Annotated in this window: 96 protein-coding genes, 1 tRNA gene, 1 pseudogene and 2 riboswitches (2 of these 100 running past the window's edge); of the genes and pseudogenes, 37 read left to right on the forward strand and 61 right to left on the reverse strand. The window is 63.0% G+C overall.

Going from position 1 to position 115,343, the window contains the following annotated elements; all coding sequences use genetic code 11:
* Window positions 1-498, forward strand: partial view of a glycosyltransferase family 4 protein gene (locus E1748_RS23220; protein ID WP_133649635.1) — the 3' end only. It extends 567 nt beyond the left edge of the window; 498 of the gene's 1,065 nt are visible here — the last part of the coding sequence; its start codon lies beyond the left edge, outside the window; the stop codon is at window positions 496-498.
* Window positions 499-735: 237 nt separating this feature from the next.
* Here E1748_RS23220 and E1748_RS23225 read toward each other — a convergent pair whose 3' ends face one another.
* Window positions 736-1,038, reverse strand: coding sequence for an H-NS histone family protein (locus E1748_RS23225; protein ID WP_133649636.1), 303 nt, complete (start codon window positions 1,036-1,038; stop codon window positions 736-738).
* Between the two features lie 290 nt (window positions 1,039-1,328).
* Between E1748_RS23225 and aqpZ the strand changes: the two genes are divergently transcribed.
* Together aqpZ and E1748_RS23235 are read left to right on the forward strand one after the other, a co-directional pair.
* The gene (aqpZ, locus tag E1748_RS23230) at window positions 1,329-2,054 is read left to right on the forward strand and encodes an aquaporin Z (RefSeq protein WP_133649637.1); all 726 of its coding nucleotides are present in this window, start codon (window positions 1,329-1,331) and stop codon (window positions 2,052-2,054) included.
* A 332-nt stretch (window positions 2,055-2,386) separates the two neighbouring features.
* On the forward strand, window positions 2,387-2,689 hold the full coding sequence (locus tag E1748_RS23235) for a PXPV repeat protein (protein WP_133649638.1): 303 nt from the start codon (window positions 2,387-2,389) through the stop codon (window positions 2,687-2,689).
* An 81-nt stretch (window positions 2,690-2,770) separates the two neighbouring features.
* On the opposite strand, the gene E1748_RS23240 is transcribed toward E1748_RS23235, so the two are convergent.
* Both E1748_RS23240 and E1748_RS23245 read right to left on the reverse strand, forming a co-directional pair.
* Entirely contained in the window at window positions 2,771-3,592 is an 822-nt protein-coding gene (locus tag E1748_RS23240; protein WP_133649639.1) for a Cof-type HAD-IIB family hydrolase, read from the reverse strand.
* A gap of 70 nt (window positions 3,593-3,662) precedes the next feature.
* Window positions 3,663-4,547: a glucosamine kinase nucleotide-binding domain-containing protein gene (locus E1748_RS23245; protein WP_133649640.1), complete on the reverse strand. Its 885-nt coding sequence runs from the start codon at window positions 4,545-4,547 to the stop codon at window positions 3,663-3,665.
* 152 nt (window positions 4,548-4,699) lie between these two features.
* Between E1748_RS23245 and E1748_RS23250 the strand changes: the two genes are divergently transcribed.
* Complete coding sequence (locus E1748_RS23250; RefSeq protein WP_240766768.1) at window positions 4,700-5,296, forward strand: DNA-3-methyladenine glycosylase I; 597 nt, start codon at window positions 4,700-4,702, stop codon at window positions 5,294-5,296.
* A gap of 269 nt (window positions 5,297-5,565) precedes the next feature.
* Entirely contained in the window at window positions 5,566-5,991 is a 426-nt protein-coding gene (locus tag E1748_RS23255) for a hypothetical protein (RefSeq protein WP_133649641.1), read from the forward strand.
* Between the two features lie 97 nt (window positions 5,992-6,088).
* On the opposite strand, the gene rpsU is transcribed toward E1748_RS23255, so the two are convergent.
* Together rpsU and E1748_RS23265 are read right to left on the reverse strand one after the other, a co-directional pair.
* Entirely contained in the window at window positions 6,089-6,301 is a 213-nt protein-coding gene (gene rpsU, locus E1748_RS23260) for a 30S ribosomal protein S21 (protein WP_006050883.1), read from the reverse strand.
* Window positions 6,302-6,603: 302 nt separating this feature from the next.
* Window positions 6,604-7,545, reverse strand: a complete 942-nt coding sequence (locus tag E1748_RS23265) for an aldo/keto reductase (RefSeq protein ID WP_133649642.1) — start codon at window positions 7,543-7,545, stop codon at window positions 6,604-6,606.
* 253 nt (window positions 7,546-7,798) lie between these two features.
* On the opposite strand from E1748_RS23265, the gene E1748_RS23270 reads away from it, so the two are divergent.
* The 3 genes from E1748_RS23270 (at window position 7,799) to E1748_RS23280 (ending at window position 10,553) form a co-directional block, all read left to right on the forward strand.
* Window positions 7,799-8,617 (forward strand): flagellin domain-containing protein, encoded by an 819-nt coding sequence (locus E1748_RS23270; RefSeq protein ID WP_133649643.1) that lies wholly within the window; start codon window positions 7,799-7,801, stop codon window positions 8,615-8,617.
* A gap of 183 nt (window positions 8,618-8,800) precedes the next feature.
* A complete protein-coding gene (gene fliD / locus E1748_RS23275; RefSeq protein ID WP_133649644.1) occupies window positions 8,801-10,234 on the forward strand; it encodes a flagellar filament capping protein FliD in 1,434 nt (477 codons plus the stop codon).
* Between the two features lie 22 nt (window positions 10,235-10,256).
* The gene (locus E1748_RS23280) at window positions 10,257-10,553 is read left to right on the forward strand and encodes a flagellar protein FliT (RefSeq protein WP_133649645.1); all 297 of its coding nucleotides are present in this window, start codon (window positions 10,257-10,259) and stop codon (window positions 10,551-10,553) included.
* Window positions 10,554-10,689: 136 nt separating this feature from the next.
* Here E1748_RS23280 and E1748_RS23285 read toward each other — a convergent pair whose 3' ends face one another.
* The 8 genes and pseudogenes from E1748_RS23285 to E1748_RS23320 all read right to left on the reverse strand — a co-directional run bounded on the left by E1748_RS23285 (window position 10,690) and on the right by E1748_RS23320 (window position 20,338).
* The gene (locus E1748_RS23285) at window positions 10,690-12,651 is read right to left on the reverse strand and encodes an O-linked N-acetylglucosamine transferase, SPINDLY family protein (protein ID WP_240766769.1); all 1,962 of its coding nucleotides are present in this window, start codon (window positions 12,649-12,651) and stop codon (window positions 10,690-10,692) included.
* Between the two features lie 8 nt (window positions 12,652-12,659).
* Window positions 12,660-14,969, reverse strand: a complete 2,310-nt coding sequence (locus tag E1748_RS32160) for a tetratricopeptide repeat protein (protein ID WP_133650495.1) — start codon at window positions 14,967-14,969, stop codon at window positions 12,660-12,662.
* 12 nt (window positions 14,970-14,981) lie between these two features.
* A pseudogene (locus tag E1748_RS32165) lies at window positions 14,982-16,787 on the reverse strand (O-linked N-acetylglucosamine transferase, SPINDLY family protein); the annotation flags it as partial.
* A 217-nt stretch (window positions 16,788-17,004) separates the two neighbouring features.
* Window positions 17,005-17,631 (reverse strand): hypothetical protein, encoded by a 627-nt coding sequence (locus E1748_RS23300; RefSeq protein ID WP_133649647.1) that lies wholly within the window; start codon window positions 17,629-17,631, stop codon window positions 17,005-17,007.
* Between the two features lie 571 nt (window positions 17,632-18,202).
* Window positions 18,203-18,712, reverse strand: coding sequence for a hypothetical protein (locus E1748_RS23305; protein ID WP_133649648.1), 510 nt, complete (start codon window positions 18,710-18,712; stop codon window positions 18,203-18,205).
* Between the two features lie 6 nt (window positions 18,713-18,718).
* Window positions 18,719-19,216 carry a hypothetical protein gene (locus tag E1748_RS23310; RefSeq protein ID WP_133649649.1) on the reverse strand — a complete coding sequence of 166 codons (498 nt, stop codon included), beginning with the start codon at window positions 19,214-19,216 and terminating at the stop codon, window positions 18,719-18,721.
* Window positions 19,213-19,980 carry a TIGR04255 family protein gene (locus E1748_RS23315; protein ID WP_133649650.1) on the reverse strand — a complete coding sequence of 256 codons (768 nt, stop codon included), beginning with the start codon at window positions 19,978-19,980 and terminating at the stop codon, window positions 19,213-19,215. The genes E1748_RS23310 and E1748_RS23315 overlap by 4 nt, the downstream gene beginning before the upstream one ends.
* Before the next feature lie 282 nt (window positions 19,981-20,262).
* A tRNA-Arg gene (locus E1748_RS23320) sits at window positions 20,263-20,338 on the reverse strand.
* A 322-nt stretch (window positions 20,339-20,660) separates the two neighbouring features.
* Between E1748_RS23320 and E1748_RS23325 the strand changes: the two genes are divergently transcribed.
* Window positions 20,661-21,563 carry a c-type cytochrome gene (locus E1748_RS23325; protein ID WP_133649651.1) on the forward strand — a complete coding sequence of 301 codons (903 nt, stop codon included), beginning with the start codon at window positions 20,661-20,663 and terminating at the stop codon, window positions 21,561-21,563.
* Between the two features lie 72 nt (window positions 21,564-21,635).
* On the opposite strand, the gene E1748_RS23330 is transcribed toward E1748_RS23325, so the two are convergent.
* Entirely contained in the window at window positions 21,636-22,217 is a 582-nt protein-coding gene (locus E1748_RS23330; protein WP_133649652.1) for a hypothetical protein, read from the reverse strand.
* A 107-nt stretch (window positions 22,218-22,324) separates the two neighbouring features.
* The gene (locus tag E1748_RS23335; protein WP_133649653.1) at window positions 22,325-24,430 is read right to left on the reverse strand and encodes a UvrD-helicase domain-containing protein; all 2,106 of its coding nucleotides are present in this window, start codon (window positions 24,428-24,430) and stop codon (window positions 22,325-22,327) included.
* A gap of 359 nt (window positions 24,431-24,789) precedes the next feature.
* On the opposite strand from E1748_RS23335, the gene E1748_RS23340 reads away from it, so the two are divergent.
* The 8 genes from E1748_RS23340 (at window position 24,790) to E1748_RS23375 (ending at window position 35,971) form a co-directional block, all read left to right on the forward strand.
* Complete coding sequence (locus tag E1748_RS23340) at window positions 24,790-25,839, forward strand: oxidoreductase (protein WP_133649654.1); 1,050 nt, start codon at window positions 24,790-24,792, stop codon at window positions 25,837-25,839.
* A 201-nt stretch (window positions 25,840-26,040) separates the two neighbouring features.
* A complete protein-coding gene (locus tag E1748_RS23345) occupies window positions 26,041-26,391 on the forward strand; it encodes a hypothetical protein (protein ID WP_133649655.1) in 351 nt (116 codons plus the stop codon).
* A 182-nt stretch (window positions 26,392-26,573) separates the two neighbouring features.
* A riboswitch (glycine riboswitch) is annotated at window positions 26,574-26,676 on the forward strand.
* Window positions 26,677-26,710: 34 nt separating this feature from the next.
* Window positions 26,711-26,833, forward strand: a riboswitch (glycine riboswitch).
* A 75-nt stretch (window positions 26,834-26,908) separates the two neighbouring features.
* On the forward strand, window positions 26,909-28,027 hold the full coding sequence (gcvT, locus tag E1748_RS23350) for a glycine cleavage system aminomethyltransferase GcvT (protein ID WP_133649656.1): 1,119 nt from the start codon (window positions 26,909-26,911) through the stop codon (window positions 28,025-28,027).
* Between the two features lie 62 nt (window positions 28,028-28,089).
* Entirely contained in the window at window positions 28,090-28,470 is a 381-nt protein-coding gene (gcvH, locus tag E1748_RS23355; protein ID WP_133649657.1) for a glycine cleavage system protein GcvH, read from the forward strand.
* Between the two features lie 67 nt (window positions 28,471-28,537).
* Window positions 28,538-31,471 (forward strand): aminomethyl-transferring glycine dehydrogenase, encoded by a 2,934-nt coding sequence (gene gcvP, locus E1748_RS23360; RefSeq protein ID WP_133649658.1) that lies wholly within the window; start codon window positions 28,538-28,540, stop codon window positions 31,469-31,471.
* A gap of 143 nt (window positions 31,472-31,614) precedes the next feature.
* Window positions 31,615-32,754, forward strand: a complete 1,140-nt coding sequence (locus E1748_RS23365; RefSeq protein WP_420819348.1) for an alginate lyase family protein — start codon at window positions 31,615-31,617, stop codon at window positions 32,752-32,754.
* A gap of 27 nt (window positions 32,755-32,781) precedes the next feature.
* Window positions 32,782-34,170, forward strand: a complete 1,389-nt coding sequence (locus E1748_RS23370; protein WP_133649660.1) for an L-serine ammonia-lyase — start codon at window positions 32,782-32,784, stop codon at window positions 34,168-34,170.
* Between the two features lie 97 nt (window positions 34,171-34,267).
* The gene (locus E1748_RS23375) at window positions 34,268-35,971 is read left to right on the forward strand and encodes a thiamine pyrophosphate-binding protein (protein WP_133649661.1); all 1,704 of its coding nucleotides are present in this window, start codon (window positions 34,268-34,270) and stop codon (window positions 35,969-35,971) included.
* A 56-nt stretch (window positions 35,972-36,027) separates the two neighbouring features.
* Here the strand turns inward: E1748_RS23375 and E1748_RS31650 are convergent, their stop codons facing one another.
* Window positions 36,028-38,613, reverse strand: a complete 2,586-nt coding sequence (locus tag E1748_RS31650; RefSeq protein WP_133649662.1) for a glycosyltransferase — start codon at window positions 38,611-38,613, stop codon at window positions 36,028-36,030.
* A gap of 420 nt (window positions 38,614-39,033) precedes the next feature.
* On the opposite strand from E1748_RS31650, the gene E1748_RS23385 reads away from it, so the two are divergent.
* The 5 genes from E1748_RS23385 to E1748_RS23405 are packed head-to-tail and all read left to right on the forward strand — an operon-like array spanning window position 39,034 to window position 43,970.
* The gene (locus tag E1748_RS23385; RefSeq protein ID WP_133649663.1) at window positions 39,034-40,179 is read left to right on the forward strand and encodes a DegT/DnrJ/EryC1/StrS family aminotransferase; all 1,146 of its coding nucleotides are present in this window, start codon (window positions 39,034-39,036) and stop codon (window positions 40,177-40,179) included.
* A gap of 2 nt (window positions 40,180-40,181) precedes the next feature.
* Window positions 40,182-40,883, forward strand: a complete 702-nt coding sequence (locus E1748_RS23390; protein ID WP_133649664.1) for a WbqC family protein — start codon at window positions 40,182-40,184, stop codon at window positions 40,881-40,883.
* Window positions 40,880-41,854, forward strand: a complete 975-nt coding sequence (locus E1748_RS23395) for an aspartate aminotransferase family protein (RefSeq protein WP_240766771.1) — start codon at window positions 40,880-40,882, stop codon at window positions 41,852-41,854. The genes E1748_RS23390 and E1748_RS23395 overlap by 4 nt, the downstream gene beginning before the upstream one ends.
* Window positions 41,851-43,200, forward strand: a complete 1,350-nt coding sequence (locus tag E1748_RS23400; RefSeq protein WP_133649665.1) for an ATP-grasp domain-containing protein — start codon at window positions 41,851-41,853, stop codon at window positions 43,198-43,200. The genes E1748_RS23395 and E1748_RS23400 overlap by 4 nt, the downstream gene beginning before the upstream one ends.
* 20 nt (window positions 43,201-43,220) lie before the next feature.
* Window positions 43,221-43,970, forward strand: coding sequence for a class I SAM-dependent methyltransferase (locus E1748_RS23405; RefSeq protein ID WP_133649666.1), 750 nt, complete (start codon window positions 43,221-43,223; stop codon window positions 43,968-43,970).
* A gap of 131 nt (window positions 43,971-44,101) precedes the next feature.
* On the opposite strand, the gene E1748_RS23410 is transcribed toward E1748_RS23405, so the two are convergent.
* From E1748_RS23410 to hemE, 6 genes are all read right to left on the reverse strand, one after another.
* Window positions 44,102-45,250: a branched-chain amino acid ABC transporter substrate-binding protein gene (locus E1748_RS23410; RefSeq protein ID WP_133649667.1), complete on the reverse strand. Its 1,149-nt coding sequence runs from the start codon at window positions 45,248-45,250 to the stop codon at window positions 44,102-44,104.
* Window positions 45,251-45,337: 87 nt separating this feature from the next.
* A complete protein-coding gene (putA, locus tag E1748_RS23415) occupies window positions 45,338-49,282 on the reverse strand; it encodes a trifunctional transcriptional regulator/proline dehydrogenase/L-glutamate gamma-semialdehyde dehydrogenase (protein WP_133649668.1) in 3,945 nt (1,314 codons plus the stop codon).
* 710 nt (window positions 49,283-49,992) lie between these two features.
* A complete protein-coding gene (locus E1748_RS23425; protein ID WP_133649670.1) occupies window positions 49,993-50,235 on the reverse strand; it encodes a hypothetical protein in 243 nt (80 codons plus the stop codon).
* A 5-nt stretch (window positions 50,236-50,240) separates the two neighbouring features.
* Window positions 50,241-51,662 carry a YeiH family protein gene (locus E1748_RS23430; protein WP_133649671.1) on the reverse strand — a complete coding sequence of 474 codons (1,422 nt, stop codon included), beginning with the start codon at window positions 51,660-51,662 and terminating at the stop codon, window positions 50,241-50,243.
* Window positions 51,663-51,845: 183 nt separating this feature from the next.
* The gene (locus tag E1748_RS23435) at window positions 51,846-54,095 is read right to left on the reverse strand and encodes a primosomal protein N' (RefSeq protein ID WP_133650497.1); all 2,250 of its coding nucleotides are present in this window, start codon (window positions 54,093-54,095) and stop codon (window positions 51,846-51,848) included.
* Between the two features lie 466 nt (window positions 54,096-54,561).
* Complete coding sequence (hemE, locus tag E1748_RS23445) at window positions 54,562-55,653, reverse strand: uroporphyrinogen decarboxylase (protein ID WP_133649673.1); 1,092 nt, start codon at window positions 55,651-55,653, stop codon at window positions 54,562-54,564.
* 190 nt (window positions 55,654-55,843) lie between these two features.
* On the opposite strand from hemE, the gene E1748_RS23450 reads away from it, so the two are divergent.
* The gene (locus E1748_RS23450) at window positions 55,844-56,620 is read left to right on the forward strand and encodes a transporter substrate-binding domain-containing protein (protein WP_133649674.1); all 777 of its coding nucleotides are present in this window, start codon (window positions 55,844-55,846) and stop codon (window positions 56,618-56,620) included.
* A 757-nt stretch (window positions 56,621-57,377) separates the two neighbouring features.
* Here E1748_RS23450 and E1748_RS23455 read toward each other — a convergent pair.
* The 27 genes from E1748_RS23455 to E1748_RS23585 all read right to left on the reverse strand — a co-directional run bounded on the left by E1748_RS23455 (window position 57,378) and on the right by E1748_RS23585 (window position 88,234).
* A complete protein-coding gene (locus E1748_RS23455) occupies window positions 57,378-59,108 on the reverse strand; it encodes an AMP-binding protein (protein ID WP_133649675.1) in 1,731 nt (576 codons plus the stop codon).
* A gap of 192 nt (window positions 59,109-59,300) precedes the next feature.
* A complete protein-coding gene (locus E1748_RS23460; protein ID WP_087738538.1) occupies window positions 59,301-59,726 on the reverse strand; it encodes a F0F1 ATP synthase subunit epsilon in 426 nt (141 codons plus the stop codon).
* Window positions 59,727-59,880: 154 nt separating this feature from the next.
* On the reverse strand, window positions 59,881-61,275 hold the full coding sequence (gene atpD, locus E1748_RS23465) for a F0F1 ATP synthase subunit beta (RefSeq protein WP_133649676.1): 1,395 nt from the start codon (window positions 61,273-61,275) through the stop codon (window positions 59,881-59,883).
* Window positions 61,276-61,367: 92 nt separating this feature from the next.
* Window positions 61,368-62,258, reverse strand: a complete 891-nt coding sequence (gene atpG, locus E1748_RS23470; protein ID WP_133649677.1) for a F0F1 ATP synthase subunit gamma — start codon at window positions 62,256-62,258, stop codon at window positions 61,368-61,370.
* Between the two features lie 138 nt (window positions 62,259-62,396).
* A complete protein-coding gene (gene atpA, locus E1748_RS23475; RefSeq protein ID WP_133649678.1) occupies window positions 62,397-63,938 on the reverse strand; it encodes a F0F1 ATP synthase subunit alpha in 1,542 nt (513 codons plus the stop codon).
* 48 nt (window positions 63,939-63,986) lie between these two features.
* The gene (locus tag E1748_RS23480; RefSeq protein ID WP_133649679.1) at window positions 63,987-64,526 is read right to left on the reverse strand and encodes a F0F1 ATP synthase subunit delta; all 540 of its coding nucleotides are present in this window, start codon (window positions 64,524-64,526) and stop codon (window positions 63,987-63,989) included.
* A gap of 2 nt (window positions 64,527-64,528) precedes the next feature.
* Window positions 64,529-64,999: a F0F1 ATP synthase subunit B gene (locus tag E1748_RS23485; protein ID WP_133649680.1), complete on the reverse strand. Its 471-nt coding sequence runs from the start codon at window positions 64,997-64,999 to the stop codon at window positions 64,529-64,531.
* A gap of 134 nt (window positions 65,000-65,133) precedes the next feature.
* Window positions 65,134-65,403 carry a F0F1 ATP synthase subunit C gene (gene atpE, locus E1748_RS23490; RefSeq protein ID WP_007180033.1) on the reverse strand — a complete coding sequence of 90 codons (270 nt, stop codon included), beginning with the start codon at window positions 65,401-65,403 and terminating at the stop codon, window positions 65,134-65,136.
* 82 nt (window positions 65,404-65,485) lie between these two features.
* Window positions 65,486-66,337, reverse strand: coding sequence for a F0F1 ATP synthase subunit A (atpB, locus tag E1748_RS23495; protein WP_133649681.1), 852 nt, complete (start codon window positions 66,335-66,337; stop codon window positions 65,486-65,488).
* A gap of 141 nt (window positions 66,338-66,478) precedes the next feature.
* The gene (locus E1748_RS23500; protein ID WP_133649682.1) at window positions 66,479-67,015 is read right to left on the reverse strand and encodes an ATP synthase subunit I; all 537 of its coding nucleotides are present in this window, start codon (window positions 67,013-67,015) and stop codon (window positions 66,479-66,481) included.
* Between the two features lie 292 nt (window positions 67,016-67,307).
* Complete coding sequence (locus E1748_RS23505; RefSeq protein ID WP_420819355.1) at window positions 67,308-68,468, reverse strand: SLC13 family permease; 1,161 nt, start codon at window positions 68,466-68,468, stop codon at window positions 67,308-67,310.
* Window positions 68,468-69,355: a ParB/RepB/Spo0J family partition protein gene (locus tag E1748_RS23510; protein ID WP_133649683.1), complete on the reverse strand. Its 888-nt coding sequence runs from the start codon at window positions 69,353-69,355 to the stop codon at window positions 68,468-68,470. Before E1748_RS23510 ends, E1748_RS23505 begins: the two co-directional genes overlap by 1 nt.
* Window positions 69,356-69,392: 37 nt before the next feature.
* On the reverse strand, window positions 69,393-70,163 hold the full coding sequence (locus E1748_RS23515; protein ID WP_133649684.1) for a ParA family protein: 771 nt from the start codon (window positions 70,161-70,163) through the stop codon (window positions 69,393-69,395).
* A 65-nt stretch (window positions 70,164-70,228) separates the two neighbouring features.
* Window positions 70,229-70,930 (reverse strand): 16S rRNA (guanine(527)-N(7))-methyltransferase RsmG, encoded by a 702-nt coding sequence (gene rsmG / locus E1748_RS23520; protein WP_133649685.1) that lies wholly within the window; start codon window positions 70,928-70,930, stop codon window positions 70,229-70,231.
* Window positions 70,927-72,888, reverse strand: a complete 1,962-nt coding sequence (gene mnmG, locus E1748_RS23525; RefSeq protein WP_133649686.1) for a tRNA uridine-5-carboxymethylaminomethyl(34) synthesis enzyme MnmG — start codon at window positions 72,886-72,888, stop codon at window positions 70,927-70,929. Before mnmG ends, rsmG begins: the two co-directional genes overlap by 4 nt.
* Before the next feature lie 170 nt (window positions 72,889-73,058).
* The gene (locus E1748_RS23530; protein WP_420819349.1) at window positions 73,059-73,814 is read right to left on the reverse strand and encodes an ABC transporter ATP-binding protein; all 756 of its coding nucleotides are present in this window, start codon (window positions 73,812-73,814) and stop codon (window positions 73,059-73,061) included.
* On the reverse strand, window positions 73,811-75,595 hold the full coding sequence (locus E1748_RS23535; protein ID WP_133649687.1) for a branched-chain amino acid ABC transporter ATP-binding protein/permease: 1,785 nt from the start codon (window positions 75,593-75,595) through the stop codon (window positions 73,811-73,813). Before E1748_RS23535 ends, E1748_RS23530 begins: the two co-directional genes overlap by 4 nt.
* A gap of 4 nt (window positions 75,596-75,599) precedes the next feature.
* The gene (locus E1748_RS23540) at window positions 75,600-76,655 is read right to left on the reverse strand and encodes a branched-chain amino acid ABC transporter permease (protein ID WP_133649688.1); all 1,056 of its coding nucleotides are present in this window, start codon (window positions 76,653-76,655) and stop codon (window positions 75,600-75,602) included.
* 201 nt (window positions 76,656-76,856) lie between these two features.
* Entirely contained in the window at window positions 76,857-78,017 is a 1,161-nt protein-coding gene (locus E1748_RS23545) for an ABC transporter substrate-binding protein (protein WP_133649689.1), read from the reverse strand.
* A gap of 171 nt (window positions 78,018-78,188) precedes the next feature.
* On the reverse strand, window positions 78,189-79,355 hold the full coding sequence (locus tag E1748_RS23550) for an ABC transporter substrate-binding protein (protein WP_133649690.1): 1,167 nt from the start codon (window positions 79,353-79,355) through the stop codon (window positions 78,189-78,191).
* Window positions 79,356-79,883: 528 nt separating this feature from the next.
* Complete coding sequence (locus tag E1748_RS23555) at window positions 79,884-80,855, reverse strand: branched-chain amino acid ABC transporter permease (RefSeq protein WP_166653646.1); 972 nt, start codon at window positions 80,853-80,855, stop codon at window positions 79,884-79,886.
* Window positions 80,855-81,739: a branched-chain amino acid ABC transporter permease gene (locus E1748_RS23560; protein WP_133649692.1), complete on the reverse strand. Its 885-nt coding sequence runs from the start codon at window positions 81,737-81,739 to the stop codon at window positions 80,855-80,857. The genes E1748_RS23555 and E1748_RS23560 overlap by 1 nt, the downstream gene beginning before the upstream one ends.
* An 82-nt stretch (window positions 81,740-81,821) precedes the next feature.
* Window positions 81,822-83,045 (reverse strand): ABC transporter substrate-binding protein, encoded by a 1,224-nt coding sequence (locus tag E1748_RS23565; protein ID WP_133649693.1) that lies wholly within the window; start codon window positions 83,043-83,045, stop codon window positions 81,822-81,824.
* Between the two features lie 51 nt (window positions 83,046-83,096).
* Window positions 83,097-83,858, reverse strand: a complete 762-nt coding sequence (locus E1748_RS23570; protein WP_133649694.1) for an ABC transporter ATP-binding protein — start codon at window positions 83,856-83,858, stop codon at window positions 83,097-83,099.
* Window positions 83,855-84,634: an ABC transporter ATP-binding protein gene (locus E1748_RS23575; RefSeq protein ID WP_133649695.1), complete on the reverse strand. Its 780-nt coding sequence runs from the start codon at window positions 84,632-84,634 to the stop codon at window positions 83,855-83,857. The genes E1748_RS23570 and E1748_RS23575 overlap by 4 nt, the downstream gene beginning before the upstream one ends.
* Before the next feature lie 260 nt (window positions 84,635-84,894).
* Complete coding sequence (locus E1748_RS23580; RefSeq protein ID WP_240766772.1) at window positions 84,895-86,610, reverse strand: GMC family oxidoreductase; 1,716 nt, start codon at window positions 86,608-86,610, stop codon at window positions 84,895-84,897.
* A gap of 100 nt (window positions 86,611-86,710) precedes the next feature.
* Window positions 86,711-88,234 (reverse strand): CoA-acylating methylmalonate-semialdehyde dehydrogenase, encoded by a 1,524-nt coding sequence (locus E1748_RS23585; RefSeq protein WP_133649697.1) that lies wholly within the window; start codon window positions 88,232-88,234, stop codon window positions 86,711-86,713.
* Between the two features lie 134 nt (window positions 88,235-88,368).
* Here E1748_RS23585 and E1748_RS23590 point away from each other — a divergent pair, with 134 nt between their 5' ends.
* Both E1748_RS23590 and E1748_RS23595 read left to right on the forward strand, forming a co-directional pair.
* Window positions 88,369-89,268: a LysR family transcriptional regulator gene (locus E1748_RS23590; protein WP_133649698.1), complete on the forward strand. Its 900-nt coding sequence runs from the start codon at window positions 88,369-88,371 to the stop codon at window positions 89,266-89,268.
* Window positions 89,269-89,449: 181 nt separating this feature from the next.
* Window positions 89,450-89,986, forward strand: a complete 537-nt coding sequence (locus E1748_RS23595) for a class IV adenylate cyclase (protein WP_133649699.1) — start codon at window positions 89,450-89,452, stop codon at window positions 89,984-89,986.
* Window positions 89,987-90,017: 31 nt separating this feature from the next.
* On the opposite strand, the gene E1748_RS23600 is transcribed toward E1748_RS23595, so the two are convergent.
* Window positions 90,018-90,506: an Lrp/AsnC family transcriptional regulator gene (locus E1748_RS23600; protein ID WP_133649700.1), complete on the reverse strand. Its 489-nt coding sequence runs from the start codon at window positions 90,504-90,506 to the stop codon at window positions 90,018-90,020.
* A gap of 260 nt (window positions 90,507-90,766) precedes the next feature.
* Between E1748_RS23600 and E1748_RS23605 the strand changes: the two genes are divergently transcribed.
* Window positions 90,767-91,072, forward strand: coding sequence for a 4a-hydroxytetrahydrobiopterin dehydratase (locus E1748_RS23605; protein ID WP_133649701.1), 306 nt, complete (start codon window positions 90,767-90,769; stop codon window positions 91,070-91,072).
* Between the two features lie 79 nt (window positions 91,073-91,151).
* Here E1748_RS23605 and E1748_RS23610 read toward each other — a convergent pair whose 3' ends face one another.
* Window positions 91,152-91,376, reverse strand: coding sequence for a DUF3717 domain-containing protein (locus E1748_RS23610; protein ID WP_133649702.1), 225 nt, complete (start codon window positions 91,374-91,376; stop codon window positions 91,152-91,154).
* 116 nt (window positions 91,377-91,492) lie between these two features.
* Here E1748_RS23610 and E1748_RS23615 point away from each other — a divergent pair, with 116 nt between their 5' ends.
* Together E1748_RS23615 and E1748_RS23620 are read left to right on the forward strand one after the other, a co-directional pair.
* On the forward strand, window positions 91,493-92,179 hold the full coding sequence (locus tag E1748_RS23615) for a response regulator transcription factor (RefSeq protein ID WP_074262960.1): 687 nt from the start codon (window positions 91,493-91,495) through the stop codon (window positions 92,177-92,179).
* 179 nt (window positions 92,180-92,358) lie between these two features.
* A complete protein-coding gene (locus tag E1748_RS23620; protein WP_133649703.1) occupies window positions 92,359-93,867 on the forward strand; it encodes a sensor histidine kinase in 1,509 nt (502 codons plus the stop codon).
* A gap of 31 nt (window positions 93,868-93,898) precedes the next feature.
* Here E1748_RS23620 and E1748_RS23625 read toward each other — a convergent pair whose 3' ends face one another.
* The 7 genes from E1748_RS23625 to mnmC form a co-directional block, all read right to left on the reverse strand.
* A complete protein-coding gene (locus tag E1748_RS23625; RefSeq protein WP_133649704.1) occupies window positions 93,899-94,387 on the reverse strand; it encodes an SET domain-containing protein in 489 nt (162 codons plus the stop codon).
* Window positions 94,388-94,652: 265 nt separating this feature from the next.
* The gene (locus E1748_RS23630; RefSeq protein ID WP_133649705.1) at window positions 94,653-95,765 is read right to left on the reverse strand and encodes an NADH:flavin oxidoreductase/NADH oxidase; all 1,113 of its coding nucleotides are present in this window, start codon (window positions 95,763-95,765) and stop codon (window positions 94,653-94,655) included.
* 135 nt (window positions 95,766-95,900) lie between these two features.
* The gene (locus tag E1748_RS23635) at window positions 95,901-96,614 is read right to left on the reverse strand and encodes a glutamine amidotransferase (protein ID WP_133649706.1); all 714 of its coding nucleotides are present in this window, start codon (window positions 96,612-96,614) and stop codon (window positions 95,901-95,903) included.
* 135 nt (window positions 96,615-96,749) lie between these two features.
* On the reverse strand, window positions 96,750-97,394 hold the full coding sequence (locus E1748_RS23640) for a MarR family winged helix-turn-helix transcriptional regulator (protein WP_133649707.1): 645 nt from the start codon (window positions 97,392-97,394) through the stop codon (window positions 96,750-96,752).
* 628 nt (window positions 97,395-98,022) lie between these two features.
* Window positions 98,023-99,138 (reverse strand): YbdK family carboxylate-amine ligase, encoded by a 1,116-nt coding sequence (locus E1748_RS23645; RefSeq protein WP_133649708.1) that lies wholly within the window; start codon window positions 99,136-99,138, stop codon window positions 98,023-98,025.
* Window positions 99,139-99,224: 86 nt separating this feature from the next.
* Entirely contained in the window at window positions 99,225-100,433 is a 1,209-nt protein-coding gene (locus E1748_RS23650; RefSeq protein WP_133649709.1) for a cation:proton antiporter, read from the reverse strand.
* 826 nt (window positions 100,434-101,259) lie between these two features.
* Entirely contained in the window at window positions 101,260-103,218 is a 1,959-nt protein-coding gene (gene mnmC, locus E1748_RS23655; protein WP_133649710.1) for a bifunctional tRNA (5-methylaminomethyl-2-thiouridine)(34)-methyltransferase MnmC2/FAD-dependent 5-carboxymethylaminomethyl-2-thiouridine(34) oxidoreductase MnmC1, read from the reverse strand.
* A 426-nt stretch (window positions 103,219-103,644) separates the two neighbouring features.
* Here mnmC and E1748_RS23660 point away from each other — a divergent pair, with 426 nt between their 5' ends.
* Window positions 103,645-103,923, forward strand: a complete 279-nt coding sequence (locus E1748_RS23660; RefSeq protein WP_091016988.1) for an HU family DNA-binding protein — start codon at window positions 103,645-103,647, stop codon at window positions 103,921-103,923.
* Between the two features lie 102 nt (window positions 103,924-104,025).
* Here the strand turns inward: E1748_RS23660 and E1748_RS23665 are convergent, their stop codons facing one another.
* Together E1748_RS23665 and E1748_RS23670 are read right to left on the reverse strand one after the other, a co-directional pair.
* Window positions 104,026-105,315 carry a GTP-binding protein gene (locus tag E1748_RS23665; RefSeq protein ID WP_133650500.1) on the reverse strand — a complete coding sequence of 430 codons (1,290 nt, stop codon included), beginning with the start codon at window positions 105,313-105,315 and terminating at the stop codon, window positions 104,026-104,028.
* 134 nt (window positions 105,316-105,449) lie between these two features.
* The gene (locus tag E1748_RS23670) at window positions 105,450-105,896 is read right to left on the reverse strand and encodes a lytic transglycosylase domain-containing protein (protein ID WP_133649711.1); all 447 of its coding nucleotides are present in this window, start codon (window positions 105,894-105,896) and stop codon (window positions 105,450-105,452) included.
* 492 nt (window positions 105,897-106,388) lie between these two features.
* Between E1748_RS23670 and gspD the strand changes: the two genes are divergently transcribed.
* The 3 genes from gspD to gspF are packed head-to-tail and all read left to right on the forward strand — an operon-like array spanning window position 106,389 to window position 111,431.
* Entirely contained in the window at window positions 106,389-108,701 is a 2,313-nt protein-coding gene (gene gspD / locus E1748_RS23675) for a type II secretion system secretin GspD (protein WP_133649712.1), read from the forward strand.
* Window positions 108,698-110,209: a type II secretion system ATPase GspE gene (gene gspE / locus E1748_RS23680; protein WP_133649713.1), complete on the forward strand. Its 1,512-nt coding sequence runs from the start codon at window positions 108,698-108,700 to the stop codon at window positions 110,207-110,209. The genes gspD and gspE overlap by 4 nt, the downstream gene beginning before the upstream one ends.
* A 4-nt stretch (window positions 110,210-110,213) precedes the next feature.
* On the forward strand, window positions 110,214-111,431 hold the full coding sequence (gene gspF / locus E1748_RS23685; RefSeq protein WP_133649714.1) for a type II secretion system inner membrane protein GspF: 1,218 nt from the start codon (window positions 110,214-110,216) through the stop codon (window positions 111,429-111,431).
* A gap of 50 nt (window positions 111,432-111,481) precedes the next feature.
* On the opposite strand, the gene E1748_RS23690 is transcribed toward gspF, so the two are convergent.
* A complete protein-coding gene (locus E1748_RS23690; protein ID WP_133649715.1) occupies window positions 111,482-111,892 on the reverse strand; it encodes a type II secretion system protein N in 411 nt (136 codons plus the stop codon).
* 163 nt (window positions 111,893-112,055) lie between these two features.
* Here E1748_RS23690 and gspG point away from each other — a divergent pair, with 163 nt between their 5' ends.
* The 5 genes in view from gspG to gspK are tightly spaced (at most 43 nt apart) and all read left to right on the forward strand, a layout consistent with a single transcriptional unit that may run on beyond the window.
* Window positions 112,056-112,520 (forward strand): type II secretion system major pseudopilin GspG, encoded by a 465-nt coding sequence (gspG, locus tag E1748_RS23695; protein ID WP_133649716.1) that lies wholly within the window; start codon window positions 112,056-112,058, stop codon window positions 112,518-112,520.
* A 43-nt stretch (window positions 112,521-112,563) separates the two neighbouring features.
* Window positions 112,564-113,094, forward strand: a complete 531-nt coding sequence (locus tag E1748_RS23700; RefSeq protein WP_133649717.1) for a GspH/FimT family pseudopilin — start codon at window positions 112,564-112,566, stop codon at window positions 113,092-113,094.
* Window position 113,095: 1 nt separating this feature from the next.
* The gene (gspI, locus tag E1748_RS23705) at window positions 113,096-113,506 is read left to right on the forward strand and encodes a type II secretion system minor pseudopilin GspI (RefSeq protein WP_133649718.1); all 411 of its coding nucleotides are present in this window, start codon (window positions 113,096-113,098) and stop codon (window positions 113,504-113,506) included.
* On the forward strand, window positions 113,484-114,173 hold the full coding sequence (locus E1748_RS23710) for a PulJ/GspJ family protein (RefSeq protein ID WP_133649719.1): 690 nt from the start codon (window positions 113,484-113,486) through the stop codon (window positions 114,171-114,173). Before gspI ends, E1748_RS23710 begins: the two co-directional genes overlap by 23 nt.
* Window position 114,174: 1 nt before the next feature.
* Window positions 114,175-115,343: the 5' portion of a type II secretion system minor pseudopilin GspK gene (gene gspK, locus E1748_RS23715; RefSeq protein WP_133649720.1), read on the forward strand. 7 nt of this gene lie beyond the right edge of the window; 1,169 of the gene's 1,176 nt are visible here — the first part of the coding sequence; its start codon is at window positions 114,175-114,177; the stop codon falls past the right edge of the window.

Genomic DNA, 115,343 nt, shown 5'->3' on the forward strand with positions numbered 1-115,343 from the left:
GCTATCAAGATCGCTGCGCAAAGCGGTCTGCCGCTGAAGATCGCCGCCAAGGTGGACAAGGTCGACCAGGAGTACTTCAAGACGGAAATCGAGCCGCTGCTGTCGCAGGCGCATGTCGAGTTCGTCGGCGAGATCAACGAAGCGCAGAAGCCGGAGTTTCTGTCCGGCGCGAAGGCGCTGCTGTTCCCGATCGACTGGTCGGAGCCGTTCGGCCTCGTGATGATCGAGTCGATGGCGTGCGGTACGCCGGTCATCGCGTTCAACCGCGGGTCAGTGCCGGAAGTGATCGACCATGGCGTGACCGGCTACATCGTCGAAGACGTGCAGGGTGCGGTGGCGGCTTTGCAGCGCATCGACGACCTGTCGCGCAGCGAAATCCGCGCGCAGTTCGAACGCCGTTTCAGCGCGAAGACGATGGCGCAGAATTACATCGACGGTTATACGGCGCTTATCGACGCGGCACGCCGGCCGGTGCTCCGGCAGGTCGCCGTGGGCTAACGCGGCGTATCTGGATATGCGCGGGGATTTGCAATGTGAATCGTTTGCGTAGACTGAAACCTCAGCTATCCCCGCAGACAAAAAAAGCCGCCTTCAAAAGGCGGCTTTTTTATTTCATCAATGAGCGGAACGATTGTGCCGGATGCATGCCGGCGACATACGTTACACCGTACTGCGCTTTACCCTTCCGATTGCCTTCGAAACGCTTTCGCCATAAGGACCTTCGTCATTAGACGATTACGCCTGGTCGATCAAAAAACGTTCACGGTTTTTACCGGCAATCCATTTGGGCGGCTTTCCCCGGCCGCTCCATGTGCTGCCCGTTTTCGGATCCTGGTAGCGCGGCGGCAGCGGCGCCTTCTTCGGCGGCCGACCGCGTCGCGCAGCCGCCGCGAAGCCCAGATCCTGGGCCGACAGGCCGTACTCGGTGATCTTGCGTTTGATCTCCGCGATCACATTGACGACTTCGGTACGCCGGGCGTCATCCGCCTGGGCTTGCAGCCGGGCGATCTGCGCCTTGAGGTCTGCATATTGGGTCATGCTGGGCTCCCCTCTTTTAGGACTGAATGGCCGCAGATTAACTGCAACTAAAGAAATTCGCAATGGACAATAATACCGCTTTAACTAGATAACGTCTGATAATTAATAAAATGGTGAATTGTTAAATCGGTAAGTTGCCCTATTACGCCGAATAAGGAATCCCCCTGGTAGATTGACAATTCTTGACACCCAGCGTCAGGGTATTTGCCTAAAAATACGCATTCTTCGACTCTCGTCGGCGCTCCTGCCGATGCGAGCGGGATAACGAACTTCCTTGGGGGAATACTTATATGCAGCTATCCAGGCGCGTTGCGGCGGAATTCTTCGGCACTTTCTGGCTGGTACTCGGCGGCTGCGGGAGCGCGGTGCTCGCCGCCAGCTTCGCAGGACCGGTGCATGGACTCGGCATCGGCTTCGTCGGCGTTGCTCTCGCGTTCGGTCTCACCGTTCTCACGATGGCCTATGCGATCGGTCATATCTCCGGGTGCCATCTGAATCCGGCAGTCAGCGTCGGGCTCACAGTAGCGGGCCGCTTTCCGGTACGCGACCTTGTACCGTACATCGTTGCGCAGGTGCTCGGCGCGATCGTCGGTGCATTCGTGCTTTCACTGATCGCAACGGGCAAGCCCGGTTTCGATCTCGTCGCGAGCGGCTTCGCGACCAACGGCTACGGCGACCACTCGCCGGGCCACTACTCGCTGATCGCCGCATTCATCTGCGAAACCGTGATGACGGCGTTCTTCCTGTTCGTGATCCTCGGCGCGACCGATTCGCGCGCACCCGCAGCGCTCGCGCCGGTTGCGATCGGCCTGTGCCTCACGCTGATTCACCTGATCTCGATCCCTGTCACGAACACGTCGGTCAATCCCGCGCGCTCGACCGGGCCGGCGCTGTTCGTCGGCGGCGCGGCGATCGATCAGCTGTGGCTGTTCTGGGTCGCACCGATACTCGGCGCGATCATCGCGGGTATCGTGTACCCGGCGATTGCCGGGCGTGGTGCCGCGGCGAAAGCTTGACCTCAGCGACGCCTCTTTTTGTTTAGTAATACCCGCGCGTTTCGCGACGCGAAATGCGCGGGCTGTCGATGCCGTTTCCTATTACATGACAGAGATGGCATAGATGTAAGTCGCAATTACGGTGGACGCCTGTCGCGTCGACTACCTCTCCGCTCCTCCCGCCATCGCTCGCCGTTCGCACGATACGACGGCATCGCGCACCTTGCGCACGCCTTCGTCGATGCTTTCACTCGGTAACATCTGGTCGCAGTCGCGACGACATCCCACGCGTAGATTGAACCTGTAGACCCCGTGTCTCACGCAGCCATCCAGGTTGCAACAGGAGAATCGACATGAAACGCATCGTCACTCATCTGCTCGTAGCGGCTGGCCTCGCGGCCGGCGCATGCGGTGTCGCGCAGGCGCACACCAGTCTGAATATCGGCCTGTCGCTCGGCGCCCCGGCGCCTGTGTATGCGGCCCCGCAGCCGGTGTATTACGGCGGCGGTAATGGCTACTACGGCCATCCGGGCTGGGATCGTTACGATCATCGCTGGGACCATCGGGATCGCGACTGGAATCGCGGCGATCATCGCGAGGGACACTCCGACTGGAATCACGGCGAACAAGGCCGTGGTGGTGGCTGGCGCGGATAACGCGTAGTGCGTCTATGTAGATGTAGCGTGACGACGCACGGGGCTTTTCGCTCCGTGCGTCTTACCGCAGTGCTGTGAAATTCAGGACGCCAGTTCGTCGTCGAGCGAAAAGAGTTTGCGCAGATGATGCGCAACACCTGCCTCGAAGTTGTTGCCGATGCGCGGAACATTGGGCAGCAGTGCGATGAGGTCGGGATTGGCATTGTTCATCATGAACGGATGACCTGCCGTTTCGAGCAAGTCGACGTCGTTCATGTTGTCGCCGAATGCCACGCAGCGCGAAGGCGCTACACCCAGGCGGTCGAGCACGAACTTGAGCGCGCGCCCTTTCGATACGTTCGACGTCATCACCTCGAGACAATCCGGCAGCGAGTAAGTGACGTACAACGCGTCGCCGAACTGCTGCTGCAAATTCACGGCGACCTGCGCGAGATCTGCGGGGTCTCCGATGTACAGCGCCTTCGCGATATCGGAGCCGTCGTGCTGCTGCATATCGATCACCGAATATCCAAAGCCCGAGTCCTGATGCAGACGCAGCAGTTCCGGCGCGTGACGATCGATCAGCCATGCGTTGTCGGCGAACAGATTGACGATCACGCGACCATGCGCACCGACAACCTCCGGCTGCACGAGACGACGCACGAGCGGCGGCGGAAGATTGTCGGCGTAGATCATCGTGTCGTCCGGCGCGTGAACGCGCGCGCCATTCGACGTGATCAGATAGGGGCGAATGCCCAGCAGATCTCGAATACCGGCGACATCGCGATAGTGCCGTCCCGTTGCAATCACGAACTGCAGTTGCTGCGCTTCGAGGCGACGCACGGTCGCGATGGTGAACGGGTCGACCTGATGATCGCCGTTGAGCAGCGTTCCGTCGAGGTCGGTTGCGATGACTTGGTACATGGCTTTGGGTTGCTTCGAATAGGCGACGAGGAGCGTCGTATTTTATCGCTGCTCCCGCGCGGCGATTCCGTTATTTCACGCCGATGCGCGCAGCCTCATGCTGCGCGAGACGCAACGCGCCGCGCGCGGAATCGGCAAGCGGCGCACGCAGCCGCGACGCGAAAACCGCCGGCACGTAGTCGCGCTGCGGTTCGCCCAGGCCGCCGCAGAGTGCAATGGGCAGCGTATTGGTCGGATCGAGTGCGGCGATCATCCTGCCGATCTCCACGCCTGCAGTCTCGAGCAACTGCGCCGCGAACGGATGCTCGCGATGGGCCAGCACGATCGGCGCGAGACGCGCGAACGCGGTTTGATTGGCCTCACATAGCCAGACGACCAGGCTGTCGTGATCCGTCGCACCCGCGTGCGCGAGTAGCGCGTCTGCAAAGGCGTCGCGCGGGCTGCGGCCGTCGAGCGCCCGTTGCGCATGGCCGATCGCGCGTATGCCGAGCCATGAGCCGCCCGCTTCGTCGCCTGACGGAAAACCATAGCCGCCGACGATCCGGCACTCCCCCTTGACGTCGAGCACCGCGGCGATGCTGCCGGTACCGAGCGCGACGACCACGCCCGCTTCACCGCCATGTGCGCCGAGCAGCGTCGTGTACACATCGCTTTCGACAGCAAGACCTGCGACCGACGGCGCAAGCGCGCGGAATGCCGCGAGCCAGTCGCGATTGTTGGCGCCCGCGAGCCCGCAGCCGAGCACGCATCGGGACCAGTCGAGCGCGATGCCCGCTTCGGCGAAGGCAGCCGCGCAGCCCGCGCCGATCGATTCCCATGCACGCTCGACGCCGAGCAGAAGACCCGAAGGACCGCTTGCGGCCTGAGCGAGGACGCGCCCCGTGTGGTCGCCGAGTATCACGCGTGTGCCGGTGCCGCCACCGTCTATGCCGAGCAGGAAAGAGTCTGAAGTCATACGATCAGGCAAGGTTAAGAATGTCGCATAGCGTGGCAGGTCCGCCGCAATCGTGCAATCGACCAAAAGGCCAGGTGGCGATGCGGCGCCGTTCCGCTATGCTTGGCCGGTATCGTCGACAGATCGTCGATGCCATCACATGGAGCGGGACAGTGACACAGCGATGCAACTGGGCGACGAGCGAAGCACTCGCGCATTACCACGACACCGAATGGGGCGTGCCTTCGCGGGACGATCAGCATCTGTTCGAGATGCTGGTACTCGAAGGCGCGCAGGCTGGGCTATCGTGGTCGACGATTCTCAACAAGCGCGACGGTTATCGGCGCGCATTCGCTAACTTCGAAATCGACAAGGTCGCCCGCTTCACGCAGAAGCAGCTCGATGCATTGATGCTGGACGCGAGCATCGTCCGCAATCGGGCAAAGATTGCGTCGGCGGTGGCCAATGCGCTTGCGGTCCAGCAGATCCAGGCGGAACACGGATCGCTCGCGAAGTTCATCTGGTCGTTCGTCGACGACACGCCGATCCAGAACGAATGGCAGTCGTATCAGCACGCGCCGGCATCGACGGAGGTCTCCGACGCGCTCAGCAAGGCGCTCAAGCGCTACGGCTGCAAGTTCGTCGGCACGACGATCTGTTACGCGTTCATGCAGGCGGTCGGCATGGTCAACGACCATCAGACGGACTGCGCCTTCCACGCACGCTGCGCGGCGCTCGGCAAGAAAGGACGTAAGCGGAAAGCCGGTTAACGCCATCGCGGCTTCGGCATTTTTGCAACAGCACGGGGAAAACACCGAGCGCGGCGATCAAAAGCCGCGCCGGCCTTGCTGACAAAGGCTTCGCGACCCGAAGCGAAGCGTCGTTTGCTGCGTCGATCAGGTCAGAATTGCGCGCAGACGCACACCCAATTCCATTTTTACCGCTCCAAGCCGTTATAACAGTAACGAGCGACAGATCCGTGCGACCTGCGCTCGCATAACGAACGACAGCTGCACACCCCGCACAGGGGAGAACCATCATGAAAAATCCAGACTTCCTGAGCCATCAGGAGATATTCGACCGGGCCGCCGACCATCTTTTCGATCAGGGCCGCGCAGCGCTTCTTCCGCGCGGTGGCGGTGCATACCGGGGCTATTGCGGAGGATGTCCGGTCGGCAACTTCATCAAGCCGCGCGACTACATGACGGCGATGGAAGGCATTCCGGTTCGCCTGATCGGCAAGTCACCGACCGATATTCCTGCTTACATGGACGTCGGCGTCCTCGCGCTGAAGAAAGCGCTGCTCCGCTCGCGCATCAACGTCTTTGATCCCGCTACCGTGGAACTACTCAGTTGCCTGCAGAACGTGCACGACGTGTTCGGCACCTGGGAATGGCACGAACGTCTCGCTTCGATTGCGCGTCAGTTCGAGCTCTGCGCCGAACGCGTGAAGAAGGCGGCGTAACGCGGACATCCTCGGCCCGATCGGCTCACCAAACAAAAAAGGCGGGGTGGCTTCTTTCGAAGCCMCCCCGCCTTTATTTCAGTGCTTGAAGCCGCTCTTAGTGGAGCTTCTTCGGCAGCATCTGGCTGCGCAGGCGCTTGTGCAGGCGCTTCACAGCTGCAGCCTTCTTGCGCTTACGCGCAGTCGTCGGCTTTTCGTACGATTGGCGTTCACGCAGCTCGGCGATCAGGCCATTTTTTTCGATAGCACGACGAAAGCGGCGGATCGCCACTTCGAACGGCTCGTTTTCTTTCAGAAGAATCGTCGTCATGTAATTCCTAACTCAAATCGCTTGATACGGTTAACTGCGTGGCGGTAAAACCGCTCACGCGCCGGCCCTCCGGGCGCTTCAACATGGATGAACCACGGATGAAACGAGAGGTAAAGCGGCCGCGGAGGCCGGAAAAGAGAGGTGGGGAGTTCACCGCTTAACACGGGCAGACGCATGTTGCAGCCCCGCGTCTGGTTGCCGCTTTGCCACCGGGAACGGTGCCAAAACAGGCAAAAATCTCAATTCACTCCCGATCATATCAGGAAACCCTTCCACTCACCACCCTCTTTTTGTCCGTCAACTCAGGCACTTGCGTCGTTCAGCGCCTGAATATCGGCGTCCGGGAGGGCCAGATGGACGGCATCCGCGAGACTTTTCAGCTGATCCAGCGACGTCGCGCTGGCCAGCGGCGCGGTGATGCTCGACCGCGCGATCAGCCATGCAAGCGCGACCGTCGCAGGCGAGGTGTCGTGCGTGGCCGACACCTGGTCGAGCGCAGCCAGGATGCGCAGCCCGCGCTCGTCCAGATAACGCTCGACCCGGCTGCCGCGCGCACTTTTCGCGAGATCGCTGCGCGACCGGTACTTGCCAGACAGAAAGCCGCTCGCAAGGCTGTAGTAGGGCACGACGCCCAGATGTTCCGCCTCGGCGACCGGCTCGAGATCGCGCTCGTACGCGGCACGGTCGTAAAGGTTGTACTCCGGCTGCAGCAGCTGATAGCGCGGCAGCCCATCCTGCCTCGCGACCTCGAGCGCCTCGCGCACGCGCGCGCCGCTGTAATTCGACGCCCCGATCAGCCGCACCTTGCCGGCCTCGATCAATCGCTGATACGCGCCGAGCGTTTCGGCGAGCGGAGTATCGGTTGTATCGGCGTGCGAAAAATAAATGTCGATGTAATCCGTTTGCAGGCGACGCAGCGAGTCTTCGACCGCGGCCTGGATGTTCGCCGCCGACAACCCCGGGCGCTCCGGATGCTTGCCGACCTTGGTCGCGAGCACGATCTGTTCGCGCTTGCCGCTTCTCTTGAACCACTTGCCGATAATCGTTTCGGACTCCCCGCCACGGTTGCCCGGCACCCATGCGGAGTACACGTCGGCGGTATCGATGAAGTCGAGCCCCGCATCGACGAACGCGTCGAGAATCGAGAACGAAGTCGCTTCGTCGGCAGTCCAGCCGAATACGTTTCCGCCGAACATCAGCGGTGCGACTTCAATCGATGAGTTACCGATTATTCGTTTTTGCATGACGTCTCCATCAGAAGAGAGGAATACGGGAATCCAGCCGTGCGCCGACTCCCGAACCCCTACAGCAAGCCGCTCGCCAGCCCGGCGGGCTTCGATCGATGCGCTCGTTTCTCGAACTCATTCAGAACGCTTCCCTAAAGTTTTGTTCCAGGACCGCCGACAACCAGGAAAGGCGGGCAGCGCCACTCGTCAAAAGCGCTACGCCGAAACTGAACCAGCCTAAATCCGAGGCGTTTTCCAAACGAGGAAAAAAATGCTGAATATCAACACCAACATTCTTTCGCTGACGACGCAAAAGAATCTGTCCGGCTCGCAAAACGCGCTGTCGCAAGCTATCAACCGCCTGTCGTCGGGCAAACGCGTCAACAGCGCAGCTGACGATGCGGCAGGTCTCGCTATCGCGACGACCCAGACCGCCTCGATCAACGCCCTGAACCAGGGCGTGCTGAACGCGAACAACGGTATCTCGATGGTGCAGACCGCCGCTGGCGCGATCTCGTCGACGGTCGACAACCTGCAGCGTATTCGTCAGCTGGCTGTCGAATCCGGTGACGGCTCGCTCGGCACGGCAGCTCAAGCGAACCTGCAAACGGAAGTCTCCACGCGTCTGACGGAAATTAACCGCGTCGAAACGCAAACGACCTTCAACGGTCAGAACGTGCTCGGCGGTCTCGGCAGCGTGCAGTTCCAGGTCGGCGCGAACGCCAACCAGACCATCACGGCCAGCTTCGGCTCGACGACGTGGAATGCTTCGGGCCTCGGCGTGTCGGCACTCGACATCTCGACGACCGCAGGCGCACAAGCCGCGATCACCGCGATCGACGCAGCGCTGTCGCAAGTGAACAGCTTCCAGGCAACGCTCGGCGCAACGCAAAACACGTTCTCGGCTGCGATCACCAACACGCAAACCGAATCGACGAACATCAGCGCCGCGCAATCGCAGATCATGGACGCCGACTTCGCATCGGAAACGGCGAACCTGAGCAAGGCGCAAGTGCTGCAACAGGCAGGCATCTCGGTGCTGGCCCAGGCGAACTCGCTGCCGCAACAGGTCCTGAAGCTCCTGCAGTAAGCGATAGCAAAAGCACACGGCATCGCAGTATGATGCCGTGCCGCCGAAGTGCCCACCGGCGCTTCGGCAGCAGTACCCCAGGTTTCGGAAGTACCGGCAACATCGCTGGGAGGCTCGCCTCCCAGCACGCGTTTGTCATCGGACAGGCGCCCGATGCCTTAAGCCACGAATGGAGCGCCTCGCATGGCCACCACGACCCCGACAAGCTCGACCGACCTGAGCACTGCGCTTGCTCAGGCCGCGCAATCCATCATCAGCGGCGCGACCAAGTCGACGCTCGACGTCAATCAGCTCGTGTCGACGCTCGTCACCGCGAAAACCGCGGCACAGAACGCGGCCATCACGAACAAGCAAGGGGTCGACAACACCGAGCTGACCGCGGTCGGACAGTTGAAGTCCGTGTTGTCGGCGCTGGAAACGGCAGTCAGCGGACTGTCGGATGGCACTGCGCTGTCGGCGGTGTCGGCCACCGTGACCGGTACCGCGATCACTGCGGCCGCCGCGAAGACCGGCGCGACGCCAGGCACCTCTACAATCGATGTCAACACCGTTGCGAGCGCGGACAAGTACTCGTCGACCGGCTTCACGAGTTCGACGACCGTCGGCACCGGCACGCTGACGCTGTCGCTCGGATCGAGCGGCACGATGAGCGTCAACGTCGACTCCACGAACAATTCGATCACCGGCATTGCCGCCGCGATCAACGCATCGTCGAACAACCCGGGCATCACGGCGACCGTCGTGAACGGCTCCGACGGCCAGCATCTGGTGCTCACGTCGAACTCCACCGGCGCGGCCAACACCGTTTCGATGACTGCGAGTTCAGGCCTGAACAGCGCGCTCAACACGTCGAACATGACAGAGCTGCAGAAGGCGCAGGACGCGAGCCTGACTGTCGACGGCTCGCCGGTCACCAGCTCGACGAACACGATCACCGGCGTACTGAACGGCATCACGATCAATCTGACGCCCGCGGCCGCCGGCACGTCGCAAACCTTGACCGTCGCGACCGACACCACCGCGCAGACCACCGCGATCACCAACTTCGTCACCGCGTACAACAACTACGTGACGACCGCGAAGTCGCTGTCCTCGTACGATTCGACGGCCGCAGCGGGATCGCAGGCGGGTCCGCTGCTCGGCGACTCGATGCTGAACTCGATCACGAACGGTCTCGCGTCGATCGTCAGCGGCGGCATTTCGAGCGGCGGCAGCACGTTCAGCCTTGCGTCGATCGGTCTGAATCTGCAGGACGACGGCACGATCGTCACCGACACGACCGCGCTGCAAAATGCGTTGACGACGAACCCCGGCAGCGTGTCCGCACTGTTCAACCAGACGAACGGCATGGGCACGCTGCTCAACAACTTCTCGAACGTCTACGTGCAGACGAGCGGCACGATCGACCAGCGCACTGCGGCGATCAATTCCGACCTGTCGAGTCTCGCCGATCAGGCGTCGACGTTGCAGACGTACTCGAGCACGCTGACGGCGCAGTACAACGCGCAATTCAGCGCGCTAAACAACCTGTTGACGACCACGCAGAACAACACGCAGTATCTGGATCAGCTGTTCGGCGGCAATGGCGCCGCGGGTACGCTGAACAAGTCGTCGTAAGCCGCTTACGGAGAAACGCACGATGTCACACGAACCGCTGTCGCGTGCCCACGAACTGACTCAGGCGATGAACGCCGCGGCGATCGCCGGCGACTGGGTGCGTGCCGCCGAACTCGCCGACGAACGCTCGCCGCTGCTGATGTCGCTCGGTGCAGAGCAGACGCCCGACGCGCTCGCGACAATCCGCGCAATCCAGGCACTCGACGCGGACATCACGCGCGTCGCGCAGCAGGGCCGCGATGTGCTGGCGGACGATCTGCACGCATCGATGCGTCGCGTCGAAGCAGTGAGTTTCTATCACACGACCGGGCGGCTCTGAGCCGCTCGCGTCGTCACGGATAACGACCGACACCGCATTCGTAATGCGGGAAATTGCCGTCGTACCCGAAGCCGCAGTGATGCGGCTTTTTTTTCGCGGTTTTTTCGTGGCTTGCGGCTTGTGCTTTCGTTAAGCGCTATGCGGTCCGGCTGCGCCACATATCGATAAACGCCGCTTCAAGCTGCCCGACGAAACGCGGTGCATCGCACAGCGGCGATTGCAGCAGTTTCGCGCGCAAGCCAGCACGCAATGCGGCGAGCTTCGGCAAGTCGCTCGCACGGGCCACCGCTTGCGCGACATAGTCGTCGTTGTCCTCGGCGATCCAGTCCGCGAGACCCGCCGCATGCAATACGCTCTCGCCGAGATGCGACAGGAAGCGATCGCCGTGTCGGCACAGCACCGGCACACCCATCCATGCGCTTTCTGCCGTCGTGGTGCCGCCGGGGTATGGGAACGGACTCAAGCCGATGTCGATCCGCCCATGTGCGGCGAGATACTCGGCACGCGACGACGGTCCTTCGAGCATCACACGCTCGCCTTCGATTCCGTGCGCGGCAAAACGCGCACGCGTTGCTGCTTGAACGACGGGATCGCCCAATTGCCTCGCCTTCAGCAGCAGACGCGCCGTCGGCAACGCACGCAGCACGCGCGACCACACCGCGACCACTTCGTCATTCACCTTCATTAGATCGCTGAAGCAGCCGAAGGTGACGTACCCATTCGACGATGCGGGCAACGCAGCGACCGGCACATCATCGTCAGGCGGTGTGAAACAGAGATAGTTATCGGGCAAACGCCATGGACGCTCGACGAAATGTTCTGCTTCGTCGTCGGGCAGCACGTGGCGATCGCCGAGCACATAGTCGATTTCCGCGAGCCCCGTCGATGCGAAATAGCCAAGCCAGCTGATCTGTACCGGCGCCGGTTTCCACGCGAAGACCGGTAACCGGTTGTAGTTCGTGTGCCCGGCCAGATCAATGAGTATGTGAATACCGTCGCTGTGGATCGTGCGCGCGGCGGACACGTCATCGAGCGTGCTCACGTCGCGCCACGCCGCGAAGCGCGGTTTGACGCGGGCGGTCAGCGCGTCTTCGTCCGGACGTGTTGCGTAGGCGATCAGTTCGAAGCGCGCCGGATCGAGATGCGCGATCACGCTCTCGACGAAATAGCCGACCGGATGCGAACGAAGATCGCCGGAGACGAGGCCGATGCGCAGCACGTTCTCTGTGCCGGCATGCGACGTTAGCCACGACGTATAGCGCTGTGCGCGCGCCGCCATGTCGCGACCAAACGCACGTGCATGAGCGAGATAGTCCGCAGGCGACGCGCCCGGCAACGCGCTCATGCAGAACAGCAGACCGCTATACGCCTCTGCCCACCCAGGCCGCAGCGTGAGCGCATGCGTGAACCGCTCGATCGCTTCGCCGAAGCGCCCCTGATCGAGCAGCACCTTGCCAAGGTTCGCGTAAATCTCCGCGACCTGCGGCTTGAGTTCAAGCGCACGCTCGTAGTGCTGCGCGGCTGCGTCGAGTCGCTGCAGATACTTGAACGCATTGCCCAGATTGTTGTGCGCTTCCGCGTGCGACGGATCGAGTGCGAGCGCCGCCTGCGCGTGATGCACCGCGCCGTCGTAGTCGCGCAATTCACACAGCGCGTTCGCGAGATTGCTGTGCGTGTCGGCAAACGCTTGGTTGATTGCGAGCGCCGCGCGAAAACACTGCACCGCTTCGACGGTCTGCCGCTGCGCGAGCAGCGTCTGGCCGAGGTTGTCGTGTGCGCGGTGGTACGCGGGCTGCAATGCAATCGCCTGACGATGACACTCCGCCGCAGCCGCAAGCTTGCCCCACTGACGAAACATGCAACCGAGGTTGTCGTAGTACGTCGCGTTCGGCGCAATCTCGATCGCCTGTGCAATCAGCTCCAGCGACTGCGCGTAGCGCTGCGTCTGCATCGCGATTACCCCCAGCAGATGCAGCGCATCCGCGTGTCGCGGATTCGATGCCAGCACTTGCCGGTACGCAGCTTCCGCCTCCGCAAGCCGCCCCGCGCGATGATGCACGGCACCCGCCTCGATCGTCTGTGCAACAGTAGCCGTCATATCCGCGCTCATGCGTCGAGCCAGCGCGCCCACATCTGCGCGAACACGTCTTCGAGATTGCGCGCGTAGCGCCGCGCATCGCACAGCGGCGACGCGAGCAACTGCGCGCGCAGTCCTGCGCGCAATGCGGCGAGCTTCGGCAGATCGCTGGCGAACGCGATTGCCTTCGCGACGTAGTCGTCGTCGCTGTCGGCGATCCAGTCGGACAGGCCCGCCGTCTGCAACACCGTTTCGCCGAGGTGCGACAGGAAACGGTCGCCACGTCGACCGAGCACGGGCACGCCCATCCACAGACCTTCGACGCTCGTCGTGCCGCCGGGGTACGGGAACGGGTCCAGCGCGAGATCGACGCGGTTGAACGTCGCGAAGTATTCGTCGCGAGGGGACGGTCCTTCGAGCAGCAAGCGCTCGGTCGCGATGCCATGTGCGGCGAAACGCTCGAGCGTGCTCTGACGCGTCCACGGCTCGTTCAGTTGATGGTTCTTCAACAGCAGACGCGAACCCGGCAGCGCATGCAGGATGCGCGACCACACGGCGATCACGCGGTCGTTGAGCTTCTTCTGGTTGTTCAGATTGCCGAACGTGATGCCGCCATGCGCGAACGCGGGCAGCGGCCCGATCTCCACTTCGCGTTCGGGCAGCGTGAAACATAGATAGCTATCCGGCAAACGCCACAGCTGTTCGACGTACTGGTTTTCTTCGCCTGGCGGCAGCACGTGCCGATCAGCAAGCACGTAATCCATTTCGGCGATGCCCGTCGTCGCGAAGTAGCCGAGCCAGCTGACCTGCACCGGCGCCGGCTTCCATGCGAACACCGGCAGACGGTTGCGTCCCGTGTGGCCCGAGAGGTCGACGAGGATATCGATGCGGTCGTCGCGGATCTGCTTCGCAACCGTCTCGTCGTCGACATCGACGATATTGCGCCAGCCCGCAAAGCGCGGCTGCAATCGCGCGGTCAGTTCGTCGTGCAGGAACGCATTCGAATACGCGACGGGCACGATGCGCGAGCGGTCCAGATGCGCGAGCACGCTCTCGAGAAAATAGCCGACCGGATGCTTGCGCAGATCCGCCGATACGAAACCGATCCGCAGCGGACGCACCGCGCTGGCAAGATCGTTCGCGTCGCGCCGATGCACATGAGGCCGCGCGAGCGCGGTCATGCGCTCGCCGAAATAGCGCGCGTCGCGCAAGTGCTGCTCCGCCGACCAGCCCGATGCGTACGACTGCCCGAACAGCACGCACGTGTGCGACTCCGCGTAATCCGGATCGAGTGCGAGCGCTTTTCGATAGCTCTCGACCGCCGCGTCGAATTCGTTCAGATCGGCGAGGATCGTGCCGAGGTTGTTGTGGAACGACGGCACGTCGTCCTTCAACGCGATCGCCTTGCGACTCAAAGCGAGCGCCTGTTGCGCGCGGCCCATGCGACGTAGCGCGTTCGCGAGGTTGTGATACGCGTCGGGGAATTGCGGGTCGGCAGCGATCGCGCATTCGTAGGCGGCCACCGCTTCGTCGAGACGGCCCTGCCCGTTCAACGCATTGCCGAGCGTGTTGTGCGCGTCGACGCGCTCGGGCTGCAACGCGGCGACCGTCGCGAAGCAGTCGATCGCCGCGCGATATTCGCCGCGCTCGCTCAACGCGCTGCCGAGACTGTTGTGCGCCACGGCAAGCGTCGGCGCAGCTGCGATGCTCGCGCGATAGCATTCGATCGCTGCATCGAGATGCCCTTGCTTGCGCAGCACGTTGCCGAGATTGTTGTGTGCTTCCGCGTAATCGGGCCGCGCTTCGATTGCCTTGCCGTAGCTCAGCGCGGCGGCTTCGAGTTGCTCCAGATCCTTTAACGCGTTGCCGAGGTTGTTGTATGCCTCTGCGTAGCCGGGCCGCAACGAGATTGCGGTCGCGCAGCTCTCCATCGCGGCGGCTGCATCGCCGGCTTCGCGCAACGCGTTGCCGAGGTTGTTGTGCGCTTCCGCGTAGTCGCGTTTTAGTGCGACTGCGCGTCGGTAGCTGTCGATCGCGTCGGGCAATGCGCCGTTTTCGCGCAGCATGTTGCCGAGGTTGTTCGCGTAGATCGCGCTCGGCGACGGGCTCGCTGCGATCGATTCGCGAATCAGCGCGATCCCCGCACTGTATTCGCCGATCTGGCAGGCGAGCAGGCCGGAGAAGTGCAGCGCGTCGGCGTGCTTCGGGAGTACCGCGAGGATCTGTTGATAGAGCGCGTGGGCTTCGGCGAGTCTTCCTGCTTGATGATGTTTGAGTGCATCGTCGAGCATGCGGCGGATGGTTTGCGCGTTCGGCACGCGGGCAGGTTTCAGTGGCATGGCAGGTTTCTGCGCAGCGGACGCGACGCGTGCGCGGTACATCTCTGTGAACGCTGCTTCGAGATGCTTCGCGAAGCGTGGTGCGTCGCACAGCGGCGACGCGGCGATCTGCGTGCGCAGGTTTTTGCGCAACGTCATGAGTCGCGACGGGTTTGCGGCGAACGCGATTGCCTTCGCGATGTAGTCGTCGGTATCGGTGGCGATCCAGTCTTCGAGACCCGCCGACTGCAGCAAGCTCTCGCACAGATGCGACAGGAAGCGATCGCCGCGTCGGCACAACACGGGCACGCCCATCCACAACCCTTCGACACTCACCGTGCCGCCGGGATACGGAAACGGACTCAACGCGATGTCGACGCGGTTATACGAGTCGAGATATTCGCCACGTGGCGAACGTCCTTCGAGTGTTAATCGCGAGTTATCGATGCCGAGCGTCGCGAAGCGTTGCAGCGTGGTTTCGCGTGCGAGCGCATTGTCGAGTTGCTTCGCTTTCAGGAACAGCCTCGAACCGGGCACCGCGTGCAGAATGCGCGCCCATGCATCGACGACCGTGTCGTTCATCTTCATCAGATGGTTGAAGCAGCCGAACGTGACCGTGCCGTTCGTTTGCATCGGCAGCGGACCGATGTCGGCTTGCTGGACGGGCGGCGTGAAACATAGATAGCTATCTGGTAGCCGCCAGATGCGCTCGACGAATTGCGTTTCCTCGCTGTCGGGTACGACGTGGCGGTCGGCGAGCACGTAGTCGATCGCGCGCAGCCCGGTACTCGCGAAGTAGCCGAGCCAGCTGACCTGCACCGGCGCGGGCCGCCACGCAAAAACCGGCAGCCGGTTGTGCACGGTGTGGCCCGACAGATCGACGAGCACGTCGATGCGATCGTCGCGGATGCGACGCGCCGCCGCTTCGTCGGTGAGACCAGCGAGCGACGTCCATGCAGCGAAGCACGGCTTGATGCGCACGGTCAGTTCGTCTTCGTCGCGACGCGTCGGATACGCGATGGCCGCGATGCGACGCGGGTCGAGATGCGCGAGGATGCTTTCGAGGAAGTGGCCGACCGGATGCGTCTTCAGATCACCGGACACGAAACCGACGCGTAGTGGTCGCGTGTTGGCGTTTGCCTCGGTTGTTTCGGTAAACGCCGGCCAGTCGGTGAACGGTTGCGCCAATGCGGCTACGCGATCGCCGAAACGCAGCGCTTCGTCGAGATACTCCGCTGACGATGTGGCCTCGCGATAGCTCAGAATGAACAGCAGGTTGCTGTGCGGTTCCGCGAAGTCGGGCTGCAGTTCGATCGTCTTGCGGTAGTACGCGATTGCGCCGTCCAGATCGCCGAGATCGACGAGCGCATTCGCGAGATTGTTGTACGCCTGCGCGTAGTCCGGCTGCAGTTCGATCACGCGACGAAAGCTCTGCACGGCTGCGTCGTACTGGCCTTGGGCGCGCAGCGTGTTGCCGAGGTTGTTGTGCGCGTGGACGTAGTCGGGCTTTAAGGCGAGTGCCTGCCGGTAGCATTCGGCCGCCGCCGCATGCCGGTCCAGGCCGCCGAGCGCATTGCCGAGGTTGCCGTAGAACATCGCGTTCGGGCTGACGCCGATCGCGCGCATGATCCATTCGACCGCTTCCTCGAGCCGCCCTTCGTGATACGCGACGAGTCCCAGCAGATGCAGTGCATCCGCGTGGTTCGGCTGCGCGCGCAGAATCTCGCGATAGATCGCGGCGGCCTCGGCGAAGCGACCGGCGTGCTGATGCGCGAGACCGGTTTCGATCGACTCGGGCGGCGCGGATACACCTGGATCGGTTGAAGGGATCGTGCTCATTTGCCGTGCTTCCGCGAAGCGTGAACCGGAGGACGGACGGTAGCCATGACGCGAACCCTTTCGTTGATTGAATAGCCCGCGCCGATGCTTCGCGCGCGCATCATGCTCGGACTGAGCGATGACGACAGCTTAGCGTCGGCTTGGGGCGGTTAATCGGCGGAACAGCGCGGGGTTTCGGGGTCTTTTTGGCGGGCGGGAGCGGACGTGGTCGTCGGGATCAATCCGTCGACGATCCGGCGATGATCGTGAGCCGTTTCAATGCGGGCACGTAGAGGCTGAACAGGAACACGCCCCACCATTCCATGCCGTCGGCGAAGTAATCGCAGACGTCGGGCAGACGGTCGCTGCTCCAGTCGAGAATGTCGATCTCCGATCCTGGCGGCATCAGGAACTCGCAGATCTGATCGAAGAGGATTTGCACGTCGCCGTAGGGCGCGCGCAATCCATAGGGCGGGTCGGTAAACGCAAAGGCAAACTGACCGCCGGCGCCGACCTCGGGTATCGGACCGCCACCCGAGACGATTTTCTTCCGGCCGATATCGGCGAATCGCGGATTGTTGCGCAGCTTCTTCTCGCCCTCGATCTTCCAGTCGCCGACGCGGATCAACGCTGCGCTTTCTGGGTCGTACCAGTCGCCGAAGAATTGTTGTCGGGTGATCCGGCGGGAGCCGATCGAGCGGAGGGCTTCGGTGTTGACGGGGGCTATGTGGTTTAGCGTGGAGGCGATGGCTGTGATGATCTCGTCTTCGGTGCCTTGTGCGTCTTCGAATGCGGCGAATTCGAGCACGCCTCCTGTCTGCCGGAATTCGCGGAAGATGGGTGGGAGGGGGGCGATTTGCTTCATACGGTTACCCGCGTCGCGACGACCTTGAGGCTTGCTGCTGCTACGGCGAGCTCGCTGCGACACTCGTGCTGTCTGCCCGGCGTTATGACGCAATCAAGAGGGGGATCCATAAAAATCAGGACGGTTCACCAAGCGCGATATCTTTACCTCCCGCAACCTGGCATCTCTCGTATGGACGGACGGGGTGGGGATTCTTCGCATTCGGGGACTTCATGATGACCTAGCGTTTGAATCTGTTCATCTATCCTCGACGCCTCAGCGGAGGGATCAACGATTACGAAGTTTGCGAAATTAGTGCAGCATGCACTAATGAACTCGTCGCACGTCTCCGCACGAATCTTCGTCACGTGGGCCCTACCACCCTACAGCCAAGTGCCCACTGCTTCGCTACTAGCGATTCCTGTGGGCTTTTACACCAGGATGAGCAGTTCTCTGATCAGAGGATCGCTCGTACCATGAGCGCGAACCGGAGCTGCACAGCGACTAAACTCACAAGGCACATTCGCTCCGATGCGAAGCTGACAAAAGCGCAACTCATCATTCTTGGCAAACTTGCGTCAGACAGTCAGCCTTACTCCGGTCGGATAAGCCACCCCCGCGAATTTGCGATCAATGCGAGCGCCTCTTTAATCTTCTTAAAGCGCGATGTCGCCTCCGCGTGTGGCCTCGCCTCGATCTGAGCATGCGCTGGATTGGCAACAGTTGCTGTCGCCTCATCAGCGATTATCGGTCGATGATGAACATCAACGGCGTAGTAGGCTGGCGGCTGACTTGCTGGATTGGTAATTTCTATATCGCGAATAGCACGAACTTCCGCAGCGAGGATTTCAAGTATTCCGTCGGCCGCGTCAGCTTTAGACTCTTCGGGCGCTCTGCGCATACAAGCGCGATCAACAGAGGGTTTGTGACCTCGATCATTGAAAGCGGAACTCGATATGCGCTCAACGCCGCTTTCGTAGACAACGCATGTCTTCGGTGCGCGCCTGTAGAGCGACTCATCGTCGCTCACCAGTTCGCCCTGCGCCTCCCCGTCACGCCCTGGCTCTATCTCGCCGTGCACGACTGCGTTGTTATCGGCCATGGGCAATTACGCATTAAGCCAAAACCAGAGACCCACAAACTGAGCGCCAACGAGTTCACCGTCTTCCATGTCGACGTCAATGTTAGGACCACCAACCCGCAAAAATTCAGCACGTCCAGCCGAAACGTACACAGTCAGTTTCCGATCTCGTTTCCACCATTCAAAAACGACTTCGCCGCTCTCACTAGCTGATACGTGCGGATTCACCCAAGACGCGTGAACACAACTGGCCGACTGCCGATAAATTTCGACAATTAACTGAAACGCGCTGCCAATAGCTTCAGCAGCCGGAGCGTCGCTACCAAAGCCGTCCCAATTTGCGGGCAGTCCAACGAGCCCTTTCAGCGCTTCCCGCACCGGAAAGACGGCGAGTTCCGCAAGATTGCGCGTCACAACGTCCTTGTCCGCACTACCCCGCTCTTGGTAAAACTGCGGCGTTGCGCTTCCACGTCCCCCGTTGAATACGGGGAGGAGCTTGTTGGTTGCGGCTGAGGAAAAATTCATTGAAATAGGCTCCTACATTTATCCGTAATGGCCGATTCAAAATATGTATTCTTTACGCGGCGAAATTCTTCCAAAACACTCCACGTCTCACCATCTGACGGCCCCCAAGCCCCTTCTGTTGCCAAGTCAAAATCAAGTACGAATGCAGAATGAGCGGCTGGCGTTCCGGCGTTTTCGACAGTATCCGAAAAATTAAGGGTCGCGAGCGCCCTGGGAACAGTTAGAAGAGGTTGCCGCAATTGCATGAACACACCGGTTATGACATCGTTCACTTCTCTGGGAAAAGTCGGATAGAGCTTAAAGTAATCCTCAAGTTCGAACCGCTCCTCCGGTATTCTGATCTTGTTGATAAAACGAGTGGCAACCCGGACGACAGACTCGGGCTCGCAAATCTCCACGTATCGGTTCCACAAATCGAGCGCTTCTCCGGCAAAATCCTCCCAGCAGGTATATAAGCTCAGATGGCTAAAACTAAAGCCCAGATGCTGAACTTGTAGGACGCGACTGTTATCAGATGTTGCTAAACGGAAACCAACTTGCTGATTCGCGAAATCCGTTGGGACGACCGGCGCCTGTCCTAGTGCCTGTCCCGGCACCGGTAGGACGAAGGTCATTGAAGCAAGGGGGGACGCGATCGGAAAACGTTCGACGACACTCTCACGAAACTTGGTCAATCTGTCCAAGCTAGGCTGATGATTCGTCCGCGTTTGCAAGTCGATGACTGCTTCGACGATTGGCGGTTTGGCGTATCGCTTATGTTGCATAGTCCCGGGCTGACGTAAATTACAGCTGCTTGCAGAAAGCTAAAGCGCTGAAATCGTTTCTCCGTGCGCGACATCTCGTACGGCGTCGCGTCGGACACCTTCCCTGCCCTTGTGATTACGGCAACCACAGCACAACATTTAGCACAAACTCATTTTTTGTGCTAGCGCGTGGCACATGCTAGCAGAGTGGGTAATGGAGGCGGTCTCGTGATCCCGTACAAATTCCATACACAACAAAAAGGTTTGACGCTGCTCGTGCAAACCCTTGATAGAAAATCTTTATGGTGCGCCCGGCTGGGATCGAACCAGCAACCCCTGCCTTCGGAGGGCAGTACTCTATCCATTGAGCTACGGGCGCATTCATTGACACGTCGGCGCTGCAATCAAACCAGCAGAAAAGCAAAAAGCAGCACCCGGCGAGACCGAGAGAATACCCGGTTTCCATGACCCCGTCCACCGCACGCCCGCCGCGAGCCGCGCCGCGCAAGGCTCTCCACCATCGACGGCTCACAACGGGGACGCATCGCTTCGGGTAAACGCCTGCTGAACTCCGTCGGCCCCGCTGGCCGCCGCTGAAACCTTCCGTCTATAATCGTCCTGGCAATAAATTATTAAACACGCCGTTACGTCGTAGCCGTCACGCTGTACCGCTCACAATACCGATGGGAGACGAGACAAGCATGAGCGAAGCACCACACGGAGCCCCGATCAAGACCCCCGCGCAGCTTATCGCTGCGATCATCGCCGGGTTCGCTATTCCTATAATCATCATCGTGCTGCTCGCGGATTACGTCGATAACTCGACTCGCGTCGGCGCAGGCACGGACGGCCTCACCGATTCCGCCGTCACCCAGCGCATCGCACCAATCGCCCAGGTCGACATCCGCGACGCAAACGCGCCGCGCGTCTACAAAACCGGCGAGCAGGTCTACAAGGCAGTCTGCTTCGCATGCCACGCAACCGGTGCGGCCGGTGCGCCGAAATTCACCAACACTGGCGACTGGGCCCCGCGCATCGCGCAAGGCTTCGACACGCTGTGGCACACGGCGCTCACCGGCAAGGGCGCGATGCCCGCGCGCGGCGGCACGAGCCCCGACGACTACAGCGACTACGAAATCGGCCTCGCAGTCGCCTACATGGCCAACAATTCCGGCGGTAAATTCGCCGATCCGCCCGCACCTGCGCCAGGCGCCGCAGCCGCTGCATCCGGAGCGGCCGCCGTCGCAGCTCCCGCATCGGGCGCTACCGCCGACAACGGCGCAGCCGCCGCCGCAGTCGCGGCCCTCGCGAACGTCCCGCAAAGCGCCGCGCCCGCAGCAGGCGGTGCGCAAAGCGCGGATGCATCGCAGGCGGGCAAGGCGTTGTATCAGCAGGTCTGCCAGGCCTGTCACGCGGCCGGCGTGCTGAACGCACCGAAGTTCGGCGACAAGGCCGCCTGGGCGCCGCGCCTGAAAGACCCGATCGACACGGTCTACAACTACGCGTTGCACGGGAAGGGCGCGATGCCGCCGAAGGGTGGATCGAATGCGTCGGATGCGGACGTGAAAGCCGCCGTCGATTACATGGTCAGCGCCGCGAAGTAAGCGAACGCTCGCGGCACGACGTGCCGTCGGAACAAAAATCCCCGCGCAAGCCAACGCCTGCGCGGGGATTTTTTATGTACTCAGCGGTTGTGCCGGTTCGCTGAACGCGTCGACGAACGCGAGCGCTGGTACGTCACGTGCAATCGACGCGAAACGCTCGCGCAACTCGCGCGGCGGCAACCACGGGTAGGTCAACTCTCGCTGGAGTGCATCAAGCAGCGCACCGTCAGGGTCCGGGACGACGTCCATCCTCGCGATATGAATGTGCAGATGCGTCACGCGCAGGCCTGCCGTCTCGTCCGCGAAGGTCCAGTCATACGTGCCGTGCCCGATGCGCAACGTGCCCGCAGCCGGCTCGCGCATCACGACGAGCCACGGTAGCGCATCGATCCGTCCATCGACGACCCGAAGCGCATCGCCCACGTAGTACGTCCGGCATCGCGCATACTGCGCACCAAAATCGCTGACGAGCGTTTTCGCAATCGCAGCCGCGCCAACCGTGCGTTCGGGAAACGCGATATTCGACGTCGCGAGCGAAAACGTCAGCACTGCAGCCGGCGCGAACAGTTCGTCGATCCGCTCGGGCCGGGTGTTGTCTTTTGCATCGATATAGATTTCGAGCGCTGCGCGGCAGGCGGCAGACGTCGGCGACATGCGAATCTCCGGTGAACGATGAACAGCAAACGAGTCGCGCCACTGTAGCAAGCACAGTCGCCGCGCACGTCGATGAACCTCGCCCGCTCAGGGTCTTTACCGCCCGCTCAACCCGGCTTCTGCAACAACGCCTTCAAACTCGCCAGCCGATCTTTCGGCGACATCGGCGCCTCATCCGCCGTCGGCGGCGGCGCTTCGTCGAGTTCCATCTCCGGGATAAAGCGCGACGGTTCGCACACGACCGTTTCCCGCGCGCGCTTGCGCTTCTTGCACCAGTTCAGATGCAGACTGCGCTGCGCACGCGTGATCGCGACGTACATCAGGCGGCGCTCTTCCTCGATGCGCGCATCGTCGACCGGTGCGTCGTCGGAACCGCCGCGATGCGGCATGATCCCTTCCTCTACGCCGACCAGGAACACGTGCGGATATTCGAGTCCCTTCGATGCATGCACGGTCGACAGTCGCACCGCATCCGGGTCTTCGTCCTTGCCTTCGAGCATCGACATCAGCGCGACCGTCTGGATCAGGCCGAGCAGGTTCTTGCCGGTGTCGCCCAACCCGTCCGCGTTGTCGTAGCCAGTCGGCTCGCCGTCGTCGTCAGAATCGCCGGTCAGTTCTTTTTCCGGCTTCGTACCCTTGCGCTTCAACCACTCGAGAAACTCCAGCACGTTCTGCCATTTCGACTGCGCCTGGCGCTCGTCGAATGCGTCGTACAGATAGCCTTCGTAGTGGATCGCTTCCATCATGTCGTCGAGCACGGTGGTCGCGGCATCTTTGTCCGCGCGCTCGGTGAGGCGCTGCATGAAATCGCAGAACGCGCGCAGCGGTTCGATCTGACGCGGCGACAGACGTGCCTCGATGCCGCCCATGTATACGGCCTCGAACAGCGACACCTTCGCCTGCCCCGCAAACGAGCCCAGCGCTTCGAGTGTCGTGTTGCCGACCCCGCGACGCGGCGTCGTGATCGCACGGATGAACGCAGGATCGTCGTCGGCGTTCGCGATCAGCCGCAGATATGCGCAGATATCCTTGATCTCGGCCTTGTCGAAGAACGACTGGCCACCCGACAGCACATACGGAATCCGTTCGCGCCGCAGCACCTGTTCGAAGATGCGCGCCTGAAAATTGCCGCGATACAGGATCGCGTAATCGCGGAACTGCGCGCGCCGCTCGAACTTATGCGCGGACAGTCGAAACACCACCGATTCCGCTTCGTGCTCTTCATCGTTGCACGGCGTGACGGTGATCGTGTCGCCCATCCCGTGTTCGGACCACAGCTTCTTCTCGAACAGCTTCGGGTTGTTCGCGATCACGTTGTTCGCGGCCGTCAGGATGCGCACGGTGGACCGGTAGTTCTGTTCAAGCTTGACCACGTGCAGCTTCGAAAAATCCTTGCCGAGCTGCGCAAGATTTTCGAGCGTCGCGCCGCGCCAGCCGTAGATCGCCTGATCGTCGTCGCCGACCGCCGTGAACGCGGCGCGCGGACCGGCCAGCTGCTTCAGCAATTCGTACTGGCACGCGTTGGTGTCCTGGTACTCGTCGATCAGCAGATAGCGCAGCTTGTTCTGCCAGCGGTCGCGCACCTGTTCGTTGCTCGCGAAGAGTTCGGCGGGCAGGCGGATCAGATCGTCGAAATCGACGGCTTGATACGCGTGCAGCGTCGCGACGTAATTGCGGTAGACGATCGCGGCCTGATGCTCGTCTTCGTTCGCGGCGATCGTCATCGCCTCGTCGGGCATGATGAGGCCGTTTTTCCACAGCGAGATGATCGACTGGACCTTGCGGATGAAACCCTTGTCGGTCGAACCGATCTGCTCCTGGACCATGCCGAAGCAGTCGTCGGAATCCATGATCGAGAACTGCGGCTTCAGCCCGACGTGCTCCGCTTCCTGACGCAGGATCTGCACGCCGAGCGAATGGAACGTACACACGGTCAGCTGATTGACCGGCACCTTGCGGCCTTCCTTGCCGGGCGTCGTCAGCGTCTTGCCTTCGAGCAGCTTGCCGACGCGTTCGCGCATTTCGGCCGCGGCCTTGTTCGTGAACGTGACGGCGGCGATGTGGCGCGGCTCGAAGCCCTTGGCCTCGATCAGATGCGCGATCTTCTGCGTGATCACACGCGTCTTGCCACTGCCGGCACCTGCGAGCACGAGACAGGGACCGTCGAGATAACGCACCGCTTCGCTTTGAGCGGAGTTCAGGCCTGCGGACATCGTCAGTGGATGGGTGGAACGGTTGAGGGCGCGGGGCCGGGGAGACCTGCGGCGCAGAAGCACAGCGGCACACCACGTACGACACGGTGCGGCGACTTCTGCGCGAGAGCCGCGATGTTAACACGGATGCCCATCCGAACATCGACACATAAGACGCATCGGGCATGACGGATAGATGACCGACGGACCGCCTCGGCCTGCGATGCGGCCGTCGTGCGAAGCGCTCGCTACGGTATGACACGGTACGCGATCGTATCCCGCGAGCCGAAGCAGAATCCCCACCCGCCGCCGCATGCCAAAATAGCAGTGACGCGCGGCACCGCCGCGCCCCCTTCACGCTCTTCAAGCAGGACGCCTTCATGACTTCACCGCTGAAAACCGGACTGATGGGCTACGGCTTCGCCGGCCAGACTTTCCACGCGCCGGTCATCGCGCATTGCGGACGCGCGAGCGTAGCGGCGATCGCCACCGGTCAGCCGGACCGCGCGCACGCCGATTTCCCGGATGCGCAAGTGGTCCCCGATCTGGACGCGCTGCTCGCACTCGACGATATCGAATGCATCGTCCTCGCGACGCCGAACGACACGCACTACGATTTCGCGCGTCGCACGCTCGAAGCCGGCAAGCACGTCGTCGTCGACAAACCGGTCACGCTGACGTCCGACGAAGCCCGCTCACTCGCGAGCCTCGCGCAATCGAAGGGTCTGCTGTTCGCGCCGTTCCACAACCGTCGCTGGGACGGCGACTTCCTGACCGTGCGCGATCTGCTCGCGAGCGGCCAGCTCGGCCGTGTCACGCATTTCGAATCGCACTTCGACCGCTTCCGTCCGTACGTGCGGCAACGCTGGCGCGAAGACGCGACGCGCGGCGGCGGTCTGCTGTTCGATCTCGGCCCGCATCTGATCGATCAGACGCTCGCGCTGTTCGGTTCGCCCGCGACGGTTTCCGCGACGGTCGCGACGCGTCGCGACGACGGCGGCGCGCCCGACTTCGTGCATCTGCTGCTCGGCTACGACGGCCTCGACGTCGTGCTGCACGCCAGCGCACTGACCGCGCTTGCGCCGGCGCGCTTCGCGATCCACGGCACGCGCGGCAGCTACGTGAAGCATGGCCTCGACACGCAGGAAGACCAGTTGAAGGCGGGGCTGCGTCCGGGTCAGGCGGGCTTCGGCGGCGGCAACGACGCGGGCCGTCTGCGCGTACTGGAAGGCGATCAGGAAGTAGAGCGCGATCTGCCGACCCGAGACGGCGCGTACGCGGACTTCTATCGCGCGGTCGCCGCGACGATTCGCGACGGCGCGCCGTTCCCGGTCCCGGCACAGGACGCCGTCGACGTGATGGCGATCATCGAACTCGCGACGCGCAGCGCGGAGGAAGGCCGCCGGTTGCCGTTCGAACGGCGCGCGTGATTGAGAAGACGCGCGAAGGCACGTAATCAAAAGCGCGCAGTGAAAGCCCAACGCAAGCGCGCAACGAAAACGAAAGCCAGATCCAACAAAGGGTTACAAATAAACGCCGGCCGCTGCGTCATCGTGTGTGGCCGGCCGGTCGTTGTTCTCCGGTGGCATCCGTAAAAGCGGAACAACGGAAACAACAACAAGGAGAAAGATATGCAACGCTTCATCCGCGTGCTGCTGTGCGGCACGCTGGTTTCGTCGCTGGCGGCCTGCGTGGTCGCGCCTCAGCAGCCGGTACATGCGGGCCCGAACCCACACGAAATCGCCGTCCAGCGTTTCGATCAGGTCAACGGCCGGGTCGATAACCTGAGCCGCCGCATCGATGCCCGCGTGAACCAGGGCTACTATCCGCCGCCGCAGGGTGGCGCGCTGCATCACCGGCTCGACGTGATCCGTCAGGAAGCGCACGACATGGCCGCGCAGCACGGCGGCGGTCTGTCCGGCGACGAACAGCGCGTGCTGAATCAGGAACTGGACAACGCCGCTCACGCGATCGACCAGTAACACGAAGCAGCAACGTTAGCCCTCGCTTCCGATGCGGCCCGCCGTCCTCAACGCACGGCGGGCCGCAGCCGTTTTAACGCGCCCATTTTTGACCCGTAACAGCCCGCGAGGCCCCGCGGAACCCATCCCCACTTCACCCCGAAGCGCCCATTTGACAAGCCTCCGGGCCTCGCGTACATTCGCCGCACGCGTCGGGAGAGCGTGCGGCAGCCGTAGTAGCAGGCATGCCGCGCCGCCGAAGGGGCACACCCGCAAACTCTCAGGCAAAAGGACCGACCGCGTCGAAAATCGTTTGTCGCCATGCATCATCCGGCACCGGTTTTCGCACTCTGGAGAGCGGCAGTAGCCATCAGGCAGGCTGCCCACCGAAGGGGCGCGCGTTTCGCCGTCGTCACATCGACAGGAACGCAATCTCTCAGGTATCGAGGACAGAGGGGTCATGCATCGCGTCGCTCGCCGGCATCTGCCGCGAGGACTGCACCGCATGGCCTTTTTTGTTTGCGATGCCCGAGGCCCCATGACCGAACTCAAACACACCCCGCTTCACGCCACGCACTGTGCGCTCAACGCGCGCATGGTCGACTTCGGCGGCTGGGACATGCCCGTCAATTACGGCTCGCAGATCGACGAACACCGCGCGGTGCGTACCGACGCCGGGATGTTCGACGTGTCCCACATGTGCGTCGTCGACGTGACCGGCCCGAAGGCCCGCGATTTCTTCCAGTTCGCGCTCGCGAACAACGTCGGCAAGCTGCAGACAGCCGGCCGTGCGCTCTACTCCTGCATGTTGAACCCCGAAGGCGGCGTGATCGACGATCTGATCGTCTACTTCTTCGCCGACGACACCTTCCGCGTCGTCGTCAACGCCGGCACCGCCGACAAAGACATCGCGTGGTTCAAACAGCTCGACGCGCAGCAAGGCTACGGCCTGTCGATCGTCCCGCGCCGCGACCTCGCGATCGTCGCGGTGCAAGGCCCGAACGCGCGCGACAAGGTCTGGCAGGTCGCGCCGTCCACGCGCAGCGCGACCGAACTGCTGAAGCCGTTCAACGCCGCGAAGGTCGACACCACGCCGTTCGGCGAATTGATGATCGCGCGCACCGGCTACACCGGCGAAGACGGCTTCGAAATCGTGCTGCCGGCTGCCGCCGTCTGCGAGTTCTGGGACGCGCTGCAACGCCAGGGCGTGCGCCCGTGCGGCCTCGGCGCACGCGACACGCTGCGCCTCGAAGCGGGCATGAATCTCTACGGTCAGGACATGGACGACAGCGTCTCGCCGCTCGACGCCGGCCTCGCATGGACCGTCGATCTGTCGCAGCCGCGCGACTTCGTCGGCCGGCCGGTGCTCGAGGCGAATGGCTCGCGGAGCACGTTCGTCGGGCTGATCCTGCAGAAGGAAAACGGCAAGGCGGGCGGCGTGCTGCGCGCGCACCAGAAGGTCGTCACGCCGCACGGCGACGGTGAGATCACAAGCGGCACGTTCTCGCCGACGATGCAGGAATCGATCGCCTTCGCGCGCGTGCCGAAAGGCGTGCAGCCGGGCGATACCGTTCATGTGCAGATACGCGACAAGGCGTTACCCGCAAGCGTGGTAAAACTGCCATTCGTGCGCAACGGCAAAGTGCTGGCCGCCTGACAACGCCGGCTCCGCGGCGCCCGACCCTCACTTAACGACGAATTCAAAATCAGGAGCATCCGATGAGCAACGTTCCGAGCGATCTGAAATACACCGACGAACACGAGTGGATCCGCACTGAAGCAGACGGCACGCTGACGGTCGGCATCACCGACCATGCACAAAGCACGCTTGGCGATCTCGTTTTCATCGAAATGCCGCAAGTCGGCAAGCAGGTGAAGGCAGGAGACCCGATCGGCGTCGTCGAATCGGTGAAAGCCGCGTCGGACATCTTCTCGCCGGTCTCCGGCGACGTCATCGCAACCAACGACGACGCCGTCGACACGCCCGAAGACGTCAACAGCGAGCCGTACGACACGTGGCTCTTCAAGATCAAGCTCGCTCCCGGCGCCAACACCGACAACCTGCTCGACGCAGCCGCATACGAGAAGTTGATCGCCTGACCCTCAACCCCATCGCGCAGCGCGCGGCCCCGCAGTACGGGCCGCACGTCGCGCACGCAGGATAGCCATGAAGCTCGAACACCCGGATCACCTGAACCGCACTCCTCTCTCGCTCGCCGCGCTCGAAGTGCACGACGCGTTCGCCGAACGGCACATCGGCCCGGACGGCGCCGACCAGCAGGCGATGCTCGACGCGCTCGGTTTCGCGTCGCGTGCCGCGCTGATCGACGCGGTGATTCCGCCGACGATCCGCCGCAGCGAAACGCTGCCGCTCGGTCCGTTCGCCCAGCCGAAGAGCGAAGCGGAAGCGCTCGCGTCGCTACGCGAGCTGGCGGATAAAAATCAGGTGTTCCGCACGTACATCGGCCAGGGCTATTACAACGCGCACACGCCGGCCGTGATCCTGCGCAACGTGCTCGAAAATCCGGCGTGGTACACCGCGTACACGCCGTATCAACCGGAAATCTCGCAGGGCCGGCTCGAGGCGCTGCTGAACTTCCAGCAGATGATCGTCGACCTGACGGGTCTCGCGATCTCGAATGCATCGCTGCTCGACGAAGCCACCGCCGCCGCCGAAGCGATGACGCTGCTGCAACGCACGGGCAAGCCGAAGTCGAACGTGTTCTACGTTGCCGACGACGTGCTGCCGCAAACCATCGAAGTGGTGAAGACGCGCGCGAAGCCGGTCGGCATCGAAGTAAAGGTCGGCCCCGCCGCCGACGCTGCGCACGCGAATGCATTCGGCGTGCTGCTGCAATACCCGGGCGTGAACGGCGACGTGCGCGACTATCGCGCGCTCGCCGATGCGATCCACGCAGCCGGCGGCCATGTGGTCGTCGCTGCCGATCTGCTCGCGCTGACCGTGCTGACGCCGCCGGGCGAATGGGGCGCGGACGTCGCGGTCGGTAACTCGCAACGCTTCGGCGTGCCGGTCGGCTTCGGCGGCCCGCATGCGGCGTACCTCGCGGTGCGCGACGAATTCAAGCGGCAGATGCCGGGCCGGCTCGTCGGCGTGACCGTCGATGCGCAAGGCAACCCGGCGCTGCGTCTCGCGCTGCAAACGCGCGAACAGCATATCCGCCGCGAAAAAGCGACGTCGAATGTCTGCACGGCGCAGGCGCTGCTCGCGATCATGGCGAGCATGTATGCGGTCTATCACGGCCCGCGCGGCCTGAAGACGATCGCGCTGCGTGTGAACCGGATCGCGGCGCTGCTCGCGGCCGGCGCCAAGCAGCTCGGCTACACCGCCGTCAACGACACGTTCTTCGATACCGTCACGTTCGAAACCGGCGCCCGCACGCAGGCGCTGCACGACGCAGCCGTCGCGAAGCGCATCAACCTGCGCCGCGTGAGCGCGACGCAGGTCGGCGTATCGATCGACGAAACCACCACGCGCGGCGACCTCGCCGATCTGCTCGCGGTGTTCGCGCAGGCGGCATCGTCGGCCGACGTGCCGCAGATCGATGCACTCGACGCAGCGCTGACGAAGGCAGACAGCGCATCGTTCCCGGCCGCGCTCGAACGCACCAGCGCATACCTGACGCATCACGTATTCAACCGTCACCATTCGGAAACGGAAATGCTGCGCTACCTGCGCAGCCTGTCGGATAAAGACCTCGCGCTCGACCGCTCGATGATCCCGCTCGGCTCGTGCACGATGAAGCTCAACGCGACGTCGGAAATGCTGCCGGTCACGTGGCCCGAGTTCGGCCAGATCCATCCGTTCGCGCCCGCTGCGCAGACGGTCGGCTACCGCGAAATGATCGACCAGCTCGAACAGATGCTGGTCGCCGCGACCGGCTATGCGGCCGTGTCGCTGCAACCGAATGCGGGCTCGCAGGGCGAGTACGCGGGTCTGCTGGTGATCCACGCGTATCACGAGTCGCGCGGCGAAGGTCATCGCGACGTGTGCCTGATCCCCGCATCCGCGCACGGCACGAATCCGGCGTCCGCGCAGATGGCCGGCATGCAGGTCGTCGTCGTCGCGTGCGATGCGCAGGGCAACGTCGATATCGAAGACCTGAAAGCGAAGGCCGCGCAGCACAAGGACAAGCTTGCCGCGATCATGATCACGTACCCGTCCACTCATGGCGTGTTCGAGCAGAACGTCCGCGAGATCTGCGAGATCGTGCACGCGCACGGCGGCCAGGTCTATGTGGACGGCGCGAACATGAACGCGATGGTCGGCCTCACGGCGCCGGGCCAGTTCGGCGGCGACGTGTCGCACCTGAACCTGCACAAGACGTTCTGCATTCCGCACGGCGGCGGCGGACCGGGCGTCGGTCCGGTCGCCGTCGGCGCGCATCTGGCGAAGTTCCTGCCGAACCAGACGTCGTCGGGTTACGAGCGCGCGCCGGAAGGCATCGGCGCGGTGTCGTCGGCGCCGTACGGCTCCGCATCGATCCTGCCGATCTCGTGGATGTACATCGCGATGATGGGCGCGAAGAACCTGACCGCCGCGACCGAAACCGCGATCCTCAACGCAAACTACGTCGCGAAGAAGCTCGCGCCGCACTACCCGGTGCTGTACTCGGGCCCCGGCGGACTCGTCGCGCACGAATGCATTCTCGATCTGCGGCCGATCAAGGACGCGAGCGGCATCTCCGTCGACGACGTCGCGAAGCGCCTGATGGACTACGGCTTCCACGCACCGACGATGAGCTTCCCGGTGCCGGGCACGCTGATGGTCGAGCCGACCGAATCGGAATCGAAGGAAGAACTCGACCGCTTCGTCGAAGCGATGATCGCGATCCGCGACGAGATCCGCGCCGTCGAGGAAGGCCGTGCGGACCGCGAAGACAATCCGCTGAAACACGCACCGCACACGGCGGCCGTCGTGATCGCCGACGACTGGAAGCACGTGTATGCGCGCGAAGCTGCGGCCTACCCGCTGCCGTCGTTGATCGCGAAGAAATACTGGCCACCGGTCGGTCGCGCGGACAACGCGTATGGCGACCGCAATCTGTTCTGCTCGTGCGTGCCGATCGCGGATTACTCGTAATCGCTTGCAAGGCAATCGCGTGTCGCCTCGGCGGCACGCGATTGCGCGGCTGGATGCACGCCGTAAGGCGCAACCCGGCGCCACCATTCGGGCACAGGAACGGCTAACATCACACACCGAATCAGCCTAAGAAGGAGTTCCGCATGGCGATAAAGGTGCTAACGATGCAACGCCCTCCTGTTGCAGCCTGGGTCTACCGGTGGCGCACGACGGGTACGCCGGTTGCTGCGCTGTTCGTCGGTGGAGCGCTGATGCTGGGCATGCAGCAGACGCGCGCCGCGATGAATTTCTGCGCGGCCCCCGCGCTGCAGACCAGCGAACGCACGAACGCCGATCCCGGCGTCAGGGCGCTCGTCGCTCACGTGCAATCGCATCTGAACGATCCGCCGCACGCGGTGCCTCGACTGCATACCGAGGGCACGCTGCCGCACGAAGGGATTTACGACCAGAGCGTCGAAGCGGAAAAAGATCTGGAACTGCTGCGCGACGCCGCGCTTGCGTGGCGCGCGACGAGCGACGACCGCTATCTGAAGTTCGTCGACCGGTTGCTGTACGCGTGGGTCACGACCTATCAGCCGAGCTTCAATCCGATCGACGAAACGCATTTCGAGAGCCTGATCCTCGCGTACGACATGACCGCGAGCGCGCTGCCGGTGAAGACGCGTAACGCAGCGATGGCGTTCCTGACGAAGCTCGCGAACGGCTACATCGCGCAGATCGATGCGCAGAAGCGGCCGCTCAGCGGCACGTTCCGCAACAACTGGCAGAGCCATCGCGTGAAGCTGATCGCGATGGCCGCATTCACGCTCGACAACCGCAAGATGATCGACGCGGCGCAGCGTCTGTTCGTCGAACATATCGGCGACAACATCGCGCCCGATGGCTCGACGGTCGATTTCTCCGAACGCGACGCGCTGCACTACGTCACGTACGACCTGCAGCCGCTCGTCACCGCCGCGCTGTCGGCGCGCCGCCACAACCGCAACTGGTTGCCCGAGCGCGCGACGAACGGCGCAACGCTCGCGAGCGCGCTGAACTGGCTTGCGCCGTACGCGGCCGGCACGAAGACGCACGAAGAGTTCGTGCATTCGAGCGTGCCGTTCGATGCGAAGCGCCGCGAAGCCGGCTTGCCTGGGTATTCGGGTCAGTGGGATCCGAAGAACGCAACTGAACTGTTTCACCTCGCCGCGCGGCTCGATGGGCGCTATACGCCGATCGCGCTGCAGCTCGCGCCGACGCCGCCCGCGTGGCTCGCCGTGTGCCTGCCGCTGCCGGCGCGCTAACTTTATTTTCTTTTTGCAGGAGCAGTAATGGCCGTCAGCGTGTTCGACCTCTTCAAGATCGGCATCGGTCCGTCCAGTTCGCATACGGTCGGTCCGATGCGCGCGGCGCTGATGTTCGCGCAGGGCCTCGAACGCGATGGATTGCTCGCGTCGACTGCTTCGGTGAAAGTGGATCTGTACGGCTCGCTCGGCGCGACCGGCAAGGGTCACGGCACCGATCGCGGTGTGATGCTCGGCCTGCTCGGCGACGCACCCGACACCGTGAACCCGGAAACCATCGCCGAACGGCTCGAAGCGGTCCGCACGTCGCGCACGCTCGCGCTGCTCGGCACGCATCCGATTCCGTTCGTGCAGAAGGAACACATCTCGTTCTACCGGCAGGCGCTCGCCGAACATCCGAACGGCCTGATCTTGCGCGCGTTCGACGCGCAGGGTGCGGTGCTGCGCGAGTCGACGTATCTGTCGGTTGGTGGTGGTTTTGTCGTGACGGCCGGTGCGCCGAATACGAAAGTGCTGTCCGCCGCCGATCAACTGCCGTATCCGTTTCGCAGCGGCAACGATCTGCTGGAGATGTGCGCGTCGAGCGGCAAGTCGATCGCGCAGCTGATGTGGGACAACGAGCGCGCGTGGCACACCGAGGAAGAAACGCGCGTCGGCCTGCTGCGCATCTGGGACGTGATGCAGTCGTGCGTCGCGCGCGGTTGCGGGATCGGCAATCCGGCCGCCGAAGGCACGCTGCCCGGACCGTTCCAGGTGAAGCGCCGCGCGCCGCAGTTGTATCGCACGCTGTCGGGGAATCCGGAGCGCGCGTTGCAGGATCCGCTGTCGATGGTCGACTGGATCAACCTGTATGCGATCGCGGTCAACGAGGAGAACGCGGCCGGCGGACGAGTCGTCACCGCGCCGACCAACGGCGCGGCCGGCATCATTCCGGCGGTGCTGCACTACTACACGCGCTTCATGCCAGGCTCGAACGAGCAAGGCGTGATCGACTTCCTGATGACCGCCGCCGCGATCGGCATCCTGTACAAGCTGAACGCGTCGATCTCCGGTGCCGAAGTGGGTTGTCAGGGCGAAGTGGGCGTCGCGTGTTCGATGGCGGCAGCCGCGCTCGCGGCCGTGATGGGCGGCACGCCCGCGCAGGTCGAGAATGCCGCCGAGATCGGCATGGAACACAACCTCGGCCTGACCTGCGATCCGGTCGGCGGGATGGTGCAGATTCCGTGCATCGAACGCAACGCGATGGCGTCGGTGAAGGCTGTGAACGCGGCGCGGATGGCGCTGCGCGGCGACGGCAGCCACTACGTGTCGCTCGATTCGGTCATCAAGACGATGCGCGAAACCGGCGCCGATATGAAGACGAAGTACAAGGAGACGTCGCGCGGCGGGCTCGCGGTGAATATCGTCGAGTGTTGATGCCTGCGCTACGCGTTGCCGCGCCGTTCGCCGTGACACCGTGCTGCCTCCCGGCGTAACCTGTCCCGGCCCGATCACTTCACGAGGATTTTCCGCAATGTCGCTGCCGAACGATTCCGTCCCCGCCACCACGACCGGTGCGCGCCTCGTCGTCGATGCATTGCTCACGCATGGCGTCGAGCGTGTGTTCTGCGTGCCCGGCGAGAGTTTTCTCGCCGTACTCGATTCGCTGCACGACGAGACGGAACGCATCCAGACCATCGTCTGCCGTCACGAAGCCGCCGCGACGAACATGGCGGAAGCGACCGGCAAGCTGACCGGCCGCCCCGGCGTCGCGCTCGTCACGCGCGGCCCCGGCGCAACGCACGCATCGATCGGCGTGCACACCGCGTTCCAGGACTCGACACCGCTGATCCTGCTGATCGGACAGTGCGCACGCGAACATCTCGACCGTGAGGCTTTCCAGGAGATCGACTATCGCCGGATGTTCGGTCAGATGGCGAAGTGGGTTGCGCAGATCGACGACCCGCGACGGATTCCCGAATACCTGAGCCACGCGTTTCATACCGCGACGTCGGGTCGTCCGGGTCCGGTCGTGCTCGCGCTACCCGAAGATGTGTTGAGCGATGCGTGTCCGGTCGTGCCTGGCGCACCCGCGTATCAGCGTGTCGCGGCTTCGCCTGCTCCTGCGCAGATCGACCGGTTGCGTCAGTTGCTCGACAACGCGCAACGGCCGATGGTGATCGCGGGCGGCAGCGGCTGGACGCCGGCTGCATGCGCCGATCTCCAGCAATTCGCCGAAGCATGGCAGTTGCCCGTCGGCCTCGCGTTCCGCTATCAGGACACGCTCGACAACGAGCATCCGAATTACGCAGGCGACGTCGGCCTCGGGATCAATCCCGCGCTGTCGCAACGCATTCGCGAAGCGGACTTGCTGCTGGTGTTCGGTCCGCGTCTCGGTGAAGCGACGACCGGCGGCTACACGCTGCTCGACATTCCGAAAACGAAGCAGACGCTGGTTCACGTGCATCAGGGTGCGGAGGAACTGGGTCGCGTGTATTCGGCCGATCTGCCGATCGTCTCGGGGATGCCCGAGCTGGCCGCGCAACTCGCAGCGCTGAAGCCGTCCGCGACGCCCGCGTGGGCCGGTGCCGCAGAAGAAGCGCATCGCGCGTACCTCGAATGGCGCAAGCCACGCGCAATTCCGGGCAACGTGCAGCTAGGCGAAGTGATGCAGCAATTGCGCGAGCGCCTGCCCGCCGATGCGATCCTGACCAACGGCGCGGGCAACTACGCGACGTGGCTGCATCGGCATTTCTCGTACCGGCATTTCCGTTCGCAACTCGCACCGACGAGCGGCGCAATGGGCTACGGCGTGCCGGCGGCGATTGCGGCGAAGTCGCTGTATCCGCAGCGCGCGGTTGTGGCTCTAGCCGGCGACGGCTGCTTCATGATGGCCGCGCAGGAACTCGCGACGGCAATGCAGTACGGTCTGAACGTGCTGTTCATCGTCGTGAACAACAGCCACTACGGAACGATCCGGATGCATCAGGAGCGGCACTATCCGGACCGCGTGCACGGCACCGGGCTGACCAATCCCGATTTCGCAGCGTTCGCGCGTTCGTTCGGCGCGCATGGCGAAACGGTCGAACGGACAGCGGATTTTCTGCCGGCATTCGATCGCGCGATCGCGTCGAATCTGCCTGCGTTGATCGAGATCCGGATGCCGCAGGAAGCGAGCACGCCGGGTGCGACGCTTGAGCAGATCCGCGAGCAGGGGCGCAAGCTGCGCGGCGTGTAAGAGAACGTTTGATGGATGAGGCCGTCCTTTACCGGACGGCCTGCATCAATCGCGGGTCACTCCCCGTACTTCTGCAGATACCGCTGATACCCATCGCGCCACGACGGCGACCCAAACGCGCCATGGCTTTCGTGCACGACGCTGATCGGCCACGTGCCCAGCGACAACCCGTTGATCTCCGCCTGACGGCAGAAATCCATGTCGTAGAAGTGGAACGCGAACTGATCGTCGAAGCGCACGCCGCGCTCGTTCAGACGCGTGCTGTCGGCGACCAGCATCAGCCCGTCGAGTAGTTTGCACGACTGCCCCGGCGGGCCGAACACCGACACGACGTCGCTCGGAAAGCCCTTGCCGTGACCGACGACGCCGCTCAGATTGCCCGACTGGTCCGGCTTGAAATCGGGCGTCGGAAACGCCCACGCGGGCTGGCCCGGCACGCGACGCTTGTTGCCCGCAAGGCCGACGACGTCGAACGTCTCGACCGCCTGGTAAATCCGCTCGACCCAGAAGAAATCGCAGATCGACACGTCGTCGTGAATGAACACGAGGATCGCGGGATCGTTCTTCGCGTGATCAATCGCGGAGTTGTAGAGCGTCGACAGGCCGGTCGTGTTGTTCGCGAACAGCATCAGCTGCGGCGGTTGCCGGTGACGATACAAACCGAGCGAGCGGCCGAGCGCGGTCTTCGTCATGAAGTCGGCGTCTGCGTGACGGGTCGCGACGACGAGACGGATCGGCAGGCGCTTCGGCACGATCGGGTTCGGGGATTCGTCGAAGGGTTTCGCGTTCGGCGCGGCGACCTGTTTCAACGCGGCCTGCGCAGCGCCGCTCGACGGACTGTTCACTAGCGACAGCGGCGGTTCGTCGCTCTTCGCGAACAGGAAAAACGGCTCGTGTTCGTTGCAGCCCCACGCGTCCGCATCGACGTCGCCGAGCACGCTCTCGTGCGAATACAGATCGCCGCTCAGCCCCGCCGCGCGGAACAGCTCAACGAGATCGGCACCGAACAGCCGCACGTGATCGTTCTGTCCGAAGTAGTGCGTCCTGAACGCGGCGCTCGTCGGCCCGCTCAGCTCGAACGTGTGCTTCAGTCGCGACGAATACGGCGTCTGCGCAACCAGATGGCCACCCGGCGCGAGACAGCGGCTGAATTCGGCAAGCGCTTTCTCCGGGTCATCGACGTGTTCGAGCACGTGATTGCAGATGATCAGGTCGAACGAACCCGCAGGGAAATCGAGCGCTTCGACGTTGATCCGCCGATGCTGCGGCGAACGCGGGAACAGATCGCCGGCAATGTATTCGCGCGGCTGCAGCGCGCGAATGCGCGGTTCGAGCCGCGCTTCGGGCGCGATGTGCAGGATGCGTTTGTTCGACGCGTCTTCGAGCAGCCCAGTGAACGCAAAATAGAGCCACAGGTGACGGTCGCGATCGTTGCAGCCGCAGTTCGGGCACTGGTACTTGTGTAGCGTCGACCCGACGATATCGACCTGCCCCAGGAACTCGAGATCGAGTCCGCCGATCGGGTACGGCAGCCAGCCCACCACCGGCGTTTCGCAGACCGCGCAGAAGTTCTGCGGCGTCTGCGGCGGCATGGCTTCCGGCGTGGATTGCACCGCCGGCTCTTCGTCGACCGCGACGTCGCCGGCCATTTCTGCCTGCAGCGCGCGCGCCTCTGTCGCCGCAATGACCTGCGCCCGGCGCACGGCCCGGCGTTCGGTGACCGCCGCACGCGCAAGCGCCAGGTCGGTCTGGTAGCGTGCGTTGTCGAGCAACTGATGCGCGGGAAGCTGCGTCAGTTCGTCGAGATGCGGCAGCAGCCGGGCGATCTCCGGCAGCATCGCGCCTTCGGTCGTATAGCGCCGCTTCAGAAGCTGTTGGGCGCTCATCAGACCGGCGACCGACAGATTGCCCGCCGCCGCTTCGCCGCGCACCATCCATTCCCATTCGTAGAGACCGGCGCTCGCGCTAGGGCTCGCACGATTCGACGTCTGCTCGCCGTGCTGCCGGAACGCGCTCAGATAGCCGCCGACTGCGACGAGCGGCCCCTGCTCCGCGAGATTCAGATACATCGCGACGTCGGCGAGGAAATCGAGCTCCGAAGACCGGTAGCCGAACATCGTGCGTGGATCGAAGCGGTCGCGCACGATCATCACGTTGCTCGGCTCGCCGACGAAGTTGGTCAGGCTACCCATCATCCGCTCGACGAGAAAGCTGCGCGTGATCAGCGCACGCTCGCCGACCTTCAGCAACGCGGCCGGCGCATGAATGACCGCGTCGTTCTCATTGATGAACACGCGCTCGTGGAACGCGAGCGCCGACTCCGGATGCTGCCGCAGCGCGGCGACGAGCGCCTCGACCGACGTCGGCATCAGCAGGTCGTCGTCGAACAGCCACTTCACGTATTCGCCGCTCGCGTGTTCCCACAGCGCGAGCACGTTGCGCAGGCCGTCCTGGAAGCCATGATGGAAGTAGCGCACGCGCGGATCGCCGGAGAGCGTCGCGATCTCCTCGAGATCGCCGCCGGGCGTGTCGTCGCCGACCAGGATCTCGATGTCCTCGAATGTCTGCTGCTGCGCGCTCAGCAGCGCGCGGCCGAGGTACTCGGGCTTGAACGCCGGGATCAGGATGCTAACGGTGGCCATTGAAACGAATCCCTCTGTGATTGAACCGCGACGGACATGCACGACGACAGTCCGCACCGATACGGCAGCTTAGTCCCGGTCGGCGGGAGTCAATCGGGGGAACAGGCGAGGGTTTTGCGGCCATTTTGCGTCCGGTCGCGGCGCACGGGGCATGCCCAGGCGCAACCGGCCGGCCGCCGGGAAGACCCGCTATCGGGCAAACAGGCGGGCTTTTCGCGCTCATATCCGGGCTTCGGGACGGTGGGGGCCATCGCATACTCGGCACATTCGCCTTCATCCGTCCAGAACCATGATGCCTTTCGTCGCGCGGGCTTCAGCCCGCTCCTGCCCGCCGCGCAGCCGCCTGGCCCGTGCCGCTGCGCCGCGACGCGCCGACGCGCGCGACATGCAGACGCACGGCATGCGGCAAGGAGTCCCGCAATGAACGCCCCCGAACCGCTGCACGCCGTCCCGCTGCCGGTCGACGAACGCATCTACGTCACGCAGCCGCATCTCGCGCCGCTAGCCGAGTTCGTGCCGTACCTCGAGAAAATCTGGTCAAGCAAGATCCTGACGAACGGCGGCCCGTTCCATCAGCAGCTTGAACAGGCGTTGTGCGACTACCTGGGCGTCGAGCATCTCGCGCTGTTCACCAACGGCACGCTCGCGCTCGTCACTGCGTTGCAGGCGCTGCGCATCACCGGCGAAGTGATCACGACGCCGTACTCGTTCGTCGCGACCGCGCATTCGTTGCTGTGGAATGGTATCAAGCCGGTGTTCGTCGACGTCGATCCGGACACGCTGAATCTCGATCCCGCGAAGATCGAAGCCGCGATCACGCCGCAGACCACCGCGATCATGCCGGTGCATTGCTACGGGCACCCGTGCGATGTCGACGCGATCCAGCGGATCGCCGACAACTACAACCTGAAGGTGATCTACGACGCCGCGCACGCGTTTGGCGTCCAGACGCAGCAAGGCAGCGTGCTGCGCAACGGCGACCTGTCGGTGCTGAGTTTTCACGCGACCAAGGTCTTCAACACGTTCGAAGGCGGCGCGATCATCTGCCCCGACGCGAAGACCAAGCAGCGCATCGATCATCTGAAGAACTTCGGTTATGTCGATGAAGTGACCGTGGTCGCGCCCGGCATCAACGGCAAGATGAGCGAGATCAACGCGGCGTTCGGTCTGCTGCAGTTGAAGCACATCGACTCAGCACTCGCACGCCGCCAGGAAATCGACACGCTGTATCGCTCGTTGCTCCACGACGTTCCGGGCATTCGCTGTCTGCCGCACGGCGATGAAAGGACCGCGAATCATGCGTACTTTCCGATTCTCGTCGACGACGACTATCCGCTGACACGCGATGCGCTGTATCAGAAGTTTCGCGATCGCGACGTGATCGTGCGGCGCTATTTCTATCCGCTGATTTCCGATTTCCCGATGTACCGCGGCCTGCCGTCTGCGCATCGCGACAACCTGCCGGTCGCCGCCGAGGCTGCGCGCAAGGTGTTGTGTCTGCCGATCTATCCGGCGTTGTCGAACAGCGACGTTCAAAGGGTGGTCGACATCGTGACGGGCGACTGACCGTGAAGCTCGCGATCATGCAGCCGTACCTGTTTCCGTATCTCGGCTACTTCCAGTTGGTCGCGGCAGTCGATCGCTTCGTGTTCTACGACGACGTCAACTACATCAAGAACGGGTGGATCAATCGCAACCGCCTGCTGATCGGCGATGAAGTGCGCTACGTGACCGTGCCGCTCGCGGGCGCGAGTCCTTCGCTGAAGATCAACGAAGTCACCGTGCAGCCACGCGACAAGTGGTTGCGGAAGCTGCTCGAATCGATTCGTCACGCGTACTCGAAGGCACCGTATTACGCACGCGTGAGTGAGCTGATCGGCGACGTGTTCGGTTCAACCGCGACGTGCATTTCGACGCTCGCGTCGCGTAGCGTCGTCGACGTCGCGCACTATCTGAAACTCGACACCGAATTCGTGATGTCGTCGGAGCCGTACGGCAACGCGGCATTAAAAGGCCCGCAACGTGTGCTCGATATCTGCGCAAAGGAACGTGCCGATATCTACCTGAATCTGCCCGGCGGCAAGGCGTTGTACGAGCCGCGCGTGTTCTCCGAAGCGGGCATCGAATTGATTTTTATCGAGCCTGCCTTGCCGCCTTATCCGCAGCACGGCACCACGTTTTGCCCGGGTCTGTCGATTCTCGATGTGCTGATGTTCAACGGTCCAGACGAGGCCCGCGCGATGGTGTCAACGAGAGAGGGCCGCGCATGATGCACGATGCGATCGGCGGCTATCTTCCGCTCGAACTTCCACGCGCATCGGGTGAATATCATCCGGATGCGCTGCGTTTTCAGTCATCGCGCGCGGCGTTTCTCGCGTTGCTGCGTGCACGCCGACCGGCTGCGGTATGCGTGCCGTGGTACTGCTGCGATAGCATCGTCGAGCCGCTGATAACCGCCGGCATCGCGATCAAGCGCTATGCGATCGACGCGATGCTACGCATCGAATCCGTCGACCTCGCGCGCGACGAATGGCTGCTCTACGTGAATTACTTCGGCCTGTGCGACCGCAACGTCGACGATGTGTTGAATCGATATGGACCGGAGCGCGTCGTCATCGATAACGCGCAGGCGTTCTTCGCGATGCCTCGCGATTGCGTCGCAACGCTGTACTCGCCGCGTAAATTCGTCGGTGTGCCGGATGGTGGCTATCTGCTGACACGCGAAGCCGTGACGCCGCCAGTCGACGTCGATCACGAATCGGTACAGCGGTTCGCGCATCTGCTGAAGCGGATCGATGCAGGCGCCGAGACCGGCTACGCAGACTACTCCGCTGCCGAAGCGAGCCTGGAAAAAAAGGAACCGCTGCGCATGTCGGCACTGACGCAGCGCATTCTTCAAAGCATCGATTACGCAGACGTGCGTGCGAAGCGCATCGCGAACTTCGCGTACCTGCATCAGCGGCTCGATGCATCGAACGCGTTCAAACTTCCACCCGACAGCCGCAGCGTTCCGCTGTGCTATCCGTACCGAGGCAGCGATCCCGGTCTGCGCGCGAGACTGATGACGCAGCGCATCTACACGCCGTGCTACTGGCCCGAAGTCGCGTCGTCGCCGTCGGTGCCTGCGTTCGAAAAAACGCTGGCCGGCGGTACCGTCTTTCTGCCATGCGACCAGCGGCTCTCGCCGCCGCAACTGGACACGATCGTTCAGGCGGTTCTCGAATCGCGAGATGACCTATGAATAACCCGATCGCCACACACGAAGCACTTGCGAGTCTTGGCGCAACAGCCACGCAGCCGAACAGGAAGGTCAACGTGCTGGTGTTTCCGTGCGGCTCCGAAAACGCCGCCGAGATTCATCAGGCGTTGCGCTATTCGCTGCATGTCGAGTTGTTCGGCGCATCGAGCGTCGACGACCACGGGCGCTTTCGCTTCGAGCGCTATAGCGGCGATCTGCCGAAGATCGACGACGCACGTTTCGACGATGCGTTCGCGCAATTACTCGTCAGGCACAAGATCGATCTCGTGTTCGCGACGCACGACACGGTGCACGAGTACCTGTCTCAGCGTGCTGCCAACATGGGCTTCGCGCTCGTCAACGGCGATCGCGACAGCGCGACGATCGCGCGTCGCAAGAGTCTGACGTACGAGCATTTCGCGGGCGCCGCGTGGGTGCCGCGCGTCTACGCAAACATCGATGAGATCGCGCAGTGGCCGGTCGTTGTAAAGCCGGATCTCGGCCAGGGCGGCCAGGGCGTCACACTGGTTGACGACGCACAGCAGGCGCGCGATGCGATTCAGGTGGTACGCGAACCGGTGCTCGTCGAATACCTGCCGGGCGACGAGATCACCGTCGACTGCTTCACCGACCGGCGCGGCAAACTACTATGGATCGGACCGCGCACACGCGAACGCGTGCGCGCCGGCATCACGATGCGCTCGAGACTATTGCAGTCGATGCCCGACGTCGACGCGATCGCGCACGACATCAACAGCCGTCTGTGGCTGCGCGGCCCGTGGTTCTTTCAGCTCAAGGAAGACCGCGACGGACACCGCAAGCTACTCGAGATTTCGTGCCGCGTCGCCGGCACGATGGTCGCGCAACGCGCACATGGTGTGAATCTGCCGCTGATGGCGGTGCAGGACCATCTAGGGCGCGATCTCGTGGCGTTGAGCAATCCGCACGTCACGTTGATCGAACGCAACATCGCGACGCGCGCGCAACTCGATTTCGACTACGACACGGTGTTCGTCGATCTCGACGACACGCTGATCCTCGACGGTCATGCCGTGCCGCAGACGATGGCGTTCCTGTATCAATCGATTGCGGCGGGCAAGCGGCTTTGCCTGATCACGCGGCACCAGTTCGACGTGCTCGACACCCTGAGGAATGCGCGCATCGACAGCGGCCTGTTCGAGCGGATCGTCGTCATCGCGGACGGCGCATCGAAGGCCGACCACATCGATGCGCACGGGGGCGCGCGCGCGATCTTCATCGACAATCATTTTCCCGAGCGCATGGACGTCGCGCGACGACTCGGCATTCCCGTGTTCGACGTGGATGCGCTCGAATTCTTCATTCGCTAGCAAGCCGGAAGATCAACGCGATGGACAAGACATTACAGCGAGTGTCGGCCGGCCCGAAGACGGCCACGCCGAAACCCGCGCATTACCAGTCGCTCGAATACGAGCGCATCGAGTCGATCATGCGGGCGTTCCAGCACGGCCGCCACACGCCGCTGCGCGTGCTCGATTTCGGCTGCGGGCTCGGCAAGTACCTGGACTGCTTCGCCGCGCTGGGACTCGCCGTGACCGGCGTCGACACCAACACGGACTACGTGGCGCGCGCGCAGGCGAAAGGCTATGCGGCCGCGAGCCCCGACGATTTCTTCGCCGCGTCGCACGAGCCGTTCGACATCGTCTTTCTGAGCCATCTCATCGAGCACGTCACGCCCGATGCGCTGGTGACACTGATTCCGCGTCTATGCGCGCTGCTCGCGCCGTACGGCAAGCTGGTCGTCGCCACGCCGATGCCCGGCGAGCGTTTCTATCACGACTTCTCGCACGTGCGTCCGTATCTGCCGCAGAGCGTCCGGCATGCGTTCGGCGCAACCGGCATGCCGATCTCGTTCGGCGAAGCGGCACTGATCGAACTCGTCGATATCTACTTCTTCAAAGACCCCTACCGCACGCGGCAGTGGCGTTCGTTTTACGTCGGCAAAGGGTTCAAGGGCTGGTTCACGCGCATGTGCAATCGCATGTTCGATCTGGCCTGGCGCGCTTCAGGTGGCAGAATCGGTGTGACCGCGTCGTGGCTCGGCGTTTATGGCTTGCGTGTAGAGCACACCGCTCATTGAAAGAGCGAGTCTCGGTGAAGTCGCTACGCGGCAAACAAAAATGCCCCGAGGCTGTGAAGCCTCGGGGCATTTTCACTACAGCTCTACATCTCCGCCACCGCGCATCGACTCGATGCGCGGACTAGCAGCACTTACTTCCCACCCACGCTTTCCAGCGTCGTCCACTTGCCGTCGACAACCTTGTACAACGTGATACCACCGTTCTTCAGATCGCCCTTCGCGTCATACTGCAGCACCTTCGTCGTCACGGCCGGCATGTCGGTCTTCGCGAGGAACGGCAGGTACTTCGCCGGATCTGTCGAGTTGGCCTTCTTCATCGCCGTGAACATCGCCATCGCGCCGTCGTATGCGTACGGCGAGTACGTTTGCACGTCTTCACCGAAACGCTTCTTGTACTTCGCGACGTAGTCGTTACCGCCCGGCATTTCTTCCAGCGGCAGGCCCGCAAGCGATGCCACCGTACCGTTCGCCGCATCGCCCGCGAGTTGCAGGAAGGTCGGCGTGTGAACCATTTCGCCGCCCATCAGCGGGGCCTTCACGCCCAGCTGCTTCATCTGCTTGACCATCGGTGCAGCCTGCGAATCGGCGCCGCCGTAATAGATCAGATCCGGGTTCGCTGCCTTCAGCTTGGTCAGGATCGACTTGAAGTCGACGGCCTTGTCGTTCGTGTATTCACGATCGACGATCGTGCCGCCCGATGCCTTCGCCGCCTTCTCGAACTGGTCGGCGAGACCCTGGCCGTACGCCGTGCGATCATCGACGATCGCAATCTTCTTCATACCGAGCTTCTTCACCGCGAACGTGCCGGCGACCGAACCTTGCTGCGTGTCGGACGTCATCATGCGGAACGTGGTCTTGAAGCCTTGTTGCGTGTATTCCGGTGCGGTCGCCATCGCGACTTCAGGAATGCCCGCGTTCGCGTAGATGCGCGAGGCCGGGATTGTCGTGCCCGAGTTGAAGTGGCCGAGCATGCCCTTGATGCCGTCGTCGACGAGCTTCTGTGCAACGGTCGTGCCCGTGCGCGGGTCAGCCTGGTCGTCGGCCGAATCCAGCACGAAGCGCACCTGCTTGCCGCCGATCACCGGCTTCGTCGCGTTGAAGTCTTCGACAGCGAGCGTGACGCCGTTCTGGAAGTCCTTGCCGTAGTGCGCCTGCGCACCCGTCATCGGACCGGCAAAGCCGATCTTCACGTCTTCGGTCTGCTGCGCGTATGCGGTCCCCGCCAGCGACATTGCAGCAACCAGTGTTGCGCCTGCCAGCTGTTTCATCGTGTGTTCCATAGCTTCTCCTTGGTACCAGGTGTGAGCGGAGCGGTTCCGGGGTCGCCGTACCGCTTCCGTTTTTTTGAATTGACCCGTGAGGTTCGCTCAACCGATCGTCATCAAATTCGCATTGCCGCCTGCTGCTGCCGTATTCACGCTCACCGAACGTTCCGTCAGCAGACGTTCGAGCGCGTAATCCTCTTCGCCGCTCTCCAGCGCGCGCGACGCGACGCCTTGCACCGACACGATCGGCCCCGTGCGTTTCGCGACTTCCTTCACCAGCGCGAGCAGCTCGTCGCTGTCGCCTTCGAACAGCACGGCATCGAACGCCGCGTCGGCGTTCTTGCGCACGCTCGCATACGGCTTCAACGCGGCGGGCAGCGCAGCGATCAGCGCTTCGCCGGCTGCGCCGTCGAACAGCGCGCGGTTACCGGTCGCGAGCACTGCGGCGAACTGCGCGCGGGCGCCGCTCGTCGTCGACGGGACGCACAGCACCGTGCCGCGCGCGCCGAGCGTGTACGTGTTGCGCTCGCCGGTCGGGCCGGCCAGTACTGCCGTCGCGCCGGCCAGCACGTGTGCGAGGTAGCCGTCGCAACGCGCCGCGAGCGTCGCATCGCGTTCGCCGATCAGCCAGTCGCGCAGCGTGGTCAGCGCCGTCTGGGCAGACGGATTGTCGCCGTTTTCAGCCGCTTGCGGCGCATCCACCATCAGCGTCTGCGCGAGCGATTTCGGCAGACCCGGCGGACGCGTCGCGAGCAGACGCTGCAGATACAGCGCGCCGCCGGCCTTTGGTCCCGTGCCCGACAGCCCTTCGCCGCCGAATGGTTGCACACCGACCACCGCGCCGATCACGTTGCGGTTCACGTAGATGTTGCCCACGTGCGCGCGGCTGACCACGTGCGCGATCGTTTCGTCGATACGCGTGTGGATGCCGAGCGTCAAACCGTAGCCCGTCGTGCGAATCTGTTCGAGCAGCTTGTCGAGCGCGCTGCGGCGATAGCGCACGACATGCAGCACCGGACCAAACACTTCGCGCTTCAACTCGTCGATGCTGTCGAGTTCGATCAGCGTCGGCGGCACGAAGGTGCCGTGCGTTGCGCCTTCCGGCATCGGCAGCTGCGCAATCTTGCGACCCTTGTCGCGCATCGCCGCGACGTGCGCGTCGATGCCGCGTTTTGCATCCGCGTCGATCACCGGACCGACGTCCACCGACAGACGATCCGGATTCCCCACCGCGAGTTCGCGCATCGCGCCGGTCAGCATCTCGATCGTGCGGTCCGCGACGTCGTCCTGAAGACAAAGAACGCGCAGCGCCGAACACCGTTGACCGGCCGAATCGAACGACGACTGCAGCACGTCCGCGACGACCTGTTCCGCGAGCGCCGACGAGTCGACGATCATCGCGTTCTGGCCGCCGGTTTCGGCGATCAGCGGAATCGGACGGCCGTCGGCATCGAGGCGGCTCGACAGCGTTCTGTTGATCAGGCGTGCGACTTCGGTCGAGCCGGTGAACATCACAGCACGCACGCGCGAATCGGCGACGAGTGCCGCGCCGACGGTCTCGCCGTCGCCCGGCAGCAGTTGCACCGCGCCCGCCGGCACGCCGGCTTCGCGCAGCAGACGCACGGCTTGCGCGGCGATCAGCGGCGTCTGTTCGGCCGGCTTCGCGAGCACCGTGTTGCCTGCGGCGAGTGCGGCAGCAACCTGACCCATGAAGATCGCGAGCGGGAAATTCCACGGGCTGATGCAGACCACCGGGCCGAGCGGCCGGTGCGTATCGTTCGAGAATTCGCTGCGGATCTGCGCCGAGTAGTAGCGCAGGAAGTCGATTGCCTCGCGGATTTCCGACACCGCGTTCGCCAGCGACTTGCCCGCTTCGCGCACGACGAGCCCCATCAGCGTATGCATCTGCGCTTCGAGCAGATCGGCGGCACGCGCGAGACAGTCGGCGCGCGCATCGACCGGTGTGGCCTGCCAGATCGGCGCGGCGGCAACCGCGTTCGCGAGCGCGGCGCTCACGTGTTCGGGCGTCGCCTCGACGACGGTGCCGACGAGGTCGCGATGATCGGCGGGATTGCGCACATCGCGTGCAACGCCTTCGACGGTCGCATCGCCTTCGAGCATCGGCACCGCGCGCCACGGATGATGCGCACTCGCGAGCAGCGCCGACGACAGCGACGCGAGCCGGTGTTCGTTCGACAGATCGAGGCCCATCGAATTCGGACGCTCCGAACCGTACAGATTGCGCGGCAGCGGGATCTTCGCGTGCGGCGCGCCGAGCGGCACGATCTTCTGTGCTTCGTCGACCGGGTCGGCGATCAGTTCACTGACCGGCACGGATTCATCGGCGATGCGATTCACGAACGACGTGTTCGCGCCGTTTTCGAGCAGACGCCGCACGAGGTACGCGAGCAGCGTTTCGTGCGTGCCGACCGGTGCGTACACGCGGCACGGCCGGTTCAGCTTGCCGGCGGACAGCGGGCCCGTCACTTCTTCGTACAGCGGCTCGCCCATGCCGTGCAGGCACTGGAACTCGTACTGACCGGGATAGTAGTTCTGACCCGCGAGGTGATAGATCGCCGCGAGCGTGTGTGCGTTGTGCGTCGCGAACTGCGGATAGACCGCGTCGGGCGCGCCGAGCAGCTTCTTCGCGCACGCGAGGTACGACACGTCGGTGTAGATCTTGCGCGTGTACACCGGATAGCCTTCGAGACCATCCACCTGTGCGCGCTTGATTTCGCTGTCCCAGTACGCGCCTTTCACCAGCCGCACCATGATCCGGTGACGGCTGCGGCGCGCGAGATCGACGATGTAGTCGATCACGAACGGGCAACGCTTCTGATACGCCTGCACGACGAAACCGATGCCGTTCCAGCCGGCCAGCTCCGGATCGAAGCACAGCGCTTCGAGCAGATCGAGTGAGATTTCGAGGCGGTCCGCCTCTTCGGCGTCGATGTTCAGGCCGATGTCGTAGCGGCGCGCGAGGATCGCGAGCGAGCGCACGCGCGGCAGCAGTTCGCTCATCGTGCGCTCCTGCTGCGAGCGCGAATAGCGTGCGTGCAACGCCGACAGCTTGATCGAAATGCCCGGCCCTTCGTAGATGCCGCGGCCGCCGGCTGCCTTGCCGATCGCGTGGATCGCCTGTTCGTACGATGCGTAGTAGCGCAGCGCGTCGGCTTCGGTCGTCGCCGCTTCGCCGAGCATGTCGTACGAGTAGCGGAAGCCGCGTGCTTCGTACTTGCGGCTGTTCGCGAGCGCTTCGGAAATGTTCTCGCCCGTGACGAACTGCTCGCCCATCAGGCGCATCGCCATGTCGACGCCCTTGCGGATCAGCGGTTCGCCGCCCTTACCGATCATCCGCGTCAGTGCCGACGACAGCCCTGTTTCGCTGTTCGTCGTGACCAGCTTGCCGGTGATCATCAAGCCCCACGTCGCCGCGTTCACAAACAGCGACGGTGCGTGGCCGACGTGCGACTTCCAGTCGCCCTTGCTGATCTTGTCGCGGATCAGCGCATCGCGGGTCGCGCGGTCGGGGATGCGTAGCAGCGCTTCCGCGAGGCACATCAGCGCGACGCCTTCCTGGCTCGACAGCGAAAACTCGTGGATCAACCCTTCGACACCGCCACCCGAACGCTTCGCACGCAGCGCTTCGACGAGTCGGCCGGCCATCGTCTGCACGTCGCCGGCGAGGTTCGCGGGCAAGCGTGCCTGGCCGAGCAGGAACGGCAGGCACTCAGGCTCAGGCCGGCGGTACGCGGCGGTGATCGCCGCGCGCAGCACCGACTGCGGCTGCACGCTCTGCGCGAATTCGAGGAACGGGTGCGACGCGCCTTCTTCTTCCGCTTCGACGGATGCGCCGTCGACCAGATCGGTCGAGCCGTGGGTACCGGACAGTTCGGCGGGCAGCTGGCCATGCTCGATCTTTTCGAGATAAGCGAAGATCGCCTGCTTGATGAGCCAGTGGGGAGTACGTTCGAGGCGGGTCGCGGCGTCTTTCAGCCGGGAGCGCAGGAGGTCGTCGACCTTGACGCCGAGGGTGGTGCTAGCCATGTTTCCTTCTTGATGGACCGACAGACCCGCGCCGGCCGAAGACACTAAAAGTTGGCCGAATCGTACGCCTCCCAATAAAAAGGTGCAACCTGTCGCGATGGATGGTTGCACCGCACGGAAACCCTTGTCGCACAAGGGTTCTCGCGAAAGCGCGCGTGGCGGTGCGACCGCTCGGGCGACCAGGATTTACCCTGGCGCAATTCTTTGTCGATACCCCTCAACCGGAAGGCGACCTCGGCCGTTATACCGGTCACGCAGACCGAGAAACGGTCGCGCTACGGGACGGCCAAAATGGAAAAGTGGGTAGTGGTAACGGGGATCTGGGCGATGTGCGCGCTGTGCGCTGTCTTTTTTATTCGCGGCGCGACGCGCCGCTCGGCACGCGAGGCCGCGCCGACGCCGGCGGCACGGGTGCGGCATGCGCGGCCGGCCAGGTTGTCGCCGCGGGCGCATGCGGATCGGTGAAGGCGGTCGAGCGGCGACGAGTGATGCGCTACTACGCTAGCTCCCTCGAGTAGCGCGCGGCTGGCGAGGTTGTCGCAGCGGGTTCATGTGGACCGCCGGGCGCGGTCGAGCGGCGTCGAGCTACGCACTACGTTAGCTATCTCGGATAGCGCACGACCGGTGAGGTTGTCGCAGCCGGTTCATGCAGATCGCTGAGCGCGACGCGACAGCGACGAGAGTCACGTCAGCTACGTTGAGTAGCGCAATCAGCCAGCAAGCAAAGGTTCGAAGCGGTTGCACGTGTCGCCAGGCGACACCAGCCGGTCGTGCACGATGCACAGCCGACTGTCCGCGACGCTCGCGCCGAATCCCGAACCGAATACGGTCAGCCCGGCGATGCTGCGCTCGAGCGATGCGCGGTCGTCGGTGCGATGACGGCATGCGGCGCAATGGGCCGCAGCCGCTGTGCTTCGAGGCTCGGTGAACGGCAACATACGCATGGTTCGCATCGGCCTTATCCGAGACTGTTCCAGTACGGCGCGAACACATGCGCCGACAGCGCGTAGCCAATCGCGATGTTGACCACGACGCCGGCGGTGAATGCAAGGAACGGTCTCACACCGGTTGCGGTCAACGAACGCAGCCGCGTCGTCAGGCCGATGCTGAAGAAGCAGAAGATAAACGCCCACGTGCGCAACGCCGTGATCGGTGCGACGAATTCCGGCGTCACGACCTTGCGGTAGTCGGCGAGCGAATAATGGCTCGCGATCCACGTGACGAGCGCCGACGCAATCACGAAACCGATCACGAACTTCGGAAAGCGCGCCCAGATCTCGCGAGCATCGGCCTTCGCGCGCACGCCGGTGTCTTCGCTTTCCCAGCGGGTCGTCGCGACGATCGCGAGCGCAAACGCCCAGATGCCGATCCAGATGTCGCGGCCCACGACCTTCATCAACGTGAACGCCTGCAGCGAGGCTTCCGGCGAGCCCGCGATCGCGCTGCCCGCGTGCTTCGCGAAATCGCCATAGGCCTGCGCGGCGGCGATGCCGGCTGCGTCCGCGAATTCCGACGTGCCGATCCACGCACCGGCGACGCCGGTCGACAGTCCGAGCGCACGCGACGCGAACGGCAGCACGAAGATCATCACGATCGCCCACAGGATCACGAGCGTGATCGCAACCGACGCCTGCTCGCGTTTCGCGCGCACCGCACCGGCAATCGCGATCGCTGCCGACACGCCGCACACCGCGCCGCCTACACCGAGTACTGCGGCAAAGCGGCGATCCAGTCCGAACGCCTTGCCGACCGTGAAGATCACGAAGAACGTGACGAGCGACACGATCGTCGCCTGTCCGACCGCAACCGGTCCCGCCCACACGAGCAGCGTGAACGGCAGCGTCGCACCGAGCAGCACGATGCCGACCTTGATGTAGAACTCGACCCGCAGCCCCGCCTTGAACCACTCGGGCAACGTGAACAGATTCGACACGATGAGGCCGAGCGCCAGCGCGACGAGCGGCGGTTCGAGGTTGTACTTCGAGGCGTTGGCCCACGCGCCCAGTTCGAAGATCAGCACTGACACGACGAACAGGATCAGGAATGACGGCAGGAAGTGCGTGAGCCGCTGCTTCAGCGCGGCGAGACTCACGCCGAACAGCACCGCGAAGCCGACGAACAGCGCCGCGTAATTCGGCAGATGTTTCGCGAAGTCCCGAGCGGCGATGCCTGCGTCCGACCATTTGGCCGGCGCAACCGCCAGCCACTTGATGCTGCTGCCCGACGCGAACAGCGCCCACGCGATGACGATCGTCAGCAGGCCGATCCACACGGCCCACCAGTCTTCGGTCGAGAAGAGGCCACCGGTTGTACGTTCGGTGCGCGCCGGTTGTGCGGCGGGCTGCGCGTGTGTCGGCAGGCTGTGGTTCGTGTCGCTCATCGTGAATGCCCCGGCAAGATTGAACAGACCGGCGCGGTCGACTGGAGGTCGATTGTTGTTGGATGTGCAGCGGAAACCGTGCCGATTCGGCGAAATATAGTTGAGCGGCTGCCGAAAGCGAAACGACCTTTCGCTCTATGAATATGACGGGAAGGGATTAGCGGCCAGGAATGCGGGCGCGCGTCAGATGTCGAGCGGATCGACTTCGAGATTCCAGCGCAGCACGCCCTTGAGCGCGCGCAGCTCGGGTTGCCACGCGTGCAATGTGGCCTGCAGTGCGCCACGCGATGCGCTCTCGATCAGCAGCTGCGCGCGATGCACGTGCATCACCTTGACGATGGTCAGCGGCACCGCGTCGTAGACGGTGATACGCGACGCGGTCGGAATCGCGGCTAACGCGGCGGCGGCTTGTTGCAGAAACGAGAGCGCCGCGTCGAGCGTGCGACCCTCCGCACGCAACAACGCCTGGTAGACGAATGGCGGCAGATGCGCATCGCGACGCTCGGCGAGCGTCGCATTGGCGAAGCCGATGTAATCGTGCCGCGACAGCGCGTGATACAGCGCGTGACGCGGATAGCGCGTCTGCACGAGCACTTCACCCGGCAGCCCGGAACGGCCAGCCCGGCCGCTCACCTGCATCAGCTGCGCGAAGAGCCGTTCGCTTGCGCGGAAGTCGTGTGAGAACAGCGCGGTGTCGGCGTTCAGCACACCGACCAGCGATACACGCTGAAAATCGTGACCCTTCGCGATCATCTGCGTGCCGACGAGGATGTCGACTTCGCCCGCGTGCACGTCGGAGAACAGCGCCTGCGCGCTGCCTTTGCGGCGTGTGCTGTCCGCGTCGATACGCAGCACGCGCGCGCCCGGCACCGCCGTCGCGAGCGTTTCCTCGACGCGTTGCGTGCCGCGTCCGAGCGGCGCGATGTCGACGTTGCCGCAATCGGGACATGACCGTGGAATCCGCGACTCCCAGCCGCAGTGATGGCAACGCATCGCGCGTTCGGGTTTGTGCAGCACGACGTACGCGCTGCAACGAGGGCAACCGGCAACCCAACCGCATGCGTCGCACGACAGCACCGGCGCATAACCACGCCGGTTCAGGAACACGAGGCTTTGCTCGCCACGCTCGACGCGCGTTTTCAGCGCGGCGAGCAACGGCCCCGACAATCCATCGACCGATGCGCGGCCGCGCCGCCGTTCGTCTTCGAGATCGATCAATCGCACAGTGGGCAGCACCGCATCGGCCACGGCGCGACGCGACAGCGTGAGCCGTCGATAGCGTCCCTGATCCGCCTGCCACCAGCTTTCGAGCGACGGCGTCGCCGAGCCGAGCAGCACCGGCACGTCGAGCTGCTTCGCGCGCCACACGGCGAGATCGCGCGCCGAGTAGCGCAGGCCTTCCTGCTGCTTGTACGCGGGATCGTGTTCCTCGTCGACGACGATCATCGCGAGCGTCGGCAGAGATGCGAGGACCGCGAGCCGCGTGCCGAGCACGATGCGCGCATGGCCCGTGTGCGCGGCGAGCCAGTTGCGCGCGCGCTCGCCTTCAGCGAGGCCGCTGTGCAACGTGACGATCGCGGTGTCGGCGAGCGTCGCGAAGCGCGCGCGGAACGCGGCTTCGAACTGCGGCGTGAGATTGATTTCGGGCACCAGCACGAGCGCCTGCGCGTCGGGGCGCGTCGTCAGCAAATCGGTCAGCACGCGCAGGTACACCTCGGTCTTGCCGCTGCCCGTTACGCCGTGCAGCAGGAATGGCGCGAAGCCTTCAGCGCCACGGATCGCTTCGACGGCAGTGGTCTGTTCGTCGGTGAGCGTGGGGAGTGCGGGAGGCTGGCGAAGGGAAGTCGTCGATGCAGCGGCGAGGCCCGCGGCCGCATCGACCACGTCGAGTGCGACCCAGCCTTCAGTGCGCCATGCGTCGAGGGTGGCGATCGCCTTCGGGTGCAATGCGCGGGCATCGGCGGCGGACAACGACTCGGCTTCTGCGAGTGCCGCCGCGAGTCGTCGCAGCGCGATCGCGCGCGGCGCCAGCGCGTCCGGCAGCGCCAGTCGGCCAGCCGGCAGCAGACGATAACGCTCGTCGGGTGCAAGCAGACGCGCCCAGCGCGACGCGTCGCGAAGCGCCTGCGGCAGCGCCGGCAACGCGACTTCGCCGAGGCCGCGCTGGTAGTAATCGGCGGCGAAAACAGCCAGCGCGAGCCAGTCCGCCGACAGCGGAGGACACGCGGTGCACAGCGCTGCGACGTCGCGCAGACGGTCTGCGGGTACGTCGGTGTCAGTGGTCACTTCGCAAACGAGACCCGTCACCCGACGCTTGCCGAACGGCACCTCGACGAGCATGCCGGGCACAGGCGCGAGCGACACGTCGCAGCGGTAGTCGAAGAGCGTCGGCAGCGGATGGTCCAGCGCGACGCGGACGAACGTCGACGTCACGCGCGGACCGGTATTGAAGGGCAAAGGACGGCCGTCGATCCCGGCCAACCTGCGGGGCGCCGGTCGAAGTTAAAGTAAAACATCACTTTCGACGCTAAGTTTTGGATTCGGCTGAACAATTGCGGTCCACCCCGGCGGCCTGTGGATAACTTTGTTGAGAACTTCGCGTCGATGCCCGGAAAACCGCGTCCAGCTGGCCTTTCGTGGGGTTTCGCACACTTCGGCCCGCATCCGTCAAACCCTTGCCAGTCAAGGCCAGAGCCGGGTGCGCACATAACTTGCGACACTTGTCGAGCGACGAAACCTTCTACCGCGCCGCAACGAGAGAAATGTGCATAAGTCAAGTCTTGACAACGGCGAGCGCCCGACCGGTGGCCCTTCTGCGGCCCTTTTCCCCTTAGGGTGAGAGCCCGCGTCATCGCAGTGCAGCAAAAACGTTGCGCCGCTAAAGACTACCCGGCGACGCTCAAACTCCACCCGCCCGCATCGCGCGACTATGCCGGTGCACTTCGTCGACCAGTTCGGCGACATGCTCCGGCGGCGTGAACTGCGAGATGCCGTGGCCGAGATTGAAGACGTGGCCGGGGTGATTGCCGAAGCTGTCGAGTACGGCGCGCGCTTCCGTGCGGATCGCGTCCGGCGGCGCGAACAGCACCGACGGATCGATGTTGCCTTGAAGCGCGACTTTCGCGCCGACCCGTTCGCGGGCCTTCGACAGATTGACCGTCCAGTCGAGCCCGACGGCATCGACGCCGATATCCGCGATCTCGTCGAGCCACAGACCGCCGCCCTTCGTGAACGTGATCACCGGCACGCGACGACCTTCGTGCTCACGCGTCAGCTGGCTGACCACCTGGGCGATGTAGTGCAGCGAGAAGCGTTGATAGATGCCGTCCGCGAGCGCGCCGCCCCACGTATCGAAAATCATCACCGCCTGCGCGCCCGCTTCGATCTGCGCGTTCAGGTACGCGGCAACGGATCGCGCGTTGATGTCGAGGATGCGATGCATCAGGTCCGGTCGGCTGTACAGCATCGACTTCACGGTGCGGAAATCGTCCGAGCCGCTGCCTTCGACCATGTAGCACGCGAGCGTCCACGGGCTGCCGGAGAAGCCGATCAGCGGCACGCTCTGACGACCTTGCGCGTCGACCAGCGCGCGGCGGATCTCGGAGACCGCATCGGTGACATAGCGCAGCGTCGCGTCGATGTCCGGCACGGCGAGGCGCGCGACGTCCTCTTCGGTGCGCACCGGGCGCGCGAAGCGCGGCCCTTCGCCGGCCGCGAAATCGAGGCCGAGGCCCATCGCGTCGGGAATGGTGAGGATGTCGGAGAACAGGATCGCGGCGTCGAGCGGATAACGCTCGAGCGGCTGCAGCGTGACTTCGGTCGCGTACGCCGGATTCTTCGCGAGGCCGAGGAAGCTGCCCGCGCGACTGCGCGTCGCGTTGTATTCCGGCAGATAGCGACCGGCCTGGCGCATCAGCCAGATCGGCGTGTAGTCGGTCGGCTCGCGCAGCAACGCGCGCAGGAAAGTGTCGTTCAGAAGAGGATGGGCCACGTTGCGTGCGACGAAAGACAAAGGGGCATTTTACCGGACGCGGACGCGCGCATCGCGTTGGATGTACTGCATCGGTCTTTGAATATGCGGGGGACGTCGCGGTAACGCTGATATTCAGCGGTAATTTGCCGGGCTATGATCGGCCGCTGGTTTGGGACTGCGGTTTGGGACTGCACAGAGAGGAGACACAATGAAAAAAAGCTTTGCACTCGTCGCGCTCGGCGGTTTGCTGTGTGCGTCGGCGGTCTGCGCGCAATCCGCACCGACGTCGCGACTCGACGACGTACTCGCACGCGGTACGCTGCGCGCCTGCACGACCGGCGACTACAAGCCTTATTCGTACTATCGCGCGGACGGGAAGTTTGAAGGCATCGATATCGACATGACCGAGTCGCTCGCGAAATCGCTCGGCGTGAAAGCGGAGTTCGTGAAGACATCGTGGTCGAATTTGATGAACGACTTCATCGCGAAGTGCGACGTCGCGGTGGGCGGCGTATCGACGACGCTCGACCGGCAGCGGCGCGCGTTTTTCACGGACGCGTATCAGGTCGACGGCAAGACGCCGATCGTGCGCTGCGACGATGTCGCGAAGTACCAGACGGTCGCGCAGATCGACCAGCCTTCGACGCGCGTGATCTTCAATCCGGGCGGCACCAACGAGCGGTTCGCGAAGCAGTTTTTCCCGCACGCGACGCTGACCGTGTATCCGGACAACGTGACGATCTTCAAGCAGATCCTCGCCGGCAAAGCCGACGTCATGGTCACCGACGCATCGGAGACACTGCTCCAGCAAAAGCTGAATCCGGGACTATGTTCGGTTCATCCGGACAAGCCGTTCCAGTATGGCGAGAAGGCGTGGCTCCTGCCGCGCGGCGACGTGGTCTTCCAGCAGTATGTCGATCAATGGCTGCATCTCGCTCGGGAATCGGGCGAGTATCAGTCGATCTCGGACAAATGGTTGAAGTGAAGCGGATCGACGGCCGGCCTTGGTCGGCCGTTGTCGAATGCGATCTATCGTGTGCAGCGCGTCGACCAACCGCTCTTTAAGCGGACGCCTAAAAACGCAAGGCGACGCGTTCCAGACTTACCTTCGATCGAACCCATCGAAAACGCATCGCACCATCGTTCTCTTTGTTTCGCTCGGGTCGAAACCGGAGCGTGGCGCACTAACCGGTTCGAAGCACGCCGCCTCTTTCGAGCATCGTTTTTAGCCGCCAAAGACACCCAAAAACACGCCGCGCTATGCCTCGCGAATGGCATCGGCGGGCCGGTTTCATTGCGCCCCGAAAGCTCAGGTAAAAATGACGTTTTAAACTGTTCAGGATGGCAAAAAATCCCGGGGAGCCTTATCTGGCGGGCGTTACAACCTGAAACACTTTGTTACCGCGCTCCTAGAATTATTCGCCCACAATGCCCTTCAACGGTTCCAACACGGATGTGGCTGGGTGCAAAGTGTGAGCGGACATCGAGCACTTGCCGGTCGGCGTATGCCGAAGCCCTGCGAAGGGGCATCCCTGCTGGACCCGTGGTCGACGAATCCATCGTCGTACCCGGTTCCTCCATTGGTCTCCTCGCGCTAACCCCGTAGCGTGTGGTTTTTAGCGGGCTCCAGGCCCGCTTTTTTTTCGTCTTGCCAAACGTTTGCGAAGCGTTGTGTTCCTTCTCGCAGACGGTCCTCTCCCGCGCAGCTCCGCGCAGAAAACCCCGCAGAAGTCCCGCTACCTTCACGCTGTCTTGCCTTCGTCCAGATGCAGCTCGCGGATCATCCGCTCACGCATCACGAACTTCTGCACCTTGCCGGTCACGGTCATCGGTAGCTCGTCGACAAAGCGGATGTACTTCGGCACCTTGTAGTGCGCAATCTGCCCGCGACAAAACTCCTGCACTTCTTCCGCCGTCGTCTGTTCGCCGGGACGCAGCACGACCCACGCGCACACTTCCTCGCCGTACTTCGAGTCGGGCACACCGAACACCTGCACGCTCTGGATCTTCGGATGGCGGAACAGAAACTCTTCGATCTCGCGCGGATAGATGTTCTCGCCGCCGCGTATCAGCATGTCCTTCAGACGGCCCACGATGTTGCAGTAGCCTTCCGCATCGATCGTCGCGAGGTCGCCGGTATGCATCCAGCCGTCGACGATGCTCTCGTGCGTCTTCGCTTCATCGCCCCAGTAGCCTTGCATCACCGAGTAACCCTTCGTGCAAAGCTCTCCGGTTTCGCCGACCGGCACGATGTTGCCGAGCGCATCGATGAGCTTCACTTCGAGATGCGGCTGGATCTGGCCGACTGTCGTCGTGCGTTTGTCGAGCGGATCGGTCGTCGAACTCTGGAACGACACCGGACTCGTCTCCGTCATCCCGTACGCGATCGTGATCTCGCTCAGATGCATCTTCGATACGACGCGCTTCATCGTCTCGATCGGACACGGCGAGCCCGCCATGATGCCGGTGCGCAGGCGCGACAGATCGAACGTCGGGAAGTCGGGGTGATCGAGTTCGGCGATGAACATCGTCGGTACGCCGTGGAGTGCGGTGCATTGCTCTTCCGATACCGCTGCGAGCGTGGCGACCGGATCGAATGCTTCGCCGGGAAAGACCATGTTCGCGCCGACCGACACGCACGCAAGCACCGCGAGCACCATCCCGAAGCAGTGATACAGCGGCACCGGAATGCACAGCCCGTCCTCTTCGGTGAGGCTCATCGCCAGCGCGATGTAGCGCGCGTTGTTGACGACGTTGCGATGCGTGAGCGTCGCGCCCTTCGGATTGCCGGTCGTGCCGCTGGTGAACTGGATGTTGATCGGATCGTCGGCCGCGAGCGTCGCGCCGATTGCGTCGAGTCGTACGGTATCGAGCGTCGCGCGACCCTGCTCGATCACTTCGGAAAAACTGAGCATGCCCGGCGTGTCGGTATCGCACAGACGGATCACCATCCGCAGATCCGGCAGCCGCGCCGCGTGCAGATCGCCGGGCGTAGCCGTCGCGAGTTCGGGCGCGAGTTCCTGCAGCATCTCGAGATACATCGACGACTTGAACCGCTCCGCTGCGACGATCGCCTTGCAGCCGACCTTGTTCAACGCGTATTCGAGTTCGGCTAGCCGGTAAGCCGGATTGATGTTCACGAGCACCGCGCCGATGCGCGCGGTCGCGAATTGCGTGAGCAGCCATTCGACACGGTTCGGCGACCAGATCCCCACGCGATCGCCCTTATCGATACCCAGCGCGAGCAAGCCGGCCGCGAGCACGTCGACTTCCTGTGAGAACTCGCGCCACGTCCAGCGGATGCGCTGCTCGCGAAACATCACGGCGGGCCGGTCGGCGAAACGCGTCGCGGTATCGAGCAGGAAGCGCCCGATCGTCGCGTCACTGAGCGGAATGTCCGTCGAGCCGCGCACATAGGACAGCCCGTCCTTCGGTTCGATCAATGCGCCGTCACCTGCGACCTGCGTTGCCATGGTGTGTCTCCGTGAGAGGAACCGCTCTCGATTGGACGAGCTTTTATTGAAATGATTTTGAAACCGATTCTGCCACCGCACGCGGGCCCGGCGGCATCAAGTGTTACCCGCAGCAGTGACCTTTCCGTAAACGTTAAGTAGCGTGCGAAAAAAAAGCAGCCACACGGGCTGCTTCTTTTCGACGCCTACGCGTCAGTGCTGACCGCGCAGTTTGCGCAGGCGCTGGATCGCAGCGAGCTGAGCCGTCGCGTACGCGAGTTCCGCCTGAGCGGTCGCGTATTCGAGGTTCGAGCCGGTGTTCTGCAGCGCCTCTTCTGCGCGCTTGCGTGCCTGCTCGGCTTTCGCCTCGTCCAGATCCTTGCCGCGGATCGCCGTGTCGGCCAGAACCGTCACTGCGCCCGGCTGCACTTCGAGAATGCCGCCGGCGACGAACACGAACTCTTCTTCGCCGTTCTCCGCTTCGATGCGCACCGCACCCGGACGAATCCGCGTGATGAGCGGCGTGTGGCCCGGCAGAATGCCGAGCTCGCCCGCTTCGCCCGGGAGCGCGACGAATTTCGCCTGGCCCGAGAAGATCTGCTCTTCCGCGCTGACGACGTCTACCTTGATGGTTGCCATTTATGTCGACTCCTATCGACGAACGTTAGCACTTTCGCGCTGACGCTCGTCCTTTGCAGGCCGGTTGAGCGTAGTACATCGGCGCCGGCATGACGGCCGCACATCGATCGTGCGACTCGCGCGAGGCCGGCGCCCGCTGCGTTACACCCCGCCTTTACTGGATCTTCTTAGCCTTTTCGAAGGCTTCGTCGATCGTGCCGACCATGTAGAACGCCTGTTCCGGCAGGTGGTCGCACTCGCCTTCGACGATCATCTTGAAGCCGCGGATCGTTTCCTTCAGCGGCACGTACTTGCCCGGCGAACCCGTGAACACTTCAGCGACGTGGAACGGCTGCGACAGGAAACGCTGGATCTTACGAGCGCGCGCGACGGCGAGCTTGTCTTCCGGCGCCAGTTCGTCCATGCCCAGAATCGCGATGATGTCGCGCAGTTCCTTGTAGCGCTGCAGCGTTTGCTGCACGCCACGCGTGATCGAGTAGTGCTCTTCGCCGATCACGTTCGGGTCGATCTGACGCGAGGTCGAATCGAGCGGGTCCACTGCCGGGTAGATACCCAGCGACGCGATGTCACGCGACAGCACGACGGTTGCGTCCAGGTGGCCGAAGGTCGTTGCCGGGGACGGGTCGGTCAAGTCATCCGCAGGGACGTACACGGCCTGCACCGACGTGATCGAGCCAGTCTTGGTCGACGTAATACGCTCTTGCAGCTTGCCCATTTCTTCAGCCAGCGTCGGCTGATAGCCCACTGCCGACGGCATACGACCGAGCAGTGCCGACACTTCGGTACCGGCCAGCGTGAAACGGTAGATGTTGTCGACGAAGAACAGCACGTCGAGACCTTCGTCACGGAAGTGCTCGGCCATCGTCAGGCCCGTCAGCGCCACGCGCAGACGGTTGCCCGGCGGCTCGTTCATCTGGCCGTAAACCAGCGCGACCTTGTCGAGAACGTTCGAGTCCTTCATTTCATGATAGAAGTCGTTCCCTTCGCGGGTACGCTCGCCCACACCGGCGAACACGGAGTAACCACCGTGCTCCTTCGCGATGTTGTTGATCAGTTCCATCATGTTGACGGTCTTGCCCACGCCCGCACCGCCGAACAGACCGACCTTGCCGCCCTTCGCGAACGGGCAGATCAGATCGATAACCTTGATGCCGGTTTCGAGCAGTTCGGTCGACGGCGACAGTTCGTCGAACGCCGGTGCCTTCTGGTGAATCGAGCGGGTTGTTTCGCTCGAGATCGGACCGGCTTCGTCGATCGGACGACCCAGCACGTCCATGATCCGGCCGAGGGTCGGCTTGCCGACCGGCACGCTGATCGGCTTGCCCGAGTTCTTCACGACCGTGCCGCGACGCAGCCCGTCCGATGCACCCAGACAGATGGTCCGCACAACGCCGTCGCCCAGCTGTTGCTGAACTTCGAGGGTCAGCTCCGACCCGTCGAGAATAAGAGCGTCGTAAATCTTCGGCATGTGTTCACGCGGGAATTCCACGTCGATCACCGCGCCGATGCACTGTACGATCTTGCCTTCTACCAAAGCAGTAGTACTCATCGCTTTTCCTTTAGATACCTGATTCTTCACTCGCGCAAAGGCGCAGTTCCGGGACGTTCAATGCGGCTCGCCGATTCGCTTGCATGCGGTCCTCAGACCGCCGCAGCGCCGCCGACGATTTCCGACAGTTCCTTCGTGATCGCGGCCTGGCGGCTCTTGTTGTACACGAGCTGCAGTTCGTTGATGACCGTCTTCGCGTTGTCGGACGCCGCCTTCATCGCAACCATCCGGGCCGACTGCTCCGACGCCATGTTTTCCGCGACGGCCTGATAGACCAGCGCTTCGACATAGCGGACCAGCAACTCGTCGACGACCGTTTGCGCATCCGGCTCGTAGATGTAATCCCACGACGTGCTCGGCGTCTCGCTCTTGCCGTCCTCGGCCTTGCTTTCGAACTGTTCCGCCGACAGCGGCAGCAGCTGCTCGATCACCGGCTCCTGCTTCATCGTATTGACGAAGCGCGTGTACGCCAGGTACACCGCGGAGATCTTGCCTTCCGAGTACATGTCGAGCTGAACCTTCACCGCGCCGATCAGCTTCTCGAGGTGCGGCGTGTCGCCCAGATGCACGACGTTCGACACCACCTTTGCACGCAGACGGTTCAGGAACCCGAGGCCCTTGCTACCGATTGCCGTCGCTTCGATGGTCTTGCCTTCACCTTCCAGCTCCTTGAACTTCTGCAGCGAAGCACGCAGCACGTTCGTGTTCATCCCGCCGCACAGACCCTTGTCGGTCGTCACGAGGATGATGCCGGCCGTCTTCGCGCCTTCGTTCGTCACCATGAACGGGTGACGGTACTCCGGGTTCGCACGGCTCATGTGCGCGGCGATATCGCGGACCTTGTCGGCGTACGGGCGAGCAGCGCGCATGCGCTCCTGAGCGCGGCGCATCTTCGATGCGGCCACCATCTCCATCGCTTTCGTGATCTTGCGCGTGTTTTGCACGCTCTTGATCTTGCCGCGAATTTCCTTCATTCCAGCCATTGCTTACTCCTTGTCGGCCCGAGCGAGCGCTTGAGCGATTACCCGGGGCCCATGCAAAGCGATCGAAGCGACGCGGGACATTCACACGCGGCCCGCGCCGCTTCAAGGTCCGTTCAAGCCTTGCGGATCACTCGCGGATCAATAAGCGCCAGACTTCTTGAAGTCTTTGAGAGCCGTGTGCAGCAGGCCTTCGTCGTCCTTCGAGAGTTCCTTGGTATCTTCGATGCGCTTGATCAGGTCAGCGTGGCTCGTCTTCAGGAATTCGCGCAGGCCCTTTTCGAACGGCAGCACTTGCGAGACTTCCAGATCGTCGAGGTAGCCGTTGTTCGCGGCGAACAGCGAGATAGCCAGCTCCCACACCTGCAGCGGCTGATACTGCGGCTGCTTCAGCAGTTCGGTCACGCGACGGCCGCGCTCGAGTTGCTTGCGGGTGGCTTCGTCGAGGTCCGATGCGAACTGCGCGAACGCAGCCAGCTCACGATACTGCGCGAGGTCGGTACGGATACCGCCCGACAGCTTCTTCACGACCTTCGTCTGAGCAGCGCCGCCCACACGCGATACCGACACGCCGGCGTTGATAGCCGGGCGGATACCCGCGTTGAACAGGTCGGTTTCCAGGAAGATCTGGCCGTCGGTAATCGAGATCACGTTCGTCGGAACGAACGCGGTCACGTCGCCGGCTTGCGTTTCGATGACCGGCAGTGCCGTCAGCGAACCGCTCTTGCCCTTCACTTCGCCGTTCGTGAACTTCTCGACGTAGTCTTCCGACACGCGAGCCGCACGTTCCAGCAGACGCGAGTGCAGATAGAACACGTCGCCCGGATACGCTTCGCGACCCGGCGGGCGGCGCAGCAGCAGCGAGATCTGACGGTATGCCCACGCTTGCTTGGTCAAATCGTCATAGACGATCAGCGCGTCCTGGCCGCGGTCACGGAAGTATTCGCCCATCGTGCAGCCGGCGTACGGTGCGAGGTACTGCATCGCAGCCGATTCCGAAGCCGAAGCGGCGACGACGATCGTGTATTCGAGCGCGCCGGTTTCTTCGAGCTTGCGCACCACGTTCATGATCGACGAAGCCTTCTGGCCGATCGCAACGTAGATACAGAAGAGGTTCTTGCCCTTCTGGTTGATGATCGCGTCGACTGCGACTGCGGTCTTGCCGCACTGACGATCGCCGATGATCAGCTCGCGCTGGCCACGGCCAACCGGCACCATCGCGTCGATCGACTTCAGACCGGTCTGGACCGGTTCCGAAACCGACTTACGCCAGATCACGCCCGGCGCGATCTTTTCGATTGCGTCGGTCTTCTTCGCGTTGATCGGGCCTTTGCCGTCGATCGGGTTGCCGAGTGCATCGACCACACGGCCGAGCAGTTGCGGACCCACCGGCACTTCCAGAATGCGGCCCGTCGTCTTGACGACGTCGCCTTCGGAGATGTGTTCGTACTCGCCCAGAATCACGGCGCCGACCGAGTCGCGCTCGAGGTTCAACGCGAGGCCGAACGTGTTGCCCGGGAATTCGAGCATTTCGCCCTGCATCACTTCCGACAGGCCGTGGATACGCACGATACCGTCGGTCACGGAGATCACGGTGCCCTGATTGCGAACGTCTGCGTTCGCTTCGAGGCCCTGGATCCGGCTCTTGATCAGCTCGCTGATCTCAGAGGGATTGAGTTGCATTATTCGCTCCTGATAGTCAATTCTGTTGCGTGTCAGCCGCCAGGTGCATCAGACGGTCAACGCCGTCTGCATGTTGGCGAGCCGCGCGCGGACCGAGGCATCGAGCACTTCGTCGCCGACCGTCACGCGTACGCCGCCGATCAGCGACGGATCGACTTCGACGACGGGCTTCAGCTTGCGTTGAAAACGGCGTTCGAGATTCGCGACGAGATCGTTCAACTGTGCGCCTTCCAGCGGGAACGCGCTGACGATCGTTGCGTCGGCGGCGCCTTCGCGGGCGTTCTTCAACGCTTCGAACTGCGTGGCGATCTCGGGCAGCAGTTGCAGGCGATGATTGTCGACCAGCATCTGCACCAGATTCTTCGCCTGCGCGTTGTCCTTGAGCGGCGACTGGACCGCGGCCAGCAGCAGATCGCTGACCTGCGTCCGGCTCACTTTCGGGCTCGTGGCGACCGACAGCACTTCCGGCAGACGCGCAACCTGTGCCAGCTCCTGCACGAGCGTGGACCAGGCGGCGATGTCACCAGCTTCGGCCACGCCAAACAGCGCTTCTGCGTACGGACGGGCGATGGTTGCAAGTTCGGCCATGATCAGAGCTCGGCTTTCAGTTGATTCAGCAGTTCGGCATGCGCCGACTGGTCGACTTCGCGCTTCAGGATCTGCTCGGCACCCTTCACCGCGAGCGCGGCGACTTCGCCGCGCAGCGCTTCGCGTGCCTTCACGACTTGCTGCTCGGCATCGGCCTTCGCCTGCGCGACGATGCGGGTGGCTTCGGCATGCGCCTGGGCCTTGATTTCGTCGGCGACCGTCACTGCACGCTTCTCGGCATCAGCGATACGCTGCTGGCCGTCGTTGCGCGCCTGCGCGAGTTCCTGGTCGACGCGCTTGTGAGCGGCGACGAGTTCCGCCTTGCCCTTTTCAGCCGCCGACAGACCATCGGCGATCTTCTTCGAGCGTTCGTCGAGCGCATTGACCAACGGCGGCCACACGAACTTCATCGTGAACCACGCGAGGATCAGGAACACGACCATTTGCGCAATCAGGGTTGCGTTGAGATTCACGGTGTTTCCTTAAACGTTGCTAGTTCGGAAAGTGAAACGGCAAGGCGCTCATCGATTCATTGCTCGATCAGCGCCTAAGTGCCCGTTCCGCCCTGCGTCCCGTCTCGCGACCGGACGCATACTTCCGAGGAACCTCAGCCTGCCAGCTTCGACAGCAGCGGGTTCGCGAACGCGAACAGCATTGCCACACCAACGCCAATCAGGAACGCCGCATCGATCAGACCAGCCAGCAGGAACATCTTGGTTTGCAGCGGGTTCATCAGTTCCGGCTGGCGCGCACATGCTTCGATGTACTTGCCGCCCATCAGGCCGATACCGATACAGGCGCCGATTGCACCCAGGCCGATGATGATGCCGATACCGATGGCGGTCAGACCCTGGATGTTGGCGATGAAAGCTTGCATGATCACTCCTTTGTGAAAAGTCTTTTTGGAACTGGGATTTAAAAAACTAAAACGATTTTGATTCTTTACGGACAGTCCACTGTTAGTGGGTGTCGTGTGCCTGGCCGATGTACACCAGCGTCAGCATCATGAAAATGAACGCCTGCAGCAGCACGATCAGGATGTGGAAAATCGACCACACGGTGCCGGCGATCACATGGCCGAGGAAGCCAAGCACCGTCGTGTCCGCGCCGAAGTTCCACAGGCCGCCGAGCAACGCAATCAGCAGGAACAGCAGTTCGCCCGCGTACATGTTGCCGAAGAGCCGCAGGGCGAGTGAAACCGTCTTCGCGACGAACTCGATGATGTTCAGTGCCAGGTTCGGGATCCACAACACCGGATGCGCGCCGAACGGAGCGGACAGCAGCTCGTGCACGAAGCCACCTGCGCCCTTGATCTTGAAGTTGTAATAGATCATCAACACGAAGACGCCGAGCGCGATGCCGAACGTACCATTCAGGTCGGCGGTCGGGACGATGCGATGATGGGGAATGGCTTCCGACAGACCGAGCCAGCCGATCACGCGGCCGGGGAGATCGACGGGGATGAAGTCGAGCGAGTTCATCAGCGCGACCCACACGAACACGAACAGCGCGAGCGGAGCGATGAACGTGCGATTGCCGTGGATGATGGATTTCGACTGGTCTTCGACGAGTTCGACGAGCATTTCGATCGCGCACTGGAAACGCCCCGGCACGCCGGGGGTCGCCTTACGGGCAGCGACGAACAGGATCAGGATGGTAACGAGCCCGCACAGGATCGACCAGAACAGCGTATCCAGATTCCAGACGTGAAAGTCGATGATCGACGTCTGGTGCGAGGTGGAAAAATTCTGCAAGTGGTGCGCGATGTACTCGGACGGATCCAGAGCGCGCGTTCCTTCGCTAGCTGCCATATCGTTAATGCACCCAAATTGTCGAAAATCGTTGCTGGCCGTTCCGGGCGCAATTGGCGCTGCCGGAACCCGCCGGCGCGGGTCGAGTCGAACCCGCGCGTCTCTCGCCGGCGCTGCGCACCGACTTGTTCATTCGTTACTTCATCGCCACGCGAGCGCGATCCAGTACGTCTTCAGCGCGACGAGGTAGGTCACGAGCAGCGGAACCCACTGAGCTTCGTGATACCAGAAAGCGATGGCAACAAACATCGCGATCGTGACACCCATCTTGAGCGCTTCGCCGATCATCCAGCTCATCGCCGTTTCTGCACCGCGCAGCGTTCTCAGACGTGCCGCGAACAGCGCGCTCGGCACCCAGCAGATCGCTCCCCCCAGGAACGCGGACAGCGCAGCGGCGCCCGGCGGCTTGTAAAAAAGCCACCACAACAGCGTCGCACCCAGGGACAAAACCATTTGCGCCGTCACTACCCGAAAAGGCGTAACGCGCGATGGACGACTCACCTGCGAACCGAAGAGCTTTTCAGCCTCGGCTCTTGTGAGCGGAACGATATTTTTATCCTCTTGCCCAGCATCCCACGCGTCGTCATGCGACACGGGTTTTACATTCGACGACCCTGCAAAATGGTCCTGCGCTGCGCGGTGTTCGTCGTGCCTTTCGTCCGGCGCTTGACCCGCCATCGCAGTATTCCGCAAAGTCCTCAAATTCCCGATTTCCAGCTCGCGAGCTTACGCACTACTTACGGGGCTGCCTAGCAAATAAATCCGGGCGATTGTAAGCGATAGTTGCAGGCAATTCAAGACTTTAGGGGCGTTAATCGCCTTGGTGAAACAAGGCTTCATGATGCGAAAGAAGAGCCTTGACACGGCGACGAACGGCATCTGTAAGGCGCCCGTGCGCGGGGGCCATTTGTCGCCCGCGACGCTGCCTGTGAGCGCTTCCTTCGCGTTGCGATGCGCGGCTTGCGTGACGTCAAAAATGCGTGAGCAACCACGCGCCGGCAATACCGCCGACAGCCCAGAATGGTATCGAGTAGAGGTGGAACGCCCCCCACATTCCGCGCTCGCCGGAGAGCCGCACGGCAATCAGATTCGCAAGCGAGCCGATCGCGATGCCAAAGCCTCCGACGCTGACGCCAAACGCAAGCGCGCGCCAGTCGTGTGTGAACTCCGCGAGCATGATTGCCGCGGGGACGTTGCTGATGCCCTGCGATAACACCGCGCCGGCGGCGTACGCGCGCAACGGCGTGGTGAGTCCGAGATGAGCGACGGTCGCGTGAACCGCCGGCAACGCCGCGACGCTGCGCAGCACGACGAACATGAAGACGAAGATCAGCAGCAACAGCCAGTCGATCTTCAGTACGATCCGGTAACGCCACAACAGAAAACCAGCACCGACACCCGCGAGGCCGATACCCGCGCGATGCGCATCCGCCAGCACGACGAACGCAGCGAACAGCACGATGGCAACACCGAGCAGCGGACGATCGACTGGATGAGGCTCTGTGTCGTTCGACAGATCGAGCGGTACGGCATGAAACGCGAACGCCGCGAGCACATACAGCATCGCCATCAACACCGCGCACAGCGGCGCCAGCGCCCACACGAAGCCGCCGAACGATACGCCGCTCGTCTGCCAGAGAAAGAGATTCTGCGGATTGCCAAGCGGCGTGAGGATCGAGCCGGCGTTCACCGCGAGCGCGATGAAAATCACGAGACGTCTGATCGGCAGCGGTGTCAGCTTGTGCAGCGACAGCGTCAGCGGAATCACGACGAACAGCGCGACATCGTTGGTCAGCAGTGTCGATAGCGCGGCAGCGAGACCGATCAACAGACATGCGAGCGCACGCTCGGAATGAATGTGATGCACGACGCGATGCGCCAACCACATCAGGAATCCTGAATATTCGACGGCTTTGGTCAGAATCAGCAGACCCGCGAGCGTCAGCACCGTTTGCCAGTCGACCAGCGCCGGCAGCGATGTCCACGGCTGTGGATGAAACGCTTGCAGCGCGATCAGCGCTGCGACGAGCACCGACAGCACGGGCTCCTTCGCGATGAGCGCGACGAGCCGGTGCCAGATTGTCGAGGGCGTCTTTTCGACGCTTGCGTGATCCTGCACGGTCGCGGCGATCAAGCTGCAGCGTTGCCGCGCAGCCGGGCGAGAATGCCCTCGAGCGCGTCGAGGTCGCCGAAATCGACGGTAACCTGTCCTCGCCCCCGCCGACCGAGCTTGATCTTCACGGTCGCGGAAAGGAGGTCCGACAGCTCTTCTTCAAGGCGGCGCGTATCGCGACCACCGTCTTGCTGCGCACGCGCCTTGACTGCCGGCGCCGCTTTGGTGGTGGCGGTCACCAGCTTTTCGGTTTCGCGCACCGACATCCGCTTGTTCACGACCTGGTTGGCAAGCGCGATCTGCGTCGCCGCATCGACCGCCAGCAGCGCGCGGGCGTGGCCCATGTCCAGGTCGCCGGCGAGCAGCATCGTTTGCACCGGCGTCGCGAGATTGAGCAGACGCAGCAGGTTCGACACGGCACTGCGGGAACGCCCGACAGATTCAGCGGCCTGTTCGTGCGTGAAGTTGAATTCGTCGAGCAGCCGCTGGATGCCCTGCGCTTCTTCCAGCGGATTCAGATCTTCGCGCTGGATGTTCTCGATCAGCGCCATCGCTGCCGCGGTCTGGTCGGGCACATCCTTGACCAGCACCGGCACTTCAGTCAATCCAGCAATGCGGGCCGCGCGAAAGCGGCGCTCGCCCGCGATGATTTCATACATCTCGTGATTCACAGGACGCACGAGGATCGGCTGCATCAAACCCTGCGCCCGGATGCTCGCAGCCAGTTCCTGCAACGCACCCTCATCCATCCGCGTGCGCGGCTGATACTTGCCGGCCTGCAGCTTGTCGAGCGGCAACGCATTGGGCGCACCGTCGATCTTCACGGCTTCCGTGATGTCCGCGCTACCGCCCAGCAACGCTTCGAGGCCTCGGCCCAATCCCTTCTTTCTTGCTACTGCGTTCATCGTACTTCCTCGATCCGCCTGGATGGATGACCGCGCGTCACAGCGCGCGAACCCGTTCAATCATTTCCGCGCCGAACTGCACATAGGCCTGCGCACCACGCGAGTTCCGGTCGAATACCACGCCCGGCAGCCCGTAGCTGGGCGCTTCGGCGAGCCGCACATTGCGCGGAATCACGACGTCGAACACCTTGTCGCCGAAGTGCTCCTTCAGCTGATCCGATACCTGTTGCTGCAACGTGATCCGCGGATCGAACATCACACGCAGCAAGCCGATTACCTTCAGATCGCGATTCAGGTTCGCGTGCACCTGCTTGATCGTGTTGACGAGATCGGAGAGCCCTTCGAGCGCGAAGTACTCGCACTGCATGGGGATAACGACGCCATGCGCGGCGCACAGCCCGTTCAGCGTCAACAGCGACAGCGCCGGCGGGCAGTCGATCAGCACGAAGTCGTAGTCGTCGGCTACGTGCGCGAGCGCGTCTTTCAACTGACGCTCGCGGTTCTGCACGCTGACTAGCTCGACTTCGGCACCGGCCAGTTCGCGATTCGCGGGCAGCACGTCGTAGAGAACGGCTTCGGGCCGCACCCGCGCGGTCGCGACCGACACACCGTCCACCAGCACCTCGTAGACGGTGTTTTCGCATTCCGCCTTATTGACTCCGCTCCCCATCGTCGCGTTGCCCTGCGGATCCAGGTCGATGAGGAGAACACGTTGGCCCTGCGAGGCGAGGCTCGCGGCAAGATTGACTGCTGTCGTCGTCTTGCCGACGCCGCCCTTCTGGTTCGCGACGCAGAAGATTTTTGCCATCGTTGGTGTGTCCCTTTTGCTACCCTGGATGATTGGAATGGAGATCGATGCAGTAGAGAGCGACGTTAGCCGGCCCGATCTACGAAGACTTCGACCAGATGGCGCTCCGCGTCAAGCAGCGGTACGTCGAGACGGATGACCCGCTCCGATCGGGCGCCGGCAGGCAATCGACTGATCTCGCCATCGGGATACACGCCCTTCATTGCCCAGATCGTGCCGTTCTCCGCGACAAGATGCCGGGCAAGTGTAACGAAATCCGCGAGCTCTGCGAATGCGCGCGAGACGATTACGTCGAATTGCGTCGGCACTTCGACGCCGGCCCGTAATGTCTCGACTCGCCCTGTCACCACCGAGAGATTGGCAAGCCCCAGTTCCGCCTTTGCCTGCGCCTGGAATGCCGTTTTCTTCTGAACAATATCGTTCAGCGTGACCTTCCAGTCCGGCAAGACGATCGCCAGGACGATGCCCGGCAGGCCACCGCCCGACCCGACGTCGAGCGCCGTGGACGGACCGCGCGCGGCCAGATGCGACACGATCGATAGCGAATCGAGAATGTGCTGGACCAGCATTTGACGCGGATCGCGAATTGCCGTCAGGTTGTAGACGGCATTCCATTTGACGAGCAACGCGACGTAATCGAGCAGCTTGTCCCGTTGGCCCGCGCTCAAATCCAGATTCAGGCCACGGGCGCCCTTCTCGAGCATGGTGGCAAGCGCTTCGCGATCCGATGAAGACCCCTGCGTGCGACTAGTGGTACCTGCGGTCATTGAGCCACCGGGTTATCGCCGCCCTTCTCACCACCGGCCGCACCGGTCTTGCGACGGCCGAGCCCGCGCTTCAGATGCACCATCAACAGCGAGATCGCCGCTGGCGTGATGCCGGAAATCCGCGACGCCTGGCCGATCGTTTCGGGACGGAACTGCGTCAACTTCTGACGTGCTTCGAACGACAAGCCGCGGACTTCGGCGTAGTCCAGTCCTTCGGGCAGTTTCGTATTTTCATGCGCTTCGTTGCGCTCGATCTCGTCGGCTTGCCGGTCGATATAGCCTTGATACTTGATCGCGATCTCGATCTGTTCCTTGATTTGCGACAGCAGAACCTCGTCGCCCGACAGCGACTCGGTCGGACCGCATGCGCCGTCGCGCAGACCACAAATGCCGTCGTAGCTAACACCCGGCCGGCGCAGCAGATCGGCGAGGCTGTATTCGTGATCGATCGGTTTGCCGAGCAATGCCGTTGCTTGGTCGGCCGGCAGTGTTTTCGGGTTCACCCATGTTGAGCGAAGTCGCTCGGTTTCACGTGAAACAGCGTCGCGCTTGCGACTGAAAGCATCCCAACGAACATCATCGACGACGCCTAGCCCACGGCCCATCTCCGTCAGCCGCATGTCTGCATTGTCTTCGCGGAGGCTCAACCGATATTCGGCGCGGCTCGTGAACATCCGATACGGCTCGGAAACGCCGCGGGTAACGAGATCGTCAACGAGGACACCGAGATAAGCCTGATCGCGCCGCGGACACCATGCGTCTCTACCCTGCACGAGGAGTCCGGCGTTAATGCCCGCCAGCAAGCCTTGCGCAGCGGCCTCTTCGTAGCCGGTCGTCCCGTTGATCTGGCCCGCGAAGAACAGGCCGTGGATCACCTTCGTCTCGAGCGACGCCTTGAGCCCACGCGGATCGAAGTAGTCGTACTCGATCGCGTAGCCCGGCCGCAGGATATGCGCATGCTCCAGCCCCGCCATCGACCGAACCAATTCGAGCTGGACGTCGAACGGCAAACTGGTGGAAATCCCGTTCGGGTAGAACTCGTTGGTCGTCAGGCCTTCCGGTTCGAGGAAGATCTGGTGCGATTCCTTCGACGCGAATCGGTGGATCTTGTCCTCGATCGACGGGCAGTACCGTGGCCCGACGCCCTCGATCACGCCGGTGTACATCGGCGAGCGATCCAGACCGCTCCGGATGATGTCGTGAGTTCGTGCGTTCGTATGCGTCACCCAGCACGGCACTTGCCGCGGATGCTGCTCTACTCGGCCAAGAAACGAGAACACCGGCACCGGGTCGAGGTCGCCCGGCTGCTCTTCGAGCTTCGAGAAGTCGATCGTGCGGCCGTCGATGCGCGGCGGCGTCCCGGTTTTCAGTCGTCCTTGAGGAAGCTTCATCTCCTTGAGCCGGGCGGACAGCGACACGGCCGCCGGATCGCCAGCACGACCGCCGGTGTAGTTGTTCAGCCCGACGTGGATCTTCCCATCAAGGAACGTGCCGGCCGTCAGCACCACCGCGCGCGACCGGAAGCGGATCCCCACCTGCGTCACGGCGCCGACTACCCGATCACCTTCGACCATCAAGTCATCGACGGCCTGCTGGAACAGCCAGAGATTTGGCTGATTCTCGAGGCGATGCCGGATTGCCTGCTTGTACAGCAGCCGATCGGCCTGCGCGCGCGTCGCACGAACAGCCGGCCCTTTCGATGAATTGAGAATACGAAACTGGATTCCGCCTTCATCGGTCGCGGCAGCCATCGCCCCGCCGAGCGCATCGACCTCTTTAACGAGATGACCTTTGCCGATTCCGCCGATCGACGGATTGCAGCTCATCTGGCCGAGCGTTTCGATATTGTGGGTGAGCAAAAGCGTCTTGTTGCCCATGCGCGCGGAAGCCAAAGCGGCTTCCGTGCCGGCATGACCACCGCCGACGACGATTACGTCAAATTCTGTGGGATAAAGCATCGTGGATCTCGCCCCGAACATCGGCGCGAGCCTTTCCAAGGAAAATGTATGCGCGAATTATAGCGGGTTCGCTTTTGTCCCGAATTTCGTCCGATCGGACAACAATAAAAAAGCGCCGTGTTTCACGTGAAACACGGCGCTCGCGTCACCGCCAAACAAGGTCGCGACGACTATGCCGCTTTCTTCGCCAGCCCCAAATAGGTTTCGATGACCCGTGGATTCTGCGCCAACTCAGCGGCAGCACCCTTCAGCGCAAGCTCCCCGGTTTCAAGCACATAGCCGTAATCCGAGATCTGCAGTGCCGCGCGTGCATTCTGTTCAATCAGCAGCGTCGCGACGTTACTCGACCGCAGCGCGCTGATGATATGAAAAATCTCCTTCACGATCAGCGGTGCAAGCCCGAGACTCGGTTCGTCCAGCATCAGCAGATCGGGCTTGCCCATCAGCGCCCGACCGACAGCCAGCATTTGCCGCTCCCCGCCCGACAGCGTACCGGCCGCCTGCTTGCGCCGCTCCTTCAACCGAGGGAACAGTTCGAAAACGGGCTCCAGCTGATCGAGAAAATTACGCTCACCCGCGCGCTTGCGTCGATACGCACCGAGAACCAGGTTGTCCTCGACGGTCATCGTCGCGAACAACTCGCGCTTTTCCGGGACCAGGCACATGCCACGGGCCACACGCTTTTCGACCGGGATCGCCCCGACGTCTTCACCCCGATAGACGATCACGCCTTTCGCGTGACCCGTCACAGGGAGTGCGCCCATGATCGCGTTCAGCAGCGTCGACTTCCCAGCACCGTTCGGTCCGATGACCGAAACGATCTGTCCGGCCCGCACTTCGATCGCCGCGCCGTGCAACGCCTCCACCTTCCCGTAACGCACCGCCAGATTGCTGACGCGAAGAATCGGCTCTTGTGTCGTCATCATTCCACCCCGCCGAGATAAGCCTCCAGCACCGCCGGATCTTTCTGCACATCTTCCGGTAGTCCTTCCGCGATACGCGTCCCGAACTCCATCACAACGAGCCGGTCCGTCAGATTCATCACGAAGTCCATGTCGTGTTCGACCAGCAGAACGCTCATCCCCTCTTCCTTCAGCTTGCGCAGCAGCGTCGCGAGTTGCTGCTTTTCCTGGTAACGAAGCCCGGCAGCAGGTTCGTCGAGCAGCAGCAGCGTCGGGTCGCAACATAGCGCGCGGGCGATTTCCAGTATCCGCTGCTGGCCGAGCGCCAGACTGCCGGCTTCCTCGTACATGTGCTGCTCGAGCCCGACACGGCGAATCTGCCGCGCCGCTTCCGCCATCAACCGCCCCTCTTCCGCCTCATTCAGTCTGACGACGCTACGCCACACGCCCGCATGCCCACGCAGATGCGCACCGATCGCCACGTTCTCGAGAACCGTCATCCCCGACAGCAGCTTGACGTGCTGAAACGTTCGGCCGATCCCGCGCTTGACGATGTCGCGCGCGTTCAGCGAATCGATGCGTTCGCCGCGGAACGTGATCTCACCGCTCGTCGCTTGCAGAACGCCGGTCACCAGATTGAAGGTCGTCGACTTCCCGGCACCGTTCGGTCCGATCAGGCCGATGATCTGTCCGGCCCGCACGTCGAAGCTCACGTCGTTGACTGCAACGAGGCCGCCGAACTGCTTGCGTGCTTTGCTCACTGTCAGCAGCGGCTCGCCGGTGGTCGGCTTGCTGCGTTGCGGCAATGGATCCGCATGATCGGGAACATGGGCTCGCGGCCCGCGAGGAAACAACCGCGCGACGTACGGCCATACGCCCTGCCGCGCGTACTGCAACAGCAGCACCATCAGGATGCCGAAGACGATCACCTCGAAATTGCCGTTCTCGCCAAGCAGCTTCGGGAGCAGCGTCTGCAGATAGTCCTGCAGGATCGTGAGAATCGCCGCACCGAGCACTGCGCCCCACACGTGCGCGACTCCGCCGACGACAGCCATGAACAGGAACTCGATACCGTGATTCAGTCCGAACGGCGTCGGATTCACCGCCCGCTGCAAGTGCGCGTAGAGAAAGCCGGAGATCGACGCCAGCACTGCCGCGTAGACGAAGATCACGACGCGCATCCAAGCCGTATTCACGCCCATCGCTTCGGCCATCATCCCGCCGCCGCGCAGCGCCCGGATCGCTCGACCCGGACGACTATTAAGCAGATTCTGAACAGACACGACGGCGCCCAGCACCACAACCCAGATCAGGTAATAGATATGGCGCCCCGACTCGAGATCGATGCCCAGCACGTTGAGCACGGGAATGCCGTTGATGCCGTCGTACTTGCCGAGCAGATCGAGATTGCCGAACAGGAAGAACAGCGCGAGCCCCCAGGCGATCGTACCGAGCGGCAGGAAGTGGCCCGACAGCCGCATCGTCACCATACCAAGCGCCAGTGCAATCAACGCAGTGAGCAGCACGCCGACGATCAGCGCGAGCCACGGCGACACACCGAACTGCGTGGTCAGATAAGCCGTCGTGTAGGCCCCGACGCCGACGAACGCCGCCTGCCCGAAGCTCGTCATCCCGCCGATGCCCGTCAGCAGCACGAGCCCAATCGCGACGATCGAATACAGCCCGATGTAGTTGAGCAGCGTCACCCAGTATTCGGGGATGCGGATCGGCTGCGGCAGTACCGGCAGCGCAAACATCACGATGAGAAAGAGCCAGAAAAAACGGTTCCGCAGAATTCGTTTCATCGCGTCACTCCTCGTCCTCTTCCGCGTGCGGGCTCGCGAGACTGCGCCACAGCAACACGGGGATGATCAACGTGAACACGATCACTTCCTTGTACGCACTCGCCCAGAACGACGAATAGGATTCGAGCAGACCCACCAGCACGGACCCCGCAGCCGCGAGCGGATAGCTCACCAGCCCGCCGATGATCGCGCCCACGAAGCCCTTCAGACCGATCAGGAAACCGGAGTCGTAGTAGATCGTCGTGAGCGGTGCGACCAGAATGCCGCACAGCGCACCGAGCCCGGCCGCGAGCGTGAACGCGAGCCGCCCGGCCTGCGTGGTGCCGATACCGACGAGCCGCGCGCCCAGCCGGTTCACCGACGTCGCGCGCAGCGCCTTGCCGGAAATCGTGCGATCGAAGTACAGGTACAGCACGCCGATCAACACGATCGCCGTGCCGACCACCCAGATGCTCTGCCCCGAGATCGTCAGGCTGCCTAAGTTAAATGTCGCATCGGAGAACGCGTTGGTCCGCGACCCCTCCGCGCCGAACATCACGAGCCCGAGGCCGACCATCGCGAAGTGCACCGCCACCGCGACGATCAGCAGCAGCAACGTCGTCGCTTCGGCGATCGGTTCATACGCGAGCCGATAGACGAACGGTCCCATCGGAATCACGATCAGCAGCGTCAACGCAATCTGCACGATCATCGGCAACGGATGCATGAACATGCCGCGCGTCACCGCATACACCGCAACCGGAAACAGCAGGTACTTGCCCGCGAGCACAGCGAGCGTGCGAGCCGCATGCCGACGCCGCTCCGCATGTCGAGCGAGCCCCGCGACTTCGGCGACGAAGCATGCGACGCCCATCGCGATCAGCAGCCAGCAGGTCGCCGGAAATTTCTGTGTCTGCAGTGCGGCGAGCGTGAGCGCGCCGTACGAAACGAATTCGCCCTGCGGAATAAAGATCACCCGCGTCACGGAGAACACCAGCACGAGTGCCAGCGCGAGCAGCGCATAGATGGCACCGGTGGTGATCCCGTCCTGCGCGAGGATCGCCGCAATTGATAGATCCATACTTCCTCTTCGTGTGTTGCCGGACCGCATGTCGCTATCGGACGAGCGCAATGCGGCACATCCGCCGCACCGCGAACCGGCGGGCGGATGTCATTGTCGTTGATCAGAAAGACGGCGCGATGTGAAACCCCGCGCGCCGTCGTGATGCAAAAGACAAGCGAAAGACAAGCGAAAACAGCCGAAAAACTCGAGCCGCTAGTGTCAGTCGTTCTGCAGCTTCCACTTACCGTCGACGACCTGCACGATCACGCGTGCACGCTTGTCGAGGCCGTTGTGGTCGGTCGGCGTGGTGTTCATGATGCCGTGCGAAACCGGCAGCTCCTTGATGTTCTCGAGCCCGCTACGCAGCGCCTCGCGGAACGCCTCGGTGCCCGGCTGAGCCTTCTTCAGCGCTTCGGGAATCGCCTGCTGCAGCATCTGGCCCGCATCCCATGCGTGACCGCCGAACGTCGCGACCGAGCCTGCGCCGTAGACCTTTTCGTACGCAGTCTTGTACGCGAGCGACGACTTCTTCACCGGGTTCGAATCGGGCAGCTGATCCGCGACGAGAATCGGACCGGCCGGCAGCAGCTCGCCTTCGCAGTCCTTGCCGCACACGCGCAGGAAGTCGTTATTCGCGACGCCATGCGTCTGATAGACCTTGCCCTTGTAGCCGCGCTCCTTCAACGTCTTCGCAGGCAACGCTGCCGGTGTGCCCGACCCTGCGATCAGCACTGCATCCGGGTTCGTGCCCATGATCTTCAGCACCTGGCCCGTCACCGACGCATCGGTCCGGTTGAAGCGCTCGCTTGCCGTGATCTTCAGATGATGCGCAGTCGCCGCTGCGTTGAACACCGTGTTCCAGTTGTCGCCATACGCATCCGAGAAGCCGATGAAGCCCACCGTCTTCACGCCGTGCCGCTCCATGTAGTCGGCGATCGCGTCGGCCATCAGGCTGTCGTTCTGCGGCGGCTTGAACGCCCACGCGCGCTTCGCGTCCATCGGCGCGATGATTGCCGCGGATGCCGCGAGCGAGATCATCGGCGTCTTGCCTTGCGCGACGACGTCGAGCATCGACAGCGAGTTCGGCGTCACCGTCGATCCGATGATCGCGTCGACGTGATCCTCGTCGATCAGCTTGTGCGTGTTCTGCACGGCGCGGCTCGTGTCGGATGCATCGTCGAGCACGATGTATTCGACGCTCTTGCCGCCGATCTCCTTCGGCAGCAACGCGATCGTGTTCTTCTCAGGAATGCCGAGCGACGCTGCTGGACCCGTCGTCGACAGCGTCACACCAATCTTCACCTGCGCGCTCGCGGCGCTCGCCCCGCACACCAGCGCCGCGGCAACGCCGGCGCGTACCCACTGTCCCGTTTTTTTCATCGACTGTCTCCAAATCGCTGCTCTAGGTGTAATCCGGCTGCGAGCCGGTTCTTGAATCTAGTGATCGGGTCGGGACGTGCCAAGCATGGTTTTCCCTGCTCGATGCGCAATAAAAAAGGCACGTTGACTGCACGTGCCTTTGGGTTCATTGAGGTTCGCGATGCCGTCCCTTCAGTCCGCGGAAAGCTTCCACTTCCCGCCGACGATCTGCACCATCACGCGCGCCCGCTGATCGAGTCCTGCGTGGTCCCCCGCGCTCATGTTGAAAATGCCGTGCGACGCAGGCAGATCCTTCGTGCTTTCGAGTGCGGCGCGCAGCGCTTCGCGGAACGCCGGCGTACCCGGTTGACCCTTCTTCAGCGCGAGCGGAATTGCACGCTGCAGCAGCAGCCCCGAGTCCCACGCGTGACCGCCGAACGTCGACACGGAACCCACACCCCACGCGGCCTCATACGCACGCCGATACGCGAGCGCGGACTGCTTCACCGGATTCGAATCGGGCAGCTGATCGGCGACGAGCAGCGGACCAGCGGGTAGATACGTGCCTTCGCAATCCTTGCCGCACACGCGCAGGAAGTCGTTGTTCGCGACGCCGTGGGTCTGGTAGTACTTGCCCTTGTAGCCGCGTTCGCGCAGCGCTTTCTGCGGCAGCGCGGCCGGCGTGCCGGCTCCCGCGATCAGCACCGCGTCCGGGTTCTGCGACATCATCTTCAGCACCTGCCCCGTCACTGACGTGTCGTTGCGCGCAAACCGCTCGTTCGCGACGATGCGGATCTTCGCGAGCTCCGCGGCCTTGCCGAATTCCTTGAACCAGCTCTCGCCGTACGCGTCGGAGAAGCCGATGAACGCGACCGTCTTCACGCCGTGGTTGGCCATGTGCTGCGCGATCGCGGTGGCCATCAGGATGTCGTTCTGCGGCGTCTTGAAGACCCACGCGCGCTTCGCATCCATCGGTTCGACGATCGATGCGGCCGCGGCCATCGAGATCATCGGCGTCTGCGTTTCGGCGGCGACGTCGATCATCGCGAGCGAATTCGGCACGACGGTCGAGCCGATCACCGCGTCGACGTGATCCTCGCTGGTGAGCTTGCGGATGTTCTTCACCGCCTGGGTCGGATCGGTTGCATCGTCGAGCACAATGTAGTCGATCTTCTGGCCCGCGACTTCCTTAGGCAGCAGCCCGACTGTGTTCTTCTCCGGAATCCCAAGCGATGCGGCGGGCCCCGTGGCCGACACCGTCACGCCGATCTTCACGTCTGCAAAAGCCGTGTTACCGGTCACCGCACATACCCCGGCGACAACCGCTGCCGCGCCCATCCACCGCAAAGCCGACTTCATTACTTTTTTCACCCGTTTTATTCGCTGCGTCTTTGAATTCGTTCGAATTAAATCCGACGGTTTAAAATCACCGACCACTCGGTCGGTTAATGCGAGTTTAACGGACCCAAGCCGCATACGGCAAGCGCTTTGCAAGGATCTGAGGGAGGGAAAATGGGTGTCGCGAAGCGCGTGAGCGAATGCCCCGCCACTGGAGAAAAATGAATGCATCAGCGAGTGGAAAATCGAATGAGAAAGACCAAATAAAAAGCGCTGTTGGATACCATCCAACAGCGCTTTCGTCTGGGCACTGAGTGCCTCATGTCTCCTCGTTCTCCACCTGCAAATCTGCGGTGCATCGAACTGCGTGAAGATTAAACGCGTGCCCCTGGCCGGACAACTAGCATTTACCCTAGTGGTGCACTGCGGCACTGATTTGGGGCGGCTGCACAAAGGCGAATGTCGCAATTTCGGCGAAATTAGTCCCGGAAATTTTGCGGTGCATTTAGATCGGATACCGAAGCATTCCAGTCTTTGTGCATACGTGAATCATGCGCGCAGCGGTCTCACCCGCGCAACGATCTCGCCGACAATTCCACGCCGGAAAGCCAGCACGCAGGCGATGAAAATCAGACCCGTGACGATCGTCGTCGACTCGCCGAGCGAACGGAACCAGTCGACCCCCGTCAACGACGCGAGCGCCGTGCCGATGTCGCCGAGCCGGTCTTCGAGCGCGACGATCAGCGCGGCACCGAGCAGCGGTCCGAACAGTGTGCCCATGCCACCCACCAGCGTCATCAGAATGACGAGGCCGGACATCGTCCAGTACGCATCGCCGAGCGTTTCGAAACCCAGCACGAGCACCTTGAGCGAACCCGCGAGCCCCGCGATACCCGCCGACAGAATGAACGCGAGCAGCTTGAAGCGATCGGTATCGTAGCCGAGCGACACCGCGCGCGGCTCGTTCTCCTTGATCGCAGTCAGCACCTGCCCGAACGGCGAATGCACGATCCGCACGATCAGCAGGAACGCGAGCACCATCACGACGAGCACGACGTAGTACAGCGCGAGATCCGACGACAGATCCAGCAACCCGAGCAGCTTGCCGCGCGGCACGCCTTGCAGCCCGTCCTCGCCGTGCGTGAACGGCGCCTGCAGGTACACGAAGTAGACCATCTGCGCGAGCGCGAGCGTGACCATCGCGAAGTAGATGCCTTGTCGCCGGATCGCAAAGAGACCCACGATCAGCCCAAGCAGCGTCGCCGCCGCCACGCCGGCCAGCACGCCGACCTCGGGCGTCAGGCCAAGCGTCTGGATCGCGTAGCCGGTGATGTAGCCGGCGGTCGAGAGAAACATCGCGTGGCCGAACGACAGCAGCCCCGTGTAGCCGATCAGCAGATTGAACGCCGCCGCGAACAGCGCGAAGCACAGCACCTTCATCACGAACACTGGATAGGCGCCGATGAACGGCGCGACGATCAGCGCGAGCAGCAGCACGCCATAGAGCGCTTTTCTCTGCATCATTTTTCCTTGCCGAACAGGCCCGCCGGACGGACCAGCAACACGAGCGCCATGATCACGAACACCACTGTCGCGGACGCTTCCGGATAGAACACCCGCGTAAAGCCTTCGATCACGCCGAGCAGCAGCCCCGTCACGATCGATCCCATGATCGACCCCATGCCGCCGATCACGACGACCGCGAACACGGTGATGATCATGTGCTGGCCCATCAGCGGCGACACCTGGATGATCGGCGCCGCGAGCACGCCGGCGAATGCTGCGAGAGCAACGCCGAAGCCATACGTGAGCGTGACCATCAGCGGCACGTTGATACCGAATGCCTCGACGAGCTTCGGGTTTTCAGTGCCTGCGCGCAGATACGCGCCGAGCCGCGTGCGCTCGATCACGAACCACGTCGCGAAGCAGACGACCAGCGACGCGACGACAACCCACGCACGATAATTCGGCAGGAACATGAAGCCGAGATTGGTCGCGCCCGACAGCAGCTCGGGCACATCGTACGGTTGCCCCGACGACCCGTAGATCGACCGAAACACGCCTTCGACGACGAGCGTGAGCCCGAACGTCAGCAGCAGCCCATACAGGTGGTCGAGCTTGTACAGCCAGCGCAGCATCGAGCGTTCGATCGCCATGCCGAACACGCCGACAATCAGCGGCGCGAGCACGAGCATCACCCAGTACGGCAGCCCGAAATAGGAGAGCCCCATCCACGCGAGCATCGCGCCCAGCATGAACAACGCGCCGTGCGCGAAGTTGATCACGTTGAGCAGGCCGAAGATCACCGCGAGGCCCAGGCTCAGGATCGCGTAGAACGATCCGTTCACGAGCCCGAGCAATAGCTGGCTCAGCATCGCCGGCAGCGGAATGCCAAAGATATCCATTGAACGCGTAGTCCGTCGTCAAGATGAAATCAACACGCGCCGGCGCTCACGGGAAGCGAGGCGAACGGCGCGTGTCTACGGCCTACTTCCACAACGCGCAGCGCGTCTCCTGCTTCGTCGTGAAGGCCTGCTCGCCAGGGATCGTCGCCGTGATCTTGTAGTAGTCCCACGGCTCTTTCGACTCGGCCGGCGTCTTCACCTGCATCAGGTACATGTCGTGGATCATGCTGCCGTCCTGACGGATGTAGCCCTTCGCATAGAAGTCGTCGATCTTCTGCTTCTTCAGCTGCGCCATCACCTTGTCGGAGTCGGTCGAGCCGACTGTCTGCACCGCTTTCAGGTACGTCATCGTCGCGGAGTAGTCGGCGGCCTGCAGGCTCGACGGCATCTTCTTCGTCTTGTCGAAGTAGCGCTGCGCCCACTGACGCGACGCCGCGTCCTTATTCCAGTACCAGCTGTCGGTCAGCACGAGGCCTTGAGTGGTTTCGAGCCCGAGGCTGTGGATGTCGTCGATGAACACCAGCAGTGCGGCGAGCTTCATCGTCTTCGTGATACCGAATTCCTTCGCTGCCTTGATCGAGTTGACCGTGTCGCCGCCCGCGTTCGCGAGGCCGAGAATCTGCGCCTTCGATGCCTGCGCCTGCAGCAGGAACGACGAGAAGTCGGACGCCGACAGCGGATGCCGCACCGCGCCGAGCACCTGGCCGCCGTTCGCCTTCACGACGTCCGACGTGGCTTTCTCGAGCGCCTTGCCGAACGCGTAATCGGCGGTGAGGAAGTACCACGTCTTGCCGCCCTGCTTCGTCACGGCAGAACCTGTGCCCTTCGCGAGCGCGACCGTGTCGTACGCATAGTGGACCGTGTACGGCGTGCACTGCTCGTTCGTCAACGTGTCGGCGCCTGCGCCGACGTTGATGTACACCTTGTGCTTCTCGCCCGCGACCTGATTCATCGCAAGGCCGGTTGCCGAATTCGTGCCGCCGAGCAGCATGTCGACGCCGTCGCGGTCGAACCACTCACGTGCGCGCGACGCCGCGATATCCGCCTTGTTCTGGTGATCCGCGTAGACGAGCTGGATCGGCTTGCCGTTCACCTTGCCGCCGAAGTCCGCGATCGCCATCTTGATCGCTTCGAGCCCCCCCGGACCGTCGATGTCGGCATACAGACCCGACAGGTCGGTGATATAGCCAATCTTCACTGCATCATCGGCTGCCCGCGCCGGGCCCGTCGTTAACGCGACAGCCGCGACGCCGGCTGCGAGCGCAAAACAGAACGACGATAGTCGCGCGAGAGTTGTCCTTTTCATGCCTGTCTCCTTCGTTTTCTGCGTTGTTGTGGGATGTTCTCAGATCAGGTGTCATACCCCGAGCAGGTCGTGCAGCACCGGCATCTTGCTTTCGAGTTCCCCGGCCCCGAAGTGCTCGACGATGCGTCCATGCTCCATCACATAGAAGCGGTCGGCGAGCGGTGCGGCAAAACGGAAATTCTGTTCGACCATCACGATGGTGTAGCCACGCGACTTCAGCGTGACGATCATCCGTGCGAGCGCCTGCACGATCACCGGCGCGAGGCCTTCGGAAATTTCATCGAGCAGCAGCAGGTTCGCGCCGGTGCGCAGGATGCGCGCGACCGCGAGCATCTGCTGTTCGCCACCGGAGAGACGCGTGCCCTGGCTCGCGCGACGCTCGGAGAGATTCGGGAACATCGCGTAGATCTCGTCGAGCGACATCGCTTTCGTGGTCGCACCGACGGGCGGCGGCAACAGCAGATTCTCCTCGCACGACAGGCTCGAGAAAATGCCGCGCTCTTCCGGGCAATAGCCGACGCCGCAATGCGCGATCCGGTGCGTGGCCATCGCGATGGTCTCGCGTCCGCCGATACGGATCGAACCGGTGCGACGACCGGTGAGACCCATGATCGCGCGCATCGTGGTCGTTCGGCCGGCGCCGTTGCGGCCGAGCAGCGTGACGACCTCACCGCGATGCACGTTCAGATCGACACCGTGCAATATGTGGGACTCACCGTACCAGGCCTGCAGGCCCGCGATCTGCAACGCAGGCTCGCCGCTGTCTGCGACGTCGCTCACCTCGGCGTTCTCGCGCTCGGCTACTGTGTTCATGCGTGCGCTCCGGCAAGTGCCGCGTCGGCGCTGCCCATGTAGGCCTGCATCACGAGCGGGTTCTTCGATACCTCTGCGTAGCTGCCTTCCGCGAGCACTTCGCCGCGTTGCAGGACCGTGATCGTGTCGGAGATGCCGGCGATCACGTTCATGTTGTGCTCGACCATCAGAATCGTGCGACCGCTCGATACTTTTTTGATCAGCGCAGTGACGCGATCGACGTCTTCGTGACCCATGCCCTGCGTCGGCTCGTCGAGCAGCATCAGTTCGGGTTCCATCGCGAGCGTCGTCGCGATTTCGAGCGCACGCTTGCGGCCGTACGACAGCTCGACGGTAGGCACGTCGGCGAAATCGGTCAGACCCACCTGCGTGAGCAGATCCATCGCACGATCATCCAGCTGACGCAGCGTATTTGCGCTCTTCCAGAAATGAAACGCGGTGCCGAGCGAACGCTGCAGCCCGATGCGCACGTTCTGCAATGCTGTCAGATGCGGGAACACAGCGGAAATCTGGAACGACCGGATGATGCCGCGACGCGCGATCTGCGCGGGACGCTCACCTGTAATGTCGATACCGTTGAAGACGATCTGCCCCGCAGTGGGTTCGAGAAACTTCGTGAGCAGATTGAAGCAGGTCGTCTTGCCGGCACCGTTCGGACCGATGAGCGCATGAATCGAACCGCGCCGCACGCGCAGGTTCACACCGTTGACGGCGATAAAGCCCTTGAATTCCCGCGTGAGTCCGCGCGTTTCGAGAATCGAATCGCCGAGAATCATGTTCCCTTCCATGCGAAGTGAGGCGAAGCGCTGGCGATCTTCAGTGCGCGTAAACGCGCAGTGCGAAGACGACGACCCCCCGTGTCGATCGTGGCATGGCGCATTGCTGCGGACGGTAATCCATGCCGCGCCATGCAGCATGGGAGTCATTGTCTCGCCAATGATGCAGCGCAATCATTGGGATTTGCACTTAGTGGACGTCCCGCGCCCATGCGGCAAACCCGCGCAGGCTCGGGTTCGTTGCGGGTCTCACACAACCGTCACGCAACCGACATCGACGGCGTGGACAACGGTTGCACTGCTGACGTGCTGTGCGCCGCACGACGGTCCGCGCGAATCATGTCGCTCGCACGTTCGGCGATCATCAGTGTCGGCGAGTTCGTGTTGCCCGATGTGATCGTCGGCATCACCGACGCATCGACGACACGCAGTCCTTCGACACCCAGCACACGCAACCGGCTGTCGACCACCGCGCCTGGATCGTTGCTGGTTCCCATCCGACACGTGCCGACCGGATGGAAGATCGTCGTGCCGACCTGCCCCGCTGCCTGCTGCAATTCCTCTTCGGTCTGGAACTCCACGCCCGGCAAAATCTCTTCGGGACGATAGCGTGCAAGCGCGCTCGCGCTGACGATGCGTCGCGTGAGACGCAGCGCATTCGCGGCGACGTGGCGATCGTAGTCGGTGGATAAATAGTTCGGTGCGATCGCGGGCGGCGCGAGCGGGTCGCGCGACGCGATGTGAATGCTGCCGCGCGACGTCGGCCGCAAATGGCACACCGACGCAGTGAACGCATTGAAGCGATGCAGCGGTTCGCCGAAGCGATCGAGCGAAAGCGGCTGCACGTGATACTCGAGATCGGATCGCGTGATCGAACGATCGTCGGGATCCGACTTCGCGAACGCCCCGAGCTGCGACGGCGACATCGACATCGGCCCGCTCTGGAACAGCGCATATTGCAGACCGATCAACGCCTTGCCCCACCAGTGCGCACTCGCGGTGTTGAGCGTGCGTACGCCCTGCACCTTGTACGCCATGCGCAACTGCAGATGGTCCTGCAGGTTTTCGCCTACGCCGCGCAGATCGCGCACGACGTCGATGCCGAGCGATTGCAGCCGCGCGCCGTTACCGACACCCGACAGTTCAAGCAGCTGCGGCGAATTGACCGAGCCCGCGCAGACGATTACTTCGCCGCGCGCTTTCGCAAGATAGTCGACCCCGTTGCCGCGATACTCGACGCCGACGCAGCACGAGCCTTCGAACACGACGCGCTGCGTAACGGCACCGGTGATCAACGTGAAGTTCGGACGCGCGAGCGCTGCACGTAAAAACGCTTTCGACGCGTTCCAGCGCACGCCGCGTTTCTGGTTGACGTCGAAGTAGCCGACGCCCGTGTTGTCGCCGCGATTGAAGTCGTCGGTGGCCGGGATGCCGGTTTGTTGTGCCGCCTGTGCGAACGTCTCGAGGATCTTCCATTTGAGACGCTGCTTTTCGACGCGCCACGGCCCGCCTGCGCCATGCCATTCGTTCGCGCCGCCGTGATGATCTTCGCTACGACGGAACACCGGCAGCACCGCGTCCCACGACCACGACGAGTCGCCGGTGACGCGCGCCCATTCGTCGTAGTCTTCGCGCTGGCCGCGCATGTAGATCATCCCGTTGATCGACGAACTGCCGCCGAGCACCCGGCCACGCGGATACGACAGCGAGCGGCCGTTCAGGCCGGGCTCTGCTTCGGTCTTATAGAGCCAGTCGGTGCGAGGATTGCCAATGCAGTAGAGGTAACCGACCGGGACGTGAATCCAGTGATAGTCGTCCTTGCCACCCGCTTCGAGCAGCAGCACCGACACGTCGGGATCTTCGGTGAGACGGCTGGCGAGCACGCAGCCCGCCGTGCCCGCACCGATCACGATGTAGTCGAACTCACCTTCGAGCGTGCGGTTCGATGCGCGCGCGGCGTCTTCGTGATTGCTCACCCTTGTCTCCTTCATGAGCCGCCGGTCGCGGCATGCATGTCGATGGGTCCATCACGCCCGCCGTATCGCCAAGCGGGCGTTTCGTTTGCCTCAGTCGCGCTTACTTTGCGACCGGCATCGTGAATTCAGCACCCTTCGAGATGCTGTCCGGCCAGCGCTGCATGATGCTCTTGTAGCGCGTGTAGAAGCGCACGCCTTCTTCGCCGTACGCGTGATGGTCGCCAAACAGCGAACGCTTCCAGCCGCCGAACGAATGCCATGCCATCGGCACCGGAATCGGCACGTTGATGCCGACCATGCCGACCTGGATCTGCCGCGAGAACGCGCGCGCGACGCCGCCGTCCGACGTGAACAGCGCCACGCCGTTCGCGAATTCGTTAGCGTTGATCAGCTCGACCGCGGAAGCGAAATCCGGCACGCGCACGATACACAGCACCGGCCCAAAAATTTCCTCGCGATAGATCGTCATGTCGGTGCGCACGTCGTCGAACAGCGTGCCGCCGAGGAAGAAGCCGTTCTCGTGACCGTCCACCGTATGCCCGCGTCCATCGACGACGAGCTTCGCGCCGGCCGCGATGCCCGCTTCGATATAGCCTTTCACCTTCTCGCGATGCACACCCGTGACGAGCGGCCCCATTTCGGCTGCGGCATCCATGCCGTTGAGGATTTTCAGCGCCTTCACGCGCGGCGTCAGACGTTCGATCAGTTCGTCGGCGATGTGACCAACCGCGACCGCGACCGAGATCGCCATGCAACGCTCGCCGGCCGAACCGTACGCGGCGCCGATCAGCGCATCGACAACCTGATCGAGATTGGCGTCGGGCATCACGACCAGATGGTTCTTCGCGCCGCCGAGCGCCTGCACGCGCTTGCCGCGCTTCGTGCCTTCCGTGTAGATGTATTCAGCGATCGGCGTCGAGCCGACGAACGACAGCGCGCTCACGTCGGGATGCGCGAGCAGCGCATCGACCGCGACCTTGTCGCCGTGCACAACGTTGAACACGCCGTCGGGCAACCCGGCTTCCTTGAACAGTTCGGCGAGTCGCACCGCTGCCGACGGGTCACGCTCCGACGGCTTCAGCACGAACGTATTGCCGCATGCGATCGCGACAGGGAACATCCATGCCGGGACCATCATCGGGAAGTTGAACGGCGTGATGCCCGCGACGACGCCGAGCGGCTGACGCAGGTTCCAGTTGTCGATGCCGCCGCCGATCTGGTCGGTGAAATCGGTCTTGAGCAGGTTCGGAATCCCGCACGCGAATTCGACGACCTCGATGCCGCGCATCACTTCGCCCTTCGCGTCGGAAAACACCTTGCCGTGTTCGCGCGTGATCAGCTCGGCGAGTTCGTCCTGATGACGGTCGAGCAGTTCCTTGAACTTGAACATCACACGTGCACGCTTGATCGGTGCCATCTCGCTCCATGCAGGGAACGCGGCTTTCGCAGCGGCCACCGCCGCATCGACTTCGGCGACGCTCGCGAGTGGAACGCGCGCGATCACCTTGCCGAGCGCCGGATTGAAGACGTCGCCGAAGCGATCGCTGGCGCCTTCGACCGACCGGCCGTTGATCATGTGGGTCAGCGCCGGGACGCGCGTTTCGCTTTGATGTGTCTCGCTCATGTATGCCTCGTTCAATGGAAAACCGCTAAAAGTCGTCATGCCGCGACTACAGGAACCACAGCGTAATCGCGACGCGCGCAGCAAATCCAATGAGTTATGCTCAACTGCGATATAAGTCGCGCTAATATCAGGCGATGGACCTGACTCTGCTTCGTGCATTCGTCACCGTCGCGCGCGAGGGCAATCTCACGCGCGCGGCCGCGCATCTGCATCTGACCCAGCCCGCCGTGAGTCTGCAGATCAAGAACCTGCAGGAAACGCTCGGCGTATCGCTGTTTACCCGTACCTCGCATGGCCTTGCACTGACACGCGACGGTCAGGCGCTGCTGCCGCATGCCGAACGCGCGCTCACTGCAGCGAGCGACGTGCAGCGCGCAGCCGCGACACTGCGTCATGAAGTGCGCGGCCGGCTGCGCATCGGCACGATTCTCGATCCGGAATTTCTGCGCCTCGGTGGCTTTCTCAAGCAGCTCGTCGAAACCTGGCCGCATATCGAAACCGCGCTGCGACATGGGATGTCGGGCTGGGTGCTGGATGGCGTGCGAGCGCGCGAACTGGACGTCGGTTACTACATCGGGCGGCCCGCGCAGGACGACGCACGCGATGGCTCGGTCTTCCATGCAGTGACGCTCACGCATTTCCAGTATCGGGTGCTCGCGCCCGCGGGCTGGAAAGATCGGGTGAAGACGGCGCGCGACTGGCGCGGGCTTGCCGCGCTGCCGTGGATCTGGACGCCGCCGGCGTCCGCGCATCATCGGTTGCTGTCGCGTCTGTTCGCCGAAGCGGGCGTGACGCCCATCAAGGTTGCGGAAGTCGACCAGGAGCCGTCGATGCTCGATCTCGTCAAATCGGGCGTCGGCCTCACACTCGCACGCGACGCGACCGCGCTGGCCGAAGCACATGCGCATGCGCTGACGATCGTCGAAGGCATCACCGTGCCGACCGAACTCACGTTCGTCGCGCTCGCCGCGCGCAAGGACGAACCGGCAATCGCCGCCGCGCTAAAACTGATCGAGCAGCAATGGTCGGTGTGACTTCGAACCCGAATGCGTGCGATATGAGTTCCGCTGATGGAGCGGCATAACAGCGCAGCGTAACGACACCGTCACGCGCTTTTTGCTAGATTCGTACTTCACGGGCCGCGCGCCGAGATGCGCGGCCGTTTCTGTTTTCTGGCCCCCGTCTACGGTTACTGTCCTTCACGAGGAGCTTCACATGGCACGCAACATCGAAATCAAGGCCCGCGCGCGACACTTCGACCAGCTGATCGCCCGCGCCGCTGAACTGTCGCCTGAAGCGCCACTGATCTTTCGTCAGCAGGACTTTTTCTACGACGTGCCGCGCGGCCGCCTGAAGCTGCGGCAATTCGACGACGGCACGCCCGCCGAACTGATCTTCTATCAACGCGACGACCGCGACGGTCCGAAGGCGTCGTACTACACGCGCAGCCCGGTCACGAACCCCGAGGCGATGCACTCGCTGCTCGCCACCGCGCTCACGACGCGCGGCATCGTGACGAAGGAGCGGCACGTGTATATCGTCGGACGTACGCGGATTCATCTGGATCGCGTGGATGGGCTCGGCGATTTCGTCGAACTCGAGGTGCTGCTCGCGGAGGACGACGACGAGGAAGGCGGCGAGATCGAAGCGCACACGATGTTCGCGAAGCTCGGTGTTCCGGAAGCCGATCTCGTGGCGGTCGCCTACGTCGATCTGCTCAACGCGGATAGCAAGCCGTTGCAGGCCGCCTGATTTATGCGCGATGCGCCCGGCGCGTCACGGTTCATGCCGCCGCGCCGGCCGCAAGATGGCCGAGCGGCAGCGGACCGTTGCGCTTGAACGTCGTGAGCACGATGTTCGAGCGCACGCTGTCCACGCCCGGCACGCGCATCAGTTTCTTCATCACGAACGACGACAGCGTGTTCAGATCCGGCGACACAATACGCAGCAGATAGTCCGCATCGCCGACTACCGCGTGGCATTCGAGCACTTCGGGCAGCATGTCGATCTGCTGCTGGAACTGCTCGATGACCGAGTCGCCGTGATGCTTGAGCTTCAGGCTCGTGAACGCGGTCACGCCAAGGCCGAGCTTTTCGGGTCGCAACACGACGCGATAACCGTCGACAACGCCCACCGCTTCGAGCCGCTGCAACCGCCTGCCGATCTGCGACGGCGAAAGCGGCACCTGCTCGCCGAGCTGTTGATGGGTCGCGCGGCCGAAGCGCTGCAATACGTCGAGCAGAGCAAGATCGAAATGATCCAGTTCAAGCATGAAGTTCCTCCGCGTCGTTTCGCGTTTTTCATGCGCGATTGTCGCACTTCATGAAATAACGGGCGCCAGAGACGACACTATGTGACGAGGCGCTGCGCCGACAAAAGCAGTCGCGATGGAAAAGCGTGAGAATGGGATGCTCGTGACGTACGTGAGCGTCGGCAACGCGACAGCCGACCTGTCGATGCCGATGCCGATGCGCGTCACACCGCCCAACACGATTTGCGCGCGGCAACACGCGCGCGCCCGCAGGTGACGCCATGATCCAGAAACTGTCTTCCGAAGAACGCGCCGCACAACTCGCCGGCCTCACCGGCTGGAGCGTCGTGACAGACCGCGACGCGATCCGCCGCCAGTTCGTTTTCGCCGATTTCAACGAAGCGTTCGGCTTCATGACCCGCGTCGCGATCAAGGCGCAGCAGATGGACCATCACCCCGAATGGTTCAACGTGTACAACAAGGTTGAGATCACACTGTCGACGCATGAGGCGAACGGCGTGACCGAACGGGACATCGCGCTGGCGAAGTTTATAGACGGTGTCGCGAAACTCGCGTCGCGCACGTGACCGGCACGGACCACACCTTTGTACGAACCTCAGCCGCTGAAAGCGGTTTGGAGGTTCGCAAACGCTTAAACCTTCAGTTCTACAGGCCGTTTTTAAGGCGGACGTAAGAATCCCACGCGTCGCGTGCAATGGGGTCCAATCCTTCCCGCGTATGGGTCGTCTGACGCTGTACAATCATCAACGCATATGGCTTGGAGAGCGCATTAGCCTCCTTGCACAGAACGAGTTCGTCGCCACTCGAAGGCGAGCGGGCGCGCCAGAAGTTGATCGCGGCTTCCAGTTCGTTGAGCGTAATATCGGACATGATTCTCGTGGTGGCAGTGGCGCATCGCGCGGCAACGCGGCACGGCATTCCGTGCCGCACGCTTGCGGCGAATCGCGTAGCTGGTATGCCTAACCCATTGTACTTGAGCGAAATCCATGCGACTCCTTCTGATCGAAGATGACCGTCCTATCGCACGCGGCATCCAAAGCAGCCTCGAACAAGCCGGCTTCACGGTCGACATGGTCCACGACGGCATCTTCGCCGAACAGGCTCTCACCCAAAACCGCCATGAACTGGTCATCCTCGATCTGGGTCTGCCCGGCATCGACGGCATGACGCTGCTGTCGCGTTTCCGTCAGAGCAACCGGCATACGCCCGTGATCGTGCTGACCGCGCGCGACGAACTCAACGACCGCGTGCAGGGCCTGAACTCCGGCGCCGACGACTACATGCTGAAGCCGTTCGAACCGGCCGAGCTCGAAGCGCGCATCCGCGCCGTGATGCGCCGCAGCGGACCGCATGGCGACATGCCGCGTCCGGAAGTGTCGCTCGGCGGTGTGCGTCTGTCGGGCGTCGATCGCCGCATCTTCAACGACGACAAGCCGCTCGAACTCTCGCCGCGCGAATTCGCGGTGCTCGAAATGCTGCTGCTGCGCCACGGTCGTGTGGTCAGCAAGGCGCAACTGCAGGACCACCTCACGCACTTCGGCGGCGATCTCGGCGATACCGCGATCGAAGTCTATGTGCACCGTGTCCGCAAAAAGCTCGAGAACTGCCGCGTCGAAATCGTCACGGTGCGGGGCTTCGGCTATCTGCTGCAGGAAATCCGCCAGGCCGCATAACGGCTGCGGTACTACGACGTTGCCTTGCCGCCGGATCCGGTCTACGGATCGGCGGCACAACACGCACGGCAGGCACGCTATGATGCAGGCAGCCGTGCGCGCGGTACCGGCCTGCTCCGGTGCTGCGCGGTTCCTTCGCTCTCGATCTTCACGATCCGCTGCCGGGCCTGCCGACGATCATGTCTCTTCCAGCCGCGAATAGTCTGCGGCGCTCGCTGCTGCGCCGCCTCGCCGCCCCCCTTTCGCTGCTCGCGCTGATGAGCGGCCTGATCGCGTACTGGCTCGCGTGGCAATACACGCAGCACGTCGTCGATCGCTCGCTCGCCGATCTCGCCACCGCAATCTCGAAGCAGATCCAGATCGCGGGCCCCGATGCGTCGGTCACCGTTCCCCCGCTCGCGCAGGCGATGTTCTCCGATCCGGTCGAACAGCTCGTCTACCGGATCAGCGACGGCGAAACCGAAATCGCCGGCGATCCGAAGCTGCCGCTGCGCGGCGTCAACGTGCGTCGCATGCACTACGCGTATGTGTTCGAGACCGAGCACGAGGGCACCAGCGTGCGGGTTGCGCAGGTTCGCGTCGATCAGCCGAACGGCGGCAATCCGATCGTCATCGAAGTCGGTCAGCCCGTGCGTCACCGGTTCCAGATCGCCGCCGAATTTCTCGTCGCGATCATGATGCCGCTGCTTCTGCTGCTGCTCGCCGGCTGGGTGATCGTCTGGCGCGTCGTGAACCAGCAGCTTAATCCGCTAACCGATCTCGCCGATTCGCTGAACCGGCAGACCCACACGTCGCTGGAACCGGTCGACGAAACCTATGTGCCCGTCGAGATCCGGCCGCTCACCGGCGCACTGAACGCGCTGCTCGGCCGCCTGAAAACCGCGCTCGACGCACAGCGCAAATTCATCGCCGATGCCGCGCATCAGCTGCGTACGCCGCTCACCGCGGTGAAGCTGCACGCGGAGCAGGCTGCGGTCGCGCGCGACCCGCAGCTGGCGCTCGCGGCCGTGCGCGAGCTACGCGCCGCCGCCGATCGCGCGGTGCGGCTGTCGAATCAGTTGCTGTCGCTGGCGCGTGCGGAGCCGGGCGAGCAGGCCGCGCGCTTCGTGAACGTCGACATGGCCGTGCTCGCGTTCGAGACCGGCGCCGAATGGGTGCCGCGCGCGCTCGCCGTACATGTCGACCTCGGTTTCCAGCGTCTCGACGACCCCGAAAACGCGCATCCGCTGATCGCACGCGGCAACCCGGTGTTGCTGCACGAGGTCATCGCGAACCTGCTCGACAACGCGCTGAAGTACGTGCCGCCGTCGCGACTCGACGGTGGCCGCATCACGGTGACGGTATCGCAGGTCCAGATCGACGAGACGGAAGCGGCGGAAATCGTCGTCGAGGACAACGGTCCCGGCGTACCGAAGAACCAGCAGGCCGATCTGTTCAAGCGCTTCTTCCGCGGCGACGGTCAGAGCGACGGCAGTGTCGACGGTGGTGCGGGTCTCGGCCTCGCGATCGTGCACGACATCATGGCGCTGCATCGCGGCAGCGTGCATTACGAGGACGCGGCTGAAGGCGGCGCCCGCTTCATCGTGCGGATTCCGCTGATGACCGGCGCGGATGTCGTAGCCACGCCCCGCGACGAACAACGTCGTGTCGAAAAAAAATCGGCGCACCAGGCGCCGATCGATTTCTAGCCAGACGGCGCGCAAGTCGCGCGCCGTTTGGTCACTTCTTCTTTTTGCTCTTCTTTGCGTCCTTCTTCGACTTTTCCGGCTTCGCGAGCATCGTGCCCCGGCACTTGCGCGCGCCGCAACGGCACTCGTATTCGCGCTTGAGCTTCTTCGTCTGCTCTTCGTCGATGACGAGGCCGTAGTCGTAGAACAGTTCTTCGCCGTCGTTGATATCGCGCAGCGCATGGATATACACGTGCCCGTCGATTTCCTCGGCCTCGCAGTTCGGCGCGCACGAGTGGTTGATCCAGCGCGCGCTGTTGCCGTCGATCTTGCCGTCGATCACGCGGCCGCTGTCGAGTGCGAAGTAGAACGTGTGATTCGGTTCCGCCGGATTATGCGGATGACGCCGCAAAGCTTCCTTCCACGAGATCCGCTCGCCCTTGTATTCGATCACGCGTTCGCCCGTCGCGATCGGTTCGGTGGCGAACACGCCTTTGCCGTGCACACCTGAACGGCGCACGGCGATCCTGCGTGAACTCATTGAATGAATCCTTGTGAAAAACGGGGATGAGGGGTGCGGCCATCGTCACGCGGACCGCGATGTCTGCCGCTGCAAAAGCGGCGCTGCACGACGCGCTTTTCTCGTTGCGCGTATGGCAAACGCGGCGCCTTGCGGGCGCCGCGTCGACTGCGACGCATCTGCGTCACATCCGGCATCGTACACGGTCGAACCCGCTTCGTTCAACCGTCAAAAAGATAGAACGTGTGAAGCGTTGCGCTTAACGGTGCAAAACGCGCATGGGAATTTAACGCTGACCGAAAGACACGTCGCCGAACAACGCCTTCTGCTCGCGCGGCTGCGAACGCCAGTATTGAGGCGGCGCCTCTATCGTTGCACCGAGCTGCGCGGCTGCGTGCCACGGCCAGCGCGGATCGTAGAGCATCGCGCGGGCCATCGCGACCATATCGGCTTCGCCTTCCGCGACGAGACGCTCGGCGTGCGCCGGGTCGGTGATCAGGCCGACGGCGATCGTCGTGAGACCGGTGGCTGCGCGAACCGCACGCGCGAACGGCACCTGATAGCCGGGCTCGAGCGGAATCTTCTGCAACGGCGACACGCCACCCGACGACACGTCGATCCAGTCGCAATCGCGCTTCTTCAGTTCTTCGGCGAATGCGATCGTGTCGTCGAGCGACCAGCCGCCGTCGACCCAGTCGCTCGCCGACACGCGCACGCCGACCGGCTTATCCGCCGGAAACGCAGCACGCACGATGTCGAAGATCTCGAGCGGAAAGCGCATCCGGTTTTCGCGCGAGCCGCCGTATTCGTCGGTGCGCTGGTTGGCGAGCGGCGACAGAAACTGATGCAGCAGATAGCCATGCGCCGCATGCACTTCAAGCGCGTCGATGCCGAGTCGCGCAGCCCGTCGCGCGGATGCAGCAAACGCTTCGCGAATGCGGTTGAGGCTTGGTGTATCGAGTGCGAGCGGCGGCTCTTCACCGGCCTTGTGCGGCACCGGCGACGGCGCATGCGGCAACCAGCCGCCGGCCGACACGGGGATCAGCTGACCGCCGTCCCACGGCGTGTGGCTCGATGCCTTGCGTCCTGCGTGTCCGAGCTGCATCGCGACACGAATCGGCGAGTAGCGGCGGATCGCGGCAAGTACCGGGACCAATGCGGCTTCGGTCGCGTCGTCCCACAAGCCGAGATCGCCGGGCGTGATGCGGCCGTCCGGTTCAACGGCGGTCGCTTCGATGCACAGCAGGCCCGCACCCGACAGCGCGAGATGGCCGAGATGGATCATGTGCCACGCGGTCGCTTCGCCGCGTTCTGCGGAGTACTGGCACATCGGGGAAACGACGATACGGTTCGGAAGCGTCACGCTGCGCAGCGTGAGCGGAGAAAACAGGGCGCTCATGAATTCGGGTCCGGGGAAGCCGAGGAGCGATCGAGAATAGCACCGCAACAAGAATGCTGCAGGGCGGCACGCGATGTTTGCAGGGAAGTATTTGCGCGACGTTTACAGTGCGTGAATCGCCGCGCTACACAACGTTTACGGTTTCGCTTCGACCTGATCGAGCCATTCGCCGAACATCAGTCGAGCGGCCTTTTCGAGACCCGGTCCGAAGCGCGCGGTGTCGTCGCGCAGCTGCCGCACGTCGGTCCCTTCCGCGGCGATTTCGCTCGCATGGCCGATCAACCACGGCTCGAAGCGATCAGCACGGATTTCCGGATGACATTGCAGGCCCAGCACGTGCTGCCCCCACGCGAATGCCTGGTTTTCGCACACGGCCGTCGATGCGAGACGCGTTGCGCCCGCCGGCAGATCGAAGGTGTCGCCGTGCCAGTGCAGCATCGACGTCTGCGCCGCATCCAGATGACGCACCGGCGACGCGCGGCCCGCATCGGTCAGCGTCAGCGGCGACCAGCCGAGTTCAGTACGCGCCGCGCGATAAACACGCGCGCCGAGCACCCGCGCAATGAGCTGCGCGCCGAGACAGATGCCGAGCGTCGGCAGTCCGGCAGCAATACGCGTTTCTATTTTTTTGACGAGAGGAACGAGCGTCGGATAGCGCAGGTCGTCGCATGCATTGATCGGCCCGCCGAGTACGACCATCAACGATGGCGCGACCGGGTCCGGCGCCTCGATACGTGCGAAGCCAATATCGAGATAACGCACGGGGCGACTGCGCTCGCCCAGCACCAGTTCGAGACTGCCCAGATCCTCGAAGTGCACGTGGCGGATGGCCAGAACTTCGTCATTCATCGGCGGCTTCCGTCGTCAGGTTGGCGGATTAACGAATTGGCGAATGACTCGACCCGCGCCGCACGGCAAAAGCCGGTGCGGCGCGGGTGCCGCCCTCGAGGGGCGGCTTGTCGGCGCAGTGTAACGGAGTCGGACTCAGGCGTGTTGCGCGAAGACCTTCCAGGTCTTCTTTTGCGTCGCGACGTCCGCGGTCTCGTGAACAGAGCAATCGAGACGCAGGTCGGTATCCGAGAACGAGAGGTCGAGCAACGCGCAGCGATGCGGGACCTTCTTCGGATTCTTGCTCGGAATGAAATGCGTACAGCTCACGCACATGCGGTGCGACGGAATGTCACCCTGCACTTCGAGTTGCCGGATGGTTTTCAGCAGCGTGCGATAGAGCAGCGACTGCTCTTCGTCGCGCAGCGTGCCCACCGCCTTCGACAGAAAGTCCGGCCATTGCGCCGCCCGCTTCGCTGCCGTGCGGCCGCGTGCGGTGAGACGCACCGCGAGTGCGCGGCCGTCGTCAAGTGCGCGACGCTTTTCGACCAGACCCTTGCCCTCGAGCGTGCTGACCGCATCGCTCGTCGTCGCGGCCGTCAAGGCCGTTTCGCGTGCAATTTCGCCGAGCCGCATCGGACCGCGGCGCTGCATCAGCAAGACGAGAATTTCACCCTGGGTCGGCGTGAGTCCCGCGCCTTCCGCCCATTCCCATGCCTGACTCCGCATGGCCGTGCTCAGTCGTAACAGACCATGGGTCACCCGTCCCATTGCCTGTTCTCCGTAAACGCCTTCGCTCATGATCTATGTTTGGTTGTGACAGCTTTTCGCTGCGTGGTTGGTTGCTGGGCGCCGGATCGCAAGCAACCTCGTGGGGCAAGTTCCGCCGATATCCGGACGGGTTAACGTCAACGAACTTGAAAAAATTCCGTAAAAAAATACCGCATGACCGCTGCGTGACTCTCGCATATGCGGATGAAAACCGCGCGTCGCCGCACAACGTTCGCACCAGGAATCCACATTCTATGCGAGTGCGGCAAATCGCACAGCTAAGTTATCCCATGCATTCTGTGGATAACCCTGGGAAAAGCCCTTGCACAACATGTGCGCCGTTTCTTGACAACGTTTGCTTCGCCCGGCGGACCGCAAGAGTTATCCGCGTTCCGCACGCTTCATGCACTCGCGATCCGCGTAGTTATTGCATTCGCAGCCCGATGACTTTGCACGGGTTTACCGCGTTATCCACAGAAAGGGTCGATGCTTGTTAACTATTACTACAGACGTATACGTTCTCTTCGTAAACATCTTGGGAAACTATTACTGGAAATTAAAAAACCCGCGAGAAGCGGGTTTCCGAAGATTTTTCGCAGGTCCCACGCGGGATATCACCCGCGTGTGACGCGTACATTAAGCGCCCTACGTACTTACGCTAGGCACGCCATTGCAGACATTGCTGCCGCACGGCTTCATGCAAAGACTTCTCTTCTGCAACGACTCCGCGCAGCCATGTCGCATCGTTGATCTGGTTGCGCGCGATCGCGCCGACTTCTTCCAGCGCCTGCGCGGAACCGAGTGCATCGGCATGCGGCGCGATGCGTTCGAGCGTTTCGATGATGTCTTCCGAGATCGTCTTGCGCTCCCCCGTCTGCGGATCGATACACGTCCCTGCGAGACCGAAGCGGCATGCTTCGAAACGATTGAACGTGTAGACGAGGTAGTCGTCTTCTTTCGGCATCAGCGGTTTGTCGAGCAGCAGATGACGTGCGAGCGTCTGGATGTAGCAAGCGATCGCCGCAGCACGATCGACCGATAGCGGCGTGTCCATCACACGCACTTCGATCGTGCCGAAGCCGGGCTTCGGCCGGATGTCCCAGTAGAAATCCTTCATGCTGTTGACCACGCCCGTGTTGACCATCTTCGAGAAATATTCCTCGAAGCTGTCCCACGTCAGCACGAACGGCGCGCGGCCGGACAGCGGAAACGCGAACACGGAGTTCAGACGCGCCGAGTGAAAACCCGTGTCGACACCCTGCACGAACGGCGACGACGCCGACAGCGCGATGAAGTGCGGAATGAAACGGGACAGCGAATGCAGCAGAAACAGCGCGCTGTCCGAATCCGGGCAACCGATATGCACGTGCTGGCCGAACACCGTGAACTGTTTCGCGAGGTAGCCGTAGAGTTCGGACAGATACTGGAAACGTGGCGTATCGACGATCTGCCGTTCGCTCCATTGCTGGAACGCATGCGTGCCGCCGCCGCACAAACCAACGTTCAGACGATCGGCCGCACCGACCAGCGTGTCGCGGATCGTGCGCAGATCGACGACTGCCTGTTCGTGCGTCGTGCAGATGCCGGTCGACAGCTCGATCATGCTTTCGGTGATTTCTGGCGTGATGTTGCCGGGAATCTTCTCGTCCTTGATGAGCCGCATCAGGTCGGTGCCGGCTTTCGTCAGGTCGTAATCGTGCGTGTTGACGATCTGCATTTCGAGTTCGATACCGAACGTGAACGGCTTCGAATCGATAAAGGGTTCGAGTGACATAGCGTCTCTTGGGTCAGGTCGGCAGACCGGTTCGATTCGAACGGCCTGCCGGTAACAAAACAATGTACGTGAGGCTTAGTCGGAACTCAGTCCGCGTCGCGACGTTCGCCCACCAGCGCAAGGCTGCGATACACGAGCCACGGACCGACGATCTGCAATACGACGATCGAACACATCACGACGGCACGCAGCATCGGATCGAAATTCGGGTACAGCGTGTACGTATCGTCGACGAGCAGATACGCGAGCGCCGACATCGGCGACAACGACAGGCCGAGTGCGACGCCCTGCTTCCAGTTCAGGCCGCTCGGTTTCGCGAACGCGAGCACGCCAACCAGCTTCGCAATCAGACGCGCGACGATCAACCCGAGCGCGGCCACGCCGCCGAGCGCGATGTCTTTCCATTCGAATGTGGTCAGTGTCAGCACGAACAGGATCACAGTCAGCAGCCAGCCGGCCGTGCCGAAATGCTGCGGCCACAACTGCGGACGCTCATCACGATTCTTCACGATGATGCCGGCCGCGAGCAGACTCAGAATGGTCGACAGCTTGAACACGTGCGCAATCGCGATAGCGAGCAACACGAGCCCGAACAGCGCGACGAACGAATGCTCGTCCTGCATGTTCATCCGACGATAGAAGAAATTGCACGCGCGTGCGAGGCAGTACGCGAGAATCAGCGAACCGATCAGCAGATACAGCGGCTGCAGGATCGTCGCGAACACATTGCCGTACACCTCCTGATGCAGCCAGCTCGACGCGAGCTTCTCGATCACGACTGCGTACATGCTGTTCAGCGCGGTGAGCGTCATCAGCCGTTGCGTGACCTGGCCTTCCGCGCGCAGTTCGGTCTTCAGCTGGATCACCATTGCCGGCGACGTCGCCATCGCAATCGACGCGAGCACCATCGCGACCATCGTCGGCACGCTCAGGAACAGCAGCACGATCAGCACGAATACGAAAGTCAGCGTCGCTTCGGCGACGCTCGACAGAATCAGCCAGTAATTGCGGCGCATCCAGCGCAGATCGAGACGGCTACCGAGTTCGAACAGCAGCAGACCAAGTGCAACGTCGAGCAACGGTCGCGCAGCAGCGGCGGATCCTGCATCGATCACACCCCCACCAGCCGCTCCGGCGATCAGGCCGATGATCGCGTAGCCCGAAATGCGCGGCAGACGCCACGCGCGATAGCAGAGTTCGCCGCACAACCCTGCAGCGAGCAAGGCGAGACCCGCCCAGAAGATCGCATCGGGCGTGAGCGGCCACGCGGGAAAGAATGAAAACGCCGACTTCATCGTGATGGGTTCTCCTTGTGCAGCGACAGTTCTCCGCACGGAGCGTGCGGTGCGACGATGGCTCGTGGAGCGTACACCGGCTGTATGGCGGTATGCGCTGCGTGCCGATCGACGGGTGAACTGTCAGCGATCGGATGAATACTGAACGTGCCGGCACTGCATGGCGGCCTGCTGCAACAGACATTGCGCAGCTCAGGCTACCGGCCGGGGTGAATGAACGCCGCCGACTTTCGAATCAGATTCTGATTGACCGGCAACCGTTCCGTTGATGCGTCGATCGCTCGAAGCGACGTGTGACGCGGGAAGAACGGCGATTGTGCCATAGCTTTTTCGCACTCGACGCAAAACGCGCCGAACATCCTTCGAACCTGCCGTCAGGCGGTAAAAACGAACCGCGGTTTGCGATCTTCGAAGGAAAAACCGACCGGTCATCGCGTGCATTGCAGCATCGATCCGGCTGCGTTTGCGACGCACTTGCGACGGCGAAGCCTCGTTTTGCATCCGCCGACCGATGCGCCTTCTGGTTTAAAAGGTTTACCGTATGTATACGTAGTAGCAGTTAACAAAGGTCGCTCATTTCTGTGGACAACCCCTGTTTACCGAACGGAATCATCCGCTTGCCGAATGCACAACCGGACGCGAAGGATGTGCGGCCGCGACCGGTTCCATTGCATAACTTTTGGGTCAAACGGCGCGCGACGAAGTTACCCCGTTTACGTCCACATCGGTTCCACACGAGTTGCGCATGCAATTCGAACGGTTATCCACAGCGTCGCGTGGATAACTTGCGTGCGTCGAGAAATCGGAGAAATCGGGAACGGGAGCTTCAGCGCACCGTGCCGTGCCGCAATGCACGCAGCAGGAATCGTGCGGGATCGATCGTGTCGGCGAGCTCGCGTTCAATCGGCCAGGGCTCGCCTTCGATCTGCGCGGCGATCAGTTCGGCACCGAGCGCGGCCCAGACGAGACCGCGTGACCCATACGCGAACGCGCCATAGAGACCCGATGCGCGAGGCAGGTCGAGCGGCCATGCACCGCGCAGCCGGTCGGCATCGCGCGTGGCAACGGTTTCGTCGGCGAGCTGTCCGATCATCGGCATGCGGTCGCTCGTCACACAGCGAAATGCGACGCGTCCGGATAGTGTCGCGGCCTCGTCAGGGTCGAGTGCGGCCGACGGCATCATGCGCGCGAGTCGCTCGACGTTGTCGATGTGATCCGCCGCGCGCAGCGACGTGTCGGTGTCGTCGATATCGTAGGACGCACCGGTCAGCGTGATGCCGTCGGCGAGCGGCACCGCGTAGCCATCGCCGATCACCGGCAGATGTGGCGATGAGATGCGCTGCGGCAGCAGCGTCAACTGACCGCGTACGCTGCGCGTCGGCGCATGCTGCAATCCAGCGACGCGCGCGGCTTCATGTGCGTTCGCGAAAATCACGACCGGTGCGATCGCGACCGTGTTGCCCGATGTATCGATCACGGCCCACTGCTCGCCTACCCGTTCGACACGCGCGACATCGACGCCGAAACGTCGCTCGAGCCGTTCGCCCGCCGCTGCGTATTGCGCCGCGCACAACGCAGCCGGATCGATCCAGCCGCCGTGCGGATGAAACCATCCGCTGTGCGCGAGCGACACACCAGCGAGACGCTGTGCATCGTCGCGTGATACAGGTATGACGTAATCGCGTGGCCATCCGAACGCAGCGAGCGCATTCGTCATGCTGTGCCATTCGTCTTCGTTTTCGGCGAGTTCGAGCAGGCCGTTTGTGCTGCGCGATAGTGATAGACCAGAGCGTTCGAGTTCGGTCCAACGCTGTAGTGCGTACGCGAAGCCCGCACGCGTGATGCGTGAAGCGACGCTATCGTCGCGCGACAGCAGCGGATGAAATACGCCCGCAGGATTGCCGGACGCATCGCGCGCGATGGCGTTATGTCGTTCCAGCGATGTCACTTGCCAGCCACGCGCAGCAAGCCGTTCGATCACCGCACAACCGGCGAGGCCTGCACCGATCACGACGGCATGCCGATGCTCAACGGCGAGCGGCACTGGTGGCTCATAGCGCCGCACACGCCAGCGCGGCGCAAACTTGCCGACCAGCATCGCGCGTTTCCAGCCGAAGCCATCGACCTTGCGATACTCGAAACCGGTCTGCGTCAGCGCGCGTTTCACATCGCCGGCGCTCGTGTAAGTGGAGAACGTTGCTTGGTCGCCGGCGAGGCGCGCGAGCATCCGGAACAACAACGGTGTCCACAATTCGGGATTTTTCGCGGGCGCGAAGCCGTCGAGATAGAACGCATCGGCGCGTAGCCATAGCGAAGAGAGTGTCGTCGTCGCGTCGCCGAACACCAGCGTCAATGTGACGCGGCCCTCTTCGAATTCGAGTCGGTGTGTGCCCGGCATCAACGTCGGCCATGCGTCGGCAAGACGTTCGGCGAACTCGAGCACCAATGTGTCTGCGATGGTCGCCGCATACGCAGCGCGCAGATCGTCCGCAGTAAACGGGTGTTTTTCGGTCGACACGAAATGCAGACGTTCGCAGCGCGCCGGGTCCGCGCGCCACGCAGCCCACGTCGCCAGGAAGTTGATGCCCATGCCGAAACCCGTCTCCACGATCGTGAAAACGCGGCGGCTGCGCCAACGTTCCGGCAATCCGTTGCCGTGCAAAAAGACGTATTCCGCCTGCTCGATAGCGCCGACGGCGCTGTGATAAATGTCGTCGTGACGCGGCGAAAACGGGGTGCCGTTATCGCGAAACGCGAGTGTCGCGGGGATGAGCGGTTCAGTCATGCGTGACGAAAAGACGGCGATGCGATGTTCGAAGACTGCCCGGAAAGCCGCATGCCGTGGGGTTTCTACGGAGTTCCACTAGCGTCGGCGGCGCGCGATCGTTGGCAAAAACCAACGTCAGCGCGCGTCTCGACCGATACAAAACGCTCGGGCGGGTGTCGTCGAGTTCCAAAAACGACACTTTCCTAAGCGGAACCGCCAAAGAACGCTGTAATTCTTCGAAACCCTTGTCCTGTATGGGTTTGCGCTGCGCTATCATAGCAAGCGCCGCGGAGTGATGCGGCAGCACGGCCGTCATGCAACACGTTGCGCGACGCGTTTGTCCGGAGCGCCTCCGGAGCCGTCGCTGCTCGACGGCGTGGCGCGCGCACGTATAATCGGCGCGTTCGCGCTGTTCGTGTCAACCTAAACCAGAAAGGAACCTTAATGAACAAACAGGAACTGATCGACGCCGTCGCAGGACAGACGGGCGCCAGCAAGGCTCAAACCGGTGAAACGCTGGACACGTTGCTTGAAGTGGTCAAGAAGGCTGTGTCGAAGGGTGACTCGGTCCAGTTGATCGGCTTCGGCAGCTTCGGTTCGGGTAAGCGCGCAGCCCGTACGGGCCGCAACCCGAAGACCGGTGAAACCATCAAGATTCCGGCTGCCAAGACCGTCAAGTTCACGGCTGGTAAAGCGTTCAAGGACGCGGTCAACAAGCGCTAAGCATCGGTTGCTTTTTTGTTGACGCCCGCCTCTGGCGGGTTTTTTTTCGTCTGCGATTTTCGAGTGCGGCGGTGTCGCCGCACTCATGTTTCAGTCGCGGCTTTAGTCGTGACGATGCACGATCTCGCCATGGCCATGATCGTGGTCATGGCTGTGATCGTGATCTTCTTCGGCGTCGAGATTCCACGCAGGGAACGGATCGCTGAAGTGCGACCATGCGTGCGCACCTCGTGCGTATTCCTCATCGTTCAGCAGACACGCGTCGAGTTTCGCGCGCCAGATAGCCGGGTCGATGCCCGCGCCGATCATCACGAGTTCCTGGCGACGATCGCCGATACTCGTATCGTTCAGATCGCCCTGCCAGTCAGCTGTGATTTCGGCGAGCAGCTCGTCGTCGCCTTCAGGCCATTCGCTGCGATCCTGCGCGGCCCACCACATGCCGGCCGGTCCATGCCGACACGCACCGCCCGCTTGCGACAGCGAACCCGCGATGTCGTTGCGCGTCGCGAGCCAGAAAAACCCCTTGCTGCGCAGCACGCCCTGCCATTCTTCATGCAGTAACGCCCAGAGACGTTCCGGATGAAACGGCCGCCGCGCGCGATAGACGAAATTTCGGATACCGAATTCATCGGCTTCGCTGTGATGATCGTGATCGTGCTGCAGCGACGCGAGCCAGCCGGGTGCGTTTGCCGCTTCGTCGAAATCGAAACGCTTCGTATCGAGCACCTCATTGAGCGGCACATCGCCGAAGCGACTCAAGACCTGCACCGCGCGCGGATTGATATGCGCGAGGATGTGCTGCAGCCGCGCGAGATCGTCCGCGCTTACCAGGTCGGTCTTGTTCACGACGAGCACGTCGCAGAATTCGATCTGCTCGATCAGCAGTTCGACGAGCGTGCGATCGTCTTCGTCGGTCGCGCCGATACCGCGTTCGACGAGCGCATCCGTGCACGCGTAATCGCGCAGGAAATTGAACGCGTCGACGACGGTGACGAGCGTATCGAGCCGCGCGACATCCGACAGCGAGACGCCGTCGTCGTCGACGAACGTGAAGGTCTCGGCGATCGGCATCGGCTCGGCAATACCGGTCGACTCGATCAGGATCGCGTCGAAACGCTGCTCGCCGGCGAGGCGGCGGATCTCGACCAGCAGATCGTCGCGCAGCGTGCAGCAGATACAGCCGTTCGACATCTCGACCAGCTGCTCCTCGACATGCGACAACGCGGCCGCGTCGCGTACGAGCGCGGCGTCGATGTTGACCGCGGCGAGGTCGTTGACGATCACCGCCACGCGCAGGCCCGCGCGATTCGCGAGGATGTGATTGAGGAGCGTCGTCTTGCCCGCGCCGAGAAAACCGGAGAGCACGGTGACAGGAATGGGCGGCTGATTCATCGCGGTACGGAAAAGCTTGAAGAAGGGAGCGGCCAGATGCATTGGCAGCATGAAGCCGCATTGTGCATCAAACGCAGAGGGGTCGTATCCGGGTGCTCAATATGTGGAAATCGCGTGCGCGAGGCGGCGCGTGTCTAGCGCGAGACGGTCAACAGATTCCACTTCTGAAGAATGCCGGCAATCTGCCGCGCGTACTGATCGCGCAGCGTCGGCGTTTCCGAATGGTAGGCGCCGATCGCTTGCCACGTGTTGCCGTACTTGTTCATCTTCTGGCGTAGATGCCAGGCAGCGACGAACACGTTCTTGCACGGCTGCATCAGCGTGCCGGTCGAAATGCCGTATTGAGCGAGCGTGGAAAGATGGATCGAGTTGATCTGCATCACGCCGTAGTCGATCGAACCGTTCGCGTTCTTGTGCTTCGCGTCCGGCCGGTTGTGCGACTCCTGCCAGGCGATCGCGCGCAGGATCAGCGGATTCACCTTCTGGTAGTTGGCGGCCTCGTCGAAACAGTCCGCGTGCGCGGACCCGGCTGCGCACAGCGCACCCAGGGCGACGGCAACGGTAAGCACGGTCTGTTTCATCGAAGTAAGAAGGCAATCGGAAAGCCACCATCGGACGACGCATTCGCATTGAGACAGGCGGCGAGGAATCGGGGAAAACCCCGGTCCGCGTGACGGCGCTCGATGCCGAACCGACCGTATCATACCGGCAGGCGGCAACGCGTCAAGTTGGCCAACAGACAGAATTGTTGAATATCCCAAGGCGTTCAATGCGGCCATTACTGCTATAACGGCATGTCCAAACGATGACCTTAGCGATCGCTGGACGAAGCGAAAACTTTCCGAATCTTACTTATGTGGAAGGCGGTTTAGAGGAAAAGCACAGCGCAGTTTTTTTTGTGACAAATTCGACATGAAAAGCTGATACTGTTCAGGTTTTTAGGGTATCGGGCAGCGCAGGTGCGAAACGCTTCGGGTTCCGCATCGATTGCAAACGAGGAGATTGCGGGCTGCCAGGGTATCCGCGGCGCATGACCGTCGGCAACGACGTTGCCGGCATCGACATCACACCCCATGAGAAGAAATCGTATGGCATTGCGGCGTGTTTCAACGGCGCTGCTGGTGGCTGGCCTGATTACCGCGCAATATGCGCACGCCCAGGTAACGCTCAACTTCGTCAACGCCGATATCGATCAGGTGGCGAAGGCGATTGGCGCAGCAACCGGCAAAACGATCATCGTCGACCCACGCGTGAAGGGTCAGCTCAATCTCGTTTCCGAAAACTCGGTGCCTGAAGATCAGGCGCTCAAGACCTTGCAGTCCGCGTTACGGATGCAGGGTTTTTCGCTCGTGCAGGATCACGGCGTATTGAAGGTCGTGCCGGAAGCCGATGCGAAGCTGCAGGGCGTACCGACCTACGTCGGCAATACGCCGGCCGCGCGCGGCGATCAGGTGATCACGCAAGTGTTCCAGCTGAAGAACGAATCGGCGAACAACCTTTTGCCGATCCTGCGTCCGCTGATCTCGCCGAACAACACGGTCGCTGCCTACCCCGCGAACAACACGCTCGTCGTCACCGATTACGCCGACAACGTGCGGCGTATTGCGCAGATCATCGCGGGTGTCGATACCGCAGCGGGTCAGCAGGTCGTCGTCGTGCCGTTGAAGAATGCGAACGCAATCGACATCGCGCAGCAGCTTGGGAAGATGCTCGACCCGGGTGCGATCGGCAGCACCGACGCGACGCTTAAAGTATCCGTTCAAGCCGATCCGCGTATCAACGCATTGCTGCTGCGTGCGTCGAACGGCGCGCGACTCGCTGCGGCTAAATCGCTCGCACAGCAACTCGATGCACCGACCAACCAGCCCGGCAACATGCACGTCGTGCCGTTGCGCAACGCGGATGCGGTGAAGCTCGCGAAGACCTTGCGCGGGATGCTCGGCAAGGCTGGCGATAGTGGTTCGTCGGCGAGCTCGAATGATGCAAGCTCGTTTAACCAGAACAGTGGTGGCAGCGGTTCGGGTGGCAACTTTTCAACGGGTACGTCGGGTACGCCGCCGTTGCCTTCTGGCGGACTCGGTAGCGGTGGCGGACTGTCATCGCTCGGCGGCAGCGGCAGCAGTGGTGGTGGAGGTCTTGGCGGCGGTAACAGCAATAACAACTCCGGTGGTCTGCTCGGCGGCGACAAGGACAAGGACGACAATCAGCCAGGCGGGATGATCCAGGCGGACTCGGCAACCAACTCGCTGATCATCACCGCGTCGGATCCGGTGTATCGCAACCTGCGCGCCGTGATCGACCAGCTCGACTCGCGCCGCGCACAGGTCTACATCGAAGCGCTGATCGTCGAGCTGAACTCGAACACGAATGCGAACCTTGGGATTCAATGGCAGATCGGGAATAACTCGCTCGTGGCCGGTACCAATCTCTCGAGCGGTAACAGCAATAGCATTATCAATCTGGCGGCGGCCGCTGCGAATCCAACCACCGGTGGTCTGGTGGGCGCGCTGTCTACTCTCCAGGGCGGCCTCAACGTCGGCTGGGTGCACAACTTCCTCGGCGTAAAGGGACTCGGTGCGTTGCTGCAGGCGTTTGCCGGCTCCTCCGATGCGAACGTGCTGTCGACGCCTAACATCATCACGCTCGACAACGAAGAAGCGAAGATCGTCGTGGGTACGAACGTGCCGGTCACGACGGGCTCGTATGCGAACCTCAACAGCGGTGCTGCTTCGCCGACTGCGTTCAATACAGTCGATCGGGTGGACGTCGGTCTGACGCTGGACATCAAGCCGCAGATCACCGAAGGCGGCCTGCTCAAGCTGCAGCTTGCGACGGAAGACTCGGCGATCGTGGGCGGCACGACCGACATACAGAGCAACCCGAACGGCCCCGAATTCAGCAAGCGCTCGATCCAGTCGACGGTGCTCGCCAACGACGGCGAGATCATCGTGCTGGGCGGCCTGATGCAGGACAACTACGTCGTCAGCAACACCAAGGTGCCGTTGCTGGGCGACATTCCGTGGCTCGGTCAGCTGTTCCGTTCGGAAAACAAGACCCGCTCGAAGACTAACCTTCTGGTGTTCCTGCGTCCTGTGATCATCCGGGATCGTGCGACCGCGCAGGCGGTAACGGAGAACCGTTACGACTACATCCAGGGCGTGACCGGCGCGTTCAAGTCCGACAACAACCTGATCAAGGACAAGGACGATCCAGTCGTGCCGCCGATGCCGCTCGGCCCGGCCGAAGGCGGATCGACGTTGAACCTGTTCGACGTCGACAAGATGCGGCGCGAGCAGATGATGCGGCCTCCGGTTACCGCTCCTGCAGCGGGTGCTCCGGCGAATAGCACGGGCACCAGCACCGAAGCACCAGGAGCCCATCCGTGAGCACGCCGGCACGCGCACCAGCCGACGCAGGTTCCGGCGGGCGCGAACCGCCGTCGCCGCTGGCGGCGCGGCTCGTTCCATACGGCTTTGCGAAGAGCGGGCAGATCCTCGTCGCGCATCAGCACGCAGACGGTCTCGAAGTGTGGATCGGCGAACGCACCAGCGACGCCGCGCTCGCCGAGGTCGCACGCAATTTTGGCGCGCTGTCGGTCGTGCGGATGCCCGCCGACGAACTCGCGCAGGCGATCAACCAGGCGTACGCGCGCCAGGACGGCAGCGCCGCGCAGGTGGTCGGCGAGGTGGAAGGCGAAGTCGATCTGTCGCGGCTGATGCAGGACATTCCCGAGGTCGAAGACCTGCTGGAATCCGAAGACGATGCGCCGATCATCCGCATGATCAACGCGCTGCTCACGCAGGCCGCGCGCGAACAGGCATCGGATATTCACATCGAACCGTTCGAGAACTCGTCGGTCGTGCGCTTTCGCGTTGACGGTACGTTGCGCGACGTCGTGCGGCCGAAGAAAGCGTTGCACGGCGCGTTGATCTCGCGGATCAAGATCATGGCGCAGCTCGACATCGCCGAGAAACGTCTGCCGCAGGACGGCCGCATCACGCTGCGCGTCGGCGGTCGGCCGGTCGACGTGCGGGTGTCGACATTGCCTACCGGTCACGGCGAGCGCGCGGTGCTGCGTCTGCTTGAAAAAGACGCGGCGCGATTGAACCTCGAAGCGCTCGGCATGGCGTCCGATACGCTCGCGAAATTCGACAAGCTGATCGCACGTCCGCACGGCATCGTGCTCGTCACCGGGCCGACCGGTTCGGGCAAGACGACGACGCTGTATGCGTCGATGTCGCGACTCGAAACCGCGACGACCAACATCATGACCGTCGAAGACCCGATCGAATATGATCTGTCCGGGATCGGTCAGACGCAGGTGAACGAGCGGATCGGCATGACGTTCGCGCGCGCACTGCGCTCGATCCTGCGGCAGGATCCGGACGTGATCATGATCGGCGAAATCCGCGACCTCGAAACCGCGCAGATCGCGGTGCAGGCATCGCTGACGGGCCACCTGGTACTCGCGACGCTGCACACGAACGATGCCGCGTCGGCAGTGACGCGGCTGACCGACATGGGCGTCGAGCCCTACCTGCTCGCATCGTCGTTGCTCGGCGTACTCGCACAGCGGCTCGTGCGTCGCCTGTGTCCGGTGTGTCGCGAAGAGCGCACCGAGATCGGTGAAGACGGACGGCCCCATACGCAATGGCATCCGGTGGGCTGCGACAAATGCGGCCACTCGGGTTACGCGGGACGTCGCGGCGTGTACGAACTGCTGCTCGTCGACGAAAACATCCGCTCGCTGATTCACCGTAACGCAGCCGACGCCGAGATTCTCGGAACGGGTCGCGCACAAGGGATGCGCACGCTGCGCGAGGACGGCGACCGCTGGCTCGCGTCGGGGCTGACGTCGCTCGAGGAAGTGATTCGTGTGACAGGCGGAGTGTAAGCGCATGCCGGCATTTCGTTTCGAAGCGATCGATGCGGCGGGCAAGGCGCAGAAAGGCGTGCTCGATGCCGACAGCGCGCGTAGCGCACGCACGCAGTTACGCACGCAGGGGCTGACGCCGCTTGTCGTCGAACCGGCCGCGACTCGCACGCGCGGTGCTCGGCAGCAGCGGCTGTCGCTGGGTCGTCGTCTGTCGCAACGCGAACAGGCCATCCTCACGCGGCAACTGGCGAGTCTGTTGATCGCAGGTCTACCGCTCGACGAAGCGCTGTCCGTGCTCACCGATCAATCGGAGCGCGACTACATCCGCGAACTGATGGCGTCGATTCGCGCCGAAGTGCTCGGCGGTCATTCGCTCGCGAACGCACTGTCGCAGCATCCGCGCGATTTCCCCGAGATCTACCGTGCACTCGTGGCAGCCGGCGAACATACCGGCAAGCTCGGTCTCGTGCTGTCGCGTCTCGCCGACTACATCGAGCAGCGCAACGCGCTCAAGCAGAAGATCGTCCTCGCGTTCACGTACCCGGCGGTCGTCACGCTGATCGCGTTCGGCATCGTCACGTTCCTGTTGAGCTACGTCGTGCCGCAGGTCGTCAACGTGTTCGCGAGCACGAAGCAGCAACTGCCGTTTCTCACGATCATGATGATGGCGCTGTCCGGTTTCGTGCGGCACTGGTGGTGGGCCGTGCTGATCGCGATTGCGGTGATCGTGTACATCGTGCGCGCGACGCTCGCGCAGGCGGGTCCGCGGCTCGCGTTCGATCGCTGGCTGCTCACCGCGCCGCTCGCGGGCAAGCTCGTGCGCGGCTACAACACGGTGCGCTTCGCGAGCACGCTCGGCATTCTGACCGCGGCCGGCGTGCCGATCCTGCGCGCACTGCAGGCCGCGAGCGAAACGCTCAGCAACGTCGCGATGCGCAACAACATCGACGACGCGATCGTCCGTGTGCGCGAAGGCACGTCGCTGTCGCGCGCGCTCAACAACACGAAGACGTTTCCGCCGGTACTGGTGCATTTGATCCGCTCAGGCGAAGCGACCGGCGACGTGACGACGATGCTCGACCGCGCAGCCGAAGGCGAGTCGCGCGAGCTGGAACGGCGCACGATGTTTATGACGAGTCTGCTGGAGCCGTTGCTGATTCTGGCGATGGGCGGCGTGGTGCTCGTGATCGTGCTGGCGGTGATGATGCCGATCATCGAGTTGAACAACCTGGTGCAGTGAAGCCGGCGCGATGCGCGCGCGGCGTTCAGCGCCGCGCGGTATGGGATGCGTCAGCGGACGTAGATGGTGGGGCCGGGCGCGTTGGCGGGCAGGAACACTTCGGAATGCGCACCGTTGCGGTCGATGACGATCGAGCGGGCACGGACCTCGGAGAGCTTTGCGCCCTGCATGATCGCGCTGCCGAGCGACACGGTATGCGGCGGTTCGCCACCGGTGCTGACGATGGCCGCGGCGCCTTCACGCAGCGCGAGAATGCCGAACAGATGCACGTCCTGATTGACGGTGCGTGTGAGCTGGCCGCCGAACAGCGTGGCCGCCTGTTCAGTCGACGCAGGCGCACGGACTGCGGCGGCGGGTACGGGCGCAGGATGCGACGTGAGCGTGACGACCCAATAGGTTGCCGTCGCGCATAACACGCCGAACAGTGCGAGCGAAATGAGGCGGATCTGGAGAGCGTTCATGGCGCACCATTGTACGGACTAATGTGAAATTTGCGTTGGGTTGAAACCCTGCGACAGCATGACATTAAAATGTCCGGCCGGACGCGCCCAGCGGTGCTGTAACGATACTGCACCGCGCGTCGTTCAGGCGAAATCGAACTTAATTTTTAAGAGGTAGCAAGCTATGCAGATGTGGACCAATCGCCGCGCTGAAATTGCGAGTGTGCGCGCTCGCCGTCAACGCGGGTTCACGTTGATCGAAATCATGGTCGTGATCGCGATTCTCGGCATTCTCGCCGCGCTGATCGTGCCGAAGATCATGAGCCGCCCGGATGAAGCACGCCGTGTCGCCGCAAAGCAGGACATCGGCACCGTCATGCAGGCGATGAAGCTGTACCGCCTCGACAATGGTCGCTATCCGACACAGGACCAGGGGCTGCGTGCGCTGATCGAAAAGCCGACCACCGAGCCGGTGCCGAACAACTGGAAGGACGGCGGCTACCTCGAACGCCTGCCGAACGATCCGTGGGGCAATGCGTATCAGTATCTGAACCCGGGTGTGCACGGTGAAATCGACGTGTTCAGTTACGGCGCCGACGGCAAGGCCGGTGGCGAAGGCAACGACGCCGACGTCGGTTCGTGGCAATAACGGTGACGGGCTGATTCTGTTCCCCTGCTCTATCGCCGGCACCATGCATTCGTTCAGCCCGTTCCGTTCGTGTCGTTCGCTTCATGCAGTCGCGCCGCATCGCGTGGATGGGCGCGGCGCGCGCCGGCAACGCGGCTTCACGTTGCTGGAAATGATGGTGGTGCTGGTGATTGCCGGGCTGCTTGTGTCGCTCGCGTCGCTGTCGCTGAACCGCAATCCGCGCACCGATCTGAACGAGGAAGCGCAGCGTCTCGCGCTGCTGTTCGAGACGGCCGGCGACGAAGCGCAGGTGCGCGCGCGGCCGATCGCGTGGCAGCCGCTCGACGACGGTTTTCGCTTCGACGTGCGCACCGAGGACGGCTGGCGTCCGCTGCGCGACGATCTGCTCGGGCAGCGTCGTTGGGAAGGCGGCGTGACCGGCGTGGCGATCGATTACCCGGGTTCCGATACGCACCCGAACCGCATCGTGTTCGGCACCGAAAGCATCGATACGCCGGTACAGGTCACGCTGTTTTCGTCGGTGGGCCGCGCGACGATCGTCGGGACGGGGAACGGTCGCTATGAGGTGCGCTGACATGCGGGCGCAAACACGGCCCGCGCACCGGGCAGGAAAAAAAGCGCGCGGCTTCACGATGATCGAAGTGCTCGTCGCACTCACGATCATCGCCGTGGCGCTGTCGGCATCGCTGCGCGCAGTGGGCAGTCTCGCGACCGGCGAGGCCGATCTGCACCGGCGTCTGCTGGCCGGCTGGAGCGCGGACAACGCGCTCGCGCAACTGCATCTGTCGCATACGTGGCCCGACGTCGGGTCGCAAAGTTTCGACTGCTCGCAGGGCAACCTGGAGCTGCTGTGTACGGAGCGTGTGTCGGGTACGCCGAATCCGCTGTTTCGTCGTGTGGAAGTGCTGGTGTCGATGCCTGGCCGCGAGGGCAATCTCGCAGAGATGGTGACGGTGGTCGCGAATGAAACCAACCGTTCGCTGTGAGCGCCGCGCGCCGCGAGCGCGCCGCATGCATGCCGGCGGCTTCACGCTGATCGAGCTGCTCGTCGCGATTGCGATTATGGCGGTGATTGCCGTGCTGTCGTGGCGCGGTCTCGACCAGATCGTGCGCGGCCGGACGACGATCACGAACGCGATGGAAGACGAGCGCGTATTCGCGCAGATGTTCGACCAGATGCGCATCGACGCGCGCGAAGCCGCGACCGACGACGAAGCCGGTCAGGCCGCGGTGTCGGTGGGCGGCAGCGTGTTGCAGATCGTCCGCGAACTCGATCCGCCGGGCGTTGCACCGCGTTTGCAGGTGGTGCGTTACCGGATCACCGAAGGACGTGTGACGCGTTACGCGTCGCCGCCGCTCGGCAATGCCGGCGATCTGCGTCGCGCGCTGCAGGCCAGCGACGAAAGCGGCTGGAGCAGCGTCGCGTTGATGGGCGGTGTCGGCGCGATCACCGCGCGGCTCTTCGTACCGAAGGTAGGCTGGACCATCCAGATGAACGACGTGCAGTCCGCGATTACCGAGAACGCGAACAATCTGAAGATTCCGCAGTTGGGGAGCGCGCCGTTGCCGCGCGCGGTGACCGGGCTCGAGGTGAGCATCGGTGCGACGTCGCTGAAGCGGCCTGTGACGCGTGTGTTCCTCGTCGGAGAATGAGATGCGATGCCTTGATGCGACGCGATTCGTGAAGCCGGCCGGCCTGGGCGCAAGCGCCGGTCGCGTGCCGGTGCGCGGTCGTGCCGTGCCGCATCGTCGTCGTACAGAAGCGAATCGCGGAGCGGCGATCATCAGCGCGCTGCTGGTGGTCGCGCTGTCGGCGATTCTCGTGTCGGGGATGCTGTACCGGCAGGAGGTGCAGATTCGCCGGATCGAAAACCAGCGGCTGCTCGCGCAGGCGCAGTGGGTGTCGCGCGGCGCGCTCGACTGGACGCGTCTGATCCTGCGCTCAGAAGCCGACACGTCGGCGGGTATTACGTATCTCGGCGGCGTGTGGGGTGTGCCGATCGCGCGCACGCGGCTCTCGGATTTCCTCGGGCAGATCGGCGACAAACGCGCAGGCGAAGGCTCGGCCACCTGGCTGTCGGGTTCGATCGAAGACGCACAGGCGAAATTCAATCTGCGCAACCTCGTGTCGTCGCCCGCGCCGGGCGTACTGCAGATGGACGCCTCGCAGATCCAGTGCTTCCAGCGATTGCTTGCGCTGCTCGGCCTCAACGGGTCGCTCGCGAAGACGGCGGCCATCAAGGTGCGCGCGTCGCTGCTGCGTTCGGCGACGCGCTTCCAGACGCAGGCGCTGAACACCGGCGCGACGCCGGGCCAGAGCGTGCCGGCCGGGGGCGACGTCTCGGGCGGCAACGACTTCACCGACAACCCCGGTCTGTCCAACAGCAACGACGACAGCGGTGTCGTGCCGCTGCAGTTCACGAGCGTCGATTCGCTGCTCGACGTGCCGGGCTTCACGCCCGACGTCGTCGCGCGTCTGCGGCCGTTCGTCACCGTGCTGCCCACCGCGACCGCGGTCAACATGAATACGGCGTCCGCCGAAGTGGTGGCGGCGGTCGTGCCGGGCATGAACCTGTCGAGTGCGCAGGCGCTCGTGTCGCGCCGCGAGACGGTGTTCTTCCGCAACGTCAGCGACGTGCAGCTCGCGCTGCGCGGCGCGGGCGTGCAGCAGGCAGTGATCGATCCGAACGAGCTCGACGTGAACTCCAGCTATTTTCTGGTCCACGGCCGCGTGCAGCACGAGCGCGCGGAAGTGGATCGCACGACGCTCGTGTATCGCGACGCGCTGACTCACACTACACGTATCGTGCGGGTACGCGACCA

This window comes from Paraburkholderia flava (assembly GCF_004359985.1).
Lineage (GTDB): Bacteria > Pseudomonadota > Gammaproteobacteria > Burkholderiales > Burkholderiaceae > Paraburkholderia > Paraburkholderia flava.

Excerpts from the sequence above, each read along its gene's own strand:
- E1748_RS23300 (WP_133649647.1), bottom strand. The coding sequence starts at position 17,631 with ATGAAGCAAATCGCCCCCCTCCCACCCATCTTCCGCGAATTCCGGCAG.
- mnmC (WP_133649710.1), bottom strand. The coding sequence starts at position 103,218 with ATGACTGAACCGCTCATCCCCGCGACACTCGCGTTTCGCGATAACGGC.
- E1748_RS23405 (WP_133649666.1), top strand. The coding sequence starts at position 43,221 with ATGGACAAGACATTACAGCGAGTGTCGGCCGGCCCGAAGACGGCCACG.
- E1748_RS23615 (WP_074262960.1), top strand. The coding sequence starts at position 91,493 with ATGCGACTCCTTCTGATCGAAGATGACCGTCCTATCGCACGCGGCATC.
- E1748_RS23710 (WP_133649719.1), top strand. The coding sequence starts at position 113,484 with ATGAAACCAACCGTTCGCTGTGAGCGCCGCGCGCCGCGAGCGCGCCGC.
- gspG (WP_133649716.1), top strand. The coding sequence starts at position 112,056 with ATGCAGATGTGGACCAATCGCCGCGCTGAAATTGCGAGTGTGCGCGCT.
- E1748_RS23425 (WP_133649670.1), bottom strand. The coding sequence starts at position 50,235 with ATGCGAACCATGCGTATGTTGCCGTTCACCGAGCCTCGAAGCACAGCG.
- E1748_RS23575 (WP_133649695.1), bottom strand. The coding sequence starts at position 84,634 with ATGATTCTCGGCGATTCGATTCTCGAAACGCGCGGACTCACGCGGGAA.
- E1748_RS23700 (WP_133649717.1), top strand. The coding sequence starts at position 112,564 with ATGCATTCGTTCAGCCCGTTCCGTTCGTGTCGTTCGCTTCATGCAGTC.
- E1748_RS23365 (WP_420819348.1), top strand. The coding sequence starts at position 31,615 with ATGGCGATAAAGGTGCTAACGATGCAACGCCCTCCTGTTGCAGCCTGG.
- atpD (WP_133649676.1), bottom strand. The coding sequence starts at position 61,275 with ATGAGTACTACTGCTTTGGTAGAAGGCAAGATCGTACAGTGCATCGGC.
- atpG (WP_133649677.1), bottom strand. The coding sequence starts at position 62,258 with ATGGCTGGAATGAAGGAAATTCGCGGCAAGATCAAGAGCGTGCAAAAC.
- E1748_RS23545 (WP_133649689.1), bottom strand. The coding sequence starts at position 78,017 with ATGAAAAAAACGGGACAGTGGGTACGCGCCGGCGTTGCCGCGGCGCTG.
- atpB (WP_133649681.1), bottom strand. The coding sequence starts at position 66,337 with ATGGCAGCTAGCGAAGGAACGCGCGCTCTGGATCCGTCCGAGTACATC.
- E1748_RS23455 (WP_133649675.1), bottom strand. The coding sequence starts at position 59,108 with ATGGCAACGCAGGTCGCAGGTGACGGCGCATTGATCGAACCGAAGGAC.
- E1748_RS23225 (WP_133649636.1), bottom strand. The coding sequence starts at position 1,038 with ATGACCCAATATGCAGACCTCAAGGCGCAGATCGCCCGGCTGCAAGCC.
- gspD (WP_133649712.1), top strand. The coding sequence starts at position 106,389 with ATGAGAAGAAATCGTATGGCATTGCGGCGTGTTTCAACGGCGCTGCTG.
- E1748_RS23375 (WP_133649661.1), top strand. The coding sequence starts at position 34,268 with ATGTCGCTGCCGAACGATTCCGTCCCCGCCACCACGACCGGTGCGCGC.
- E1748_RS23500 (WP_133649682.1), bottom strand. The coding sequence starts at position 67,015 with ATGGCGGGTCAAGCGCCGGACGAAAGGCACGACGAACACCGCGCAGCG.
- E1748_RS23645 (WP_133649708.1), bottom strand. The coding sequence starts at position 99,138 with ATGTCACTCGAACCCTTTATCGATTCGAAGCCGTTCACGTTCGGTATC.
- atpA (WP_133649678.1), bottom strand. The coding sequence starts at position 63,938 with ATGCAACTCAATCCCTCTGAGATCAGCGAGCTGATCAAGAGCCGGATC.
- E1748_RS23330 (WP_133649652.1), bottom strand. The coding sequence starts at position 22,217 with ATGTCGCCGACGTCTGCCGCCTGCCGCGCAGCGCTCGAAATCTATATC.
- E1748_RS23630 (WP_133649705.1), bottom strand. The coding sequence starts at position 95,765 with ATGAGCGCCCTGTTTTCTCCGCTCACGCTGCGCAGCGTGACGCTTCCG.
- gspF (WP_133649714.1), top strand. The coding sequence starts at position 110,214 with ATGCCGGCATTTCGTTTCGAAGCGATCGATGCGGCGGGCAAGGCGCAG.
- E1748_RS23370 (WP_133649660.1), top strand. The coding sequence starts at position 32,782 with ATGGCCGTCAGCGTGTTCGACCTCTTCAAGATCGGCATCGGTCCGTCC.
- E1748_RS23270 (WP_133649643.1), top strand. The coding sequence starts at position 7,799 with ATGCTGAATATCAACACCAACATTCTTTCGCTGACGACGCAAAAGAAT.
- E1748_RS23310 (WP_133649649.1), bottom strand. The coding sequence starts at position 19,216 with ATGAATTTTTCCTCAGCCGCAACCAACAAGCTCCTCCCCGTATTCAAC.
- E1748_RS23385 (WP_133649663.1), top strand. The coding sequence starts at position 39,034 with ATGAACGCCCCCGAACCGCTGCACGCCGTCCCGCTGCCGGTCGACGAA.
- atpE (WP_007180033.1), bottom strand. The coding sequence starts at position 65,403 with ATGCAAGCTTTCATCGCCAACATCCAGGGTCTGACCGCCATCGGTATC.
- putA (WP_133649668.1), bottom strand. The coding sequence starts at position 49,282 with ATGGCTAGCACCACCCTCGGCGTCAAGGTCGACGACCTCCTGCGCTCC.
- E1748_RS31650 (WP_133649662.1), bottom strand. The coding sequence starts at position 38,613 with ATGGCCACCGTTAGCATCCTGATCCCGGCGTTCAAGCCCGAGTACCTC.
- mnmG (WP_133649686.1), bottom strand. The coding sequence starts at position 72,888 with ATGCTTTATCCCACAGAATTTGACGTAATCGTCGTCGGCGGTGGTCAT.
- rpsU (WP_006050883.1), bottom strand. The coding sequence starts at position 6,301 with ATGACGACGATTCTTCTGAAAGAAAACGAGCCGTTCGAAGTGGCGATC.
- E1748_RS23245 (WP_133649640.1), bottom strand. The coding sequence starts at position 4,547 with ATGACTTCAGACTCTTTCCTGCTCGGCATAGACGGTGGCGGCACCGGC.
- E1748_RS23515 (WP_133649684.1), bottom strand. The coding sequence starts at position 70,163 with ATGGCAAAAATCTTCTGCGTCGCGAACCAGAAGGGCGGCGTCGGCAAG.
- gcvT (WP_133649656.1), top strand. The coding sequence starts at position 26,909 with ATGACCGAACTCAAACACACCCCGCTTCACGCCACGCACTGTGCGCTC.
- E1748_RS23610 (WP_133649702.1), bottom strand. The coding sequence starts at position 91,376 with ATGTCCGATATTACGCTCAACGAACTGGAAGCCGCGATCAACTTCTGG.
- E1748_RS23635 (WP_133649706.1), bottom strand. The coding sequence starts at position 96,614 with ATGAATGACGAAGTTCTGGCCATCCGCCACGTGCACTTCGAGGATCTG.
- gcvH (WP_133649657.1), top strand. The coding sequence starts at position 28,090 with ATGAGCAACGTTCCGAGCGATCTGAAATACACCGACGAACACGAGTGG.
- E1748_RS23560 (WP_133649692.1), bottom strand. The coding sequence starts at position 81,739 with ATGGATATCTTTGGCATTCCGCTGCCGGCGATGCTGAGCCAGCTATTG.
- E1748_RS23625 (WP_133649704.1), bottom strand. The coding sequence starts at position 94,387 with ATGAGTTCACGCAGGATCGCCGTGCGCCGTTCAGGTGTGCACGGCAAA.
- E1748_RS23460 (WP_087738538.1), bottom strand. The coding sequence starts at position 59,726 with ATGGCAACCATCAAGGTAGACGTCGTCAGCGCGGAAGAGCAGATCTTC.
- E1748_RS23345 (WP_133649655.1), top strand. The coding sequence starts at position 26,041 with ATGCAACGCTTCATCCGCGTGCTGCTGTGCGGCACGCTGGTTTCGTCG.
- E1748_RS23395 (WP_240766771.1), top strand. The coding sequence starts at position 40,880 with ATGATGCACGATGCGATCGGCGGCTATCTTCCGCTCGAACTTCCACGC.
- E1748_RS23340 (WP_133649654.1), top strand. The coding sequence starts at position 24,790 with ATGACTTCACCGCTGAAAACCGGACTGATGGGCTACGGCTTCGCCGGC.
- E1748_RS23285 (WP_240766769.1), bottom strand. The coding sequence starts at position 12,651 with ATGACGGCTACTGTTGCACAGACGATCGAGGCGGGTGCCGTGCATCAT.
- E1748_RS23595 (WP_133649699.1), top strand. The coding sequence starts at position 89,450 with ATGGCACGCAACATCGAAATCAAGGCCCGCGCGCGACACTTCGACCAG.
- E1748_RS23280 (WP_133649645.1), top strand. The coding sequence starts at position 10,257 with ATGTCACACGAACCGCTGTCGCGTGCCCACGAACTGACTCAGGCGATG.
- E1748_RS23335 (WP_133649653.1), bottom strand. The coding sequence starts at position 24,430 with ATGTCCGCAGGCCTGAACTCCGCTCAAAGCGAAGCGGTGCGTTATCTC.
- gcvP (WP_133649658.1), top strand. The coding sequence starts at position 28,538 with ATGAAGCTCGAACACCCGGATCACCTGAACCGCACTCCTCTCTCGCTC.
- E1748_RS23430 (WP_133649671.1), bottom strand. The coding sequence starts at position 51,662 with ATGAGCGACACGAACCACAGCCTGCCGACACACGCGCAGCCCGCCGCA.
- aqpZ (WP_133649637.1), top strand. The coding sequence starts at position 1,329 with ATGCAGCTATCCAGGCGCGTTGCGGCGGAATTCTTCGGCACTTTCTGG.
- E1748_RS23240 (WP_133649639.1), bottom strand. The coding sequence starts at position 3,592 with ATGTACCAAGTCATCGCAACCGACCTCGACGGAACGCTGCTCAACGGC.
- E1748_RS23600 (WP_133649700.1), bottom strand. The coding sequence starts at position 90,506 with ATGCTTGAACTGGATCATTTCGATCTTGCTCTGCTCGACGTATTGCAG.
- E1748_RS23585 (WP_133649697.1), bottom strand. The coding sequence starts at position 88,234 with ATGAGCGAGACACATCAAAGCGAAACGCGCGTCCCGGCGCTGACCCAC.
- E1748_RS23565 (WP_133649693.1), bottom strand. The coding sequence starts at position 83,045 with ATGAAAAGGACAACTCTCGCGCGACTATCGTCGTTCTGTTTTGCGCTC.
- E1748_RS23530 (WP_420819349.1), bottom strand. The coding sequence starts at position 73,814 with ATGATGACGACACAAGAGCCGATTCTTCGCGTCAGCAATCTGGCGGTG.
- E1748_RS23590 (WP_133649698.1), top strand. The coding sequence starts at position 88,369 with ATGGACCTGACTCTGCTTCGTGCATTCGTCACCGTCGCGCGCGAGGGC.
- E1748_RS23410 (WP_133649667.1), bottom strand. The coding sequence starts at position 45,250 with ATGGAACACACGATGAAACAGCTGGCAGGCGCAACACTGGTTGCTGCA.
- E1748_RS23690 (WP_133649715.1), bottom strand. The coding sequence starts at position 111,892 with ATGAACGCTCTCCAGATCCGCCTCATTTCGCTCGCACTGTTCGGCGTG.
- E1748_RS23660 (WP_091016988.1), top strand. The coding sequence starts at position 103,645 with ATGAACAAACAGGAACTGATCGACGCCGTCGCAGGACAGACGGGCGCC.
- fliD (WP_133649644.1), top strand. The coding sequence starts at position 8,801 with ATGGCCACCACGACCCCGACAAGCTCGACCGACCTGAGCACTGCGCTT.
- E1748_RS32160 (WP_133650495.1), bottom strand. The coding sequence starts at position 14,969 with ATGCCACTGAAACCTGCCCGCGTGCCGAACGCGCAAACCATCCGCCGC.
- E1748_RS23400 (WP_133649665.1), top strand. The coding sequence starts at position 41,851 with ATGAATAACCCGATCGCCACACACGAAGCACTTGCGAGTCTTGGCGCA.
- E1748_RS23640 (WP_133649707.1), bottom strand. The coding sequence starts at position 97,394 with ATGAGCGAAGGCGTTTACGGAGAACAGGCAATGGGACGGGTGACCCAT.
- E1748_RS23555 (WP_166653646.1), bottom strand. The coding sequence starts at position 80,855 with ATGCAGAGAAAAGCGCTCTATGGCGTGCTGCTGCTCGCGCTGATCGTC.
- E1748_RS23510 (WP_133649683.1), bottom strand. The coding sequence starts at position 69,355 with ATGAACGCAGTAGCAAGAAAGAAGGGATTGGGCCGAGGCCTCGAAGCG.
- E1748_RS23535 (WP_133649687.1), bottom strand. The coding sequence starts at position 75,595 with ATGAAACGAATTCTGCGGAACCGTTTTTTCTGGCTCTTTCTCATCGTG.
- E1748_RS23540 (WP_133649688.1), bottom strand. The coding sequence starts at position 76,655 with ATGGATCTATCAATTGCGGCGATCCTCGCGCAGGACGGGATCACCACC.
- E1748_RS23265 (WP_133649642.1), bottom strand. The coding sequence starts at position 7,545 with ATGCAAAAACGAATAATCGGTAACTCATCGATTGAAGTCGCACCGCTG.
- gspI (WP_133649718.1), top strand. The coding sequence starts at position 113,096 with ATGCGGGCGCAAACACGGCCCGCGCACCGGGCAGGAAAAAAAGCGCGC.
- E1748_RS23305 (WP_133649648.1), bottom strand. The coding sequence starts at position 18,712 with ATGGCCGATAACAACGCAGTCGTGCACGGCGAGATAGAGCCAGGGCGT.
- E1748_RS23255 (WP_133649641.1), top strand. The coding sequence starts at position 5,566 with ATGAAAAATCCAGACTTCCTGAGCCATCAGGAGATATTCGACCGGGCC.
- E1748_RS23450 (WP_133649674.1), top strand. The coding sequence starts at position 55,844 with ATGAAAAAAAGCTTTGCACTCGTCGCGCTCGGCGGTTTGCTGTGTGCG.
- E1748_RS23235 (WP_133649638.1), top strand. The coding sequence starts at position 2,387 with ATGAAACGCATCGTCACTCATCTGCTCGTAGCGGCTGGCCTCGCGGCC.
- E1748_RS23650 (WP_133649709.1), bottom strand. The coding sequence starts at position 100,433 with ATGAAGTCGGCGTTTTCATTCTTTCCCGCGTGGCCGCTCACGCCCGAT.
- E1748_RS23550 (WP_133649690.1), bottom strand. The coding sequence starts at position 79,355 with ATGAAGTCGGCTTTGCGGTGGATGGGCGCGGCAGCGGTTGTCGCCGGG.
- E1748_RS23325 (WP_133649651.1), top strand. The coding sequence starts at position 20,661 with ATGAGCGAAGCACCACACGGAGCCCCGATCAAGACCCCCGCGCAGCTT.
- E1748_RS23480 (WP_133649679.1), bottom strand. The coding sequence starts at position 64,526 with ATGGCCGAACTTGCAACCATCGCCCGTCCGTACGCAGAAGCGCTGTTT.
- rsmG (WP_133649685.1), bottom strand. The coding sequence starts at position 70,930 with ATGACCGCAGGTACCACTAGTCGCACGCAGGGGTCTTCATCGGATCGC.
- E1748_RS23670 (WP_133649711.1), bottom strand. The coding sequence starts at position 105,896 with ATGAAACAGACCGTGCTTACCGTTGCCGTCGCCCTGGGTGCGCTGTGC.
- E1748_RS23605 (WP_133649701.1), top strand. The coding sequence starts at position 90,767 with ATGATCCAGAAACTGTCTTCCGAAGAACGCGCCGCACAACTCGCCGGC.
- E1748_RS23620 (WP_133649703.1), top strand. The coding sequence starts at position 92,359 with ATGTCTCTTCCAGCCGCGAATAGTCTGCGGCGCTCGCTGCTGCGCCGC.
- E1748_RS23315 (WP_133649650.1), bottom strand. The coding sequence starts at position 19,980 with ATGCAACATAAGCGATACGCCAAACCGCCAATCGTCGAAGCAGTCATC.
- E1748_RS23570 (WP_133649694.1), bottom strand. The coding sequence starts at position 83,858 with ATGAACACAGTAGCCGAGCGCGAGAACGCCGAGGTGAGCGACGTCGCA.
- E1748_RS23665 (WP_133650500.1), bottom strand. The coding sequence starts at position 105,315 with ATGAATCAGCCGCCCATTCCTGTCACCGTGCTCTCCGGTTTTCTCGGC.